The organism is Roseovarius salinarum (assembly GCF_002834145.1).
GTDB classification, from domain to species: domain Bacteria; phylum Pseudomonadota; class Alphaproteobacteria; order Rhodobacterales; family Rhodobacteraceae; genus Roseovarius; species Roseovarius salinarum.
This window is the reverse complement of record NZ_PHNT01000001.1, coordinates 55,766-137,292: the sequence shown is the minus strand read 5'-3', so window position 1 is coordinate 137,292 and position 81,527 is coordinate 55,766. Positions and strand designations below refer to the sequence as shown.

General features: G+C 69.0%; 80 protein-coding genes, 1 tRNA gene, 3 pseudogenes and 1 riboswitch (1 of these 85 cut by a window edge). Of the genes and pseudogenes, 35 read left to right on the top strand and 49 right to left on the bottom strand.

From position 1 onward, the window contains the following. The 4 genes and pseudogenes from CEF10_RS00685 to CEF10_RS00670 all read right to left on the bottom strand — a co-directional run. Nucleotides 1–817, bottom strand: a pseudogene (locus CEF10_RS00685) (IS3 family transposase); the annotation flags it as partial. Between the two features lie 116 nt (nucleotides 818–933). Next, nucleotides 934–1,092, bottom strand: a pseudogene (tnpA, locus tag CEF10_RS00680) (IS66 family insertion sequence element accessory protein TnpA); the annotation flags it as partial. Between the two features lie 129 nt (nucleotides 1,093–1,221). Further along, complete coding sequence (locus CEF10_RS00675; RefSeq protein ID WP_232796356.1) at nucleotides 1,222–2,577, bottom strand: tyrosine-type recombinase/integrase; 1,356 nt, start codon at nucleotides 2,575–2,577, stop codon at nucleotides 1,222–1,224. A 292-nt stretch (nucleotides 2,578–2,869) separates the two neighbouring features. Then, nucleotides 2,870–2,943 (bottom strand) — tRNA-Cys (locus CEF10_RS00670). Nucleotides 2,944–3,083: 140 nt separating this feature from the next. Between CEF10_RS00670 and CEF10_RS00665 the strand changes: the two genes are divergently transcribed. The 3 genes from CEF10_RS00665 to CEF10_RS00655 all read left to right on the top strand — a co-directional run bounded on the left by CEF10_RS00665 (nucleotide 3,084) and on the right by CEF10_RS00655 (nucleotide 6,237). Next, nucleotides 3,084–3,740, top strand: coding sequence for a protein-L-isoaspartate O-methyltransferase family protein (locus CEF10_RS00665; RefSeq protein WP_101065441.1), 657 nt, complete (start codon nucleotides 3,084–3,086; stop codon nucleotides 3,738–3,740). Between the two features lie 50 nt (nucleotides 3,741–3,790). Further along, nucleotides 3,791–5,191, top strand: a complete 1,401-nt coding sequence (locus CEF10_RS00660; RefSeq protein ID WP_101065440.1) for a TolC family outer membrane protein — start codon at nucleotides 3,791–3,793, stop codon at nucleotides 5,189–5,191. A gap of 71 nt (nucleotides 5,192–5,262) precedes the next feature. Beyond that, nucleotides 5,263–6,237, top strand: coding sequence for a hypothetical protein (locus CEF10_RS00655; protein WP_101065439.1), 975 nt, complete (start codon nucleotides 5,263–5,265; stop codon nucleotides 6,235–6,237). A 27-nt stretch (nucleotides 6,238–6,264) separates the two neighbouring features. Here CEF10_RS00655 and CEF10_RS00650 read toward each other — a convergent pair whose 3' ends face one another. Together CEF10_RS00650 and CEF10_RS00645 are read right to left on the bottom strand one after the other, a co-directional pair. After that, entirely contained in the window at nucleotides 6,265–7,716 is a 1,452-nt protein-coding gene (locus CEF10_RS00650; protein ID WP_101065984.1) for a cobyric acid synthase, read from the bottom strand. A 255-nt stretch (nucleotides 7,717–7,971) separates the two neighbouring features. After that, nucleotides 7,972–8,298: a DUF6280 family protein gene (locus tag CEF10_RS00645; RefSeq protein WP_101065438.1), complete on the bottom strand. Its 327-nt coding sequence runs from the start codon at nucleotides 8,296–8,298 to the stop codon at nucleotides 7,972–7,974. 213 nt (nucleotides 8,299–8,511) lie between these two features. On the opposite strand from CEF10_RS00645, the gene efp reads away from it, so the two are divergent. Continuing rightward, on the top strand, nucleotides 8,512–9,075 hold the full coding sequence (efp, locus tag CEF10_RS00640; protein WP_101065437.1) for an elongation factor P: 564 nt from the start codon (nucleotides 8,512–8,514) through the stop codon (nucleotides 9,073–9,075). Nucleotides 9,076–9,093: 18 nt separating this feature from the next. Here efp and CEF10_RS00635 read toward each other — a convergent pair whose 3' ends face one another. The 3 genes from CEF10_RS00635 to ygfZ form a co-directional block, all read right to left on the bottom strand. After that, the gene (locus CEF10_RS00635; RefSeq protein ID WP_101065436.1) at nucleotides 9,094–10,116 is read right to left on the bottom strand and encodes an MBL fold metallo-hydrolase; all 1,023 of its coding nucleotides are present in this window, start codon (nucleotides 10,114–10,116) and stop codon (nucleotides 9,094–9,096) included. A gap of 124 nt (nucleotides 10,117–10,240) precedes the next feature. Next, on the bottom strand, nucleotides 10,241–11,044 hold the full coding sequence (locus tag CEF10_RS00630) for a fructosamine kinase family protein (protein ID WP_101065435.1): 804 nt from the start codon (nucleotides 11,042–11,044) through the stop codon (nucleotides 10,241–10,243). Beyond that, nucleotides 11,041–11,778, bottom strand: a complete 738-nt coding sequence (gene ygfZ / locus CEF10_RS00625; protein WP_101065434.1) for a CAF17-like 4Fe-4S cluster assembly/insertion protein YgfZ — start codon at nucleotides 11,776–11,778, stop codon at nucleotides 11,041–11,043. The genes CEF10_RS00630 and ygfZ overlap by 4 nt, the downstream gene beginning before the upstream one ends. Nucleotides 11,779–11,844: 66 nt before the next feature. On the opposite strand from ygfZ, the gene CEF10_RS00620 reads away from it, so the two are divergent. After that, nucleotides 11,845–12,516 (top strand): TIGR04283 family arsenosugar biosynthesis glycosyltransferase, encoded by a 672-nt coding sequence (locus tag CEF10_RS00620; RefSeq protein WP_101065433.1) that lies wholly within the window; start codon nucleotides 11,845–11,847, stop codon nucleotides 12,514–12,516. Between the two features lie 3 nt (nucleotides 12,517–12,519). On the opposite strand, the gene CEF10_RS00615 is transcribed toward CEF10_RS00620, so the two are convergent. Continuing rightward, nucleotides 12,520–13,203, bottom strand: coding sequence for a fused DSP-PTPase phosphatase/NAD kinase-like protein (locus CEF10_RS00615; protein ID WP_101065432.1), 684 nt, complete (start codon nucleotides 13,201–13,203; stop codon nucleotides 12,520–12,522). Nucleotides 13,204–13,360: 157 nt separating this feature from the next. Between CEF10_RS00615 and CEF10_RS00610 the strand changes: the two genes are divergently transcribed. Then, nucleotides 13,361–14,563 (top strand): pyridoxal-phosphate-dependent aminotransferase family protein, encoded by a 1,203-nt coding sequence (locus CEF10_RS00610; RefSeq protein ID WP_101065431.1) that lies wholly within the window; start codon nucleotides 13,361–13,363, stop codon nucleotides 14,561–14,563. Between the two features lie 5 nt (nucleotides 14,564–14,568). On the opposite strand, the gene CEF10_RS00605 is transcribed toward CEF10_RS00610, so the two are convergent. From CEF10_RS00605 to CEF10_RS00585, 5 genes are all read right to left on the bottom strand, one after another. Then, the gene (locus CEF10_RS00605) at nucleotides 14,569–14,748 is read right to left on the bottom strand and encodes a hypothetical protein (RefSeq protein WP_101065430.1); all 180 of its coding nucleotides are present in this window, start codon (nucleotides 14,746–14,748) and stop codon (nucleotides 14,569–14,571) included. Between the two features lie 56 nt (nucleotides 14,749–14,804). Beyond that, a complete protein-coding gene (locus CEF10_RS00600) occupies nucleotides 14,805–15,911 on the bottom strand; it encodes a pyridoxal phosphate-dependent aminotransferase (RefSeq protein ID WP_101065429.1) in 1,107 nt (368 codons plus the stop codon). A gap of 52 nt (nucleotides 15,912–15,963) precedes the next feature. Beyond that, nucleotides 15,964–17,157: an MFS transporter gene (locus tag CEF10_RS00595; protein ID WP_101065428.1), complete on the bottom strand. Its 1,194-nt coding sequence runs from the start codon at nucleotides 17,155–17,157 to the stop codon at nucleotides 15,964–15,966. 3 nt (nucleotides 17,158–17,160) lie between these two features. After that, complete coding sequence (locus CEF10_RS00590; protein WP_101065427.1) at nucleotides 17,161–20,025, bottom strand: valine--tRNA ligase; 2,865 nt, start codon at nucleotides 20,023–20,025, stop codon at nucleotides 17,161–17,163. A gap of 153 nt (nucleotides 20,026–20,178) precedes the next feature. Beyond that, nucleotides 20,179–20,610, bottom strand: a complete 432-nt coding sequence (locus CEF10_RS00585; RefSeq protein WP_101065982.1) for an Lrp/AsnC family transcriptional regulator — start codon at nucleotides 20,608–20,610, stop codon at nucleotides 20,179–20,181. 109 nt (nucleotides 20,611–20,719) lie between these two features. Between CEF10_RS00585 and CEF10_RS00580 the strand changes: the two genes are divergently transcribed. The 3 genes from CEF10_RS00580 (at nucleotide 20,720) to CEF10_RS00570 (ending at nucleotide 25,250) form a co-directional block, all read left to right on the top strand. Beyond that, the gene (locus CEF10_RS00580; protein WP_101065426.1) at nucleotides 20,720–21,847 is read left to right on the top strand and encodes a type III PLP-dependent enzyme; all 1,128 of its coding nucleotides are present in this window, start codon (nucleotides 20,720–20,722) and stop codon (nucleotides 21,845–21,847) included. A 72-nt stretch (nucleotides 21,848–21,919) separates the two neighbouring features. Further along, nucleotides 21,920–24,217, top strand: coding sequence for a xanthine dehydrogenase family protein molybdopterin-binding subunit (locus tag CEF10_RS00575; protein ID WP_101065425.1), 2,298 nt, complete (start codon nucleotides 21,920–21,922; stop codon nucleotides 24,215–24,217). Next, nucleotides 24,195–25,250 carry a DUF2235 domain-containing protein gene (locus CEF10_RS00570; RefSeq protein ID WP_101065424.1) on the top strand — a complete coding sequence of 352 codons (1,056 nt, stop codon included), beginning with the start codon at nucleotides 24,195–24,197 and terminating at the stop codon, nucleotides 25,248–25,250. Before CEF10_RS00575 ends, CEF10_RS00570 begins: the two co-directional genes overlap by 23 nt. Before the next feature lie 17 nt (nucleotides 25,251–25,267). Here the strand turns inward: CEF10_RS00570 and CEF10_RS00565 are convergent, their stop codons facing one another. The 13 genes from CEF10_RS00565 to CEF10_RS00505 form a co-directional block, all read right to left on the bottom strand. After that, nucleotides 25,268–26,479: a DegT/DnrJ/EryC1/StrS family aminotransferase gene (locus CEF10_RS00565; RefSeq protein ID WP_101065423.1), complete on the bottom strand. Its 1,212-nt coding sequence runs from the start codon at nucleotides 26,477–26,479 to the stop codon at nucleotides 25,268–25,270. Nucleotides 26,480–26,604: 125 nt separating this feature from the next. Then, nucleotides 26,605–27,909 (bottom strand): NAD(P)/FAD-dependent oxidoreductase, encoded by a 1,305-nt coding sequence (locus tag CEF10_RS00560; RefSeq protein ID WP_101065422.1) that lies wholly within the window; start codon nucleotides 27,907–27,909, stop codon nucleotides 26,605–26,607. Nucleotides 27,910–27,977: 68 nt separating this feature from the next. Next, a complete protein-coding gene (locus CEF10_RS00555; RefSeq protein ID WP_101065980.1) occupies nucleotides 27,978–29,336 on the bottom strand; it encodes a glutamine synthetase family protein in 1,359 nt (452 codons plus the stop codon). Then, the gene (locus CEF10_RS00550) at nucleotides 29,336–30,013 is read right to left on the bottom strand and encodes a type 1 glutamine amidotransferase (RefSeq protein ID WP_101065421.1); all 678 of its coding nucleotides are present in this window, start codon (nucleotides 30,011–30,013) and stop codon (nucleotides 29,336–29,338) included. Before CEF10_RS00550 ends, CEF10_RS00555 begins: the two co-directional genes overlap by 1 nt. A gap of 86 nt (nucleotides 30,014–30,099) precedes the next feature. Beyond that, nucleotides 30,100–31,416: a glutamine synthetase family protein gene (locus CEF10_RS00545; protein WP_101065977.1), complete on the bottom strand. Its 1,317-nt coding sequence runs from the start codon at nucleotides 31,414–31,416 to the stop codon at nucleotides 30,100–30,102. A 95-nt stretch (nucleotides 31,417–31,511) separates the two neighbouring features. After that, nucleotides 31,512–32,318 carry an ABC transporter permease gene (locus CEF10_RS00540; RefSeq protein WP_101065420.1) on the bottom strand — a complete coding sequence of 269 codons (807 nt, stop codon included), beginning with the start codon at nucleotides 32,316–32,318 and terminating at the stop codon, nucleotides 31,512–31,514. Further along, entirely contained in the window at nucleotides 32,315–33,199 is an 885-nt protein-coding gene (locus CEF10_RS00535) for an ABC transporter permease (protein ID WP_101065975.1), read from the bottom strand. Before CEF10_RS00535 ends, CEF10_RS00540 begins: the two co-directional genes overlap by 4 nt. A gap of 84 nt (nucleotides 33,200–33,283) precedes the next feature. Continuing rightward, nucleotides 33,284–34,000 carry a transporter substrate-binding domain-containing protein gene (locus CEF10_RS00530; RefSeq protein ID WP_101065419.1) on the bottom strand — a complete coding sequence of 239 codons (717 nt, stop codon included), beginning with the start codon at nucleotides 33,998–34,000 and terminating at the stop codon, nucleotides 33,284–33,286. A gap of 30 nt (nucleotides 34,001–34,030) precedes the next feature. Continuing rightward, a complete protein-coding gene (locus CEF10_RS00525; RefSeq protein ID WP_101065418.1) occupies nucleotides 34,031–34,807 on the bottom strand; it encodes an ABC transporter ATP-binding protein in 777 nt (258 codons plus the stop codon). Nucleotides 34,808–34,943: 136 nt separating this feature from the next. Next, nucleotides 34,944–35,678, bottom strand: a complete 735-nt coding sequence (locus tag CEF10_RS00520) for a phosphate/phosphite/phosphonate ABC transporter substrate-binding protein (protein ID WP_101065417.1) — start codon at nucleotides 35,676–35,678, stop codon at nucleotides 34,944–34,946. Beyond that, nucleotides 35,675–36,115: a tellurite resistance TerB family protein gene (locus CEF10_RS00515; protein WP_101065416.1), complete on the bottom strand. Its 441-nt coding sequence runs from the start codon at nucleotides 36,113–36,115 to the stop codon at nucleotides 35,675–35,677. The genes CEF10_RS00520 and CEF10_RS00515 overlap by 4 nt, the downstream gene beginning before the upstream one ends. A 50-nt stretch (nucleotides 36,116–36,165) precedes the next feature. Beyond that, entirely contained in the window at nucleotides 36,166–36,603 is a 438-nt protein-coding gene (locus CEF10_RS00510) for a tellurite resistance TerB family protein (protein WP_101065415.1), read from the bottom strand. Nucleotides 36,604–36,656: 53 nt separating this feature from the next. Further along, nucleotides 36,657–37,361, bottom strand: coding sequence for a hypothetical protein (locus tag CEF10_RS00505; RefSeq protein ID WP_232796355.1), 705 nt, complete (start codon nucleotides 37,359–37,361; stop codon nucleotides 36,657–36,659). 81 nt (nucleotides 37,362–37,442) lie between these two features. On the opposite strand from CEF10_RS00505, the gene CEF10_RS00500 reads away from it, so the two are divergent. Then, nucleotides 37,443–37,985 (top strand): hypothetical protein, encoded by a 543-nt coding sequence (locus CEF10_RS00500; protein WP_101065413.1) that lies wholly within the window; start codon nucleotides 37,443–37,445, stop codon nucleotides 37,983–37,985. Between the two features lie 8 nt (nucleotides 37,986–37,993). On the opposite strand, the gene CEF10_RS00495 is transcribed toward CEF10_RS00500, so the two are convergent. The 4 genes from CEF10_RS00495 to CEF10_RS00480 form a co-directional block, all read right to left on the bottom strand. Then, on the bottom strand, nucleotides 37,994–38,827 hold the full coding sequence (locus tag CEF10_RS00495; RefSeq protein WP_157932921.1) for a hypothetical protein: 834 nt from the start codon (nucleotides 38,825–38,827) through the stop codon (nucleotides 37,994–37,996). A 104-nt stretch (nucleotides 38,828–38,931) separates the two neighbouring features. Further along, nucleotides 38,932–40,575 carry a CTP synthase gene (locus tag CEF10_RS00490; RefSeq protein ID WP_101065411.1) on the bottom strand — a complete coding sequence of 548 codons (1,644 nt, stop codon included), beginning with the start codon at nucleotides 40,573–40,575 and terminating at the stop codon, nucleotides 38,932–38,934. 159 nt (nucleotides 40,576–40,734) lie between these two features. Next, complete coding sequence (gene secG, locus CEF10_RS00485; protein ID WP_101065410.1) at nucleotides 40,735–41,106, bottom strand: preprotein translocase subunit SecG; 372 nt, start codon at nucleotides 41,104–41,106, stop codon at nucleotides 40,735–40,737. A gap of 85 nt (nucleotides 41,107–41,191) precedes the next feature. Continuing rightward, entirely contained in the window at nucleotides 41,192–41,587 is a 396-nt protein-coding gene (locus CEF10_RS00480) for a DUF6524 family protein (RefSeq protein WP_101065409.1), read from the bottom strand. 143 nt (nucleotides 41,588–41,730) lie between these two features. Between CEF10_RS00480 and CEF10_RS00475 the strand changes: the two genes are divergently transcribed. Both CEF10_RS00475 and CEF10_RS00470 read left to right on the top strand, forming a co-directional pair. Continuing rightward, a complete protein-coding gene (locus CEF10_RS00475; protein WP_101065408.1) occupies nucleotides 41,731–43,023 on the top strand; it encodes an adenylosuccinate synthase in 1,293 nt (430 codons plus the stop codon). Between the two features lie 23 nt (nucleotides 43,024–43,046). Continuing rightward, on the top strand, nucleotides 43,047–43,277 hold the full coding sequence (locus tag CEF10_RS00470; protein WP_101065407.1) for a DUF2842 domain-containing protein: 231 nt from the start codon (nucleotides 43,047–43,049) through the stop codon (nucleotides 43,275–43,277). 90 nt (nucleotides 43,278–43,367) lie between these two features. Here the strand turns inward: CEF10_RS00470 and CEF10_RS00465 are convergent, their stop codons facing one another. Then, nucleotides 43,368–45,347: a prolipoprotein diacylglyceryl transferase gene (locus CEF10_RS00465; RefSeq protein ID WP_232796354.1), complete on the bottom strand. Its 1,980-nt coding sequence runs from the start codon at nucleotides 45,345–45,347 to the stop codon at nucleotides 43,368–43,370. Nucleotides 45,348–45,495: 148 nt separating this feature from the next. On the opposite strand from CEF10_RS00465, the gene CEF10_RS00460 reads away from it, so the two are divergent. After that, on the top strand, nucleotides 45,496–46,182 hold the full coding sequence (locus CEF10_RS00460; RefSeq protein WP_101065406.1) for a thiamine diphosphokinase: 687 nt from the start codon (nucleotides 45,496–45,498) through the stop codon (nucleotides 46,180–46,182). Nucleotides 46,183–46,190: 8 nt separating this feature from the next. On the opposite strand, the gene CEF10_RS00455 is transcribed toward CEF10_RS00460, so the two are convergent. From CEF10_RS00455 to CEF10_RS17115, 5 genes and pseudogenes are all read right to left on the bottom strand, one after another. Continuing rightward, nucleotides 46,191–47,096 carry a DMT family transporter gene (locus tag CEF10_RS00455; protein ID WP_101065405.1) on the bottom strand — a complete coding sequence of 302 codons (906 nt, stop codon included), beginning with the start codon at nucleotides 47,094–47,096 and terminating at the stop codon, nucleotides 46,191–46,193. Nucleotides 47,097–47,674: 578 nt separating this feature from the next. Continuing rightward, nucleotides 47,675–47,887, bottom strand: a pseudogene (locus CEF10_RS00450) (transposase); the annotation flags it as partial. Nucleotides 47,888–47,978: 91 nt separating this feature from the next. Then, nucleotides 47,979–48,959: a murein L,D-transpeptidase catalytic domain family protein gene (locus tag CEF10_RS00445; RefSeq protein ID WP_232796353.1), complete on the bottom strand. Its 981-nt coding sequence runs from the start codon at nucleotides 48,957–48,959 to the stop codon at nucleotides 47,979–47,981. Between the two features lie 150 nt (nucleotides 48,960–49,109). Then, nucleotides 49,110–50,483, bottom strand: a complete 1,374-nt coding sequence (locus tag CEF10_RS00440; RefSeq protein ID WP_101065404.1) for an L-serine ammonia-lyase — start codon at nucleotides 50,481–50,483, stop codon at nucleotides 49,110–49,112. 79 nt (nucleotides 50,484–50,562) lie between these two features. Continuing rightward, entirely contained in the window at nucleotides 50,563–50,775 is a 213-nt protein-coding gene (locus CEF10_RS17115; RefSeq protein WP_101065403.1) for a GDCCVxC domain-containing (seleno)protein, read from the bottom strand. Nucleotides 50,776–51,067: 292 nt separating this feature from the next. Between CEF10_RS17115 and CEF10_RS00430 the strand changes: the two genes are divergently transcribed. Together CEF10_RS00430 and CEF10_RS00425 are read left to right on the top strand one after the other, a co-directional pair. After that, nucleotides 51,068–51,763, top strand: coding sequence for an outer membrane beta-barrel protein (locus CEF10_RS00430; RefSeq protein WP_157932920.1), 696 nt, complete (start codon nucleotides 51,068–51,070; stop codon nucleotides 51,761–51,763). A 10-nt stretch (nucleotides 51,764–51,773) separates the two neighbouring features. Then, nucleotides 51,774–52,739 (top strand): cytochrome c, encoded by a 966-nt coding sequence (locus CEF10_RS00425; protein WP_198586116.1) that lies wholly within the window; start codon nucleotides 51,774–51,776, stop codon nucleotides 52,737–52,739. 6 nt (nucleotides 52,740–52,745) lie between these two features. On the opposite strand, the gene CEF10_RS00420 is transcribed toward CEF10_RS00425, so the two are convergent. Next, nucleotides 52,746–53,447: a glutathione S-transferase family protein gene (locus CEF10_RS00420; RefSeq protein WP_101065969.1), complete on the bottom strand. Its 702-nt coding sequence runs from the start codon at nucleotides 53,445–53,447 to the stop codon at nucleotides 52,746–52,748. Between the two features lie 121 nt (nucleotides 53,448–53,568). On the opposite strand from CEF10_RS00420, the gene rpiA reads away from it, so the two are divergent. The 6 genes from rpiA to CEF10_RS00390 all read left to right on the top strand — a co-directional run bounded on the left by rpiA (nucleotide 53,569) and on the right by CEF10_RS00390 (nucleotide 59,913). Further along, complete coding sequence (gene rpiA / locus CEF10_RS00415; protein ID WP_101065400.1) at nucleotides 53,569–54,357, top strand: ribose-5-phosphate isomerase RpiA; 789 nt, start codon at nucleotides 53,569–53,571, stop codon at nucleotides 54,355–54,357. A gap of 32 nt (nucleotides 54,358–54,389) precedes the next feature. Continuing rightward, nucleotides 54,390–55,745, top strand: coding sequence for a glutathione-disulfide reductase (gene gor, locus CEF10_RS00410; RefSeq protein WP_101065399.1), 1,356 nt, complete (start codon nucleotides 54,390–54,392; stop codon nucleotides 55,743–55,745). A gap of 67 nt (nucleotides 55,746–55,812) precedes the next feature. Beyond that, entirely contained in the window at nucleotides 55,813–57,003 is a 1,191-nt protein-coding gene (gene hflK / locus CEF10_RS00405; protein WP_101065398.1) for an FtsH protease activity modulator HflK, read from the top strand. 1 nt (nucleotide 57,004) lies between these two features. Next, entirely contained in the window at nucleotides 57,005–58,099 is a 1,095-nt protein-coding gene (hflC, locus tag CEF10_RS00400; RefSeq protein ID WP_101065397.1) for a protease modulator HflC, read from the top strand. Beyond that, nucleotides 58,099–58,293: a DUF2065 domain-containing protein gene (locus CEF10_RS00395; protein WP_101065396.1), complete on the top strand. Its 195-nt coding sequence runs from the start codon at nucleotides 58,099–58,101 to the stop codon at nucleotides 58,291–58,293. The genes hflC and CEF10_RS00395 overlap by 1 nt, the downstream gene beginning before the upstream one ends. A gap of 237 nt (nucleotides 58,294–58,530) precedes the next feature. Further along, nucleotides 58,531–59,913 carry a DegQ family serine endoprotease gene (locus CEF10_RS00390; protein ID WP_101065967.1) on the top strand — a complete coding sequence of 461 codons (1,383 nt, stop codon included), beginning with the start codon at nucleotides 58,531–58,533 and terminating at the stop codon, nucleotides 59,911–59,913. Nucleotides 59,914–59,978: 65 nt separating this feature from the next. Here the strand turns inward: CEF10_RS00390 and CEF10_RS00385 are convergent, their stop codons facing one another. Together CEF10_RS00385 and CEF10_RS00380 are read right to left on the bottom strand one after the other, a co-directional pair. Beyond that, nucleotides 59,979–60,551: a peptidoglycan-binding domain-containing protein gene (locus CEF10_RS00385; RefSeq protein ID WP_101065395.1), complete on the bottom strand. Its 573-nt coding sequence runs from the start codon at nucleotides 60,549–60,551 to the stop codon at nucleotides 59,979–59,981. Nucleotides 60,552–60,588: 37 nt separating this feature from the next. Further along, on the bottom strand, nucleotides 60,589–60,984 hold the full coding sequence (locus CEF10_RS00380) for an OB-fold nucleic acid binding domain-containing protein (RefSeq protein WP_232796352.1): 396 nt from the start codon (nucleotides 60,982–60,984) through the stop codon (nucleotides 60,589–60,591). A gap of 132 nt (nucleotides 60,985–61,116) precedes the next feature. Here CEF10_RS00380 and CEF10_RS00375 point away from each other — a divergent pair, with 132 nt between their 5' ends. Beyond that, entirely contained in the window at nucleotides 61,117–61,440 is a 324-nt protein-coding gene (locus CEF10_RS00375; protein ID WP_101065393.1) for a 2Fe-2S iron-sulfur cluster-binding protein, read from the top strand. Next, nucleotides 61,440–62,153: an FG-GAP repeat domain-containing protein gene (locus CEF10_RS00370; RefSeq protein ID WP_101065392.1), complete on the top strand. Its 714-nt coding sequence runs from the start codon at nucleotides 61,440–61,442 to the stop codon at nucleotides 62,151–62,153. The genes CEF10_RS00375 and CEF10_RS00370 overlap by 1 nt, the downstream gene beginning before the upstream one ends. A gap of 67 nt (nucleotides 62,154–62,220) precedes the next feature. Here CEF10_RS00370 and purD read toward each other — a convergent pair whose 3' ends face one another. Further along, nucleotides 62,221–63,483 carry a phosphoribosylamine--glycine ligase gene (gene purD / locus CEF10_RS00365; RefSeq protein WP_101065391.1) on the bottom strand — a complete coding sequence of 421 codons (1,263 nt, stop codon included), beginning with the start codon at nucleotides 63,481–63,483 and terminating at the stop codon, nucleotides 62,221–62,223. A 72-nt stretch (nucleotides 63,484–63,555) separates the two neighbouring features. Here purD and xseA point away from each other — a divergent pair, with 72 nt between their 5' ends. Continuing rightward, nucleotides 63,556–65,043: an exodeoxyribonuclease VII large subunit gene (gene xseA / locus CEF10_RS00360; RefSeq protein WP_101065390.1), complete on the top strand. Its 1,488-nt coding sequence runs from the start codon at nucleotides 63,556–63,558 to the stop codon at nucleotides 65,041–65,043. Between the two features lie 7 nt (nucleotides 65,044–65,050). Here the strand turns inward: xseA and CEF10_RS16780 are convergent, their stop codons facing one another. The 3 genes from CEF10_RS16780 to CEF10_RS00350 all read right to left on the bottom strand — a co-directional run bounded on the left by CEF10_RS16780 (nucleotide 65,051) and on the right by CEF10_RS00350 (nucleotide 66,805). Beyond that, on the bottom strand, nucleotides 65,051–65,209 hold the full coding sequence (locus CEF10_RS16780; RefSeq protein WP_232796351.1) for a hypothetical protein: 159 nt from the start codon (nucleotides 65,207–65,209) through the stop codon (nucleotides 65,051–65,053). A 100-nt stretch (nucleotides 65,210–65,309) separates the two neighbouring features. Next, nucleotides 65,310–65,708 (bottom strand): hypothetical protein, encoded by a 399-nt coding sequence (locus CEF10_RS00355; protein ID WP_101065389.1) that lies wholly within the window; start codon nucleotides 65,706–65,708, stop codon nucleotides 65,310–65,312. A gap of 56 nt (nucleotides 65,709–65,764) precedes the next feature. Beyond that, nucleotides 65,765–66,805, bottom strand: a complete 1,041-nt coding sequence (locus tag CEF10_RS00350) for an alkane 1-monooxygenase (RefSeq protein WP_101065388.1) — start codon at nucleotides 66,803–66,805, stop codon at nucleotides 65,765–65,767. Nucleotides 66,806–66,975: 170 nt separating this feature from the next. On the opposite strand from CEF10_RS00350, the gene CEF10_RS00345 reads away from it, so the two are divergent. Continuing rightward, nucleotides 66,976–68,664 (top strand): NAD(P)H-dependent oxidoreductase subunit E, encoded by a 1,689-nt coding sequence (locus CEF10_RS00345; RefSeq protein ID WP_101065387.1) that lies wholly within the window; start codon nucleotides 66,976–66,978, stop codon nucleotides 68,662–68,664. A gap of 75 nt (nucleotides 68,665–68,739) precedes the next feature. Then, a complete protein-coding gene (gene ftsY / locus CEF10_RS00340; RefSeq protein WP_101065386.1) occupies nucleotides 68,740–69,792 on the top strand; it encodes a signal recognition particle-docking protein FtsY in 1,053 nt (350 codons plus the stop codon). 34 nt (nucleotides 69,793–69,826) lie between these two features. On the opposite strand, the gene CEF10_RS00335 is transcribed toward ftsY, so the two are convergent. Continuing rightward, the gene (locus tag CEF10_RS00335; RefSeq protein ID WP_408638398.1) at nucleotides 69,827–70,321 is read right to left on the bottom strand and encodes an MgtC/SapB family protein; all 495 of its coding nucleotides are present in this window, start codon (nucleotides 70,319–70,321) and stop codon (nucleotides 69,827–69,829) included. A 75-nt stretch (nucleotides 70,322–70,396) separates the two neighbouring features. Between CEF10_RS00335 and CEF10_RS00330 the strand changes: the two genes are divergently transcribed. Together CEF10_RS00330 and CEF10_RS00325 are read left to right on the top strand one after the other, a co-directional pair. Continuing rightward, on the top strand, nucleotides 70,397–71,299 hold the full coding sequence (locus tag CEF10_RS00330; RefSeq protein ID WP_101065385.1) for an EamA family transporter: 903 nt from the start codon (nucleotides 70,397–70,399) through the stop codon (nucleotides 71,297–71,299). Nucleotides 71,300–71,315: 16 nt separating this feature from the next. After that, nucleotides 71,316–71,930 (top strand): inner membrane-spanning protein YciB, encoded by a 615-nt coding sequence (locus CEF10_RS00325; protein ID WP_101065384.1) that lies wholly within the window; start codon nucleotides 71,316–71,318, stop codon nucleotides 71,928–71,930. Nucleotides 71,931–72,009: 79 nt separating this feature from the next. Here CEF10_RS00325 and CEF10_RS00320 read toward each other — a convergent pair whose 3' ends face one another. Both CEF10_RS00320 and CEF10_RS00315 read right to left on the bottom strand, forming a co-directional pair. After that, a complete protein-coding gene (locus tag CEF10_RS00320; RefSeq protein ID WP_101065383.1) occupies nucleotides 72,010–72,717 on the bottom strand; it encodes a glutathione S-transferase N-terminal domain-containing protein in 708 nt (235 codons plus the stop codon). Nucleotides 72,718–72,747: 30 nt separating this feature from the next. Further along, nucleotides 72,748–73,689 carry an alpha/beta hydrolase gene (locus tag CEF10_RS00315; RefSeq protein ID WP_101065382.1) on the bottom strand — a complete coding sequence of 314 codons (942 nt, stop codon included), beginning with the start codon at nucleotides 73,687–73,689 and terminating at the stop codon, nucleotides 72,748–72,750. 116 nt (nucleotides 73,690–73,805) lie between these two features. Further along, nucleotides 73,806–73,884, top strand: a riboswitch (SAM riboswitch). A 60-nt stretch (nucleotides 73,885–73,944) separates the two neighbouring features. Between CEF10_RS00315 and metZ the strand changes: the two genes are divergently transcribed. The 7 genes from metZ (at nucleotide 73,945) to CEF10_RS00280 (ending at nucleotide 80,993) form a co-directional block, all read left to right on the top strand. Further along, nucleotides 73,945–75,141: an O-succinylhomoserine sulfhydrylase gene (gene metZ, locus CEF10_RS00310; protein ID WP_101065381.1), complete on the top strand. Its 1,197-nt coding sequence runs from the start codon at nucleotides 73,945–73,947 to the stop codon at nucleotides 75,139–75,141. Between the two features lie 98 nt (nucleotides 75,142–75,239). Further along, the gene (gene folE2 / locus CEF10_RS00305) at nucleotides 75,240–76,340 is read left to right on the top strand and encodes a GTP cyclohydrolase FolE2 (protein ID WP_101065380.1); all 1,101 of its coding nucleotides are present in this window, start codon (nucleotides 75,240–75,242) and stop codon (nucleotides 76,338–76,340) included. A 168-nt stretch (nucleotides 76,341–76,508) separates the two neighbouring features. Further along, nucleotides 76,509–77,153, top strand: coding sequence for a hypothetical protein (locus CEF10_RS00300; protein WP_157932918.1), 645 nt, complete (start codon nucleotides 76,509–76,511; stop codon nucleotides 77,151–77,153). 125 nt (nucleotides 77,154–77,278) lie between these two features. Beyond that, nucleotides 77,279–77,506 carry a hypothetical protein gene (locus CEF10_RS00295; protein ID WP_101065378.1) on the top strand — a complete coding sequence of 76 codons (228 nt, stop codon included), beginning with the start codon at nucleotides 77,279–77,281 and terminating at the stop codon, nucleotides 77,504–77,506. A gap of 161 nt (nucleotides 77,507–77,667) precedes the next feature. After that, on the top strand, nucleotides 77,668–77,892 hold the full coding sequence (locus tag CEF10_RS00290) for a hypothetical protein (protein ID WP_101065377.1): 225 nt from the start codon (nucleotides 77,668–77,670) through the stop codon (nucleotides 77,890–77,892). Nucleotides 77,893–77,946: 54 nt separating this feature from the next. After that, nucleotides 77,947–79,395: a TrkH family potassium uptake protein gene (locus tag CEF10_RS00285; protein WP_101065376.1), complete on the top strand. Its 1,449-nt coding sequence runs from the start codon at nucleotides 77,947–77,949 to the stop codon at nucleotides 79,393–79,395. Beyond that, nucleotides 79,395–80,993, top strand: a complete 1,599-nt coding sequence (locus CEF10_RS00280; protein ID WP_101065375.1) for a 5-guanidino-2-oxopentanoate decarboxylase — start codon at nucleotides 79,395–79,397, stop codon at nucleotides 80,991–80,993. Before CEF10_RS00285 ends, CEF10_RS00280 begins: the two co-directional genes overlap by 1 nt. A 33-nt stretch (nucleotides 80,994–81,026) precedes the next feature. Here CEF10_RS00280 and CEF10_RS00275 read toward each other — a convergent pair whose 3' ends face one another. Beyond that, on the bottom strand, nucleotides 81,027–81,527 hold the final stretch of the coding sequence (locus tag CEF10_RS00275) for a serine protease (RefSeq protein WP_101065374.1). It continues 1,356 nt past the right edge of the window; the window shows 501 of its 1,857 coding nt (coding positions 1,357–1,857); its start codon lies beyond the right edge, outside the window; the stop codon is at nucleotides 81,027–81,029.

The window sequence follows — 81,527 nt, the reverse complement described above, 5'->3', positions numbered from 1 at the left end:
CACCATCTGAGCACCGCCATACTGGTCAGTTCCGTGCCGTTGTCGCTGACAATCGTTCTGGGGCGTCCGCGTCGGGCCATGATCGCTGACAGCTCTCGTGTGACCCGCAGCCCCGAAAGCGACGTGTCCGCGACCAATGCCAGGCATTCTCGGCTGAAGTCGTCCACGATGGCCAGAACCCGGAACCTGCGTCCATCTGTAAAGGCGTCCGAGACGAAATCCAGGCTCCAGCGCTCGTTGGGCCGTTCAGGAACCAGCATCGGCCTGCGTGTCCCGAGCGCCCGTTTGCGACCGCCGCGCCTCCTCACCTGCAGCTTCTCCTCGCGGTAGAGCCGCCTCAGCTTCTTCAGGTTCACCTGCCAGCCTTGTCGTGTCAGCATCACATGCACGCGCCGATAGCCGAACCGACGGCGCTCGGCCGCCACAGTCTTCATCGCCTTGCGCAGATCAGAATCGTCCGGGCGCGCGCTTTGATAGCGCACGCTCGAACGATCCGCGCCGACAACTGAACACGCCCGCCGCTGGCTCACCTGGTGCGCTTCGCACAGATGCGCCACGGCTTCCCGCCTGGCCGCGGGCGTCACCATTTTTTTGATGCAACGTCTCGCAGCATCGCGTTGTCCAGCATCTGCTCGGCCAACAGCTTCTTCAGCTTTGTGTTTTCGTCCTCAAGCGCCTTCAGCTTCCGGGCATCCGACACTTCGAGCCCGCCAAACTTCGCTTTCCATTTGTAGAACGTGGCCGAGCTGATCCCGTGCTCACGGCACACATCCGCCGTCGCCAGGCCGCTCTCCTGCTGCTTCAGGATCGCGATGATCTGCTCTTCGCTGTGAACCGCCCCGGGTTTCCGAGAGGGTAAAACTCTCAGAGGATGACCGTTATGGAATCGAAGAAGAAGCACACCCCGACATACACGGCCGAGTTCCGCGAGCNGGCATCCGACACTTCGAGCCCGCCAAACTTCGCTTTCCATTTGTAGAACGTGGCCGAGCTGATCCCGTGCTCACGGCACACATCCGCCGTCGCCAGGCCGCTCTCCTGCTGCTTCAGGATCGCGATGATCTGCTCTTCGCTGAACCGTGATCTCTTCATTCCATCCGTCTCCTTCGTTGGGACGGACTCTACCTCAAAATAGAAGAGGAAACGGGGCTCAGGTCAATCTCCGGTCACGCCTCCCGGCGCTCCCTCATTACTGGTAACGATAAGGAGCGCCGGGCCGGTTCAAATCTTGAACCGTTCGATGGCGTCGCTGAGTTGTTCGAGCGTGTAGCCTTCCCTCAGATAGACTTCCTGCGTCACGCCTGACCGGGCGTGGCCAACGATGCACTGGATGATCGGCTCTGAAACGTTCGCTTGCCCAAGCCGCGTTACGACCGTGTGCCGTAGGCTGTGGAAGACAAGGCCCGGCTGCTTGATGCCCAGCTTGGGCAAGAAACTCTCATTGCACCAGCGGCCCAAGTTGCGGCCATAGCCGCCATTGGCGCTGTAGCTGTAGTCTGGGAACAGGCGTGTGCCGTTTCTGCGACTGTCCACGAAGTCGAGAAAGCCAAGGCGGATCAACTCGGAATGCAGCGGCACCTTGCGCCGTCCTGCTTTCGATTTGACGCTCTTGGTGTCGTCGCCTTCGTCGGTGATGTTCAGAAACCAAGTCGCGCCGTCCTGCTTCACATCGGCAATGTCGAGTTGGCAAATCTCGTTCAGACGCGCCCCGGTGAACATGCCCAAGAGCATTCCCCACTTGTGGCTGTCTTTGCGCACCAGCCCGGACGGATTTTCCGTCAACTCGGTATAGATCAACCGCGCCTGATCCGGTGTGAAGGGCTTGCGCTCACTCTCGCTGGCCTTGTCCTTCCGCACCTTCATACCTTCAAAGAGCGTGTGCGGCGCATGTCCGTGCCGTTCCGCCCAGTCGAAGAACATCTTGAACATCTGGATATGGCTGTTGATCGTCTTGGCCGCGATCTTCTTGTGCCCCGGTTGTTTGATGACCTGCATCAACGGCATGGCCTTCAACTTGGGCTTGGTGTTCCTGCTGGCTAGTAGTGCTTGCAACACCTTCTTGACCTCGCTCGCATCCTGCTTGGTGATCGTGGCAAGCAGTCGATCCGGGCCAAAGTATTCGACAAGGATGTTCAGGTAAGCCCGGTTCTGGCCGATGGTCTTGCCAGCCCATTGGCGGGAATGCTCAGCGATGAAATCATCGACCGCCGCGCCCAAGGGCGATGAGGCTGGCAGAGCGGGCGCAGGAGCGGCAGGAGCGATGGCCGGGGCATCGTCATAGGAATAATGCTCAAGGCGCTCAGCGGCTTCCAGAACGGCTCTGAGCAAGTCCCGGCGGCCCTTGCGGAGTTCGCTTTGCATCATGGGCTGGCTGGCTTGCCAGTCCTGCGCCGTCAGGCCCGACTTTCTCAGGAACGGCTGGACGGGAAGGTACTGGTCGCTCTCCATCTCCATGTCGAGATAGCTTTCATGGTCCAGCATCTCGCACCGAACGTCTTCCAAGGCGTTCTTCGACAAACCGCGCCGGTCCAGCCAGTCAAGGTACTGGTCCAGTTGCGCCTTGAAGTAGGCTTGCACCTTCTCGCGTATCTCGGTTTGCCTCAGTCCCGCCAATGCATTGTTCTCGCGCAGTATTCGCCCGCAGGATGCAAGATGGCGGGCCAAATCACCAGCCCGATCCGGGCAACGTGTCCGCAGGGAGATGCGAACCGTGGTCCGCTTTCCCTCTTGGGAAGGAGGGATAGGCCAACGGAAGTAGTAAATCCCGTGTCTTGAGGGGCTTAGATAGGATGACAGCATCATAGGGCGTGTGTCCCACTTTGTGTCACACCCGACCGTTCAGCCGCTAACCATATGATTTAGAATGAAATGGAGGCGAGTACCGGAATCGAACCGGTGTAGACGGATTTGCAATCCGCTGCGTAACCACTCCGCCAACTCGCCATCCGGGTGATGGCATGGACGTATATGATTGCCGCGGAGCGTGCAAGTGGCCGACGCGCTTTTCGCGTGGCAGACGTTGCCGTGCCCAAGGTTCTGTGCCACAACTGGCGGGCAGGATTCTGAACCCGGAAGTTTAGCCGATGCCAGATTATACCGCCCGTCGCACGCAGATGGTCGACACGCAGGTCCGTCCCGCGGAAGTGACGAAATTCCCGATCATCGATGCCATGCTGGCCGTCCCGCGCGAGGTCTTCGTGCCCCGCAGCATGCGCGAGGCGGCCTACATGGACGGCAACATCGACCTGGGCGGCAATCGCGTGGTGCTGGCGCCGAGGACGCTGGCCAAGATGCTGGACGCTCTCGATATTCGCGGCGACGAACTGGTTCTCGATGTCGGCTGCGCGCTGGGCTATTCGTCCGCGGTGATGGCGCGCATGGCCGAGGCCGTCGTCGGCGTCGAGCAAGACTCGGACATGGCCGCCGAGGCCCAGGGCCTTCTGGCCGACAACGATGCCGACAACGTCGTCGTCCACCAGGGACCGCTGACCGAAGGGGCAGCCAAGCACGGCCCCTATGACGTCATCGTCGTCGAGGGCGCGGTGGAGGACCTGCCCGACGCGCTGACCGGGCAGCTCAAGGAGGGCGGACGCATCGCCTGCCTGTTCGCCCAGGACCGCCACCTTGGCGCGGTGCGAATCGGTTACCTTTTCGACGGACACATCTCTTGGCGGTTTGCCTTCAACGCCGATGCACCGGTGCTGCCGGGTTTCGAGCGCAGGAAGGTTTTCGCGCTCTGACGCCCGGTCGGGCCAGGATTGAACGGGAGCGAGCTGTGACAGTATCGGGCATGACAGGGCGTCTGGCGGGGATCCTTCTTTGGGCGGCCGCGGGCGCGGCGGTGCCGATGTCGGGTGCCGCCGAAACGCTTGGCCGGGCGCTGGCCGACGCCTACGAGAACAGCGGGCTCCTGGAGCAGAACCGCGCGCTGCTGCGCGCCGCGGACGAGGACGTGGCCCAGACCGTGTCGCGGTTGCGCCCGATCGTCGACTGGTCCGCCGATGTCACGCATACCGCCAGTCGTCGGCGTGCCGGCACCCCCGTGACGATCGAAAGCCATTCGACCGATCTCAACCTCGGGCTGAGTGCCAGCCTGCTGCTTTACGATTTCGGCGCGACCGACCTGCAGATCGAGGCGGCCAAGGAAAACGTCCTGGCCACCCGTCAGGCATTGGTCGGCGTCGAACAGCAGGTTCTGCTGCGCGCCGTCGAGGCGTTCATGAACGTGCGCCGCACGAGCGAGGTGGTCGCGCTGCGCCGCAACAACCTGAACCTGATCCGCGAACAGCTGCGCGCGGCGCGCGACCGGTTCGAGGTGGGCGAGGTCACGCGCACCGACGTGTCGCAGGCCGAGGCGCGGCTCGCGGCCGCGCAAAGCGGGCTGGCGGCGGCCGAGGGTGATCTTGCCCGCGCGAAGGAGGAGTTCACCGCCGCCGTGGGCCGGCGCCCGGGCGGGCTCGTGCCGCCGCGCCGGATGCCCGACATCGGCGGCTCGGTCGAGGACGCCAAGGCACGCGCGATGCAGCGCCACCCGGACATGCGCCGCGCGCGGCGCGACGTGACCGTGGCAGAGCTCAACGTGCGCGTCGCCGAGGCCGCGCGGCGCCCCACGATCAACCTGACCGGCCGCATCGGGGCAGGCGAGGAACTGGGCGGCTCGGACTTCTCGCGCACCGGCAGCATCGGCATACAGGCGACCGGCCCCATCTACCGCGGTGGGCGGCTGTCATCGCTCACCCGGCAGGCGATGGCGCGGCGCGATGCGGCGCGCGGATCACTTCACGACACGCGCCTGCGCATCGCGCGCAATGTCGGCAACGCCTACGCGTCGCTGCGCGCGACGCGCGCCGGGATCGAGGCCAGCCGCGAGGCGGTCCGCGCCGCCCGGGTGGCGTTCCGCGGCGTGCGCGAGGAGGCGAACCTTGGCGCCCGCACGACACTTGACGTGCTCGACGCCGAGCAGGAATTGCTCAACGCCCGCGCGGACCTGATCTCGGCGGAGGCCGACCTCTATATCGCGGCATATGCCGTGCTCGCGGCGACCGGTCAGCTCACGGCACGTGACCTCAACCTTGATGTGCAGCTCTACGACGCGGCGGCCTATTACAACCTGGTGAAGGACGCGCCGTTGCCCAGCAGCGAACAGGGCCGCAAGCTCGACCGCGTGCTGCGGGCGCTCGGAAAACAGTAAAAGCTGCCGTTTCGGTTGTGTGCTCGACGCGCCGCGGGTAAACTGCGCAGAGGCGAGAGTGGTGCAATAACATGTCTGATCCTGTAACCAATGCGGAAATCGAGGATGTCCTGTCCTCAATCCGTCGGCTGGTATCTTCGGAAGACCGGGACCCGCGCCGCGAGTCGGATGCCGAACAGCCGGATGACACGACAGGCGAGAGCGGCGAAACTGGCGGTGCCGGCGCCGCGGCCGCGGATGGCGCGGCCGACCGGCTTGTCCTGACGCCCTCGCAACGGGTGAACGACGTGGATGCCGGTGATCCCGACCCGTCGGAAACCGGCGACACGGGGGCACTGGCGGCCACGGACGCGCTGGATACCGGCGATGCTGCGACGGAGCCGGGCGAGACTGAGGAACAGCCTTTCTTCCATCATCACCGGTCGGCGCCGCCGTGGCATGCGGGGGGCTTGCATCCCGAAGGTGACGATGCGGCGGATACCCCCGCGCCGGTTTCTGACGCGGCCGGGTCCGCCGGTGGCGCGCATGACGCGGCGGCCGTGCTCAGGGCGCGGGTGGCCGAGTTCGAGGCGATCATCGCGGCACAGAACGAACAGTGGGAGCCCGACGGCACCTCCGACGACGCCTATGCCGGCGGCCCGACCGAGGCGCTTCCGTGGGAGGATTACGTGCCCGGCGCGGACAGCGCGGGCACGTACGACGAGGCCGAGGCGCCGGCCGACGCATCCGACGAGCCTGGCGGGGATGCGGCGTCAGAAGCCGAAGTCGAGGCAGAGGCCCCGGCCGCGCCCAGGGTGGAGACCGAACCGGAAAACGCCCACGCCGACGATCACGCCGACATGGGTGCGGACGACGACGAAACGTCGGACAACTGGGTGGCCGATCAGCAGGATGCGGTGCTGGACGAGGACGCGTTGCGTGAACTGGTCAGCCAGATCGTCCGCGAAGAGCTTCAGGGGACGCTGGGCGAACGGATCACCCGCAACGTGCGCAAGCTCGTGCGGCGCGAAATCCACCGCGCGCTGGCCAGCCAGGAACTGGAGTAGCGCACCGGGCCCGCCCGTGGCCGGAGGTCAACCGGACGGTCCGGCCAGCGAAACCAGCCGGTCGAGGTCCATGTATGCTTCCAGGTGCGCGGCCAGCGCATCGAGCGTCGCCTCGACAGAGGTGTCATAGCAAAGGTCGGACTGCGCGCCCAGCCGCGACAGGTAGGCCGCGCGGAACCTGTCGGACCCGAACAGCCCGTGCAGGTAACACCCGCGCACCCGCCCGTCGGGAGAGGCCGCACCCTCTGCCCGGCCGTCCACATCGAGCCATGCGTGCGCGCTGTCGGGGCCGGTCGTCTCGCCGAGGTGGATCTCGTAGCCCTGGACGGTGTCGCCCGTGGGCCTGTAGACGGCCTGTGTCAACGCCAGCCGTTTCGCGGGGCGCATCACCGTGCGCACATCCAGCAACCCCAGCCCGTCGACCCGCCCCGGCGGCCCCTCCAGGCCCTCGGGGTCGGCGATCTCGCGGCCCAGCATCTGGTAGCCGCCGCAAACGCCCAGAACATTGCCGCCACGGCGCAGGTGGGCCTGCAGGTCGATATCCCAGCCCTGCGCCCGGAAATGCGCGAGGTCGGAAATGGTCGCCTTCGAGCCGGGGATAAGCACCAGGTCGGCGTCGCCGGGCAGTGCGCGGCCGGGCTCGACGATGTCAACGCTGACGCCCGGCTCGCTGGCCAGCGGGTCGAGATCGTCGAAGTTGGCGATCCGCTGCAACCGCGGCACGGCCACCTTGAAGGGGCCGCCGGGCGTCGAGCGGATGTCGATCACGTCCTCCGCGGGCAGGCGCCATGCGTCCTCGAACCATGACACCACGCCGACCGACGGCCAGCCGGTGCGCGCGGTGATCTCGGCCAGCCCGCTGTCGAACAGGCGGGTATCGCCGCGGAACTTGTTGATCGCGAAGGCCCGGATGCGCCCGGCGTCGGCCGGCGGCAGGATCGTCTGCGTGCCCACGATCTGCGCGATCACGCCGCCGCGGTCGATGTCGCCCACCAGCACGACCGGCAGACCGGCGGCTTCGGCAAAGCCCATGTTGGCGATGTCGCCCGCACGCAGGTTGATTTCCGCCGGGCTGCCCGCGCCCTCGACCACGACCATGTCGGCTGTCGCGGCAAGGCGGCGGAAACTTTCCAGCGCCGGGGCCAGCAACTGGGGCTTGGCCCTGGCGTAATCGGCCGCGCGGAGGGTGGCGAAGCGTTGGCCCTGAACGATCACCTGGGCGCCCGTGTCCGTCTCGGGCTTGAGGAGCACGGGGTTCATGTCGGTGTGCGGTGCGCGCCCCGCCGCGCGCGCCTGCAACGCCTGCGCGCGGCCGATCTCGCCGCCGTCCTCGGTCACGGCGGCGTTGTTGGACATGTTCTGCGGCTTGAAGGGCGCCACGGACAGGCCGCGCCGCGTCAGCGCCCGTGCAAGCCCGGCCACCAGCATCGACTTGCCCACGTTGGAGCCCGCCCCCTGGATCATGATCGCGCGCGTCATCGCCATCCCCTTGCCATTCGCGCCGTGATACAAAGGCCGCCGTCGCGGGGAAAGCCATGAACACGCCTGCGCACCTGATTTTCGCCGCCGCGGCGCCTGCCCGGCCGCACGGCCCCCGCGGCACGCTGGCGGCGGTTCAGTCCTCGGCCGCGATGATCCGGGCCGTCGCCCTTGTCGCCCGGTGGGCTGTCCGGGCAGAAAAGGAAAAGCCCCGCCGGACGGGCAGGGCTCTTGCACGCGGTCTGCGCGGTTTCGTCAGGCGGCTTCGGCTTGCGCGGCCTGCGCGGCGTTGCGGCGCTCGCTTTCCTCGCGCGACAGCGCGACCGAGGTGCGCACTCCCTTGGCGACGAATTCCATCAGGCCCTCGACGACCCGCTCGTTGGGGTCGATGCCGGCGCACGACAGCACCTCGCGCCCGTCGCGCGAACGGGCCCAGCGGGCGATCTGGTCCGGGCCGTTGCCGTATTTCCGATCGTCGGAAATGGCATCGTCCAGCGCCGCCAGCACCACGGCGGCAAAGAGTTTGCGCGCACGGTTGCCCTGTTCGTTGCTGAAGGCAGTACCGTCAACGAAATCCGTCATGTTTCGTCCTTTGTTATTGCTCTTGTCTTTCCGGCGTGACGCTGTTTATGAAGAAATCCATACGATTCGGATAGAGCGCAAATGCATAGCTCACTTGCGTTCACGTCATGGCTTCTGCAGTTGCAGCACGATATTTCGTCGTCTTGCCCCGCCTTTGATCCCCATATATAGGGGGCATCAGGTTTTCATCAAGTTTCTGTCAGGGACGCCAGCATGCCGAAGATTGAAGGCAACCAGATCAAACCGGGCAACGTCCTGGAGCACAACGGCGGCCTGTGGACCGCCGTGAAGGTGGAGCACGTCAAGCCGGGCAAGGGTGGCGCCTTTGCCCAGGTCGAGTTGCGCAACCTGCGCAACGGCTCGAAGCTGAACGAACGCTTCCGCAGCGCCGACAAGGTCGAGCGCGTTCGCCTGGAGCAGCGCGACATGCAGTTCCTTTACGAGGACGATGGCCTGCTGCACTTCATGGACGCAGAGACTTTCGATCAGACCTCGCTGCCCGCGGAGATCCTCGGCGAGCGCCGCCCGCTGTTGCAGGACGGCATGACCATCACGGTGGAGTTCTACGAGAACGAGGCGCTCAACGCCACCCTGCCGCAGAAGATCACCTGCCGGGTGGCCGAGACCGAGCCTGTGGTAAAAGGGCAGACGGCGGCCAACAGTTTCAAGCCGGCAGTGCTGGACAACGGCGTGAAGGTGCAGGTTCCGCCCTTCGTCGGCCCGGACGAGGAAATCGTCATCAACACCGAGACGATGGAATACGCCGAGCGCGCCTGACGCGGGGCGCGCGGCCGTTTAGAACGGCACAACCCCGCCGACGCGCACGAAAAGGATGCGGTCCTCGGGCAGGCCGGCGGCGCGTGCGGCGGCGCGCACGCGGTCGTGGGTTTCGCGCCCCGTTTCGGTGCCCAGCGGATAGGTCCCCCAGTGCACGATCAGCGCGCGCCGCGCACCGAGGTCGCGCACGGCGGCGACGGCCTGTTCCGGCGTCATGTGCACATGCTTGTTGATCTGCCGCGGCCGGTAGCCGCCGACATTGAGCACCGCCAGGTCGATGGTGCCCGCCCGGGCCGCGCGCGCGAAATGCGGGCCGTAGCCGGTATCGCCGGACAGGAAGATCCGCTGGCTGCCGCCTTCGAGCATCCAGCCGCCCCACAGGCTGCGGTTGCGGTCGAAAAGGCCGCGGCCCGAGTCGTGCTGCGCGGGCATCAGCGTGGCGCGCACGCGCCCCAGGCGGCGGGTGTCGAACCAGTCCAGCTCCGCCACCCGGCAGCCCGGCCGCGTGCGGCGCGATGCGTGCAGCGGCATCAGGCAGGGCGTTTCCGGCCGGGCGAGCGTGCGGATCGTGCGCGGTTCGTAGTGGTCATAGTGGTTGTGTGTCACCAGCACCGCGTCAGGCCGGGCCAGGCTTGGTGGCGGGGCGGGCGGCGCGCTGGCCCGGATCGGGCCGAAGGGTGGCACGGGCGACACGATCCCCGCGCGGACCGGGTCGACCAGGATGACCTCGCCGGCCAGCCGGATGCGCAGGCTGGCATGGCCCAGCCACTGCACCGCGTCCCGCGGCGCCGAGTCCTGCCACATGGCATGTGCCGCTGCGGGTGACAGCGGGATGGCCCGCGCGCGCTCCAGCGGCCCGAGCGCCAGGCGCGACCGGTCAAGGATGAAACCCAGCGGGCCGGCGCTTTCGGCCGGGCCCGGGTTGGCGAAGCCCTTGGCGCGATGATGCGCCGGCGCCCCCGGTTCCGGCGGGCCGACGGCTGCGCAGGCGGCGGTCAGGGCCAGGGCACCCACCGACGCCAGCCGGGCGAGGCGCGCCAACGCGTATGTCGGTCGAAATGGATGGTTCACCCGCCCAGAACGGAACAGAACGTCGGCGAAATCAAGCCCGAATGCCGCACGGCCGGGGGTTTGTGCGCCGGGTGTGGCAGGGCCGTTCCGGGGATCAGGCACCCAGCCGGTCGAGCAGCCCGCTCACCATGCCGCGATAGCCCGCCCCGAACAGCCGAAGGTGCACCAGCGCCGGCCACAGCTGGTAGACCGGCCGCCGGTCTGCCGCGCCTTCGGTCAGCGCGCCGTAGCCGTCCCAGAAGGCGCCGGGCGGATTGCCGAACAACGTCAGCATGGCAAGGTCGACCTCCGCATCGCCGTGGTAACAGGCCGGGTCGATGAACCACGCGCGGCCCTGGGCGAACAGCAGGTTGCCGGCCCACAGGTCGCCATGCAGCAGCGCCGGCGGCGGCGTGGCGGGCAGCAGGTCGGGCAGGCGGGCGCCCAGCCGATCGAGCCGGCGGGCGACCTCGGGGGGCAGCGCATCCGCGAAGGCCAGAAGCCGCCGGTCGCGCCAGAACGTGGGCCAGTCCGCGGCTTCCGCGTTGGGAACGGGAGCGGCGCCAAAGGCGTAATCCTCGGTCCAGCCGTAGGGCGCGTCCTGCGGGGCCGCGTGGAGCGCGCGCAGCTGTTCACCGGCCGCCCGCCAGCCCGCGGCGGAGGGCGCGGTCTCCTCCAGGAAGTCGAGAAGGATCAACCCGGGTTCGGCATGCAGGACACGCGGCACGGCCGAGGCGGCGCCGCGCATCGTGCGCAGCATGCGCGCCTCGGCCTCGACCATCGGGCCGGTCTTGGCGGCCATGCGCCGCCCGTCGGCCAGCTCGGCGCAGTAGACATCCGACAGGTCGCCGCCGTGCAGGGGGTGCAGGGCAGTGGCCTGCGCGCCCGTCGCGGCGGCGATGCGCGCCGCAAGGCTCATGGGCTGTAGGTCACGCGTGCCTCGCCCGCCTGCATCTCGCCCTTGGCCCGGTCATATCGCAGATAGGCGATGCCGCGTCCCTCGGCCTGGGTGTAAAGCGTGCCGGCCGTCTTGCCCTCGTCGGTGGAGAGTGGCGTGCCCACCGGCGCCTCGCCGGTGACGTCGACCGTGGCCAGCCCCTTGCGCAGCTCGGTCTTGTGGCGCATCCGCGCGGTGACTTCCTGACCTACGTAGCATCCCTTGCGGAAATCGACGCCGTTCAGCCGGTCGAACCCGGCCTCGAGGATAAGTGTCTCGCCCGGGATGAGCTCGATGCCCGCTTCGGGGATGCAATGCGCCACGCGGATGGCATCGAAATCCGTGCCGTCATCGCCGCCCTCGTCCCCGTAAAGCCGCCAGCCCAGTGCCGGGTGGCGCGGGTCGGCCACCGCACCGGCGGGCGCCGGGCCGGTGCCGCGGCGCACCTGAAGGTCGGTTTCCGAGATCTCCACGGCCGCGCGCAGCTTGTACATCGTCAGTTTCCGGATCAGGTCGTCGGACAGGTCGGCATCCACGTCCAGCAGGATCGCGCCGCCCTGGCGCACCAGAAGGAAGTCCGCCAGATACTTGCCCTGCGGCGTCAGGATCGCGGCGTAGACCGGTCCGTCGTCGAGCTTCTCGACGTCGTTGGTGACGAGCCCCTGCAGAAAGCTTTCGGCGTCCGGCCCCTCGATGCGATGAATCGCGCGCGTCATTTCCGCTCCCCTTGCCGTTTGCGGCGTAATATATGTCATGTCACGGGCGGCAACAGGGGGTGATGAATGCGCGCGCCACTGTCGATCGTGATCCCGACGCTCGATGCCGAAGACGGCCTGCGCGGCTGCCTGCACGCGCTGGGGCCGGGGCTGGAGGCGGGGATCATCCGTGAGTTGATCATCACCGATGGCGGCTCGTCCGATGCCACCGCCGCCATTGCCGAAGCGGCCGGGGCCGAGTTGGTGACGGGTTCGCCGGGCCGCGGGGGGCAGCTTCGTCGGGGCGCGGACGCCGCTCGGGGCGACTGGCTGCTGTTCCTGCATGCCGACACCCGCTTGCCGGGCGACTGGCCCGATCTGGTGCAGGCGCAGATGGCGCGCGGGCATCCGGCATGTTTCCGGCTGGGGTTCGACGCCCGCGGGCTGGCGCCCCGGTTGGTGGCGGGCTGGGCGAACCTGCGCACGGCGTTGTTCGGCCTGCCCTACGGCGACCAGGGGCTTCTGGTTTCACGCGCCGATTACGACGCCGCCGGCGGGTTCGATGCGATCCCGCTGATGGAGGACGTGGCGCTGGTCCGCCGCTTGCGCCCGCGCCCGCGGATGTTGCCGGGCCGGGTGCGCACCTCTGCCGCGCGTTACGCCGCACAGGGCTGGACACGGCGGGGGCTGCGCAACCTCGCGCTGCTGCTGCGTTACCTCGCCGGGGCGGACCCGGAGCGGCTGGCGGGCCGCTACTGAGGGTCAGAACAGGCGCCGGCCCCGTGCCTCGAAACTCTGCTGCGCCGCGTCCCGGTCGTATTCGCGGGCGATCCATGCCTCGAAGTCGATGGGGCGTTGGGCGTTGCGTGCCTCGTAAAGATCGAGGATGTGATCGAGCACGCCCGTGCGCGTCCAGCGGAAGTGGATGTAGCGTGCGCTGAGCATCTCGCGCGCCTCGGCCATCGGGCGCCCCTCGATCACCAGGCGGTAGAGCGCCGCGGCGAACCCCGCCCGGTCCGCGCCGGACTTGCAGTGCATGACGAAGGGTCTCTCGATCCGGCGGAAGGCGTCGAGAACGGCCTGTATGTCCTCGGGCGGCGCGGCATAGCGCGCATGCAGCGTGGTGTTGACCAGCGCGAGCCCCAGCGCGCGGCAGCTTTCCTCCTCCACCAGGTAATGCGCCGCGCCGGCTGCCCCGCGCAGGTTCAGCACCGAGCGCACCCCCATGTCCCGGAGCTTGACGAAGCGTTCGTGGGTCGGCTGGTTGGAGCGGTAGACGCCCGGCGCGACCTCGCCGAAGTTCGTCCAGACCTTGCGCAGGACCGCGTGATCGAACCAAAGGTTGTAGATATGAGCGCGGCGCCGGTTCTCGGGCGTCGACAGGTCGGTGTTGTAGTGGGCACGCAGGCGGCGTTCCCAGTCTCCGATGCGTTTGAACGGCGTCATGCAAGGCCCGGCTTGTGGTGATGTCGCGCCGGCGTGGCGCGGTCGCCCCGACATAGGCGGGCGCGGCGACCAAGGCAAGCGGGGCGGGGCGCATTGACGCCACGCGGCGGCCCGGTAGAGTGCACGGCACCGACCACCCCAATCCGCGAGAGACGCCATGAGCCACGCCGGCGGACGCCCCTATCTGGCCATTCCCGGCCCCTCGGTGATGCCCGACGCGGTGCTGCGCGCCATGCATCGCGCCGCGCCCAACATCTACGAGGGCGAACTGATCGAGATGACGTCCGGGTTGATCCCGGATCTGGCGCATGTGGCGCGCACCGAGGGCCACGTGGCGATCTACATTTCCAACGGCCACGGCGCGTGGGAAGCGGCACTGGCCAACGTGCTGGCGCCGGGCGACAAGGTGCTGGTGCCTGCCACGGGCCGTTTCGGGCACGGCTGGGCCGACATCGCCCGGGGCGTGGGGGTGGCGCCGCAGATCCTCGATTTCGGCAAGCAGGCGCCGGTGGACCCCGACCGGCTGGAGGCCGCGCTGCGCGCCGACACGGCCCGCGACATCAAGGCGGTGCTGGCCACGCATGTCGATACCGCGACCTCGGTGCGCAACGACCTTAAGGGCGTGCGCGCGGCGATCGACGCGGCCGGGCACCCCGCGCTGCTGATGGCCGATTGCATCGCCTCGCTGGCCTGCGACCGGTTCGAGATGGACGCCTGGGGCGTCGACGTGACCGTGGCCGCCAGCCAGAAGGGATTGATGGTGCCGCCAGGCCTGGGCTTCGTTTTCTTCAACGACAAGGCCGCGGCGGCCCGGGCAGGGATGCCGCGCGTCAGCCGCTACTGGGACTGGGGGCCGCGCGCTGATCCCGAGATGTTCTACCAGTATTTCGGCGGCACGGCCCCTACCCATCACCTGTTCGGCCTGCGCGCGGCGCTGGACATGATCAAGGGCGAGGGGCTCGAGCCGATCTGGGAGCGTCACGCGCGGCTGGCGCGCGCGATCTGGGCGGCCTGCGATGCCTGGGGGCAGGGCGGGCCGCTGGCGCTCAACCTCGGCACGCCGGCGCATCGCAGCCACGCGGTGACGGCGCTGCGGCTCGACCCGCCCGACGGAACGCGGCTGCGCGACTGGGTGGCCGGCGAGGCGGGGGTGACCCTGGGCATCGGGCTGGGCATGGCCGATCCGGGCGACCCGGCCTGGCACGGCTTCTTCCGCATGGGGCACATGGGGCACGTGAACCCGCACATGGTGCTGGGGATGCTGGGCTCGGTCCAGGCGGGCATGGAGGCACTGGGCATCCCGCACGGGGCCGGCGCGCTCGACGCCGCCGCGGCGGTCATCAGCGGCGGCCGGGACTGAGGCGCTCAGCGCCGGCGGCGGCCGATTCGGCTGATCGCCTTGTCGAGGACGATCCCCGCGACAAGCACCGCCCAGAGACCGAACACGGCCCGGAGCACGAAGAAGATCCACAGCAGGTTCACCAGCCCCATCACCAGCGCGGCACTGGTGTAGTCGGGGGCGGCGGGCCGGTTTCCACGTCGCATGACCCCAGTGTAACGCGGATCGCCCGCGCGTCAGGTGAAAACTGCTGACGGCGGCGTTACCCGCGTGCTTCCGCCAATGCGCCGGGCAGCGCGTCGGCCAGCGCCTGCAGGTCCTCGGGGCGGCCGCAGCTGACGCGGATGCAACGGTCCTGCGGGGCGACGAAGGGCATGCGCACGAAGATGCCGCGCGCCACCAGCGCGGCCAGCACCCGGCGTGCGAAATCGCCGTCGCCGCCGCAATCGACGGCAACGAAATTGGTGGCCGACGGAAGGGCTGTCAGCCCGTTTTCCCGCGCGATGCGCGCGATGCCGTCGCGCGCGCGGCCCACCTCGGCCTGGACGTGGGCCAGCCACCCGGCGTCGTGCAGCGCCGCCAGCGCGCCTGCCTGCGCCATGCGGTTCATGCCGAAGTGGTTGCGGATCTTGTCGAAACTGCGGATCAGCCCCGGCGCGCCGACGGCATAGCCGATCCGCGCCCCGGCCATGCCGTAGGCCTTGGAAAAGGTGCGCATCCGGATCACCCGGCGATCGTCGGAGGACAGGCGCGGCGCCGTGCCGTCAGGGGCGAATTCCACATAGGCCTCGTCGAGCAGCAGCAGGCAGCCCTCGGGCAGGTCGTCCAGCGCGGCCGTGACGGTGTTGCCGTCGTGCCAGCTGCCCATCGGGTTGTCGGGATTGGCGAAATAGACCAGCTTGGCGTCCACCTCGGCGGCCTTGGCGATCAGCGCGGCCAGGTCCTCGCGGTCGTCGCGGTAGGGCACCTTGTGCAGCGAGCCGCCGAATCCGGTGACGTGGTAGTTGAAGGTGGGATAGGCCCCGTCGGAGGTGACCACCGCGTCGCCCGGCGCGATCAGCAACCGCACGAGATAGCCCAGAAGCCCGTCGATCCCCTCGCCCACCAGCACGTTCTCGGGGGCCACGCCCATGTGATCGGCCAGCGCGGCGCGCAGGTCATGGCTGCCGGGGTCGCCGTATTTCCAGATCTCGCGGGCCTCGGCCTGCATGGCCTCGACCGCCTTGGGCGATGGGCCGAAGACGCTTTCGTTGGCGCCCATCCGCGCCGCGAAGGGCGCGCCGCGCGCGCGTTCCTGTTCCTCGGGGCCCACGAACGGCACGTTGGCGGGCAGCGATTGGACGAGCGGGGTATAGCGCGGACCGGTCATGGGGCGAGATAAAGCCTTTCGCCGGCCCGGTGCAAGCGGGTCGCGCGGGCGCTCAGGAAGCTGTCAGGACCCTGCGGCCGAGGAAAAGGACCAGAACCGCCAGCGCGGCGAACAGCGCCATCGTCACCGGGATCGCCCGGTGCGTGCCGTCGAACAGAAGCGTGGCCAGCCCCGCGCCGACGGCGCCACCGCCCATCTGCGCCGCCCCCATGAGCGAGGTGGCAAAGCCGGGCATCTCGCCCGCGGGGTCCATGGCCAGCGCGATCGAGATCGGCAGCACCATCCCGAACGCCATGACGTAAAGGCAGACGACGCCCCAGAACACGGGCAGCGAGGGGGTGACGACCGCCGAAACCAGCGAGACCGCGCCGGCAAGCCCCAGGAACGCGACCGACATCATCGCCATCCGCGGCGCCTGCACGCCCCGCAGCATCCGCCGCAGCAGCATCGCGCCGGCGGTGTTCGACAGCGCGGCCAGCGCGAAGAGCGAGCCGAAGGCCGTCGGTGCCACGGCATAGACCGTTTCTGTCAGCACCGCGCCCACCGACAGGATCGCCGCGTAGCCGGCGAAAGACAGGCTGCCGAACGCCATCGGCACGAGGAACGCCGGCATCGCCAGCAGCTTCCGCGAGGCCTGCACGACGAACCGCAGCGAGAACCGCTCGGGGCGGCGCTGGCCGGCGGTTTCGTCGATGAACACCAGCGTGTAGGCGAGGAACGCCAACCCCATCAGGGCCAGAGCCCAGAACATCGCCTGCCATTCGAACAGCACCAGCAGCCCCGAGCCGATCACCGGCGCGATCAGCGTGGCGATCGTCAGGATCGCCGAAAGCACGGCAAGGATGCGCGCGGCCTGGTTGCCATGGGTCACGTCGCGCACCATGGCCCGCGCGATGACCGGCGTGCCGCCCACCAGCCCCTGCACCGCGCGCATCGCCACCAGGAAGCCGAAACCCGGCGCCAGCGCGCAGGCGGCGCTGGCCAGCGTGAAAAGCCCGAGGCTGACCACCAGCGCACGCTTGCGCCCGAAGGCGTCCGAGAAAACGCCCCAGAAAAGCTGCCCGACGGCGTAGGCGATGAAATAGCTGCCCACGAGCAGCGCGCCCAGCGATTCCCGCGTGCCGAAATCGCGCGCCACCACCCCGGTGGCGGGCAGCACGATGTCGACCGAGATCGCGGTCAGTGCCGTGAGCCCGCCGAAATAGATCATCGCGTCGGCGCGCTCGAAGGTGCCCTTGCGTGCCAAGCGTCAGCCCAGTTCGGCCAGCCGCTCCAGCGCGGCGCGCAGGCGCGCGGCCTCGTCCTCCTTGACGGCGAGGTTCTCGCGCGCCTCCTCGACCACGTCCTCGGGCGCGCTTTGCAGGAACTTGGGGTTGTCGAGCCGCCCGCGCAGCCCGCCCATTTCCTTTTCCAGCTTGCCCAGCGTCTTTTCCAGCCGCGCCTTTTCCTCGGCCACGTCGATCAGATCGGCCACCGGCAGGCCGAAGCTGCCGCCCTCGACGGCCACGGTGATGCAGCCCCTGGGCAGGGAGTCCACGCGCTCGATGCTGTCGATCCGCGCCAGCCGCTTGATAAGCGCCGCGTTGCTCTCCCAGGCGGCCTGGCCGGCGGCATCGAGTTCGGTGACCAGAACCGGCACGTAAAGGCCGGCGGGCACATGCACCTGCGCGCGGGCCGAGCGGATGTTCTCGATCAGGCTGATGACCCAGGTCATCTCGCGGTCGGCCTCCGGGTCGGCCAGCCCGGCGGCGGTGTGCCCGGGCCAGTCGGCGTGCACCAGCATGGTGTCGCGGGTGCCCAGCAGGCCCCACAGTTCCTCGGTGATGAAGGGCATGATGGGGTGAAGCATGACAAGGCACTGGTCGATCACCCAGGCCATGCAGGCTTGCGTTTCCGCCCGGGCCGCGGCGTCGCCATCCATCAGCAGCGGCTTGGAGAACTCGACGTACCAGTCGCAGACCTTGCCCCAGACGAAGGCGTAGAGCGCATTGGCCGCGTCGTTGAACCGGTAGGCGCCCAGCGCGGCGTCGACCTCCTCGCGCACGCGGGCGGTCTCGCCCAGGATCCAGCGGTTGACGGTATGCGTGGCCGCGGGCAGCCGTCCGTCGCTGCCGGTGGCGCCGTTCATCTCCGCAAAGCGCGCCGCGTTCCACAGCTTGGTGCCGAAATTGCGATAGCCGGCAATGCGTTGCGGCGAAAGCTTGAGGTCGCGGCCCATCGCCGCCATGGCCGTCAGCGTGAAGCGGACAGCGTCGGCGCCGTACTCCTCGATCAGCTCGATCGGGTCGAGCACGTTGCCCAGGGACTTCGACATCTTCTTGCCCTTCTCGTCGCGGACAAGGGCATGAACGTAGACATCCGAAAACGGTTTCTGCCCGACCACGGCGTATTGCATCATCATCATCCGGGCGACCCAGAAGAAGATGATGTCGAAGCCCGTGACCAGCGTCGAGGTGGGGAAATACCGGCGCAGTTCCTCGGTGTCCTCGGGCCAGCCCAGCGTGCCGATGGGCCAGAGCCCGGACGAGAACCAGGTGTCGAGCACGTCGGGGTCGCGTGTCAGGGTCTTGCCCGGTGCCATTTCCCGTGCCTCCTCCTCGGAAAAGGCGCAGTACTGGTTGCCGTCGGCGTCGTACCAAACCGGGATGCGGTGCCCCCACCACAGCTGGCGCGAGATGCACCAGGGCTCGATGTTCTCCAGCCAGTGCAGGTATACCTTGCGATCCTGGTCCGGCATGATCCGCACCTCGCCCGAGCGGACCGCGTCGATCGCCGGGCCGACGATCCTGTCGGTGTCCACGAACCACTGGTCGGTGAGCATCGGCTCGATCACGACCTTGGATCGGTCCCCGAAGGGCTGCATGATCGGCTTGCGTTCCACCAGCGGCACCGTATCGCCGTCGTCCGTTTCGGTCATGACGGCCAGCCCTTCGGCGGTGATCTGCTCGACCACCTTGTCGCGCGCGGTGAACCGGTCCAGCCCGCGCAGGTCGTCGGGCACCAGGTTCAGCGCGTCGACCTCGGCCTCGGTGAAGCCGGCGCCCTCGGCGATCTCCTGCGCGCGGGCCGCGGCCTCGGCGTAGGGCGCGCCGTCGTCGCGCATGTGCGCGCGCGTGTCCATCAGCCGGTACATCGGGATGCCCCCGCGCGCGGCGACGGCGTAGTCGTTTAAATCATGCGCGCCGGTGATCTTCACCGCGCCCGAGCCGAACTCGGGGTCGGGGTAGTCGTCGGTGATGATCGGGATCAGGCGGCGCTGCGCCTTCGGGCCGACCGGGATCTCGCACAGCTTGCCGACGATCGGCGCGTAACGCTCATCCGACGGGTGCACCGCCACCGCGCCGTCGCCCAGCATCGTCTCGGGGCGGGTGGTGGCGATCGAGATGTAGTCGCGCTCCTCCTCCAGCACGACGTTGCCGTCCGCGTCGCGCTCGACGTAGGTGTAGGTCTCGCCGCCGGCCAGCGGGTACTTGAAGTGCCACATCGCGCCCGGCGTCTCCACGTTCTCGACCTCGAGGTCGGAAATCGCCGTCTCGAAATGCGGGTCCCAGTTGACCAGCCGCTTGCCGCGATAGATCTGGCCCTTGTGGTACATGTCCACGAAGACCTTGATCACGGCATCGTGGAAATTGCCCTCCTCGCCCTCGGGCGCGCCCGGCGCGCCGGACATGGTGAAGGCGTTGCGCGACCAGTCGCAGGAGGCGCCCAGCCGCTTGAGCTGGTTGATGATCGTCCCGCCGGAGTGCTTCTTCCACTCCCAGACCTTCTCGACGAACGCCTCGCGCCCCATCTCGCGGCGCGACGGCTCGCCGTCCTCGGCCAGCTTGCGTTCCACCACCATCTGCGTGGCGATGCCCGCGTGGTCCTGCCCCGGCTGCCAGAGCGTGTCGAAGCCCCGCATCCGGTGCCAGCGGATCAGGATGTCCTGCAGCGTGTTGTTGAAGGCGTGTCCCATGTGCAGGCTGCCGGTCACATTGGGCGGCGGGATCATGATGCAGTAGCTGGGCGCGCCGGGCCGTGCGTTCGCGCCGGCGGCGAAGCAGCCGGCCTTTTCCCAGGCGTCGTAGAGGCGGCCCTCGGCCTCGGCCGCGTTGAAGGTCTTGTCCATCGCCATCTGTCGCTGGTCCCGTGCTTGCAAGCGTGTTCGCTCCCCTTAGCGAATGTGCCGGCCAAGTGAAAGCCGGTATGCCGTGGCCCGCGCCCCTTCATCTTGCTTGAAATACTCCGGGGAGCGCGAGGGGCGGCGCCCCTCGCACGGTGCAGCCGGTCAGCCCCGGTCGAGTTTCGTGGCGAGGTGGATCAGGCTTTCCGATCCCTTCACGCCGCGCGCCTCGCCGATGCGGTCGAGCGTGTCGTCGAGCGCCTGCGTCGTCTCCGCCTCCAGCGTGACGATCAGGTCGAACCGCCCCGAGGTCGTGTGCACCCGCCGCACCGCCGGCAGCGTCTTCAGCCGGTCGAGCACCGCCGGCCCGCTGCGCGGTTCGATCGATACCAGCGCGGTGGCGCGCAGCGGCGCGCGCATGTCCCCGCCCAGCCGCAGGGTATAACCCGCGATCACCCCGGCCTCCTCCAGCCGGTCCATGCGTGCCTGCACCGTGGTGCGCGCCAGCCCCAGCCGCCGCGCGAGCGTGGCCACGGGCGTCCGGGCGTTTTGGCGCAGAAGGTCCAGGAGGGCGCGGTCGGTATCGTCGATTTGCATCATTGACCCTGCGATGCGCCGAAACTGGCGGGCAGTATAGCCGAAATGCCACGCGGAATCGACGCTCATTGTTGGCAAGCTTGAGGAAAACGAGCAACGAGGCATCACAATGCGCGAGATCCCCACCTGGCCCGACCCGGCGACCCACCTTCGGCGCGCCCGGCCCGACGCGGCCACGCTCTATTTCAGCCCGGCCGTCCTTCAGGCCACGGCGCGGCGGTTCATGCAGGGGTTCGACGGCCTCGTCACATACGCGGTCAAGGCCAACCCGGAGCCGGCGGTGCTGGACAACCTCGTGGCCGCCGGCGTGCGTGCCTTCGACGTGGCAAGCCCGGCCGAGATGGCGGCCGTCCGCGCGGCCTGCCCGGACGCGGCGCTGCACTACAACAACCCGGTGCGCTCGCGCGACGAGATCGCGGCAGCGCGGGCGCACGGTGTCGCCTCGTGGTCCGTCGATTGCCGGGCGGAACTGGACAAGCTTGAGGGGCTGGACCCGGGCACCGAGATCGCGGTGCGCCTGGCGCTGCCGGTCGCGGGCGCGGCCTATGATTTCGGCGACAAGTTCGGCGCGGGGCCCGGGGCCGCGGCCGTCCTGCTGGCCGAGGTGGCCGCGCGCGGCTTCACCCCGGCCATGACGTTCCACCCCGGCACGCAATGCGCCGACCCGGACGCCTGGGCGAGTTACATCAACGCGTGTGCGGATGTGGCGCGCACGGCCGGCGTGCGGATCGCGCGGCTCAACGTTGGCGGCGGCTTCGCCGCGCATCGGTCGGGTGACGCGCCCGACCTCGAACGCATCTTCGCGCGGGTCTCGGCCGAGACGGGACGCGCCTTCGGCGCGCATCCCCCGGCGCTGGTCTGCGAGCCGGGCCGCGCGATGGTGGCCGAGGCGGTCGTGTTGGCCACGCGCGTCAAGGCCGTGCGGGAGTGCGGGGCGCTGTTTCTCAACGACGGGATCTACGGTGCCTTGGCCGAGGCGCGCGACGTGGGCGCGCCCGGCCGTTTCCGCGTGCTGGCGCCCGACGGCACGCCCCGGTCCGGCACGGCCGCGCCGCGCACGGTCTTCGGGCCGACGTGCGACAGCCTCGACCGGCTGCCCGGGCCGTTGTCGCTGCCCGGGGACGTGGCCGAAGGCGATTACGTGCTGTTCTCGGGCATGGGCGCCTACGCCCGGAGCCTGGCCACCGGGTTCAACGGGTATCGCCCGCAGGGGCCGGTGACGGTGGACAGGCTGTGACAACTTGGTCTGGACACTGGCGCGCGGCGGATTAGGCTCGCCGTCGAAAGCGGACGTGCGAGGGGACAGACCATGGAAAAATTCGGCCGGGCCCAGCCGGCCGTGCGCACCGAGGACATCCGGTTCCTGACGGGCCACGGTCGATACCTTGACGACATCGCGCCGGAGGGCGCGCTGCATGCCCATGTGGTGCGCGCGCCCGTGGGGCACGCGCGGCTGACGACGCTCGACGCGTCCGAGGCGCGCGCGGCGCCCGGCGTGCACCTGGTGCTGACCGCGGAGGATCTGGCACGCGCCGGGGTGACCGAGGGGCTTGGCGCGGCGGTGGTCGACAACCGCGACGGCACCAAGGGCGCGGCCCCGCGCCGGCCGCTGCTGGCCGAGGACCGGCTGCGTTTCGTGGGCGAGGCGGTGGCGATGGTCGTGGCCGAGACGCTCGCGCAGGCCAAGGACGCCGCCGAGTTGATCGAGATGGACTACGACGAGCTGCCGGCGCACATGGACCTGGCGCCGGGGGGCGAGCCGCTGCACGAGGAGGCGCCGGAGAACCGCGCCTTCGACTGGGCGCTGGGTGACGAGGACGCCTGCGCGGCGGCCTTCGCCGAGGCCGCGCACGTCGTGCGCATGCCGCTGCACGACAACCGGATCATCGCCAACTCGATGGAGCCGCGCGGCAGCTACGCCGAGATGCAGGACGGCCGGCTGCACATCGCGGTCAACGGGCAGGGGGTCTGGGGCACCAAGAGCAACGCCGCGCGCATCCTGAACATGGACGCGGGCGACATCCGCGTGACCACGCCGGACGTGGGAGGCGGCTTCGGCATGAAGGCGATGGCCTACCCGGAGACCTTCCTGGTCGGTCATGCCGCCCGCGCGCTGGGCCGTCCGGTGCACTGGATGGCCGAGCGCGGCGAATCCATGCTGTCGGACAATGCCGGTCGCGACCTGGAGCACGAGGTCGCGATGGCTTTCGACGCCGAACACCGGATCACCGCCTACCGCGTGGACACGCGCTGCAACCTCGGGGCCTACAACAGCGCCGCCGCGCAGATGATCCAGACGGTGTTCTTTTCCAAGGTGCTGCCGGGCGTCTACGACATCCGGACCGTCCACCAGCACGTCGAGGGCTTCTTCACCAATACGACGCAGGTCGACGCCTACCGCGGCGCCGGCCGGCCCGAAGCGATCTATGCCCTCGAGCGGCTGATGGACCACGCCGCGCGCGAGCTGGATGTGGACCCGTGGGAGCTGCGCCGCCGCAACTTCATTCCGCGGGACAGGTTCCCCTACGACTCCGCCACGGGCGAGACCTATGACGTGGGCGATTTCGCCCGCGTGCTGGATCATGCCGAGCGTGCCGCGGACCGGGCGGGCTTCGCGGCCCGGCGCGACGCGAGCGCCGCGCGCGGGTGCCTGCGCGGGATCGGCCTGTGCTATTACATCGAGGCGATCCTGGGGAACCCGACCGAGACAACGAAGGTCGAATTCAACGACGACGGAACCGCCTCCATCTTCGTGGGCACGCAGAGCAACGGGCAGGGCCACGAAAGCGTTTACGCGCAGTTCCTGTCGGACCAGACGGGCATTCCCGTGGACCGGATCCGCGTGGTCCAGGGCGACAGCGATGCGATTGCCAAGGGCGGCGGCACGGGCGGATCGCGCTCGGTCACCACACAGAACAACGCCACGCTGGCGACGATCGCGACGATGGTCGAGGCCTTCACGCCCTACCTCGCCGAGAAGATGGGCGTGGACGCGGGCGCGGTGTCGTTCGACGACACGACCTTCCGCGCGCCGGGCTCGAACATGACGCCCACGCTGCTTGAGGCCGCCGAGATGGCCCGCGCGGACGGCCGCACCGACCTTTTGGTGCACGAGGAAACGGACACGCTGCCGGGGCGGTCGTATCCCAACGGCGCACATGTCGCCGAGGTGGAGGTGGACCCCGAGACCGGGCAGGTCACGCTTGACCGCTACACGGTGGTCGACGATTTCGGCAACATGATCAATCCGATGCTGGTGGCCGGGCAGGTGCACGGCGGCGTGGTGCAGGGCATCGGGCAGGCGCTGACCGAACGCGTGGCCCACGACGAGGATGGCCAGCTGCTCACGGCGAGTTTCATGGACTACGCGATGCCGCGGGCGCAGGATGTCCCCATGATCACCTTCGAGACCGAACCGGTGCCCTCGACGGCCAACGTGATGGGCATGAAGGGCTGCGGCGAGGCGGGAACCGTGGGCGCCATGGCCGCCACCGCCAACGCCGTGGCCGATGCGCTCCGGGCGCGCGGCGTCCGGCAGGCGGACATGCCGTTCACGCCGCACCGCGTATGGAAGATGCTGACCGATGCGATGGCCGCAGTGGACTAGAACGCTCCGGAGCCTCTTCCGGCCGAGCACGCGCCGCCGACGCAGCAGCTTCACGCACGCCCGCGGGCAGGTCACCCATGTGCTGGTCCTCGACGGAACCATGTCCTCGCTGGAGCCGGGCTGCGAAAGCAACGCCGGGCTGGCCTACAAGCTGATCTCGGAAACGGCCGGCACCGACCTGTCGGTCTACTACGAGGCCGGCCTGCAGTGGCAGGACTGGCGCTCGACACCCGACGTGATCGCGGGCCGCGGGCTGAACCGGCAGATCCGGCGGGCCTACGGGTATCTCGCCAGCCGCTACCGGGCGGGCGACATGATCTTCCTGCTGGGGTATTCGCGCGGCGCCTACGCGGTGCGTTCGCTTGCGGGGGTGATCGACCGGGTCGGCCTGCTGCGCGCCGAGCACGCGACGGAACGCAACGTGCGGTTTGCCTATCGCCATTACCAGGCCACGGCCGGAAGCCCGGCGGCCAAGGCGTTCCGGCGCGCCTATTGCCACGAGGCCGCGCCCGTGGAGATGGTGGGCGTGTGGGACACGGTGAAGGCGCTGGGGCTGCGCCTGCCGGTGGCCTGGCGCTGGACGGAAAAGGCGCACGCCTTCCACAACCACCGCCTTGGCCCGACGATCTGCCACGGGTTCCACGCGCTGGGGCTGGACGAGACGCGACAGGTCTTCGAACCGGTGCTCTGGGATTGCCCGCCGGACTTCAACGGCCGGGTGGAGCAGGTGTGGTTCCGCGGCACGCACGGCGACGTGGGCGGCCAGCTTTCCGGGTTCGAACCGGCCCGCCCGCTGGCCAATATCCCGCTTGTCTGGATGCTGGAGCGGTCCGAGGAATGCGGCCTGCGCCTGCCCGAGGGCTGGCGCGCGCGTTACGTGACCGACCCGGACGCGCCGTCGGTGGGAACCTGGCGCGGGTGGGGCAAGATCTTCTGGCTGCGCCGGGCGCGCGTGATGGGGCAGGATCCGTCGGAACGGCTGCACCACACCGTTGCACACCGCGAGGTGCCGGGGCTGGAGGCCGCCGTCTGACCGGCCCCCGGCCGGTGTCAGGTGCCGTAGGCGCGCGGCTGGCCCATCACGTCCTCGGCGGCCATGATCAGCGCGTCGGCGATCGTGTCCAGCTCGGGCCGTGTCAGCCGGGCGGGCAGGCGGGCATCGCAGGCCTTCATCAGCATGGCGCGGGTCCTGGGCAGCTCCGGCGTGCCGCCGGGGATGAATTTCCAGTTCCAGAAGGCGCGCGCGTTGTCGGCCGACAGGCCGAACACCTGCACCTTGGTGCCGCGCTCGGCGGCGGCGGCCGCGAAGGCGCGGGTTTCGTCCTCGGACAGGCCCACCAGGTTGAACTGGATCGAGTCCGGCGCGCGCTCTTCCGGGCCCAGCTTCGCCGGCACATGCAGCCAGGGCGAGGCGTTGAGCCGGTCGGCCACGTAGTCGTGGTTGGCGCGGCCGTCGCGCACGCGGCGCGGGATCTCGGCCAGCTGGGGCCGGATGATCGCCGCCGACAGGTTGTTCATCCTCAGATTGTAGAGCGGCAGCCGGTTCTGCCAGCGCCCGAAGGCGGCATCCAGCGCGGCGTCGTCGCCGGTGAAGTGCTTGCGCCAGTTGTGCTCGTAGGCGCCCGACATGATGACCGCGCGCGCGACCAGCTCGGCGTCGTCGGTGATCATGATCCCGCCTTCGCCCGCGTTCACAAGCTTGTAGGACTGGAAGCTGAAGCACCCCACGCGCCCGATGGTTCCGATGTTGCGCCCATGCCATCTGGTGCCCAGCGAATGGGCGGCGTCCTCGATGACGGGGATCCCGCGTTGGTCGCACAGGCCCATGATCGCGTCCATGTCGCTGGTGTGGCCGCGCATGTGGCTGATGATGACGGCATGGATGCCGTCGTCGAGCCGTGCCTCGAAATCGGCCAGGTCGATGCGGTAATTGTCGCCAACCTCGCACAGCACCGGCACGCAATCGGCGTGCACCACCGAGGACGGCACCGCCGCGAAGGTGAAGCCCGGGATCAGGACCCGCGCGTCGCGCGGCAGCCCCAGCGCCTTGAGCGACAGGAACAACGCGGCCGAGCAGGACGACACCGCCAGCGCGTAGCGGCTGCCGAGGGCCTCGGCGAACTCCCGCTCCAGCAGGGTGACCGGCGCGTTCTCGGGCGCGGTGTAACGGAACAGGTCGCCCGATTGCAGCATGCAGTCGATTTCCGCGCGCGCGGCCTCGGGGATCGGTTCGGCGTCGTAGACATTGGGGGTGGGCGTCATGTCTTCGGCTTTCCTGAAACTCGCTTTCGGCTTTCCTGAAGGACTAATATGTCCGAAGTATGAAATCCATGAAAAAATGCCGCGGCTACGGACCGCGGCATCAAATCGTGGCATCCGTGTCGGATCTAGTGACCGAGCCGGTCGCGCAGCGCGAACCATGTCATCGCCAGCACCAGCAAGGGCGTGCGCAGCGCCCGCCCGCCGGGGAACGCGGGTGCGGGCACCCGCGCGAGCGTGTCGAAGCCTTCGGCCGCACCGCCGATCGCGTCGGCCATCAGCTTGCCGGCATGCGTCGCGGTGCCCACGCCGTGCCCCGAATACCCCGAGGCCGACAACACGTTCGTCGCCAGCCGCGCGAGGAAGGGCATCCGCTTCATCGTGATCGCCAGCGTTCCGCCCCAGGCGTAATCGATGCGCGCCTCCGACAGGTGCGGGAATATCTTCAGCATGGGCTTGCGCACGGTCGCCGCGATGTCACGCGGGAACCGGTAGCCGTAGCTTTCGCCGCCGCCGAACAGGAGCCGGCCGTCGTCGCTGAGCCGGAAGTAGTTGATGACGAACTTGCTGTCGGCCACGGCGATGTCGCGGGTCAGCACACGTGACACCTCGGCGCCGAGCGGCTCGGTGGCGGCAATGAAGTTGTTGATGGGCATCACCCGCTCGGCCACGCGGCCCTCGAGGCCGCCGAGGTAGCCGTTGCAGGCCAGGATGACGTGGTCGGCCCGAACCCGGCCGCCGTCGGTGTGCACCACGGCCGGTGTGCCGTGGTCGATGTCATGCACGCGCGTGCCCTCGTGGATCCGCGCGCCCGCCGTCTCGGCCGCGCGCGCCAGCCCCAGGGCATAGGCCAGGGGGTGCAGGTGACCCGCGCCCATGTCCAGCGTGCCGCCGCGATAGGCGGGCGAGGGGCACAGCGCGGCCAGCGCTTCGGTGTCGAGCTTGCGGATCCTGTCATAGCCGTAGCGGTCGGCCAGGAAATCCGCGTGCGCATGTTCCTCGGCCGCCTCGCCGCGGTTGAAACAGGCGTGCGCGATGCCATCGGTCAGGCGGCAGTCGATGGCGTGGCGTGCCACCAGGTCGCGCACCAGCGCCTTGGCCTCCTCGGCCAGAGCCCAGAGCTTGGCGGCATCGTCGGGGCCGACGAGCCGTTCCAGGCTTTCCTGCTCCATCCGCTGGCCGGTGCCCAGCTGACCGCCGTTGCGCCCCGAGGCACCGAAGCCAGCGCGGTGCGCCTCGACCACCACGACATCGTGACCCCGCTCTGCCAGGTGCAGCGCCGCCGAAAGCCCCGTATACCCCGCGCCCACCACGCAGACGTCTGCCCGCGCCTCGCCCCGCAGCGGCTGGCGGGGGGCGGGGGGCGTCACGGTGGCGGCATACCAGCTGTCGGGGTATTCGCCGGGGCGATCGTTGGCGTAGAGCAGGTCCATCTCTTCTTCTTGCTCCGGATTTCCTCGCCGTAGGCCGCGCGGCGCCGGGGCGCGGCCGAAACGCCGGTTCAGACGTTGAGCAGCAGGTGTTCGCGCTCCCACGGCGAGATCACCTGCAGGAACTCGTCGTACTCGGTCCGCTTGACGATGGAATAGACGCGCGCGAATTCCGGCCCCAGCAACCCGTGCAGCGCGTGGGCCGCGTCGAACTGGTCGAGCGCGATGCCCAGCCCGCGGGGGATATCGGCCTCGCCGGCGTAGGCATCACCCTTGAATTGCGGTTCGGGCCGGATCTGTTCGGTCAGCCCGAGAAGGCCGCAGGCCAGGCTCGCCGCGATCCCGAGGTAGGGGTTGCAGTCCATGCCCGCCAGGCGGTTCTCCACCCGGCGCGACTCGGGCGGCGACAGCGGGATGCGGATGCCGGTGGTGCGGTTGTCGCGCGCCCAGGCCAGGTTGATGGGCGCCGCATTGTCCTTGACGTAGCGACGGTACGAATTGACGTAGGGCGCGAACACCGCGATCGCCGAGGGCAGGTGCCGCTGCAGCCCGCCGATGAAATGGTAGAACATGTCCGTCTCGCCCCCCTGCGGGCCGGCAAAGACGTTCTGACCGCTCTCGAGGTCCATCAGCGAGTGATGGAGGTGCATCGAACTGCCGGGTTCCTCCTCGATCGGCTTGGCCATGAAGGTGGCAAAGCAGTCGTGGCGCATCGCGGCCTCGCGGATCAGCCGCTTGAAGTAGAACACCTCGTCGGCCAGCTTGACGGGGTTGCCGTGGCGCAGGTTGATCTCGACCTGGCCTGCGCCGCCCTCCTGCGTGATGCCGTCGATCTCGAAGCCCTGCGCCTCGGCGAAGTCGTAGATGTCGTCGATCACGGGGCCGTATTCGTCAACGGCCGTCATGGAATAGGCCTGCCGGGCCGCCGCCGGCCGGCCCGAGCGGCCCATCATCGGCTCGATCTCCTGCGCCGGGTCGGTGTTGCGCGCCACGAGAAAGAATTCCATCTCGGGCGCGACCACCGGCTTCAGCCCGCGGTCGTGGTAGAGGTTCACCACCCGCTTGAGCACGTTGCGCGGACAGAACGGGATCGGCGTGCCCTCGCGGTCGGTCGCGTTGTGGATGACCTGCAGCGTCCAGTCGCCCGTCCAGGGCGCGGCGGTCGCCGTGGCCATGTCCGGCGTCAGGATCATGTCGCGTTCGATGAACCCTTCGTCCGACGCGGCCTCGGCCCAGTCTCCGGTGATCGTCTGGAAGAAGATCGAGTCCGGCAGGTGGAAATGCCCCTGCCGGGCGAACTTGCTGGCCGGCATGGCCTTGCCGCGGGCAATGCCGGGCAGGTCGGCGATGATGCATTCGACCTCGTCCAGACGTCGCCCCTCGAGGTAGCTGCGCGCCGCGTCGGGCAGATTGTCCTTCCAGTCGGCCATCATGCCCTCCGCTTGAAGAAATCGGCGATGCGCTCGCCGATGGTGCCGCCCTCGGTTGGTGCGTCGAGCTGCGCGGCCGCGTCGCGCAACTGCGCCTCGGGAACAATCCCCGCGCCGCGGTGACGGATCAGCGTGTCGATCATATCGGCGGTGAACTCGGGATGCGGCTGCACGGTGTAGATCCGGTCGTCGTAGAGCAGCGCGGCGTAGGCGCAGAAATCGTTGTGGCCCACGATCCGGGCACCCTCTGGCAGGACGGTGATCTGGTCCTGGTGCCAGGCGTTGAGCGCCATCTCGCGCCCCTCGATCTCGTAGGTCTGGCGGCCCACGGACCAGCCACCGGAATATTTCTCGACGGTGCCGCCCATCGCCTGCGCGATGATCTGGTGGCCAAAGCACACGCCCACCATCGGCTGCCCGGTGCCGTGGACCTCGCGGATGAACCGCTCCAGCGGCGGGATCCACGGGTGGTCCTCGTAGGCGCCGTGCCTGGACCCGGTGATCAGCCAGCCATCGGCGGCCTGCGGGCCGTCGGGAAACTCGCCGTCCACGACGTTGTAGGTGTCGAAGGTGAAGCCGTGCCCGTCCAGCAGGCGTGCGAACATGGCATCGTAGTCACCCAGCTTTTCCCGTGCGGCGTCGGGCGCGTGGCCGGTCTGCAGAATGCCGATTTTCATGAATGCCCCATGATTTGATCAAATTCAGGCTACCTGAGCCGCCTGTCCTCGGCAAGGCCCGCGACGGCGCGCGGTTCCGGGGGGGATCATACCGTGTCCAGGTAGGTCTTCCAGTGCTCATCGGCCGGGATCCGGGCCATCACCCGCATCTCCTGCCGCTTGGTCATCACGAGGTTACGGATCATCCCGGGCGCGAAGATATCCGCGATCGCCTCGTCCGTTTCGAACCGCTCCGTGGCGGTCGCCCAATCGGCGGCCAGCCGCGGCATCTCTTGCGCGTAGGCGTTGCCGGTCAGCGGCGGCGGAGGCGTCAATTCCCGCTCCACACCGGTGATCGCAGCGCCAAGGATGGCGGAGAATACCAGGTAGGGGTTGGTGTCGCCCCCCGCCGCACGGTGTTCGATCCGCCGGGCGACGGGGGCGCCTCCGGGGATGCGGACCGCCACCGTCCGGTTGTCATGTGCCCAGCAGGCCCCCGTGGGCGCATGCGCGCCGGGAACCAGCCGCGTGTAGCTGTTGGCGTGCGGCGCGAAGACCAGCGTGGAGGCGGGCATTGCTGCAAGGCAGCCTGCCACCGCGGCGTGCAGAACCGGCGTGCCCTCGGCCCCGCCGTTGTCGAACACGTTGCCGCCGTCGGCGTCGAGCACGGAGAAATGCAGGTGCAGCCCGTTGCCCGCGTCCTCGGCAAAGGGCTTGGCCATGAAGGTGGCGGCCAGCCCGTGCCGGCGCGCCAGCCCCTTGATCAGCGCCTTGAACAGCCAGGTGTCGTCGGCGGCGCGCAGCGCGTCCTGGTGATGCAGCGTGATCTCGAACTGGCCCACGCCGGATTCGCAGATGGCCGTCTGTGCCGCGATGCCCATGGCCGCGCAGCCCTCGTAGAGCGCGTCGAGAAAGGCGTCGAAGGTGTCGAGCTGGGTGCAGGACAGGATCTCGGGCGCCTCCAGGCGTCGGCCGTGGCGCGGGTCGCGCGGGTGGGCAAGCCGGTCGCCGCTGTCGTCGACGAGGGTGAACTCCAGCTCGGTCGCGGCGACGACGCGCCAGCCCCGCGCGGCGTAGCGGGCGAGCACCGACTCCAGCGCGTGGCGCGGGTCGCCATCGAACGGCGCGCCATCATCGGTGTACATGGTCATGGGCACGAGCGGCTGCGCGCCATCCAGCCAGGGCATCGGCACCGGCCCGCGGCCGGTCGGGCGCAGCACGCCATCGGCATCCCCGGACTCGAACACCAGCGGGCTATCCGCGATGTCGGCGCCGTGGATGTCGACGTTGAGGGCCGATAGCGGCATCCGAACCGCGCCGGCGTCGAGCTTCGCCGCGTAGCTGCCGGGCACGCGCTTGCCGCGCATCTGGCCGTTGAGGTCGCTCGCGGCAACGCGGAAGGTGGTATGATCGTGCAGGTCCATGGTCACGGCGGCGGTTGGGTCGGCGCACAGCCTAGGCATGCGTTGCCCGGTTGTCATCCGGATTTGATCAAAAAATGTCGGGCCACCGACCTGCCTCAGCGGATCAGGTTGGGCCGGAAGCGTATCCCGCGCCGGGCGGCCTGCGGCATGTGACGGTTCAGGCGACGGTTGATGTACCCGAAGATCGCCAGCACCGCGAGGGTGAGAAGGATGAAATACCCCGCGAGGATGGGGTAGGGCACGAAGGGGTTGAACGTCTTGTCCGCGAAATAGCTGGCATAGTACAGGGCGTCCCCCTTCTGCTGCCAGGCCGGGAAGCCGCTGAAGAACACCAGCGTGGTGGCGTGGAACATGAAGATCGCCTCGTTCGTGTAGGCCGGCCATGCCAGCCGCAGCATCGTCGGCCACACGATCCGCCGGAACCGCGGCCAGCCGGAGAAACCGTAGGCATCCGCCGCCTCGATGTCGCCGCGCGGGATCGCGCGCAGGGCACCGTGGAAGATTTCGCCCGAGTAGGCCGAGGTGTTCAGGAACAGCACGATCAGCGCGCCCAGCCAGGCCGAGGTGAAGGGATCGAAAAACGCGTAGTGCTTCTTCAGGCTGAGAAACAGGAAGTAGGCGAAGAAGAACTGGATGAAAAGCGGTGAGCCGCGGAATACGAAGATGAACCACTCCGACAGCTTCCGGACCAGCCGGTTGCGCGCGCCCTTGCCGACGGCCACCGCGGTGGCCAGGAAGAACCCCGCCAGCAGCGCCAGCGTCCCGAAATAGACGTTCCAGATCAGCCCCGAGCCGATCAGCGTGAACTGTTCGCACAGCGTGAAGTTCTCGCGGGGCAGCAGGCGTTCGCCCATTCCGAGCGATCGCAGCGCGTAGTCCTGCACCGTCTGCCAGCAGCTCATCGCATCCCTGCCTGTCCGGTGCCCGTGCCGGAAAACGCCTGCCCGTGGGTGAATCGCTGCATCAGCCGTTCCAGGAAGATCTCGGAGACCCGCGTGAAGCCCAGGTAGAAGACCAGAAGGGCAAGGAAATACCACACCCGCCAGTCGCCGTGCGGATAGTCGGTGAAGCGCGGGTTGGCCGTGCCGCCAAGGTCCCGCGCCCAGTAGACGATATCCTCCACCCCCAGCAGGAACAGCAGGGGCGTGGCCTTGATCAGCACCATCCATAGGTTCGACAGCCCCGGCAGGGCATAGACCCACATCTGCGGAACCAGGATGCGCCAGAAGATCTGCCGCCGCGACATGCCGTAGGCTTCGGCCGTCTCCAGCTGGGCGCGCGGAACCGCGCGCATCGCCCCGTAAAGCACGTTGGCGGCAAACGCCCCGAACACGATCGCAAAGGTCAGCACCGCGACGAAGAAACCATAGGTTTCATGCACCCACTGCGGCGCGTTGCCCAGCGGCAATTTCGCCTCGGGGCAGACAATGAAATCGTTTCCCTGCCGGATGGGTTCGTCCCAGCCGGGGCACAGCACCTGGTGGCGCACCCACTCGAACGCCTGGTCGAGCGCGATGACGAAGAACAGGAAAAAGGCGATGTCCGGAACCCCGCGGACGATCGCGATGTAGATCTTGCCCAGCCAACTCAGCGGCAGGAAACGCGAACGTGCCGCCGCGGCCCCCCCGAAGCCGAAGGCCAGAGCCGTCGGCGCGGTAATCGCCAGCAGCAGAAGCACCGTGCCGAACGAGATGTAGAAATTCGCGTGCTTGCCCGTGGTCAGGTAGCAGGCGAACCACCGGGCCGTGTCTAGCGTGCTGGGATCTGTGCAGAAGGAAAAGATCGCCCTGTCTCCACGTTCGCGGGGCCGTGGCCCGGACGTGCAGGGCGGGCGCCGGCGCCCGCCCTGCCGGATCGGCAAGGATCGTCAGAAGGTCGAGGCGACCTCCCACTTCTTGATCATTTCGTTGAGGCTGCCGTCGTCCTTCATCGACTGAATCGCCGCGTCGAAGGTCTTGCGCAGTTCCTCGTCGGATTCGCGGAAGCCCATGCCGACGCCGCCCCCGATCGCCTCCTCGCGGTCGAGCATCACGAGGTCAGCCTCTTCCGCCGCGATCGGCGCGAGATATGACTTGTCGGCCAGCACCGCGTCGGCCTCTCCGTTGCGCACCGCGGCGATGGTTTCCTCGGGTGTGGCGTATTCGACCAGCGTCCAGCCCTTGTCCGCGACGAACCCGGCCTGGATCGTGGCCGCCTGCGCGGCGATCACGGCGTTTTCAAGGTCGATGCCCTTGGAAAGCGCGACATAGGCCGACGGATCGGGCGGCGTGTAGTTCTGGGTGAAGTCGATCACCTTGTCCCTTTCCTCGGTGATGGACATGCCCGCGATGATCGCATCGTAGTTGCCCGACACCAGGTTGGGGATGATCGAATCCCAGTCGTTGGTGACCCACGTGCAGTCCAGCTCGGCGCGCTCGCAAAGCTCGTCGCCGAGCTCGCGCTCGAAGCCGTCGATCTCGCCGGCGTCGTTGATGAAGTTCCACGGCGGATAGGCGCCCTCGGTGCCGAGGCGCACAACGTCCTGCGCCCAGGCCATGCCGGCGCCGAACGCCATGACGGCAGCGGTCGCAATCACTTTCTTCATGGTTTTCTCCCTCTTGGTTGGTGTGTTGTCTCAGGCGGCCATCGTTGAACTCAGGAATTGCTGCAGCCGCTCCGACTTGGGCGCGCCCAACACGGTGTCCGGCGGCCCCTCTTCCTCGATCAGGCCCTGGTGCAGGAACACGACGTGGTCGCTGACGTCCCCGGCCATCTTCATGTCGTGGGTGACGATCATCATCGTCCGCCCCTCGGCGGCGAGATCCTTGATCACGCGGACCACCTCCTGTTCGAGTTCCGGGTCGAGCGCCGAGGTCGGCTCGTCGAACAGCAGCGCCTCGGGTTCCATGCACAGCGCACGGGCGATCGCCGCGCGCTGCTGCTGCCCCCCCGAAAGCTGCGCCGGGTAAACGTCGTGCTTGTCCGCGATACCCACCTTTTCGAGGTAGCCGTGCGCGGCCGCCTCGGCCTCGGCGCGGTCGCGGCCCAGCACGCTCACCGGCGCTTCCATGACATTCTGCAGGATCGTCATGTGCGCCCACAGATTGAATTGCTGGAAAACCATCGACAGGTTCGTGCGGATGCGCAGCACCTGGCGGGGATCGGCGGGGTGGCGGTTCAGGCCCTCGCCCTTCCACTTGACCGGTTCACCCTTGAAGACGATGTCGCCCTGCTGGCTGTCCTCGAGCAGGTTGGCGCAGCGCAGGATGGTGGACTTGCCGGACCCCGAGGAGCCGATGAGCGAGACGACGTCGCCCTTGCGCGCGGTAATGTCGACCCCCTTGATCACCTCGAGCGCGCCAAAGGCCTTGTGCAGGTTGCGGATCTCGATGACGGGCGTCGTTTCGGTCAAGGCGGCATCCCGTTGGCTTTCGGACGGCTCCCGACAATAGGACGGAAAATCTGGCACAATGCAACTCGCAAAACGGCACCGATGTCGGATTCGCGTCCGATGCGGCGGCGGCCCGGCCCGATTCGGCGGCGTTCGGTCAGGGCGGCGGCGGATTCGGGATGGCCGTATAACGCGTGGCGGGCAGAGGCATGACACCCCTCAGCCCAAGCGTGTCGCGATCCTCGGCCGGCAGCGCCGTGACGGCCCGGTCGAGGGCGGCGAGGATCACGGCGGGATCCTGCGCCGGGCCGGCGATATAGGGCAGCGCCGGGGTGGGCGGCGTGTGCGCGACCACCCGGAGCGCGGCCGCAAAGGCATCGTGCCGGCGCATCAGCCGCCAGCTCAGCGCGTCAAGCGCGGCGATGTCGGCCCCACCTTCGGCGACCGCCTGCGCCGAGGCGCGGTGCGACCCCGTGCAGGGGCCGGGCGTGAAGGCGTAGCCGTGCGCGCGGGCCATGTTCTGGGGCGCGGCCCAGCCGCTTTGCGACAGCGCCTCGTTGTAGGCCAGCCCCGCCGCCGCGAAATCGGCCGGGTCGGCGCGCGGGTCATCGGCCCGCGCCACCAGCACGCTGTAGTAGTGCCCCGCAGGGCACCCCGGAAGATCCAGCACGGGGGCGCCGACAAGCGCCACCTTCCCGTGCAACCGCGCGCGGTAGGGGTAGCCGCAGGTTTGAGAAACCAGAAGGTCCGGATGCTGCCAGACCTCCCACGGGTCCGCAGCGCGGGTCAGGGCAACCGGGCCGTCCCCCAGCGCGCTGCGAATGCCCCGCCACAGCCGGTCGTTGGCCGCCGCCGTCTCGGGGCGGTCGTACATCGGCAGGCTGGCGATCATGTATCGGGCGCCACCCGTTGTCGGGCGAGCGCGCTGTCGCGGTCGCTGACGCCCAGAAGGTTCGACGTCAGCCGCAGCAGCGAATCCTCGGCATGGTCGCGCCGGCCATCGGCCATCACGACCTGCCAGAGCGCCTCGATCACGGCCAGGCGGTCGTCGTAGGGCACGGCGTCCTTGATCGCGCGGGTGAACCTCACGGTGTCCGGCGCCTCCGATTCGAGCTGCTCGGCCTCGCTGCGCAGCTTTCCGGCCTCGAAGGGCGACAACCCGAAGCGGGTGGCGGCGATCCGGTCGATCCGGTCGATTTCCTCGGGTGCGTAATCCCCGTCGGAGCGGGCCACGCGCACCAGAAGGGCGATCAGGGCCAGCCGCGCGTCGGCCTCGTCCAGGGGCTCGGGCGTTGGCTGCACCAGTTTCTGCAAGAAATCCGCGAACATGACTCCCGATATATGCCTTCGGGGCGGCGGGGCCAACGCCGGAGTTCGCCTCAGCCCGATTCCGCCCGCGTGCGGGCGGCGGCGCTGTCGGTTTCCGAAAGGCCGAGCGCCTCCTGTGCGGCGTGCATCACGCTCAACTCTGCCTCGTCGCGCACGCCGTCGGCGAGCGTGACCTCCCACAACGCCTCCAGTGCATCGACGCGGGCCTCGAAGCTGACGGATTCGCGGATCAGATGCGCGAAATGCGCGGTGTCGGGCGCGGCGCGGTCGAGCTTTTCGCAGGTGGCGCGCATCTTGGCCGCTTCGACCGGGCCCAGAGCGTAGAGCCGCGACAGCAGCCGGTCGATGCGGCTGATCTCGGCCAGCTGGTAGTCGCTGTCGGACTTGGCGACGCGAACCATCAGCGCGCCAAGGGCCAGACGTTCGTCCGGCTCGGGCAGGGGGGCGGGACTTGGCCTTTTCAGCGCGTCGAGAATCCGGGTCAGCATGACGTCACGATAGCCCGGGCGGACCGGACGGGCCATGAAAAATCCCGTGACGGTCAGCCGGCCAGCGGCGCCGTCCGGTAGAGGACGTCGTCGATGGCGATGCCGCCAGGGTCGGAGTTGAGGATCAGCACCCCGGCGATGTCGGGCACCCCGCCCGCGCGCCGCAGCCCGATCGCGGTGACCCCGGTGCGCAGCGGGCGGCTGATGCGGGCAATGCGCGCGCCCTGCCGCGTGAACAGGATGAATTCGACAGCGCCGGGCCGGGCGTCGCGCCCGCCCAGCGGGTCGGCATAATCGCTGTGCACCTTCAGCCCCACGGCGCGCTGGGACTGGTCGAACAGGATGGCGACGGCGCCTTCGCCGCGGGCCTCCCGCGCCGGGAAACGTGCCGGTCCGAGCGGGAACAGCGCGTTCGAGCCGAAGCCGCGGTGAAAGGCGATCGAAAGGTTTTCACCGGCTGCCCCCGCCACCGGCCGCAGCGGGGCATCCGGGCGGCCGGATACGCGGTCGAAACCGTCCGCTTCGTTCAGCGGCTGCCCGGCGAACCGTTCGCCCAGCCACGCGCGCCCCGCCCGCACGCGCGTGTCCAGGTTCCACCCCGGCTCGGCCCGCCGGGGCAGCGCCTCGAAACCGATCCGCGCGTCGAGCTCGACGGCCAGCGCCGCGTAATCGGCCGGCCGCACCGCCGGCTCGGCGCGCGTTGCCGCGGGCAACACGGAACACAGGCAGGCTGCCCAAAGAAGGGTCCGTCGCAACATGGTCACAATGCCTCCCAACTCTTCGCGATTTGCGGTCTCAGGCTGTATCGCAGAGTTTAGGGACATTGATCGAGGGTCGGAATGCGGGATCTGCACGGTATCGACTGGGGGGCGGACACGGCCGAGGACCATCTTGCCGCGGTCAAGGCGGCCGAGCCCGGGATGCTGCGCGCCGTCGTGCGCCGCTATGACTGGGGTTGCCATCCCGAAACGGTTCTGGGCTGGGCAATGGCCCAACAATGCATCGACCTCGGCACGGCGTTGCGCGCCTTTCTCAACGGGGATCCCGGTCGCTTCAACTACCTCGCGAAGTGGGAAATCCCGGAGTCGTTCACCGGCATCTGCCGGTTGCTCGACAACATCTGCCTGCGCGTGAACTCGGGCTTCTACCTCGCGGTGCCGGACGCGCCGCTCGAGACGGCCGACCACCGGCAGCTCCGCCGCTGGCTGGACCATCAGACCGAGGACCGTGCGCGCGGGAGCGGCGGGCGCTGGGTGCTCGACGAGATGATCGTCACGCTGCTGCTGGACGGCACGGCGCAGGGCAAGCCGGCGGGCAAGCCGCTGTCGCGCAGCCAGCAGGACCGCCCGCGCGGCGCCGACGTGTTCCCGGAGCTCGATTGAGGGTCATCTCAAGACGAGTGTGCCGCCCCTCGTGACGCGGAGCCGGGCCGTTGCCACTGGCCGGAGGCGAGGAAGGCTTCGACCTCATCGTAGGTGATGTAGGATGCAACGACGGCCCTGACCCGGTCGCGCAACGCGGGGCTGCGCGTGCCGAGCGCGGACTGGCTCTCCTTTGCCGTCTCGCGGATGGAGTGCCATGCGGCGTCGGTCATCGCCTGCCGATTGCCCGATACCGCGTCGACGATGCGCCGCGCCTCGTCCAGGCCGGCGGTGTCGTCGATCAGCGCTTCGTACCGCACGTGAAGCCGCATGGAGTCGGGCTTGGCGTTGAAGGCGAACAGCAGCGCCACGTAGGCGTCGACCTCGGCCTCGACCGCGCGTCGCAGACGCCGCCGGGTGACAAGGAGTTTTCTTTCGAAGGTCCGCGCAAGGTGCGACGCGATCGCTTCGGACGGGTCGCGCGTCACGAGGATCAGGCGATCGGCGCCAAGGTGTTCCTCGTTCTGCTTGATCTGCTTGGCGAAATGGGACTTGGCGGCGACCGGTTGCTCATGCCTGATCGAAATGAGGTTGCTTCGGGCGTTCGCGTCGCGCCTGTGAATGGCCGTGTCACGCGATGCCCCGGGGCAGCCGCGCGTCGGGCGCTCCGACGCGTATTCGATGAGGGCTCTCACCAGGTGATTGCCGCTGCGGGGGTAGGACGCGATGTTCCATACCTTCAGGTCTGCGCAGGCGGTGCCCGCCGCGGTATCCGATGTGGCGGTCGGCAACCTGGCTTCGTCCTTGCCTCGACCCGGTGCAGAAAACGGACTTGTGGTCAACGAGACACGCCGCGCGTGCATCTTGTATTGAAACACGCCAGAAGGTGGCTGGCAACGGATGTGCTGCGTCTCTCGCGCCGCTGCTTGCCTGCGTGGGGGGTGTCCGGACAGCCGGCCCGCCGCAATCACACGAGCCGGGAGGTCTCGACCGCGGCGCGGATGAAATCGGCGAAAAGCGGGTGCGGCGCGAAGGGCTTGGACTTCAGCTCGGGGTGGAACTGCACACCGATGAACCACGGGTGATCGGCCCATTCCACGATCTCGGGCAGGCGGCCGTCGGGCGACATGCCGGAGAATTTCAGGCCCGCCGCCTCGAGCGTCTCGCGGTATTTCGTGTCCACCTCGTAGCGGTGCCGGTGGCGTTCGTCGATCGCGGTGCCGCCATAGGCCCGCGCCACGCGCGAGCCTTCCGACAGCACCGCGTCGTAGGCGCCCAGCCGCATGGTCCCGCCCTTGGCGTCGGACGGCTTGCGCGTGACCTTCTCGTTGCCCTGCACCCATTCCTTGAGGTGGTAGACCACCGGTTCGAAACGGGTCGCGCCGGCCTCGTGGTCGAACTCCTCCGACCCGGCGGCGGTCAGCCCGGCGACGTTGCGCGCCGCCTCGATCACCGCCATCTGCATGCCCAGGCAGATGCCCAGGTAGGGGATGCCGCGGGTGCGGGCGAACTGCGCCGCCTTGATCTTGCCCTCGGTGCCGCGTTCGCCGAAGCCGCCGGGCACCAGGATGGCGTGAAAGCCTTCGAGATAGGGCGCCGGGTCCTCGCTGTCGAAAACCTCCGAATCCACCCACTCGACATCGACCTTCACGCGGTTGGCCATGCCGCCGTGTGTCAGCGCTTCCTTGATCGACTTGTAGGCGTCCTCGAGCTGGGTGTACTTGCCGACGATCGCGACCTTCACGGTGCCGTCGGTGTTGTGGATACGGTCGGCCACGTCCTGCCACACCCGCAGGTCGGGCCGGGGTGCGGGCGAGATCGCGAAGGCATCCAGAACCGCCTGGTCAAGCCCCTCGCGGTGGTAGGCCAGCGGCGCCTCGTAGATCGATTTCAGGTCGTAGGCCGCGATCACGCTTTCCTTGCGGACGTTGCAGAACAGCCCGATTTTCTCGCGTTCCTTGTCGGGGATCGGTTGTTCGGAACGGCAGACAAGAATCTCCGGCGCGATGCCGATGGCGCGCAACTCCTTCACGCTGTGCTGGGTGGGCTTGGTCTTGAGTTCGCCGCTGGCGGCGATCCAGGGCAGCAGCGTGAGGTGCATGAAGATGCACTGGCCGCGCGGGCGGTCCTGCGCGAACTGGCGTATCGCCTCGAAGAAGGGCAGCCCCTCGATGTCGCCGACGGTGCCGCCGATCTCGCACAGCATGAAATCGACCTCGTCCTCGCCGATGCGGATGAAATCCTTGATCTCGTTGGTGACGTGGGGAATGACCTGGATCGTCTTGCCCAGGTAATCGCCGCGACGTTCCTTTTCCAGCACGTTGGAATAGATCCGCCCCGAGCTGACCGAGTCCGTTGCGCGGGCGGCCACGCCGGTGAAACGTTCGTAGTGGCCCAGGTCGAGGTCGGTCTCGGCCCCGTCGTCGGTGACGAAGACCTCGCCGTGCTCGAAGGGTGACATCGTGCCCGGATCGACGTTGAGATACGGGTCGAGCTTGCGCAGGCGCACCGAGAACCCGCGCGCCTGAAGCAGCGCACCCAGCGCCGCCGAGGCCAGCCCCTTGCCGAGACTGGAAACCACCCCGCCGGTGATGAAGATGAAACGTGCCATGCCGCCGGCATCCCCCGTGATTGTCGCATTTCAAGCCCTGAACGGCCGCCAGCGGCCGCAGCATCACGGGACTTGGAGGTTAGAGCATTCGACCGCGGAAGGCAAGCGGGCCGCAAGATGCTGTTGCCACCCGCGTTACCAAACTCAACCTGTTGTGCGTTATTCCGCTTTCGGCACCAGCGGGGCCGTGTCATCGGCGCCGGGCGGCAGCAGATCGCCCTCGCCGGGCAGGGCCGGCGCGCTTTCGTCGGCCTGTTCCTCCTGCGCCGGCGCGTCGGTGACCCGGTCGAGCACCGAGGCGCCGCCCGATTTCTGCGCGGCCAGGATGGTCAGCGTGATCGAGGTTCCGATGAAGGCGATCGCGAGCAGCCAGGTCAGCTTGCCCATGGCCGTCGCGGGGGCCCGGCCGGACATCGCGCCGCCGCCACCGCCGCCGATCCCGAGACCGCCGCCTTCGGAGCGCTGCAACAGCACCACGCCGATGAGCGTGAGCGCCAGAAGCAGGTGGATGATGAGAACGACGTTTTCCATGAGGGGGCCTGCGTTGCCGGTGTTTGGCGGTATCTATGCAAATCCGCGCGGTCCCGCAACCCGGCAATCCGGCCGGGCCGGCGCGTTATTCGTCGACGTCGTCGATGTCGGCCTGCCCGGTCAGGCGCCGGCGCACGATGCTCCAGCTCAGCCCGATTCCCAGAACGGTGGCCAGCGCAACGATGGCCAGCCAGACGTTGACGGCGTCGTTGTCGAGCCGCAGCCAGCCGTAGTCGTAAAGCACCCAGAGCAGCGCGCCCACCACGGCCAGCACGAGCCCCATGCCGAACGCGCCGATAGAGCGCAGCGTGGCGCGCAGGTAGATGATGTAGCCGGCCGCCAGCAGCAGGCCCAGCAGTATCGCGAGCGGCATCTGCTGGTCGAAATTGGCCTGTACCCAGCTGGTGTAGTTCCATTCGGTGGGGTTGAAGGTCGCCGCCAGCAGCCCGAAGGCCACCAGCCAGCGGATGACGAATCCCATCGGGCGCTCCTTGACTGACCACTGCCATGCTTGCCTCACCGCCGTGGGGCTGTCCAGTGCGCGTCGCGGAATCGGGCCTTTCGCAGACCGGGGTGCGGCGCTATACGGGCGCGGGCCGATCCGCCGCGAGAGAAGGAAGTGAAATGGCAAACGTCGTCGTCGTCGGCGCCCAGTGGGGTGACGAGGGAAAGGGCAAGATCGTCGACTGGCTGTCGGAGCGCGCCGACGTGATCGCGCGGTTCCAGGGCGGGCACAACGCCGGGCACACTCTGGTCATCGACGGCCAGGTCTACAAGCTGCACGCGCTGCCCTCGGGCGTGGTGCGCGCGGGCAAGCTCAGCGTGATCGGCAACGGCGTCGTCCTCGACCCCTGGCACCTGGTCAGCGAGATCGAGACGTTGCGCGCACAGGGCGTGACGATCACGCCCGACACGTTGATGATCGCGGAGAACACGCCGCTGATCCTGCCCATCCACGGCGAGCTGGACCGCGCCCGCGAAGCCGCCGTCAGCGTGGCCAAGATCGGCACCACGGGCCGGGGCATCGGCCCCGCCTACGAGGACAAGGTCGGTCGCCGCGCGGTGCGCGTGGCCGACCTGGCCGATGACGCGACATTGCAGGCCCGCGTCGATCGGGCGCTGGCGCATCACGACGCGCTGCGCCGCGGCCTCGGCCTTGAGCCGGTGGACCGCGCCGCGCTGCTCGACGCGCTGCGGGCGGTGGCGCCGAAGATACTCGAATACGCGGCGCCCGTCTGGAAGGTTCTGGGCGAGAAGCGCAAGGCGGGCCGCCGCATCCTGTTCGAGGGGGCCCAGGGCGCGCTGCTGGACATCGATTTCGGCACCTATCCCTTCGTGACCTCCTCGAACGTGATCGCGGGGCAGGCGGCCACGGGCACGGGGATCGGCCCCGGCTCGGTCGATTTCGTGCTCGGCATCGTCAAGGCCTACACCACCCGCGTGGGCGAAGGGCCGTTCCCGACCGAACTCGACGATGCGGACGGCCGCCGGCTGGGCGAGCGTGGCCACGAGTTCGGCACCACCACAGGCCGGCAGCGCCGCTGCGGCTGGTTCGACGCGGTTCTGGTGCGCCAGACCTGCGCCACCAGCGGCGTGAACGGCATCGCGCTGACCAAGCTCGACGTGCTCGACGGTTTCGAGCGGCTGCGCATCTGCACGGGCTACGAGCTGGAAGGCAAGCGGCTGGATCACCTGCCGACGGCCGCCGACGAACAGGCACGCTGCACACCCGTCTACGAGGAGATGCCGGGCTGGGCCGAGTCGACCGAGGGCGCGCGCAGCTGGGCGGACCTGCCGGCCAACGCCATCAAGTACGTCCGCCGGGTCGAGGAGTTGATCGACTGCCCCGTCGCCCTATTGTCCACCTCGCCGGAGCGGGAGGACGCGATTCTCGTCACGGACCCGTTCGCCGACTGACCCGAGGGCGCAAAGGAGGCCGCATGACCCTGAGCTACAAGGCGCGCAAGCGCTGGTCGCTGGTGATCCTGCTGGTCGGGTTGCCCGTCTACATCGTGGCAGCGGTGACGGTGGTCAGTTCGCTCGATCGGCCGCCCGTGCTGGTGGAACTGCTTGTCTACGTGGTGCTCGGCTTCCTCTGGATACTGCCCTTCCGCTTCGTGTTCCTGGGTGTGGGCCGGCCCGATCCGGACGCCGATCCCGACGATCGCTAGGGGCGTTACCCGTGGCCGGCGCCGCCGTCCCGGCACGGCGACGGCCCGCGCGCGAAGCGGGCTTTTCATTGGGCGCGCGGCGTGGCCGGGTCATCCCACGCGGCGTTGCGCGTCGTGATATTCGCTTCTGTCGGAAAGCTCGAAGCGCCCGCCACGGACCTTGTGCAGCTTGCCGCCGCGCAGAAGTTCGCCGAAGGCCCGCAGCCCGTCCTCGCGCGAGAAATCGTCCCGCTTCACCTCCTTGAGGTATTTCATCAGCATGGCCCGCGAGAACTGCGGGCGCTCCTCCACGAAGGTGAGGTAGGCGGCCGCCGCCTCCATGACCTGCGGCAGACCGTCGGCGCCCGTTTCCTGGACGTACTCGGCGAAGCTCTTCCCCGGGCCTTCGTTGTTGGCAGGCGGCTGCTCCGCCGGTTCCGCGCGCGAAACGCGGCGCGGGCGCACCGGCTCCTGCTCGGTGTCGATGCGCTGTTCGGCCACGAGCCGCAGCGGCGCGGGCCGGCTTTCGGGGCGGGTCCGGCCCTCTCCGCCGGTGGCGGCCCGTGGACGGCGCGGCCGAACAACCTCGGCCAGGTCCGTGCGATAGGGCGTTTCGTCGGGCTCCGGCGTCGAGGCCTTGCCGACGGCCTCGTCGGCGCGGGTCGCCTCCACGGCGGCGCGCAGGTGCTGGATGGTCGAACGGCGTTCGCTGCCCTCGGGTTCTTCCAGGTGGCTGTCGGTTTCGTCGAAGATCCGTTCGACGTCGCGTTCGTCGCCGGTGTCGGGCAACCGGGCGCGTCCGGCCGTTTCCTCGTCCGTCTCTTCGGGTGCCCGGGTTTCCTCGGGCACCTCCGGCGCACCCGCGGTTCCGAATTCCGCCTCGACCTGCGCAAGCTCACGCTGAAGCTCGGCCTCTTCCTCGGGGGTCAGGCCGTCCGTGTCCGTCGGCTGCCCCGTCGCCGGTGCCGTTTCGTCGGTCGCAGGGGATTGCGAGGCCGGCACGGTTTCGGGCCGGGGTTCTTCCGGCGCCTGTTCGGCCCCGGCCCCGGCGATGTCGGCGTCGTCTTCCTCGCCCGTTTCGAAAGCCTGATCCAGCGCCGCCTGTGATACCTTGAGCACCCGCGGCGACTGCTCGGCGTCGGCGCCGGTTTCCTGCGGTGTGCTGCCTGCCGCCTCGTCCTCGGGCATTGCGTCGGCCAGGAGCTGGGCGAGCGTATCCTCCCGGCCCGGGCCGGTATCTTCGGCCTCGGAACGGAGCGGGGGGGTGTCGCGGTCGCCGGTGTCTTCGGACACAGTCTCGTCGTCCGGCAACGGCGGGCCGGCGAAGTCGGGCTGCGCCTCGGGCATTGCCCGCTCGGGTTCCATGTCGACGGTCTCGGGTTCGTGGGGCTCCGGTTCGGGCTCGGTCGGGGCCGCCTCGGGCTCGGGCGCCTCCTCGGCGGCCGCGTCCGCGGCCAGCGCGGCGTCAAGGTCGGCGGCGGTTTCACTCAGGAAGTCCCTGGCGTGCTCGTCCTCGTCGAACACCTCGGCGTCCTCGAAGCTGCCGCCGCGCGCGACGACCGAACGGATCCGGTTGAGCTTGGCGGCCATGCTGTCGGGGTCCTGGTCGGTCGGGGCAAGCGTCTCGGGCACGAAGGCAGGGTCCGGTGTCTCGGCCGTCTCAGCCACGGGCGCGGTCTGTTCTTCCCGATCCTCCTGGTCGGCCGCGGCTTCCGGTGCGGCGGTGTCAGGCTGCCTCTCCGTTTCCTCCGGGGTTGAGGCCGGGGTTGAGGCGGGCGCGGGCTCCGGCGCGGCCGCGGCATGCTCGGGCTGATCCGGCGCGAGGGGCGTTTGCTCGTCCCCCGGGCGCAGCACGATGCGGCCACGATCTTCGTGGGCCTCCACGCGGCGGGCGATCTCGCGCTCGGCAATCCGGGCGAGCGTGTCGGCATCCGGCGTCGGCGGCTCGGCGCCGAAATACCGGTCGTCGGCGGCAAGGTCGCGGAAATACTCGGCAATGGCCTTCATCGTCTCGAAGGAGTCGTCGAAACCCTCGAGCGTGCAGGAAAAGGTCCCGTAGGATACCGTCAGAATTTTACTTGAACCAACCATGAAAAACTCGCTTTTCTTGCCTCGGCACCGGGGCTGTTTACCATGGCTGCCGCGGCCAAAGCCGTCCGAATCTGCGAACTTTAGCGTATCATTTCATGACCAGATTGTGATCTGTTTCGTTCGCCGGGGGCAATGTGGGGGATACGGGATGATTGTTCAGTCCAGCGAAGCAGTCACGCTGATCGGCGGCGCCGACGTGCGCCGGCCCTCGCTCGACCGGGCTTTGAACATCGCCCCGCGCCTGGTGGCGGCCGACGGCGGCGCCGACGCGGCGCTGGCGCTGGGGCTGACGCCCGAGGCGGTGATCGGCGATTTCGATTCACTCTCCGACGAGGCACGCGCGCGCCTGGCGGATGACAGCCTGCACCCCTTCGCGGACCAGGACACCACCGATTTCGACAAGTGCCTCGACAACATTTCGGCGCCGCTGGTGATCGGCGTGGGGTTCTCGGGCGCACGGCTGGATCACCAGCTGGCCGCTTACAACACCATGGTGCGCCACGCCCACCAGCGCTGCATCCTGCTGGGGACCGAGGAACTCGTGCTGTTGGCGCCGCCCTCCCTGGCGCTGGACCTGCCGCCGGGTTGCCCGGTGTCCCTGTTCCCGCTTGGCGCGGTCGAGGGCGTGTCGGACGGGCTGCGCTGGCCGATCTCCGGGCTGAGGTTCTCGCCCGACGGGCGCGTGGGCACCTCGAACGTGGCGACCGGGCCTGTGGACCTGTCGGTGACCGCGCCCAAGATGCTGGTGATCCTGCCCGAGCACGCGCTTGAGGAAGCCGCGCGCGCCCTGCTGGATCGCCCGGCGACTTGGCCGGCCCCCGTCGCGCGGGGCTGAGCCGCGCGTCACGGCGGTGGCGCCGGGCGGCGCTGCAGGTGGCGTTCGCGGAAGAACAGGTAAAGCCCCGAGACCACGATCAGCGCGATCCCCGCCGCCGCCAGCGCATCGGGCAGATCGCCGAAGATGGCATAGCCCAGGCCGGTGGCCGCCACGATCTCGAGGTATTGCACCGGCGCCAGCAGAGAGGCCGGCGCCAGCGACAGCGCGAAGCTGATGCAAACGTGGCTGAGCGTGGCGATCACCCCCAGCCCGACCAGCAGCCAGGCCTCGCGCGCTGCCGGCCAGCCCGGATCGAGTGGCGCCAGCCCGCTGCCCTCGAAACCCGCCAGCAGCGGCAGCGCGATCAGCAGCGCGGCCAGCCCGGTGTAGGCCTGAAGCGTGATCGGGTGCATGCGCGTGGCCATGCGCCGCGTGAGGATCATGTAGAAGGCGAAGCACAGCGCGGTGACAAGCGGCAGGAAGGCCACCGCGCCGACCTCCTCGAAGCTGGGCTGGATGATCAGCAGCGCGCCCGCGAAGCCGATGGCGCAGGCGATGTAGCGGCGCGGTCCCACCGGCTCGCCCATCAGGGCCGCGCCCAGCAGCGTGAGTATGAAGGGCTCCACGAAGAAGATCGCGATGGCGTCGGCGATCGGCATGAAGCGGATCGCGGTGAAGAAGAACGCCGTGGCCACCAGCAGCAGCGCCCCGCGCACCAGGTGCAGCGCCGCCTCGCCCCGGCGCGGGCGGTGCAGCCAGCCGAAGGCGGCCGCCAGCGGCAGCAGCAACGCGGCCTGGAACACGAAGCGCGTGGCGGCCACCTGGCCCACGGCGACGGCACCGCCGATCAGCTTGGCGAAACTGTCCTGCAGGGGCGCCAGCAGCGTGAACCCCACCATCAGCACGATGCCCAGAGTGGCCCTGCCGTCCATGCCCGATCCCCTTACGTGGTTTGTCCGCCCCGACCCGCGGGCCTGGGCGGCGCCAGCTTCACCAAAACACGGGCGATGTCAAAGCGGGGGTGCGTGTTTCCGGTGATCGTTCATCGCGGGGGCTTTCGCGCGCGCCCCCAAGGGTCTCATGCCCGGGCCTGCATGGCGGCTTGCAGCCCGATGCGGACCGTCGCAGCGAAATCACGCTGCTCTCAGCCGAACACCATGAGCGAACACCCAGCAGCGGGCGAGGCCCTGCAATCCATTCTCGCCTGGATCTGCCGCAATGAAATCGTCATTGAATTCCCGTCGCTTGGTAGAGCCGAAGACTCGATCGCCTTTCCAGTGCCCTGCCGCTGGACAAAAGCCGTTTGCAGAGATGCGGCGAGTTTCACGACGTCCTCAAGCCGCTCGACTTGACACCCCACGGCGCGCCTTCAGCGAGTTCGGTGAAGAGAAAACCGGCAAAAGTTCGGAGCTTCGCTGGTACCGGTCGGATGGGGCGGACGGTCGCGATCTGCAGGTCCGCGTGATCTAACCCGGAAGCAAGGAGACGAAGCCGGGAAGCATGTCACCCGCAGCTTCTTGAGCTTGCCAGTCTCGTCGTCGAGCGCCTGCGGCCGCTTCGCCTCCGGCACCGTCATGCCGCCGAACTTGGCCTTCCATTTGCAGAAGGTTCCTTCCGACATGCCGTGCGTTCGGCACAGGCCGGCGCACGACGCGCCGGCCTCATGTGCCGCGAGGATGCCGATGATCTGTCCGCCCTCTGATCGGGCCGGACTCTGATCCAGAGTTGCGGACAATCCCGGGGCACGTCATCGGCACCCTGCGCGATCCCGACACCGTGGCGCAGCCCCGGCGCGGTCATCGCGCCCGGTCCTTTCAGTTGCAGATCGGTAGTTCCAGCGGTGGCCGTTCGGGCAGCGAGGCCCGCCATTCATCGATGATCGGCTGCAGCTTGGCCTTGGGCCAGAATTTCGGCGCGTCGATTGCGTCCAGGCATCTGGCGTTCCAGTAGAGACCGGCGCGCGACAGCGAGGTTCCGGTCTTCACCGCGGTTGCAACGGCGTTGATGTCGCGGGATTCGGGATAGACATAAAGCGTCGTGGGATGTCCCGCCACCTGCTCGAGGATTTCCCGGGCCTCGGGCCGCGACCAGGTCGTGCAGCCGTTGCTGCGCCCGCCCGTGTAATTCACCAGGTTCCCGAACGGGACGTATCCGTCTGCGTCGGCATGCGGGCTGTCGGGTTTCCTGAAACGGCACGTCCACCTCAGGAAGACCGCCGGATGCCCGCCGATCGCGCGCTCCCGTGCGTTTTCGGTTTCGCCTTCCCCGTCATACAGAAGGAACGTGCGGTAAAGTGGCCGCCTCTCGCCGGATTTTCGGTAATAGCCCTTGAGGGATGTCCGTGTCTCGGCCGTCATGTAGGGCCCGCCCATCGTCAGCTTCGACCCTTCCGCGTTGCTGAAGTGCCTCGCGCATTGCCGGCCGTTCGAGAAATCGGCGCGTGGCAGTTTCCGCCCGTTGCCATAGCCCGACGACACCGCGCGGAAGGATTTGCTGACCTCGCAGATGACGTAGAACCGCGGCGCCGGGCGGCCGTCGGGCGTGCCGCTGGGGCGGGTCGCGTCCTTGGCCAGGTAGCAGGGATTCGTGACCTCGCCGCGGCTGACCTTGCGCTGGTAAAGCGCGCGGGCCCTGCGCAGGACCACCGGGGCGATCTGGCCCTCGCCCGTGCCGACATGCTTTTGCAGCCAGGCGGGAATCCCGGGCGTTTGCGGCGCCGCCCGCGCGCCCTGCGGCCCAGGCAAGGCGGCGATGACCATGACGGCGACGGTGAGACGGAGGGCATTCAACAGCATCGGGCAAAACTCCTGCCGGGACGTTCTTGGGCACGAGCATACCACATGAATGTCCTTGTGCAGGCGCTCATGTCGCGGATGAAAGGCGGTCGACCTGGCCGCACGCCCGGTGCCGCGGGATGCGCGGGGGCGTCGTCACCGCCCGCCCCCTCAGCAGTTGGGCACGTTCACCGCCAGCCCGCCCAGCGAGGTTTCCTTGTACTTCTCGCTCATGTCCGCGCCGGTCTGGCGCATCGTCTCGATGCAGTTGTCCAGCGGCACGAGGTGGGTGCCGTCGCCGCGCAGCGCGAGGCTGGCGGCGCTGACGGCCTTGATCGCGCCCAGGCCGTTGCGCTCGATGCAGGGGACCTGCACCAGCCCCTTCACCGGGTCGCAGGTCATGCCAAGGTGATGTTCCAGCGCGATCTCGGCGGCGTTCTCGATCTGGGCCGGCGTGCCGCCCAGCACCGCCGCCAGCCCGGCGGCGCCCATCGCCGCGGCGCTGCCCACCTCGGCCTGGCAGCCCGCCTCGGCGCCAGAGATCGAGGCGTTGTATTTCACCAGCCCCCCGATGGCCGCCGCGGTCAGCAGGAAGTCCTCGACCCGGTCCTCGGTCGCGCCGGGCACGTGATCGAGCCAGTACTTGATGACCGCCGGCACCACGCCCGCCGCGCCGTTGGTGGGGGCGGTGACGACCTGCCCGCCGGCGGCGTTCTCCTCGTTCACGGCCATGGCGTAGAGGCTGATCCAGTCGTTGATCTTGTGCGGCGCGTTCAGGTTGGTGCCGCGCTCTTCGACCAGCGCGTCGCGGATGCCCTTGGCGCGGCGCCGCACGTAAAGACCGCCGGGCAGCTCGCCCTCGGTCGCGACACCGCGTTCGATGCAGTCGTTCATCACCTGCCAGATGCGGGCGACGCCCGAGCGCAGCCCGGCCGCGCCGCCGCGCGAGACCTCGTTGTCGCGCTTCATCTGCGCGATGGTCTTGCCCGATGTCTCGGCCATCTCGAGCATCTCGGCGGCGGACTTGAACGGGTAGGGTACCGGCGGGCCGTCGTCGGTGTCGCGCCCCGCGGCCAGCTCGGCCTCGGTCAGCACGAAGCCGCCGCCGACGGAGTAGTAGGTTTCCTGCAGGATCACGTCGCCCTGCGCGTCGGTGGCCATCAGGATCATCCCGTTGGCGTGGCCGGGCAGGTTGGGTCCGAAGTCGAAGACAAGGTCTTCCTTGGGGTGGAAATTCAGCACGGGCAGACCCGGCGGGCGGATCACGTGGCTGTCGCGGATCTCGTCGAGCGTGGCCTCGGCGGCATCCCGGTCGTAGTCGTCGGGGCGGAACCCGGCAAGCCCGAGGATGGTGGCCCGGTCGGTGGCGTGGCCGACCCCGGTGAAGGCCAGGCTGCCGTGCAGCGACCCCTTGAGGCCGGCGAACTCGAAGGGCGAGGCGCGCATAAGGTCCAGGAACCGTCCCGCGGCCACCATGGGCCCCATGGTGTGCGACGACGACGGCCCGATGCCGACCTTGAACATCTCGAAGACGGACAGAAACATTTCGCGCGCTCCCAACCTTTCGCGCTTTATGGATGTCGTGCCGGGGGGCGGCTTGTCCGAAAGCGACGCAAGGTATCTTTCATCCGCAGCAGTGTCCGCCGTCCCGGGCCGGCGGGCAGGGATGCGTGCCGTAGGAACAGAACACGCAGCAGTCCCCCGGCTTCGGCCGCAGGATCGCGCCGCAGCCCCCGCACGCGTGGAACCACCGGCAGCAGTCGGTCGGCATCTCCAGGGTCTCACGGTGGCCGCACTTGGGGCAGCGCAGTGTCGATTGCAGGCTGATCCGGGTCATGGCGGTCTCGCGTTGGCGCGATCACCGCAACACCGTTGCACGGGCGGTTCAAGCGGTGCCGCGCCATTTCCGCCGGTGACTGGCTTGCGCGGGCCGTGGCGCCGGGGATGCGGCGAAACGTGCCGTTGCGGGCGCAGGGCGAAAGAGGGACAAGTAAGACCGGTCGGTGGCCGGCGGCAGTTCCGGCGCGGCTGGTGCCGTGCCTTGCCGGGACAGTGGACGCGTGCCGCGCGCCGCCCGTCTTGTGATCGGGCCGCGGCACCCGGCCCATCGGAGCACGAAGGCGAATGCCGTGACAATATCCGACCTCATCCGTTCATGGCCGGCCGCGCGGCGGCTGGCCTGTGCCGTCCTGGTGGCCGCGATTGCCGCCGCCCCGGCGCGGGCCGAGATGGTGCTTTCGGTCTATTCCGGGGGCAATTTTTCGCCCGACTCGACCGTGGATTACGATTTCAACCGCGGCGGCGGGCCGGGCCGCGTGCGGGCCAGCTGGGACGGCGAATCGCTCAAGCTGCCACCGTATTTCGGGGTGCGCGCGACCTGGTGGTTCGAGGATCGCCCGCGGTGGGGCGTGGCCATCGACAACGCGCACACGAAGGTGACGGCCGATCCCATGCCCGCCCCCTTTGCCGAGCTGGAATTCACCGACGGGATCAACATGGTCACGGGCAACCTGCACTACCGGTTCCTCAACGACAGCCGGGTCACGCCCTACGTCGGCGCCGGCGTGGGGTTCACCACGCCGCACGTCGAGGTGACCAACCTGGCCGGGACCAGCCGCACATCGGAATACCAGTTCGGCGGCCCGGCGGCCGAGGCGCTGATCGGCGTCGAGGCGCGCATCAACGCGCGATGGGCCGTCTTCGGCGAGCTGAAGACGGGCTATGCCGACATCAGCGCCGACCTGTCGGGCGGCGGCCGGTTGTCGACCGAGGTCATCAGCAACCAGGTCTCCATCGGCGTGTCCTACACCCTGAAGAAACGCTAGGCATCCCGACGTGGCAGAGGGGCCTGTCAGGGGCGCCGGGGCACCGGCAGGACGCGCGGCGATCAACTGCGCGCTTGTTGTCGCGGCCGGTGTCCTGGCCGCCCTCATGGGGCTGGCGGCCTGCTCCGGGCCAAGGGGCGGCGGCGACGGCACGGCGGCAAGAGCGGCGGGCGAAACCGACCTGGCCAACGGCGCGGCGGTTTTCCGGGCCGGCGGTTGCGCGACCTGCCATGCCTTGCCCGGCGCGGACGCGCGCGGGGTGCCGCGGCTGGGCGGCGGGCGCAGGCTGGATACCCGCTTCGGCACCTTCCGCGTGCCCAACATCTCGCCGGACACGGCCACCGGCATCGGCACCTGGACGCTGGCGGAGTTCGACGCCGCCATGCGCCGCGGGCGGCGCCCGGACGGCGCGCATTACTACCCGGCGTTTCCCTACACCTCGTACGCGCGCATGACGGGGGCCGACATCCGTGACCTATGGGCCTACCTGCGCGGCCTGCCGCCGGTGCCCAACGTGGTGGCCGGGCACGCGTTGCGCGCGCCCTTCCGCAGCCGGCGCGCCCTGGGCGTGTGGAAGCGCCTCTACCTGCGGCCCGCGCCGGTGGTGTCTGTTGCCGACGCCGGCCCGCAAGTGTCCCGCGGCCGATACCTTGTCGAGGCGATCGGGCACTGCGGCGCCTGCCACACGCCGCGCGATGCGCTGGGTGGCCCCGATTACCGGCGCTGGCTGGCCGGCAGCACGAAACTGGCAAGCGGCCCGGTGCCGAACATCACGTCGGGCGCGCCCGGGATCGCCGGGCGCAGCGTGGAGGAGATCGCGCAGGGGCTCCTGCCGGCCGCCACCCATGCCGCGGCGGGGGACTACGGTTTCGCGATGGAGGCCGTGCGGCGCAACCTCGCCCATCTGTCCGGATCCGACCGGAGGGCGATCGCCGCTTACCTCAAGGCCGTGCCCGCCCGCCCGGGCGAAGGCTAGGGCGCGTCAGGTCGCAGTGCCCTCGGGCGGGTCGGCGTGGCGCGGGGCGGTGAAGGGCTGCGGGCCCAGCCCCTCCGCCGCGACCGCGGCGGCCACGCTGTCGCGGGCCTCCAGTGCCTCGGCCATCGCGTGCAGGCGCGGCCAGCGCCCAAGGTCGAACCAGCCGCTTTCGCCGACCGGGAACAGCGCGAGCCAGCGCAGCAGCGGCGCAACGTAGATGTCCAGCCCGGTGGGCGCCGGGGCGGCGAACCAGCCCGGGGCCTGCCCGGCCACGGCCTCCAGCTTGTCGAGGTGGTGACCGATCTCGCCCTGCATGTGCGCGCGCAGACGGGTCTGCGCGCCCGCATCCTCACCCACGTACTGCCCCGGATAGAATGTCAGGCGCAGGGCCGGGTGCAGGGTGTTCGCGGTGAAGAACAGCCACTTGAGAAACCCGGCGCGGTCGGCACTGTCGGGCGCGGGGGCCAGCGCGCCGTGCCGGTCGGCCAGCCACAGCAGGATCGCGCCGGTCTCGAACAGGGGCCCGTCGGGCGTTTCCAGCACCGGGATCAGCCCGTTGGGATTGAGCCGGAGGTAATCCGGCGCCTTGTGTCCGCGCGTGGCGCGGTCCACGAGCACGGTGGCATATGGCGCGGCCAGTTCCTCCAGCGCCAGCCGGACGATCAGCGACGCGTTGTCGGGGGCGTAGTGAAGCCGGTAGGTGGTCATGGCCCCACCATGGCGCGGAACCATGCCCGGCGCCAGCCCGCGGCCCATGACAATTGCCTCTCGCACCCCTGCGCCAACTTCCCTATAACCGGCGGCGGAAGGATCGCCAGGAGTCGCGCCCATGTCCGGAGAGCTGTCGCCCATCGACAAGGCCAAGTTCGTGGCCGCCAAGCGTGCGGTCGATTACGTCGAGGACGGCATGCGCGTGGGCCTGGGCACCGGCAGCACCGCCGCCTGGATGATCCGCTGCCTGGGCGAACTGGTGCGCGAGGACGGGTTGAACATCAGGGGCGTGCCCACCTCGACGCGCACCGCCCAGCTGGCCAGCGAGGTCGGTATCGAGGTCATCAGCCTGGACGAGGCGCGTTGGCTGGACATCACCATCGACGGTGCGGACGAGTTCGACGGCGACCTGAACCTCATCAAGGGCGGCGGCGGCGCGCTGCTGCAGGAAAAGATCGTGGCCACGGCCAGCGACCGGATGGTCGTCATCGCAGACCTGGGCAAGGAGGTCGAACGCCTCGGCGCGTTCCCGCTGCCCGTGGAGGTCATCCCCTTCGGCTGGCAGACCACGAAGTCGCTTCTCGAGGAAATGCTGGTGTCGATGGATGTCCTGGGCCGCGAAACCACGCTGCGCATGAACGGTGACCACGCCTATGTCACCGACGAGGGCAATTACATCATCGACCTGCACCTCGGCCGGATCGGCAACCCGCGCCAGCTTGCGCTGGTGCTCAACCAGATTCCCGGCGTGGTGGAAAACGGGCTGTTCGTCGACATCTGCGACATCGTGGTCCTTGGTCACGGCGACGGCCGGGTGGAAACGCGCGACATCAACGAGGGCACTGTCGAAACCGACCGGCTGGATTTCGTCGAGGCCGAGAACCTTTTTTCGGACATGGCCGACTGACGGCAACACGGGGCAAAGGGGACAGCACAGGCATGGACTTCGACTACGATCTCTTCGTCATCGGCGGCGGATCCGGGGGCGTGCGCGCGGCGCGCGTGGCCGCGCAGGCGGGCGCCCGGGTCGCGCTGGCAGAGGAGTCGCGCTACGGCGGAACCTGCGTGATCCGCGGCTGCGTGCCGAAGAAGCTGATGGTCTTTGCCAGCGAATACCCCGCCGCGATCGCGGATGCGCAGAGCTACGGCTGGACGGTGCACGCCGGCGGCTTCGACTGGCCGGCGTTCCGCACGAAGCTGCATGCCGAGCTGGACCGGCTGGAGGACGTCTATCGCGGTATCCTGAGCCGTAACGCGGTCGAAAGCTTCGACACCCGCGCGCGGCTGGCCGACGCGCACACCGTCGAACTGGCCTCCGGGCAGCGGTTCAGCGCGCGCCACATTCTGGTGGCGACCGGCGGGTGGCCGGTCAAGCCCGACATCCCCGGCGCCGAGCACGCGCTGACCAGCAACGAGATCTTCCACCTCGACGCGCTGCCGAAGTCCATGCTGATCATCGGCGGCGGCTACATCGCCTGCGAATTCGCCTGTATCCTCAACGGGCTGGGCGTCGAGGTCACGCAGTTCTACCGGGGCGCGCAGATCCTGCGCGGCTTCGACGGCGAGGCGCGCGGGCTGATCGCCGACGAGATGATCCAGTCGGGCGTGAACCTGCACCTGGGCACCAACATCGTCGAGATGGAGGAAACCGAAGGCGGCTTCCGCGTGAAGGCCACGAACGGCACGGAACGGGTGTTCGACAAGGTCATGTTCGCCACCGGCCGTGCGCCCAATACCGCGGACATGGGCCTGGAGGAGGCGGGCGTCGCGCTGGGCCGGAACGGGGAGGTCGAGGTCGATGCCTACAGCCAGAGCAGCGTGCCCTCGGTCTTCGCCATTGGCGACGTGACCGACCGGGTGAACCTCACGCCGGTGGCGATCCGCGAGGGCATGGCCTTCGTCGAGACGGTCATCAAGGGCAACCCGACGCCCGTGGATCACGTCAACATTCCCACGGCGATCTTCACGCAGCCCGAGATGGGCACCGTCGGGATGTCGGAGGAAGAGGCGCGCGAGCACGGGCCGATCGAGGTCTACTGCACGTCCTTCAAGCCCATGCAGCAAAGCTTTGCCGGCCGACCCGACCGCGTGTTGATGAAGCTGATCGTCGCCGCCGAGTCGCGCAGGGTGCTGGGGTGCCACATCGTCGCGCCGGGCGCGGGCGAGCTGATCCAGCTGGCGGGCGTGGCGGTCAAGATGGGCGCCACGAAAGAGGATTTCGACCGCACGGTGGCCGTCCACCCGACGATGTCCGAGGAAATCGTGACCATGAACACGCCGGTGCGGACGGCTTGATTTTTCACCGGCGTCATACACGTTAGACACAGCGTCCGAAGGGACGGCAAGACAAGGGAACAACGCAATGGCTGGACATTCTGGCGGCCCCTGGGGGGGCGGCGGAAATTCGGGCGGCGGCGGTGGAGACCGCAACCGCGGTGACAACAACGGCGGGCGCCGCCCGCCCGAGGGCGGCGGCTCCCAGATGCCCGAGATCGACGAGCTGGTCAAAAAGGGCCAGGACCAGCTCAAGGTGCTCATGGGCGGGCGCGGCGACGGCGGCGGCGGCCGCGGCGGCGGACCCGGCAGCGGCGGCCCGACTTTCGGCCGTGGGAGCGTACTCCTTGGCGGGGCGATCGCGCTCGTTCTGTGGGGTGCGGCGAGCTTCTACACCGTCAAGCCGGAAGAACAGTCCGTCGAGCTGTTCCTCGGCAGCTTCTCGTCGGTGGGCACGCCGGGCCTCAATTTCGCGCCGTGGCCTTTGATGACCTATGATGTTGTCAACGTGACCTCGGAACGCACGGAAGACATCGGCACGACTGGCGGGCGCAGCAGCGACGGTCTGATGCTGACGACTGACGCAAACATCGTCGACATCGACTTCCAGGTCGTCTGGAACGTCAAGGACCCGTCGAAGCTGTTGTTCAACATCCGCGACCCGGAACTGACGGTCCGGGCGGTGTCGGACGCGACGATGCGCGAGATTATCGCGCGCAGCAACCTGTCCCCCATTCTCAACCGCGACCGGGGCATCATCGCCGACTCCGCCCGCCAGAGCATCCAGGAGACGCTGGACGCGTACGAAAGCGGCATCAACGTGGTCCGCCTCAACCTCGACACCGCGGACCCGCCGCAACAGGTGATCGATGCGTTCCGCGAGGTGCAGGCCGCCGAGCAGGAGCGTGACCGGCTGCAACGGGAAGCCGACGCATATGCCAATCGGGTTCTGGCCGAGTCCCGCGGCCGTGCCGCGCAGGTCGTGCAGGAGGCCGAGGGGTATCGTGCACGCGTGGTCAACGAGGCGATCGGCGAGGCCAGCCGCTTCGTCTCCGTCGCGCAGGAATTCAACCAGGCGCCCGCCGTCACGCAGCGGCGTCTCTATCTGGAGACTGTCGAGCGCACGCTTGGCAGCGTCGACAAGATGATCATCGACGAATCGCTCGCCGGCAGTGGCGACGGCAATGGCGTCGTGCCCTACCTGCCGCTCGACCAGTTGAAGCGCTCCGGTAGCACCCGGAACGGCGCGTCGAGTAACAGCCAAGACGGAGACCAGTGACATGCGCAAATCGATCCTAATCCTCCCAGTCCTGGTCTTGTTGGTCATTGTCGGCCTTTCCGCCATCTTCGTCGTGGACGAACGGCAAAAGGCGCTCGTGCTTCAGTTCGGCCAGATCAAGCAGGTCGTGGAAGAGCCCGGGCTGCGCTTCAAGCTGCCGGTCATTCAGGAAGTCGTGCGGTACGACGACCGGATCCTGTCCTTCGACAGCGAAACGATCGAGGTGACGCCGTCGGACGATCGCCGCCTCGTGGTTGATGCGTTCGCGCGGTATCGAATCGATGATGTGGTGCAGTTCCGCCAGGCCGTCGGTATCGGTGGTATACGGGCCGCCGAGGATCGCCTGTCCTCGATCCTCAACGCCCAGATCCGCGAGGTGCTCGGCTCGGACCGGGTGACATCCGACACTATCCTGTCCCCGGAACGGGGTGACCTTGCGCGGCGCATCCAGGAAGCTGCGCGTAGCCGCGCCGACAGCCTCGGTCTCGATATCGTCGATGTCCGGCTGAAGCAGACGAACCTGCCCCGGCAGAACCTCGACGCGACCTTCGCGCGCATGCGGGCCGAGCGCGAGCGCGAGGCCGCCGACGAGATCGCACGTGGTAAAGAGGCGGCACAGCGCGTGCGCGCCGCCGCCGACCGGACCGTGACGGAAACCGTGTCGAACGCCGAACGCGAGGCGGAGATCATCCGAGGCGAGGCCGATGCCGAGCGCAGCCGGATCTACGCGGAAGCCTTCGGCAGCAACGAGGAATTCTTCGCCTTCTACCGGTCGCTTTCGGCGGTGGAGCGGTCGCTGGCCGAGCGCAACTCGTCGCTGGTCTTCACGCCGGAAAGCGGCCTGCTGGTGGAAATGTTCGGCCCGATCCGTGCCAGCGGTCTCGGCAAGGTCGATGCGAGTTCGGTCGATATCGACACCCTGCGCGACATGGCGCCGTCGTCGGAGATTTCCGAGGACCTGCCCGAACGCGAGCGTGAGCGCATCAAGGAAGAGCAGGAGCGCCTGCAGGAGGGCGATACCTCCGGGGTTTCGGGCGAAAGCGATGCGGCGCCCGAGCAGTCGGATGAAGGCGCCGGTGATCAGGCGGACCAGTAATGGCGACTCTTTTCCTGGCCATCGGCCTGGTGCTTATCGTGGAGGGGCTGGTGTACGCGCTGGCCCCTTCGCTTGTCGAACAGATGCTCGAGGCGATGCGCAGCATGCCCGAGGAAAGCCGCCGGCTGCTCGGTCTCGCGGCGCTGGCCATCGGTGTTCTTCTGGTCTGGGCGGCGAAATCGCTGGGCGCATGACCCCGGCCGCCAGGTGCCGGTGCGCGATCACGGGCGCGTGAGGCTGGGGCGCACGGTTTGCACCAAGGCCACAGGCACCTACATTAAAGCCAGGTCGCGGGGCCGGCCGGACGGTCGGCGCCCGCATTCTTGACAGACAAGGGAGATCCGGGAGTGACAAGCAAAGCGCAGTCCATCACCCGCAACACATCCGGCGCCCTGCGCGCCTTCTGGCTGACCGCGCTGACCGTCGGCCTGATGCTGGCGCAGGCCATCGCCGCACAGGCCCGCCCGGAAAGCTTCGCCGACCTGGCCGAGAAGGTCAGCCCGGCGGTCGTCAACATCACCACCTCGACAGTGGTGGCCCGGGGCACCGGCCCGTCGCCCATCGTGCCCGAGGGGTCTCCCTTCGAGGACTTCTTCCGCCAGTTCCGTGACCCGGATGGCGAGGGCCGGCCGCGCCGGTCCAGCGCGCTGGGCTCGGGCTTCGTGATCTCCGAGGACGGCTACGTGGTCACCAACAACCACGTCATCGAGAAGGCCGACGAGATCGTGGTCGAGCTCTTCTCCGGCGAGGAACTCGAGGCCGAGGTCGTGGGCACCGACCCCAAGACCGACATCGCCTTGCTGAAGGTCGAGACCGACGAGCCCCTCGACTACGTCTCCTTCGGCGACAGCGACACCGCGCGCGTCGGCGACTGGGTGATCGCGCTTGGCAACCCGCTGGGGCAGGGCTTCTCGGTGAGCGCCGGGATCGTCTCGGCCCGCAACCGGGCGCTTTCGGGCACCTATGACGACTACATCCAGACGGATGCGGCCATCAACCGCGGCAACTCGGGCGGGCCGTTGTTCAACATGGATGGCGAGGTGATCGGCGTGAACACGGCGATCCTGTCGCCCAGCGGCGGCTCCATCGGCATCGGCTTCTCGATGGCAGCGAACGTGGTGACCCGCGTCGTCGACCAGTTGCAGGAATACGGCGAAACGCGCCGAGGCTGGCTGGGCGTGCGCATCCAGGATGTCACCGAGGACGTGGCCGAAGCCATCGGCATGGAAGAGGTGCGCGGCGCGCTGGTCACCGACGTGCCCGAGGGCCCCGCGCGCGAGGCCGGCATGAAGGCCGGCGATGTCATCGTGTCGTTCGACGGCAAGGACGTCGAAGACACGCGCGGGCTGGTCCGCCAGGTGGGCAACACCGCCGTGGGCAAGACGGTGCGCGTGGTGGTCTTCCGCGACGGCCAGACCAAGACCCTGAAGGTCACGCTGGGCCGCCGTGAGGTGGCCGAGGGCGCCGTGCCCGCCGCGCAGCGGGGCCAGGAGGAGCCGGCCGAGCCCTCGCAGATGTCTCTTCTGGGGCTCGAGCTGACCCCGTTGACCGACGAGTTGCGCGCCCAGCTCGAACTGAACGCGGACGCGCAGGGCCTGGTGGTGAAGGACGTCGAAAGCATGTCCCAGGCCTACGAGAAGGGCATGCGTGCGGGCGACGTGATCACCGAGGCCGGGCAGCAGAAGGTCACGCGCGTCTCCGAGCTGCAGGCGCAGATCGAGGAGGCCCGCGAAGCCGGGCGCAAGTCGATCCTGCTGCTGGTGCGGCGCGGTGGCGAGCCACGGTTCGTCGCGCTTTCGCTGACCGAGCAGTGATTGGCCCGGCGTCGCCGGCGCCGGTACTTGGATGAAAGGGGGCGCCCCGCGCGGGCGCCCCTTTTTCATGCCGCGCCGGTGGATACCTGTGCGCTGTCGTCGTCGGCGTCCGCGTCACCGGGCCGGGGCACGGCCACGAGGCCCAGCCGGCGTGCCGCGTCCAGCGACAGGATGCCCGAATCCGGCCCCTCGGGTGTCTGGTAGCGACGCACGGCGGCGCGCGTGCGCGCGTCCATCTCGCCGGTAACGGGACCTCTGTAATGCCCGCGTGCGCGCAGCGCGCGCTGCAGCGAGTCAACGAAATCCGGCGTCTGCACGTTGGGGCAGGGGGTCTGGAACCAATCGACCTTGCGTTCCTGCACGATGGCCTGCCGCGTCTCGGTGCGGAAGGTCGCGGGCTCTGTCACGGTGCCATCGTCCATGACCTGCGCGGGCTGGACCAGAACCTGTTCGGTGACCGTCTCGACCACCGCGGGCGTGACCACCTTGCCCCAGCAGGTGCCGGGCGCGGCGCCCGGCGGGGCCTCGGCGGTGGTCTGCAGCACCGCCGTGTCCTGGCTGCCAGCAACCGGCAGGGCGGTCTGGCAGCCGGTCGACAGAAGCAGGGCGGCACTGGCCGGTAGAAACGCGCGGAACATCGTGCTCGGGCCTCGGACGGTCTTGTTGGCCGTTATCCTAGCGGCTTTCGCCCCCCGGCGAAAGCGCGCCATCGCAGCCCGGCAGAGTATCGAGCAGCGCCGAGATGTCCTCGATCTCCTCGGCGATGACATGCACCACGCCCGCCTCGCGCTGCACGCGGCCTGTCACCCGCAGCAGCCGCGCGGCGATCACCGCGCGGCGGAACCGTTCGTAGAGCTTGCGCCAGACCACGATATTGACCACGCCGGTCTCGTCCTCCAGCGTGAGAAATATCACCCCCTTGGCGGTGCCCGGCCGCTGGCGCAGGATCACAAGCCCGGCCACGGTGATGCGGGCGCCGCCCGGCGGCTCGCCCAGGCGCGCGGTGACAAGGCACCGCGGCGGGCGGGGCCAGTCGCCCGGCGGGGTTGGAAGGTTGCCCGAACCGCTCATGGGAACAATCATAGAACATTCGGGTTTTGTCGCAACTCTTGCCCGGCGGGGTCGCAAACGGGGCTGGCGGGACCTAGATGCCTTGGCTAGGAACCCCGGGACATCACCGAAACGCAAGCGAGAGGGCGAGTCATGGCGAAGATCACCTATATCGAGCACAACGGCACGGAGCATGTCGTCGACGTGGCGAGCGGCCTGACGGTCATGGAGGGCGCGCGCGACAACAACATCCCCGGGATCGAGGCCGATTGCGGCGGCGCCTGCGCGTGTTCCACCTGCCATGTCTACGTCGATCCCGCCTGGGTCGACAAGCTGCCCGAGAAGGACGACATGGAAGAGGACATGCTCGATTTCGCCTACGAGCCCGACCCGGCCCGCTCGCGCCTGACCTGCCAGATCAAGGTGACCGACGACCTTGACGGGCTGGTGGTGCAAATGCCCGAAAAGCAGATCTGATGGCCCGCGCGCGGTGGCGCACCGCGTGCTGCGCGGCGCTCCTTGCCGTGACCGCCGGCGTTGCGGCGGCGCAGGAGATCGCGACGGCCCGGTATGAGGCCCCCACCACGCGCTATGACCATGGCGTGCTGGGCGATGCCATCGAATGGGGCGCACTGGTGGTCGCGCTGCGCGATGGACGCGAGGTTCGCCTGACGCTGCCCGAGGCCCGCGTGTTCGAGGATACCGCGCCGCGGCTGGCCGACCTCGACGGCGACGGCGCGGCGGAGGTGATTGTCGTCGAATCCCACCGCAATCGCGGTGCGCGGCTGGCCGTCTACGGTGCACAAGGGCTGCTGGCCGCCACCCCCTACATCGGGCGACCCCACCGCTGGCTTGCCCCGGTGGGCGCCGCGGACCTCGACGGCGACGGGCGGACGGAAATCGCCTATGTCGACCGCCCGCATCTTGCCAAGCGGTTGCGCGTCTGGCGGTTCGAGGGCGGCAAGCTGCGCCACCTGGCGGATCTGCGGGGCGTCACCAACCATCGCATCGGCTGGGATCACATCCCGGGCGGCATCCGCGACTGTGGCGGCGGGCCCGAGATGATCCTCGCCAGCGGCGACTGGGCCCGCGTCGTTGCGGTGACGTTGCGCGGCGGCGCGTTCGACACCCGCGCGCTCGGCCCCTACGACGGTGCGGGCAGCCTCGACGCCGCGCTGGCGTGTTCCTGACCGCCTTCCATTTGCGGATGCTGGCATGGCTTCACCGAAAGGCGCGGGGCGCCGAGAGGTCCGCCTGTCAGAGCGCGCGCCACCCGATATCGCGCCGGCAGAAGCCGCCGGGCCAGTCGATGCAGTCCACCATGGCATAGGCCCGGTCACGCGCTTCGCCCAGCGTGGCGCCGCGCGCCGTGACGTTGAGAACGCGCCCCCCCGCGGCCACGATGCGCCCGTCGCGCTCGGCCGTGCCGGCGTGAAAGACCATGTTGAAGCTGTCTTCCGGGCAGTCCTCGAGCCCGCCGATCACCTCGCCCTTCTCGTAGGCGCCGGGATAGCCCCTGGCGGCCATGACCACGGTCATGGCGTGATCCTCGGCCCAGGACACCCGCGTGCCCTCGAGCCGCCCCTCTGCCGCCGCCTGCATGAGGTCGAGCGCCTGCGCGCCCAGTCGCATCATCAGCACCTGGCACTCGGGGTCGCCGAAGCGGACGTTGTATTCCACCAGCCGCGGGCGGGCGTCCTCGATCATCAGCCCGGCGTAAAGGACGCCGCGGTAGGGCGTGCCGCGCCGGGCCATCTCGGCCAGCGTGGGGTGGATGATCCGCTCCATCACGCGCCGGGCCACCGCCTCCGTCAATACCGGGGCGGGCGAATAGGCGCCCATGCCGCCGGTGTTGGGGCCGGTGTCGCCTTCGCCCGCGCGCTTGTGGTCCTGCGCGGTTCCCACGGGCAGGGCGGTCTCGCCGTCGCAGAGCACGAAGAACGACGCCTCCTCGCCGGTCATGCATTCCTCGATCACCACCTCGGCGCCGGCGTCTCCGAACGCGCCGGCGAACATCTCGTCGATGGCGCGCTCTGCCGCCTCCACCGTTTCGGCCACGACCACGCCCTTGCCGGCGGCCAGCCCGTCGGCCTTGACGACGATCGGCGCCCCTTGCGCGCGAACGTGGATCTTGGCCGCGTCGGCGTCGGTGAAATGTGCCCAGTCGGCCGTGGGCACGCCGGCGGCCGCGCAGATTTCCTTGGTGAAGGTCTTGGAGGTCTCCAGCCGGGCGGCCTCGGCCGAGGGGCCGAAGACGGTCAGCCCCGCCTCGCGCAGGCGGTCGGCCACGCCGGCGGCCAGCGGCGCCTCGGGGCCGACGATGACGAAATCCACCGCGTTGCCGTCGCAGAAGTTGACCACGGCCGCGCCGTTCTCGATGTCCAGCGCGGCGCATTCCGCGATCTGGGCGATGCCGGCATTGCCGGGGGCGACGAACAGCCGGTCGCACTTGGGGTTCTGCATCACCGCCCAGGCAAGGCTGTGTTCGCGCCCGCCGCCGCCGAGGATCAGAATGTTCATCGCCCGCTCTCCCGCTTGGCCTCGCCTGGCGGGCGTTCTAAGGTGGCGCCGCGACAGACACAAGGCGCCCCCATGTCCGATCTCATCGACGCGTCCGACAGCGGCGACAATGCCCCGGAATTCTCCGTCTCCGAGATCTCGGGGGCGGTCAAGCGCGTGATCGAGGGCGAATTCGGCCACGTGCGGGTGAAGGGCGAGATCGGGCGCGTTTCCCGGCCGCGGTCCGGGCATGTCTACCTCGATCTCAAGGACGACCGCGCGGTGCTGTCGGGGGTGATCTGGAAAGGGGTTGCGGCGCGCCTGTCGGTGCAGCCCGAGGAGGGGATGGAGGTCGTCGCCACCGGCCGGCTGACCACCTTCGCCGGGCAGTCCCGCTACCAGATCGTGATCGAGGACATCAAGCCGGCGGGTGTCGGCGCGCTGATGGCGATGCTGGAGAAGCGGCGCAAGGCGCTTGCGGCCGAGGGCGTTTTCGACGCCGGCCGCAAGCGGGCGCTTCCGTTCCTGCCCGAGGTGATCGGCGTGATCACCTCGCCCTCGGGCGCGGTGATCCGCGACATCCTGCACCGGTTGCGCGAACGCTTTCCGCGCAAGGTGCTGATCTGGCCCGTGGCAGTGCAGGGTGATGCCTGTGCGCCGGAGGTGACCCGCGCGATCGAGGGGTTCAACGCCCTCACGCCGGGCGGCGCGCTGCCGCGGCCCGACCTTTTGATCGTGGCGCGCGGCGGCGGCTCCATCGAGGACCTGTGGGGCTTCAACGAGGAATCGGTGGTGCGCGCGGCGGCGGCCTCGGACATCCCGCTGATCTCGGCGGTGGGGCACGAGACCGACACCACGCTGATCGACCACGCCGCCGACAAGCGCGCGCCGACGCCCACGGCGGCGGCGGAACTGGCGGTGCCGGTGCGGCTTGACCTGATGGCGTGGCTCGACAACCAGGACTCGCGGCTGACGCACGCGCTGAGTTCCGGCGTGACGGCGCGGGGCCAGCGGCTGCGCGACCTGGCGCGTGCGCTGCCCCGGCCCGACACCCTGCTGGAGGGGCCACGGCAGATGCTGGATGCCCGCGCGGATCGGTTGCCGGCGGCGTTGAAGGCCAGCGTGCAGGCCCGGCGCGTCCAGCTGTCCGAGGTCAGCGGCGCGCTGCGACCCGGGCTGTTGCGCCGGGCCACGGCCGCCGAGGCGCAACGGCTGGCCAACACGGCCGCGCGGCTCAACCTGCGCACGCTGCAGCGCGACATCGCCCGCAAGCGCCAGGACCTCGACAGCCTGACGCGGCGGCTGTCCGATGCGGGCCGGCGGCAGGTGACAACCTGGCGCGATCGCCTTGAAGCCAATGAAAGGTTGCGCCTGACAATGGGTTACGAGGCCACGCTCAAGCGCGGGTTCGCGGTGGTGCGCGGCGAGGGGCGGGTGGTCACGACCCGGGTGGCGGCCGCGGACGCGCGGGCGCTGGAAATCCAGTTCGCCGACGGGCGGCTGGACGTGACCAGGGCCGGAGGCCGCCCCGCGAAACCCGCCAAGCCCAAGGACAGCCCGGACCAGGGCAGCCTGTTCTGATGGCCCTTCAGTGGCAACGCTGCATGATGAAAATCATCCAGAATACTGAAAAATAAAGGAAATACATGACGTGGCAGGCATCGCGCCCGGCGATGCTGCATGAGCGGTGCGGCTTGCGTGCGCATCGACCCGGCCCGGCGAACGTCGCCGCGCCGCGGAAATCCATCCCCATGGCAGCCCGAATTGTCGGGTTTTCTAAACTGATGACCTTGGGTTGGGGACAAAATTGCCAAACAAGGCACCGAATTAATCGTCAGCGTCGATCGTCAAACCCCGACCTCGGGGCCGAGGCACGTCAGCGGTTCCTCGCTTTGTTCGACCTCGTAAAGCGCGCTTTCCTCCGGGTCGGTGGCGAACCGGGCAACCAGCCCGCCGGGCGTCTGGCGGAACCGCCAGCACTGCGGCTCGGGCCGGTCCTCGTAGACGAAGCAGATCAGCTCGCCCTGCTGGTACCAGTAGCCCTCGCGGCATTTGCCGTCGAGGAACGACCAGCGCACGCGCTTGTTGTCGAGGTATTCCTCGGCGCCGTAGGGCGCGCCGTCGCGGCTGAAATAGAAGGTCTTGCCGCGGGTGTAGGAATCGAACTCCGCCGCCGACATCTGCGCCATGGCGGCGGGTGCGGGTGTCAGGAGAAACGCAATACCAAGTGCGGAAAGCAGTCGCATGCCGACAAGGTGGCAGAGCGCGGGCGGCGGCGCCAGAGGGATTCGCGGCGCGCGGCCTATTGCGCGGGATCGGCGGCAGGTACCTGCCAGCGCTCGCAGCGCCGGTCCATGATCCGCCGCCACACCGGCGGGACCAGCGCGAGAGCGGCCATCACGGGCAGCGGCCGCGGCAGGCAGGGCATGCGCGCCGGGTCGAGCTGGAGCGCCGGGTAGGGGCGCGTGGGCGTCACGTGGTGGTCCGAATGGCGCGGTGCGTGCAGCATGACGGCGTTCGAGAACCACTGCGGCGCGTTCCACGAATGCTGCGGTCCGACCGGTTCCGGCCGACCGTCGGGTCGCTTGGCCCGGCGCAGGCCGTAGTGCTGCACGTAATCCGACATCAGGATCTGCATCTGCGCGAACAGCCCGAGGAAGATGAACGCCGCCAGCCCTGCCGCGCCGGCCAGTGCCCAGGACGCCCCGGCAAGGCCCAGCCCGCCGCCCACGTAAAGCAGGTAGGGGTGGCCCCACACAGGCTTGCCCGCGCGTGCCCGGCGCCGTGTCTCCTGCGCCAGCCCCGCGCGAAAACTGCCTGCCGTCGCCCGCACCGCGAAGCGGTAGAAGCCTTCGCCGCGCGGCGGGCTGTTGGGGTCGGCCTCGGTGCCGACATGAACGTGGTGAACCAGCAGATGCGCGCTGGCGTGATGACCCACCAGCAGGCTGGTATAGATCAGCCGCCCCAGCAGGCGCAGCCCGCGCCCGGGGCGGTGGATCAACTCGTGCGCCGCGGGGTGCGATATCTGGCCGAAGGCCATGCCGGCGGCCAGCAGGACCAGTGCACGGTCGAGGCCCGCCAGCCCGCCCGCGCCCCCGGCGGCGGCCACGGCCAGCCCCATCAGGGCGAAATGCCCCAGGCCCAGCGCGACAAGCAGCGCGTCGGCGGCGGGGAACTCGGCCTCGGGGTCGGCGTTGCGGGCCTGCCGCGCCACGAGCCGGTCGAGCACCGCGACCAGGACGCCCAGGTAGCCCGCGGCGGCCCACGCCCAAACCCCGCCGTGCAGCGCGGCCAGCGCGATCAGCGCGACGGGTGTCAGTGTGGCAAGGGCGAACAGGGGCATGAGATCTCCACGCGGCGCGCGCGAGTTGCCGGCAAACCCGGCACGCGCGCATCATCCTAGGGCGGATTCGGCGGCCTGCAAAACGCAAAGAGGGGCGGATTTGTCGCTTTTGGCCTCGCTACGTGCGGCGGTGGCCGTTACCGTCTGGCCCGAGACAAGGAGGACCGCGCATGGCACTCGACAACGACGGCAAGGGCGTCTGGAAATCGGGCAAGGGCAAGGGGCGGCACACGCCCAAGGGCCGCCAGCTGGAGGACCAGCCCTGGGCCGAAGTGCGCGCGCTGCTGGGTGATGGCCCGCGCCGGCGCGACCTGCTGATCGAATACCTGCACCTGATCCAGGACCGGTTCGGCCACCTGTCGGCGGCGCATCTGCGTGCATTGGCCGAGGAGATGCGGATATCCCAGGCCGAGGTCTACGAGGTGGCGACGTTTTATGCCCATTTCGACGTCGTGAAGGAAGGCGAGACGCCGCCGCCGGGCCTGACGGTGCGGGTCTGCGATTCGCTTTCGTGCGAGATGGCCGGGGCACAGCAGTTGAAGGCCGCGCTGGAGGAGGGGTTGGACCCGTCCGAGGTGCGGGTCGTGCGCGCGCCCTGCATGGGCCGTTGCGACACCGCGCCGGTTCTGGAACTGGGCCACAACCATATCGACCATGCCACGCCGGAAAAGGTCGAGGCGGCGATCGCGGCAGGCGACACGCATGCGCATGTCCCGGATTACCAGGGCTTCGACGACTACCGCGCGAAGGGCGGTTACGAGGCGCTCGCCCGCCTGCGCCGCGAGGGCGATTTCGAAACCGTGCAACAGGAACTTCTCGAGGCCGGCGTGCGCGGTCTTGGCGGTGCCGGCTTCCCGGCCGGCAAGAAATGGGGCTTCGTGCGGGCCGAGCCGGCGCCGCGCTACTTGGCCGTCAACGGCGACGAGGGCGAGCCCGGAACGTTCAAAGATCGCTTTTACCTCGAGCGTGAACCACATGTTTTCCTTGAGGGAATGCTGATCGCGGCCTGGGCGGTGGAGGCCGACACCTGTTTCATTTACATGCGCGACGAATACCCGGCGGTGCTGCGGATTCTCGCGACCGAGATCGCCGCGCTCGAGCGGGCGGGCATCGTCGAGCCGGGCTATATCGATCTGCGCCGCGGGGCGGGGGCCTACATCTGCGGCGAGGAATCGGCGATGATCGAATCGATCGAGGGCAAGCGCGGCCTGCCGCGCCATCGCCCGCCATTCGTCGCGAACGTCGGCATCCACGGGCGTCCGACGCTCGTCAACAACGTGGAGACGCTGCACTGGGTGACCCGCGTGCTGCGCGAGGGCAAGGAGGTGCTGACCGGGGTCGAGAAGAACGGGCGCACCGGTCTGCGGTCATTCTCGGTCTCGGGGCGGGTGAAGGCACCGGGCGTGTATCTCCTGCCCGCCGGGTCCACGATCCGCGACATCATCGAGGCCGCGGGCGGGATGCTCGACGGCCATGACCTCAAGGCCTACCAGCCGGGCGGGCCGTCCTCGGGCCTGTTGCCCGCCTCTCTCGACGACGTGCCGCTGGATTTCGACGTGCTTCAGGAACACGGCACCTTCATCGGGTCGGCCGCGGTGGTCGTGCTTTCCGATCACGACTCGGCGCGCGCCGCGGCGCTGAACATGCTGCGCTTCTTCGAGGACGAAAGCTGTGGCCAGTGCACGCCCTGCCGCGCGGGCTGCGAGAAGGCGGTGAAGCTGATGCAGGCGGACCGCTGGGATCAGGAGCTTCTCGAGGATCTGTGCGAGGCGATGACGGATGCCTCGATCTGCGGGCTGGGGCAGGCCGCGCCCAACCCGATACGCCTGACGATGAAGCATTTCCCCGACGAGGTGTAGGGGCGCGGCCGCGCGTGCCCCTTCCATCCCGCCGCGATCCGCAGTAGGTGGGGGCGCACCCCCAGCGGAGGCCGCATGGCGTTTTTCAGGAAACTCAAGGACAGGCTGACGAAATCCTCGTCGAAGCTCGACGAGGGCCTGGAGGCGATCGTCGAGGAGGGCGAGACCGCGCCGGCCGAGGCGGCGCCCGAGGCCGCACAGCCGGAGCCCGCTCCGGACCGTGCCGAGGCGGCAAGACCGAAGGGGCTGCTCGGCCGCCTTCTGGGCCGGGGCGAGGACGCGGGCGCGCCGCGCCGGGTGCTCGACGACGAGATGCTCGAGGAGCTGGAGGATCTGCTCATCACTGCCGACATGGGGGTGGAGACCGCGCAGCGCGTCACCGCCAACATGGCCGAGGGGCGCATGGGCAAGCGGTTGTCGACCCGCCAGATCAAGGAACTGCTGGCGCAGGAGATCGCCCGCATCATGGAGCCGGTCGCGCGGCCGCTGCCGCTTTACCCCAAAACGCCGCAGGTGGTGCTTGTGGTGGGGGTCAACGGCTCGGGCAAGACCACGACGATCGGCAAGCTGGCCAGCCAGTTCCGCGCCGCCGGCAAGTCGGTGATGATCGCCGCCGGCGATACCTTCCGCGCCGCGGCCGTCGAGCAGCTTCAGATCTGGGGCGAGCGCGCGGGCGTGCCGGTGCTGACGGCGGCGCAGGGCAGCGACCCGGCCAGCCTGGCCTTCGACGCCATGGCGCGTGCGCAGGACCAGGGCGCCGACCTTCTGCTCATCGACACGGCGGGGCGGCTGCAGAACCGCGCCGACCTGATGGAGGAACTGGCCAAGATCGTCCGCGTGATCCGCAAGCGCGACGCGACCGCGCCGCACAACACGCTGCTGGTGCTCGATGCAACGACGGGTCAGAACGCGCTGAACCAGGTGGAAATCTTCCGCGAGATCGCCGATGTCTCGGGCCTGGCCATGACCAAGCTCGACGGCACCGCGCGCGGCGGCGTGCTGGTCGCGCTGGCCGACCGCTTCGGCCTGCCCATCCACGCGATCGGCGTGGGCGAGCAGATCGACGATCTGGCGCCGTTTGATCCCGAGGAATTTGCAGCGGCGCTGACCGGGCTCGACGGGGCATGACCCCTTTGGCGCTGCATTTCCCGGCGGGCGAGGGTCACCCGCGGCCGAACCACCCTTCAAGATACCGCAGCAGGAACAACACGACCACGACGATGCCGGTGGCCAGCGCCGCCAGCGGCATCTGCCCCGCGCCGCAGGCCAGCCCGATGGCCCCCGCCAGCCAGAGCGAGGCGCCGGTTGTGACGTTGCGCACCTGTCCGCCGGAGGTGAAGATCACCCCCGCGGCCAGGAAGGCGACCCCGGCGGTGACAGCCTCGATCAGGCGCAGGGGGTCGACGCGCAGCGCGTCCGGGTCGCCGAAGGGCAGCGCCGAAAGCTGCTGGCTGACGATGATGAACAGGCAGGCGGCGATGGCCACCAGCATGTGCGTGCGCAGACCGGCGGGTTTCTCGCGCGCCTCGCGTTCGAACCCGATCACGCCGCCCAGCACGAGCGCCGCCAGAAGGCGTGCGCCGGCGACAACGGGCGGTACGACGGCAAAGGTGCCGGACAATTCGTCGACGACGATATCGAGCACGGTTTCGAGCATGGGGGCGGCTTGTCTCCTGGTCGGATGGGGCTGGCACCGTAACATGCCGGCGCGCACCGGGGCGAGGGCCGCGGTGTGAGCGACTGGCTGATCTCTCTGGAGGGCACCGAGGCCGGGCACCGCCTGGCCATGATGCTGGCGCTTGCGGCGGCCTTCCTGCACGCGGTCTTCGGGGCGTTGCAGAAGGGGCGGCACGACCCCTGGCTGTCGCGCGGGGCGATCGACGGGGCCTATGCGGTGATGGCCGCGCCGGTGGCGCTGTTCGTGGTGCCCTGGCCGGGGCCGCAGATGTGGCCGATCTTCGCCCTCGTCTTCGTGATTCACCTTGGCTACAAGGTGTTGCAGGCGCTGGCCTACACCAAGGGTGCCTATACGGTGGTCTACCCGGTGGTGCGCGGCACCGGGCCATTGTTCACGGTGATCGGCGCCTACCTGTTGTTCGGCGAGGTCTTCACGCCCCTTCAGTGGCTGGGCGTGGGCGTGCTGCTGGCGGGCATCTACGGGCTGGCCGTCTACAACCTGCGCACGCTGACGCTGGATCGCGAAACGATGCCGCTGGCGCTGGGGCTGGCGGTGCTGACGGGGCTGTTCGTGGCGCTTTATACCACCTACGACGCCTACGGCATCCGCGCGGCGGCCGATCCCTTCACCTTCCTCGCGTGGTTCTTCCTGATCGACGGGCTGATGCTGCCGCCGTTCGCCTACCTGCGCTGGCGCAACCTGCGCGCCCGGCCGGCGCCGGGGCCGCTGCTGCTGCGCGGGGTCATCGGCGGGCTGGTGGCCTTCGCCTCCTTCGGGTCGGTGATGCTGGCCACCCGGCTGGACAAGGTGGGCGAGGCCGCCGTGCTGCGAGAGACCTCGACCGTTTTCGCCGCGGTCATCGGCTGGCTGGCGCTGGGCGACACCGTGGGGCCGCGTCGCGTCGCGCTGATGGCATTGATCGCGGCCGGTGCTGTGATAGTTGAGGCGGGCGGATAGGCAAGGAAGGCGCGCGATGCAGGACCGTCAGATCAACCCGATGCTGAAATCGGCGCTCGAACTGGGGCCGATCCTGGCCTTCTTCGTGGCCTACCTGGCCCTCAAGGACCGGGTGTTCACCATCGCCGGCACCGACTACGACGGTTTCATCGTCGTCACCGCCGGGTTCATCCCCGTGTTCCTGCTGGCCATGGGCGTGCTGTGGCGGCTGACGGGGCACCTGTCGCGGATGCAGGTCGTCACGGCGGTGCTGATCGTGGTCTTCGGCGGGCTGAGCGTCTGGTTCAACGATCCCAGGTTCTTCAAGATGAAGCCCACGATCATCTACCTGATATTCGGCGTTTTCCTCGGGTTCGGCCTGCTGCGCGGGCGATCCTACCTGCAATACGTGATGGAAGGGATGATGCCGCTCAAGCGCGAGGGCTGGATGATCCTGACCCGCCGGCTGACGGCGTTCTTCTTCGCGCTCGCCGTGCTCAACGAGCTGATCTGGCGCACCCAGAGCGAGGAAGCCTGGGTCTGGTTCAAGACCTTCGGGCTGACGGCGGCGATCTTCCTGTTCTTCATCGCGCAGGGCCGGGTGTTCCGCGACTACGGCCCCGGCGAGGACGAGGGGGACTGCGAGGGGTGACGCGCCGCCGCGCGCGCCGGGCCGGGCGGCGGAGGTCGGGTGCCTCCGGCGGGAGTATTTCGGGCAAGATGAAAACCCGTCAGCGCGGCTTGCCGAACAGTGTTTCCCGGGCCTGCCGGTCGGCGGTCAGGTCGCCGCGTTTCCCGGCGTGGTGCGCGCGGCCGCTTCGGACGCCCGGGCGCGCGCCGACCTCGTCGAGCCAGCGGGCCATGTGTGGCTTGTCGTCGAGCGTCTGTTCCTGCTTTTCCCACAGCGAGGCCCAGGGCCAGATCGCCATGTCCGCGATCGAGAAGGCCGCGCCGGCGACGAACCGGTTTTCGGCCAGTTGGCGGTCGAGCACGCGGTAGAGGCGCGCGGTCTCGCCGCGGTAGCGGTCCTTGGCGTAGGGCAGGTCCTGCGGCGGATCGAGCGAGGGCGCGTATTGTAGGAAATGGTGCGCCTGGCCGGCCATCGGCCCCAGCCCGCCCATCTGCCACATCAGCCACTGGTCGACCGCGATGCGTGCACGCTCGGTGTCGCCGTGGAACAGACCGGTCTTGCGGGCGAGGTATTGCAGGATCGCGCCTGATTCGAAGATTGCGATCGGTGCGCCGTCGGGGCCGTGCGGGTCGACGATCGCCGGCATCCGGTTGTTGGGAGAGACCTTCAGGAACGCCGGATCGAACTGGTCGCCCGCGCCGATGTCCACAAGCCGGGTCTCGTAGGGCAGGCCCATCTCCTCCAGCGCGATGGATATCTTCCACCCGTTGGGCGTGGGCCAGTAGTAGAGCTCGATGGGGTCGGTCACGGCGGCCTCCTGTCTGCGCGCGGTCGCGCGTCAGGATGATGCCCTGCGCCCCGATGGCAAGGGCGGATGCAACGCCGGGGCCGCAAGAATGCGTGACCAGCGCGGATCGGGCCGGTCGGGCAGGGCGGCGCGCAGCGGCCGGAGGGGCAGGCGCGCGGGCTCGCGCAGGAGCGCGCGGTAGAAGTCGAAGACACCCGGGCGCAGGTAGCCGGACCAGTGGCAGACGCGCGCGGCCGTCGGCGCGATGGCAAACCCAGCCGCACGCAGCGCCTGCAACGTGGCGGGATGATCCATCTGGACCGTCAGGGTGTTCGGCCGTGCGGGCATGAGCTGGCCCAGCGCCCAGTCCCCGCGGCGCGGCGGGGCGATCAGGCGTTCGAGCAGGAAATCGAAAAGGTCGTTTTCGCGGCTGGTCACGTTGAAGATCTCGGCCGCGCGCCCGGCCGGCGAGTCGAGGGCCGCCGCCGCGCGGGTGCTGTATTCGGCGCCGGCCAGAAGGATCACGCGGCCCAGGCGGCCGGCGGACAGCTGCGGCAGCGCGCTGAGCACCACGCGGGCACCCAGCGAATGGGCCAGCGCATGGACCGGCCGGTGCGGTGCCAGCCGGCCAAGCGCCTCGACCAGGCGGGCCAGGGCGTGCCCTGCGATCTCGGCCTCGCGGTAGGCGCGCCAGATGCTGCCGCGGGCGCGCCAGCCGAAGGCGATGGCCAGCCCTTCGTCGCCGCGGTCGGTGCCGAAGCCGAGTTGCCGCGGCCAGCTGAGCGCCTTCCAGCAGGTGCCGGGAGGATCGAGCGACAGGATGTGGTCGTGGGGGCAGGCGCCGGCGTGGCCGGGGGCGAACTTGTAGCCGTGGACCATGACGACGATCGGCCCGGTGCCGCGCAGGGCCTTTCGCAGCAGCGGATCGACCGGGCCGGGCTGCCCGTGCGCTTCCAGGGCGTCCTTGCCTGCGTTGATCCGCAACACCGGCATGCCGCATGCCTCCCGCTAGATGTTGTGGCGACGGGGTAGGGCAAGTGTACGACGCTTTCTTGACGCCAGAGTTAAAGGCGCGTGACGGTGTTGACCTGCAACACCCCCGGGGCTACACATCCGGGCGTGGCGATTTGTTACCGGATTGCGGGCCACGTTAAACAACACCGCTAAAGAGGTCAGGATGAAGGAACCCCTTTCGCTTGACCGCGATTGGGGTTTTTTTGGTTGGCCGCGGGCCTTCGGAGGACGGCGATGACGAAAGACTGGAACACGCGCACGCGCCTGGTGCACGGCGGCACGCGCCGCAGCCAGTGGGGCGAGGTGAGCGAGGCGATCTTCCTCACGCAGGGGTTTGTCTACGACAGTGCCGAGGCCGCCGAGGCCCGGTTCCAGCAGGCGGGGGACGACGAATACATCTATGCCCGTTACGGCAACCCGACGGTCCGCATGTTCGAGGAGCGGATCGCCGCGCTGGAAGGCGCCGAGGACGCCTTCGCCACCGCCAGCGGCATGGCGGCGGTGAGCGGCGCTCTGACGTCGATGCTGCGCGCGGGCGATCACGTCGTCGCGGCGCGGGCGTTGTTCGGATCGTGCCTCTATGTGCTGGAAGAGGTGCTTGCCCGCTTCGGCGTCGAGGTGACCTTCGTGGACGGCGCGGACCTCGACCAGTGGCGCGCGGCCGTGCGCGCCGACACGCGTCTGGTGTTCTTCGAAACCATCGCCAACCCGACGCTCGAAGTCGTCGACATCGCCGGCGTGGCCGAGATCGCCCATGCGGCGGGGGCCGTGGTGGTGGCCGACAACGTCTTTGCCACGCCGGTTTTTTCCCGCGCGGTCGAGCTGGGCGCCGACCTGGTCGTTTATTCGGCGACCAAGCACATCGACGGGCAGGGGCGCACGCTGGGCGGCGTCATCCTCGGCACGCGCGAGGTGATCCGCGGCACGGTGGAACCGTACATGAAGCACACCGGCGGGGCGATGTCCCCCTTCACTGCCTGGGTGCTGCTCAAGGGCCTCGAGACGCTGGACCTGCGCGTGCGCGCGCAGGCGGACACGGCGCTGGCGCTGGCGCTGGCGGTGCAGGGGCATCCGGCGCTGGCGCGTCTGGTCTATCCGGGTCTCGACAGCCACCCGCAACACGGTCTTGTCACGCGCCAGATGGGCGGGCGCGGCGGCACAGTCGTTGCGCTGGACCTGGCGGGCGGGCAGGCGGCGGCCTTCCGTTTCCTGAACACGCTGGAGATCGTGCTGATTTCCAACAACCTCGGCGATGCCAAATCTATCGCCACGCATCCGGCGACAACGACGCACCAGCGCTTGCCGGAGGCGCAGAAGGTGGCCTTGGGCATCACGCCCGGGCTTGTGCGCCTCTCGCTCGGGATAGAGGATGCCGAGGACGTGGTTGGCGACGTGGCCCGTGCGCTGGATGCTGCCGGCGATCTGAGGTGATCCACGACGCCGCGGGCGGCGTATAGTCTGACGTGATTGGAAAAGCGCCGTGCCGATGGTTACATGAGGCATGGCAGTCAAACGCGAGGGAGCCAGCGATGAACATCCAACCGCGGGATCTGACGGAGACGCCGGACCGGGACGACGCCAAGCAGGCGCTCGACCGTCTGCGGCAGTGGGCGGCCAATGCCACGCCCGAGGAAGTGGCCGACCTGGACCCGGCGATCGCGCGGCTGCTGCCCGAGGGCGCACCGGCGAATTACCCCGTTCTGTCGCGGGAATATCCCCAGGAGTTCACGCCCGACGCGGCCTACAAGCAATCGATGCCCGACCTGCAGAACGGGCCCAGTTCGCTGATCCGCGGCGCGCGGCAGCAGTTGCAGCATGTCGGTATCTCCAACTTCCGCCTGCCGATCCGTTTCCACACGCGCGACAACGGGGACCTGACGCTCGAGACCAGCGTGACCGGCACGGTCAGCCTGGAGGCCGGCAAGAAGGGCATCAACATGTCGCGCATCATGCGCAGCTTCTACCGCCATGCCGAGAAGACGTTCAGCTTCGAGGTGATCGAGGCCGCGCTGGACGATTACATCGCAGATCTCGAAAGCATCGACGCGCGTATCCAGATGCGGTTTTCCTACCCGATGAAGCTCGGGTCGCTGCGCTCCGGGCTCGAGGGGTTCCAGTACTACGACATCGCCATAGAGCTGGTGGAGCATGACGGCGTGCGCCGCAAGTTCATGCATCTCGACTATGTCTATTCCTCGACCTGCCCGTGCTCGCTGGAGTTGGCGGAACACGCCCGGCAGGCACGCGGGCAACTGGCCACGCCGCATTCGCAGCGGTCCGTCGCACGGCTCTCGGTGGAGCTGGAGCAGGGCGAGATCCTCTGGTTCGAGGATCTGGTGGATCTCGCGCGCACGTCCGTGCCCACCGAAACCCAGGTCATGGTCAAGCGCGAGGACGAGCAGGCCTTCGCCGAGCTCAACGCGGCCAACCCGATCTTCGTGGAGGACGCGGCGCGCCTGTTCTGCGAGCAATTGCTGGCCGACCCGCGGGTGGGCGATTTCCGCGTCATCGCCAGCCATCAGGAAAGCCTGCACAGCCACGACGCCGTCAGCGTGCTGACCGAAGGCGACACGTTCTCGGCCAACAGCCTCGATCCCAACCTGTTCGGGACGCTGATCCATCGCGGCTGAAACGGCGGCATCCCCGGGTGTGGCGCAAAACCCGGCAGTGTCGGCCCATCCCTGCTGATTTCGCAGGTGCAGCACCGCGCCTCACTTGACGCCGCGGTGCAGCATCTGCGATGATCGGGCGCAAATGGCCGCCTTGCGGCGGCTCGCGTTACCTTTGGGAGAGGCCCGATGACACCAGTTGATTTTCCGCTGAAAGCCTCCGCCGCCGGTCTGCGGTTGGCGGGGCAGATGCTCGAATACAATCTGCGTCTCACGCACGAGATGGCCCGGATGGCCTTTGACCAGCGGCTGCCGGGCGTAAAAAGGACCGCGCCGCCAGCCGCCGCGCCCGGCAAGACCGAGCCGGTCGAAGCCCCGTCTTCGGCCAAGGAGCCGCAAGCGTCCGCAGTGGCCGCCGCGCCCGCGCAGGCCTCCGCCGAACCGGCGCCGGCGAAAGCCGCGCCGAAACCGGCCGAGCGTAAGCAAGCCACGCAGAAGCAAGCGCCACAGAAGAAGTCGAGCGCGAAACCCGCCGCGACCGGGACGGCCAAGGCGGCGCCTGCCAAGAAGCCCGCGCAGGCTGCCAAGTCGTCGACGCCCAAGGCTGCGCCCGGCAAGCCGGCCGCGAAACCGGCGACCGGCAAGCAGGCCGCGACGGCCCCGGCCAAGCCCGCCGAAGAGGCGGCGACGTCGCCGAAACAGTCCGACGCGCAGGCCGGGACGACGCGGGCCAGGCAGCGCCGTTCGCCGTCAGCCCCGCCGGGGCTGCCCGAGCGTGGCGAAACGGCCGCGGCCAAACCCGATGCGAAATCGGGCAGCGCCGACGGTGAATGACCCGGGCGGCCGGTTTGCACCACGTGCAGGCCGGTCATGCCCGATTGAAGGTGGTCATGTCAGCCACGTTTACCTAGCTTTCGGGTCAGGGAGGAAACCAGACTGACCGAAAGCGAGGTTTCCGAATGGCAAGCATCACAACTGACATCCACACCCCGGCACACGGGTTGCGCGCCCGGATCGCCGGGTGGGGCGCCGCGCTGCGCCGGGCATTCGAGGCGCATGCACGCGCGGCGTCGCGCCGCGACGCGATCGAGGCGCTCGAGGCGAAATCCGACGCCGAACTCGCTGCGCTGGGCCTGCGCCGCGACGAGATCGTCTATCACGTGTTCCGCGACCGCTTCTACGCCTGACGGCAGGGCGGCGCGCACTTGACCGGCCGGCGTGTTGCTGCATTGCAGCATTCGCCGGCCGAAATCTGCGCGTGTTCATCGGTTCATGCCACTGGCGGTCTTTCGGGCTATCATGAGGCGCGAGGGAGGAGCCCATACCCGTCCGGCAAAGGGGGGTCCAGATGCGTCCCGACATGAAGCTGCGGTTCGTGCAACACCGCTGGCAGGCCGATCTCGATCATTATTTCGCGTCGCGGGGGCAGGGGGTCAACGCCTATCTCCTGCGCCGCCAGCGCGGTGCCGAGGTGGCGCGGCTGAACGCCATGACCGACAGCGAGCTGGCGCAGATGGGGCTGACCCGCGCCGGCATCCCGGCCTTCGTCTTCGACGATCTGCTCGACCCCTGAGCGCCTTTCGCGGGCGCTTGACAGTCCCCGCGCGACAGGCGAAGCCTGCGCCGCATGTTCGACCTGCGTCCCGTTGGTTATGTCGTCGGCCTGATGGTCATGACGCTTGGGCTGGCCATGCTGCTGCCCATGCTGGTCGACATGGCCGAGGGGCGCGGCCACTGGCCCGTATTCGCGCAAAGCGCGCTTTTGACCATACTGACCGGCGGGCTGGTGGCGCTGGCCACGCGCAACGGGGTGCGGGCGGGGCTGACGCTTCAGCAGACCTTCCTGCTGACCACGGGGGTGTGGGTCATCCTGCCGGTGTTCGGGGCGCTGCCTTTCGTGCTGGGTGCCACGGAGGCCCGTTTCGTCGATGCGTTCTTCGAGGCCATGTCGGGGCTCACGACAACCGGCTCCACCGTTTTCTCGGGCCTCGAGGCGCTGCCCAAGGGGCTTTTGCTGTGGCGTGGCCTGATGCAGTGGCTGGGCGGCATCGGCATCATCGTCGTTGCCATGGTGTTCCTGCCCGAACTGCGCGTGGGCGGCATGCAGATCTTCCGCGCGCAGGGGTTCGACACCATGGGCAAGATCCTGCCGCGGGCGACCGAGATCGCCAGCCGCATCTCGGTGATCTACCTCAGTCTCACGCTGGTCTGCGTGCTGGCCTACATCATGACCGGACTGGGCGCCTTCGACGCGACGGTGCATGCCATGACGACCGTGGCCACCGGCGGTTTCGCCAACTACGACACGTCCTTCGCCGAACTGGGCGCCGGCGTGGAATACGTGGCCGTCGCCTTCATGATGATCGCGGCGCTGCCCTTCGTCAGGCTTGTGCAGATGACGGCCGGCACCGCCAAGCCGCTGCTGCGTGATCCGCAGGTGCGCGGCTTCTTCGTGACGGTGGCGGCCCTGGTGGCGATCCTGGTCGTCTGGCAGGTCGCGCAGCTCGGTGATCCGGGCGAGGAAACCTTCCGCAAGGTGCTGTTCAACTCCGTATCGATCCTGACCGGCACCGGGTATGCGAGTGCCGACTACATGCTCTGGGGCAGTTTCCCGGTCGCGGTCCTGTTCTTCGCCGGGCTGATCGGCGGTTGCGCGGGGTCGACGTCGTGCTCGATCAAGATCTTCCGCTACCAGATCCTGTTCGGGTCCATCGGGGCGCAGCTGCGGCGCATCCACGCGCCGCACGGGGTTTTCACGCCCCGCTACCATGGCCGGCCCGTGGACGAGGACGTGCTCAACTCGGTCATGTCGTTCTTCGTGTTCTTCATCGTCACGCTGGGCGTGATCTCCGTGGTGCTGGGCCTGACGGGGCTGGATTTCACCACGTCGGTGTCGGGCGCGGCGGCGGCGATCGCCAACATCGGGCCGGGCCTGGGCGACACGATCGGGCCGGCGGGCAATTTCGCCCCCCTCAACGACACGGCCAAGTGGATCCTTTCCGCGGCCATGCTGATCGGGCGGCTGGAGCTTCTGGCCGTCTACGCGATTTTCACCGTGAGTTTCTGGAGGGACTGATGACCGCCTCAACCGCCGAACGCCGCCCGCTGGGCGCGCAGATCAGCCACCTGCTGCGGGCAAGGGGGGTGGACACGATCTTCGGCATCCCCGGCGTGCACAACCAGGAGATGTATCGCGGTATCGAGGAGGCCGGCATCACCCACGTGCTCGCGCGACATGAACAGGGGGCCGGTTTCATGGCCGACGGCTACGCGCGCGCCAGCGGCAAGCCGGGCATTGCCTATGTCATCACCGGGCCGGGGCTGTGCAACACCATGACGCCGCTGGGTCAGGCCTATTCCGACAGCGTGCCGGTCCTGGCGATCTCGTCTTGCCTGGACGAGACGGCGGCCACGCGTGGCCAGTTGCACCAGATGCGCGACCAGGTCGGCGCGGGGGCCACCGTGTGCGAATGGAGCCTCGAGGCGCGCGATGCCGTGTCCGCCTACGCCCTGATCGACCGCGCCCTGGACGAGATGCGGTGCGGGCGGCCCCGGCCGCGGCACCTGCAGGTGCCCATCGGGACCTTGCAGGCCGAGGCCCAACCGTTCCCGGCCGCGCCGTCGGTTGCACCTGCCCGCCCGGTGGATGCGGCGGCGCTGGATCGGCTGGTCGCGGCGCTGGAGGGTGCGCGGCGGCCGCTCTTCATCCTTGGCGGGGGCGCCGTGGCCGGCGCGGATGCCTGGCGGCAGGTCATCCGCCGGCTGAACGCGGCCAGCTTCACCACCTATGCCGGCCGCGGGATCATGGGTGCCGACGCGCCGCTGGATTTCGGCAGCTACCTTGCGCGCCCCGACAGCGCCGGGGTGATCGCCTCGGCGGACGTGGTGGTCGCCGTCGGCACGGAATTGGCCGAGGTGGATCTGTGGCGGCGCGAGCTGGGGCACACCGCCCCCCTGATCCGCGTCGACGTCGATCCCGCGCAGCTCGCCGCGGCGCCGGGCACCGCCACCGCGATCCAGGCCGATGCGGCGGCCGTGGCCGAAGCCCTGTTGCAGCGCGCGCTTCCCGCGCCCGCCGACGGCTGGTCGGCGCAGGAGGTCGCCGCGGCGCGCATGCGCTGGCGCGCGGCGGTGGATACCGAGCGCCCCGGCATCGTGCCGGTCTGCGACGTGCTGGCCGAGGCGGTGCCCGAGGACACGATGATCTTCTCGGACATGACGCAGTTCGCCTATGCCGCGAACGAGGTCTGGCCGGTCAGCCGGCCGGGCCACTGGCACCATCCCTGCGGCTTCGGCACGCTGGGATATGCGCTGCCGGCCGCGATCGGCGGTGCGGTGGCGCGGCCGGGCCGGCCGACGCTGGCCATCGCCGGCGACTACGGTTTCCAGTACACCGTGCAGGAGATGGGCACGGCCGTGGAGCTGGGCCTGCCGCTGCCGATCCTGCTGTGGGACAACACCAAGCTGGGCGAGATCGAGGACAGCATGGTGGGCGCGCAGATCGCGCCCAACGCCGTGGTGGCCCACAATCCCGACTTCGCGGCGCTGGCGCGTGCCTACGGTGCGCGCGCCGAAACCCCGCGCGATGCCGATGCCCTGCGTGCGGCGGTGTCCGGGGCGTTCGCCGCGGACCGGCCAACGCTCATACGCGTGGCGCCGGGGCAGCTTGCCTGAAATCCCCGGCGGCGGCGCCGCCGCCCGAAGCGATCATTCCCAGCAGCTCACCAGAACGGTCATGCCGCGTGCCCGGTCGGTCAGCTCGGCCGGTGCCAGGGGGCCGTTCCCGTTGGCCTGGCTGGTGGTGATGCCGGCCTCCTGGAGGAGGTCCCTCAGGGCCGCCGCGTCGGCGGCAAAGCTCACGCCGTCGGGCAGCGTGCGGTCGCTCTCGCGCTCGGGCAGCAGCATGCCCAGAACGGTGCCGCCGGTGTCCATGACCGGGCCGCCGGCATCGCCGTCCATCGCGTCGAGGGCCAGCCGTTCCAGTTTCTCCTCGCCTTGAAGGCCCTGCAGGGCGGCGAGCTGGCCGTAGGTCAGCGTGGGGGCGTTCAGCATCCCGCCATAGGAATACCCGGCGACGGCCACGTCGGATTTCAGTCGCGGCGCGGACCGCGGAAAGGCAGCGACGGCCATGGGCGCGAGCGGCTCTTTCGGGCGCAAGACCGCGATACCCAGCGCGTCGTCACGCACGGCGACTTCGGCCTCGTATTC

What these genes read in the sequence shown, in the direction of transcription:
- CEF10_RS00665 (WP_101065441.1), top strand. Translation starts at nt 3,084, where the DNA reads ATGCCAGATTATACCGCCCGTCGCACGCAGATGGTCGACACGCAGGTC.
- CEF10_RS00660 (WP_101065440.1), top strand. Translation starts at nt 3,791, where the DNA reads ATGACAGGGCGTCTGGCGGGGATCCTTCTTTGGGCGGCCGCGGGCGCG.
- CEF10_RS00655 (WP_101065439.1), top strand. Translation starts at nt 5,263, where the DNA reads ATGTCTGATCCTGTAACCAATGCGGAAATCGAGGATGTCCTGTCCTCA.
- CEF10_RS00650 (WP_101065984.1), bottom strand. Translation starts at nt 7,716, where the DNA reads ATGACGCGCGCGATCATGATCCAGGGGGCGGGCTCCAACGTGGGCAAG.
- CEF10_RS00645 (WP_101065438.1), bottom strand. Translation starts at nt 8,298, where the DNA reads ATGACGGATTTCGTTGACGGTACTGCCTTCAGCAACGAACAGGGCAAC.
- efp (WP_101065437.1), top strand. Translation starts at nt 8,512, where the DNA reads ATGCCGAAGATTGAAGGCAACCAGATCAAACCGGGCAACGTCCTGGAG.
- CEF10_RS00630 (WP_101065435.1), bottom strand. Translation starts at nt 11,044, where the DNA reads ATGAGCCTTGCGGCGCGCATCGCCGCCGCGACGGGCGCGCAGGCCACT.
- ygfZ (WP_101065434.1), bottom strand. Translation starts at nt 11,778, where the DNA reads ATGACGCGCGCGATTCATCGCATCGAGGGGCCGGACGCCGAAAGCTTT.
- CEF10_RS00620 (WP_101065433.1), top strand. Translation starts at nt 11,845, where the DNA reads ATGCGCGCGCCACTGTCGATCGTGATCCCGACGCTCGATGCCGAAGAC.
- CEF10_RS00615 (WP_101065432.1), bottom strand. Translation starts at nt 13,203, where the DNA reads ATGACGCCGTTCAAACGCATCGGAGACTGGGAACGCCGCCTGCGTGCC.
- CEF10_RS00610 (WP_101065431.1), top strand. Translation starts at nt 13,361, where the DNA reads ATGAGCCACGCCGGCGGACGCCCCTATCTGGCCATTCCCGGCCCCTCG.
- CEF10_RS00605 (WP_101065430.1), bottom strand. Translation starts at nt 14,748, where the DNA reads ATGCGACGTGGAAACCGGCCCGCCGCCCCCGACTACACCAGTGCCGCG.
- CEF10_RS00600 (WP_101065429.1), bottom strand. Translation starts at nt 15,911, where the DNA reads ATGACCGGTCCGCGCTATACCCCGCTCGTCCAATCGCTGCCCGCCAAC.
- CEF10_RS00590 (WP_101065427.1), bottom strand. Translation starts at nt 20,025, where the DNA reads ATGGCGATGGACAAGACCTTCAACGCGGCCGAGGCCGAGGGCCGCCTC.
- CEF10_RS00585 (WP_101065982.1), bottom strand. Translation starts at nt 20,610, where the DNA reads ATGCAAATCGACGATACCGACCGCGCCCTCCTGGACCTTCTGCGCCAA.
- CEF10_RS00580 (WP_101065426.1), top strand. Translation starts at nt 20,720, where the DNA reads ATGCGCGAGATCCCCACCTGGCCCGACCCGGCGACCCACCTTCGGCGC.
- CEF10_RS00575 (WP_101065425.1), top strand. Translation starts at nt 21,920, where the DNA reads ATGGAAAAATTCGGCCGGGCCCAGCCGGCCGTGCGCACCGAGGACATC.
- CEF10_RS00570 (WP_101065424.1), top strand. Translation starts at nt 24,195, where the DNA reads ATGCGATGGCCGCAGTGGACTAGAACGCTCCGGAGCCTCTTCCGGCCG.
- CEF10_RS00565 (WP_101065423.1), bottom strand. Translation starts at nt 26,479, where the DNA reads ATGACGCCCACCCCCAATGTCTACGACGCCGAACCGATCCCCGAGGCC.
- CEF10_RS00560 (WP_101065422.1), bottom strand. Translation starts at nt 27,909, where the DNA reads ATGGACCTGCTCTACGCCAACGATCGCCCCGGCGAATACCCCGACAGC.
- CEF10_RS00555 (WP_101065980.1), bottom strand. Translation starts at nt 29,336, where the DNA reads ATGGCCGACTGGAAGGACAATCTGCCCGACGCGGCGCGCAGCTACCTC.
- CEF10_RS00550 (WP_101065421.1), bottom strand. Translation starts at nt 30,013, where the DNA reads ATGAAAATCGGCATTCTGCAGACCGGCCACGCGCCCGACGCCGCACGG.
- CEF10_RS00545 (WP_101065977.1), bottom strand. Translation starts at nt 31,416, where the DNA reads ATGGACCTGCACGATCATACCACCTTCCGCGTTGCCGCGAGCGACCTC.
- CEF10_RS00540 (WP_101065420.1), bottom strand. Translation starts at nt 32,318, where the DNA reads ATGAGCTGCTGGCAGACGGTGCAGGACTACGCGCTGCGATCGCTCGGA.
- CEF10_RS00530 (WP_101065419.1), bottom strand. Translation starts at nt 34,000, where the DNA reads ATGAAGAAAGTGATTGCGACCGCTGCCGTCATGGCGTTCGGCGCCGGC.
- CEF10_RS00520 (WP_101065417.1), bottom strand. Translation starts at nt 35,678, where the DNA reads ATGATCGCCAGCCTGCCGATGTACGACCGCCCCGAGACGGCGGCGGCC.
- CEF10_RS00515 (WP_101065416.1), bottom strand. Translation starts at nt 36,115, where the DNA reads ATGTTCGCGGATTTCTTGCAGAAACTGGTGCAGCCAACGCCCGAGCCC.
- CEF10_RS00510 (WP_101065415.1), bottom strand. Translation starts at nt 36,603, where the DNA reads ATGCTGACCCGGATTCTCGACGCGCTGAAAAGGCCAAGTCCCGCCCCC.
- CEF10_RS00505 (WP_232796355.1), bottom strand. Translation starts at nt 37,361, where the DNA reads ATGTTGCGACGGACCCTTCTTTGGGCAGCCTGCCTGTGTTCCGTGTTG.
- CEF10_RS00500 (WP_101065413.1), top strand. Translation starts at nt 37,443, where the DNA reads ATGCGGGATCTGCACGGTATCGACTGGGGGGCGGACACGGCCGAGGAC.
- CEF10_RS00495 (WP_157932921.1), bottom strand. Translation starts at nt 38,827, where the DNA reads ATGCACGCGCGGCGTGTCTCGTTGACCACAAGTCCGTTTTCTGCACCG.
- CEF10_RS00490 (WP_101065411.1), bottom strand. Translation starts at nt 40,575, where the DNA reads ATGGCACGTTTCATCTTCATCACCGGCGGGGTGGTTTCCAGTCTCGGC.
- secG (WP_101065410.1), bottom strand. Translation starts at nt 41,106, where the DNA reads ATGGAAAACGTCGTTCTCATCATCCACCTGCTTCTGGCGCTCACGCTC.
- CEF10_RS00480 (WP_101065409.1), bottom strand. Translation starts at nt 41,587, where the DNA reads ATGGGATTCGTCATCCGCTGGCTGGTGGCCTTCGGGCTGCTGGCGGCG.
- CEF10_RS00475 (WP_101065408.1), top strand. Translation starts at nt 41,731, where the DNA reads ATGGCAAACGTCGTCGTCGTCGGCGCCCAGTGGGGTGACGAGGGAAAG.
- CEF10_RS00470 (WP_101065407.1), top strand. Translation starts at nt 43,047, where the DNA reads ATGACCCTGAGCTACAAGGCGCGCAAGCGCTGGTCGCTGGTGATCCTG.
- CEF10_RS00465 (WP_232796354.1), bottom strand. Translation starts at nt 45,347, where the DNA reads ATGGTTGGTTCAAGTAAAATTCTGACGGTATCCTACGGGACCTTTTCC.
- CEF10_RS00460 (WP_101065406.1), top strand. Translation starts at nt 45,496, where the DNA reads ATGATTGTTCAGTCCAGCGAAGCAGTCACGCTGATCGGCGGCGCCGAC.
- CEF10_RS00455 (WP_101065405.1), bottom strand. Translation starts at nt 47,096, where the DNA reads ATGGACGGCAGGGCCACTCTGGGCATCGTGCTGATGGTGGGGTTCACG.
- CEF10_RS00445 (WP_232796353.1), bottom strand. Translation starts at nt 48,959, where the DNA reads ATGCTGTTGAATGCCCTCCGTCTCACCGTCGCCGTCATGGTCATCGCC.
- CEF10_RS00440 (WP_101065404.1), bottom strand. Translation starts at nt 50,483, where the DNA reads ATGTTTCTGTCCGTCTTCGAGATGTTCAAGGTCGGCATCGGGCCGTCG.
- CEF10_RS17115 (WP_101065403.1), bottom strand. Translation starts at nt 50,775, where the DNA reads ATGACCCGGATCAGCCTGCAATCGACACTGCGCTGCCCCAAGTGCGGC.
- CEF10_RS00420 (WP_101065969.1), bottom strand. Translation starts at nt 53,447, where the DNA reads ATGACCACCTACCGGCTTCACTACGCCCCCGACAACGCGTCGCTGATC.
- rpiA (WP_101065400.1), top strand. Translation starts at nt 53,569, where the DNA reads ATGTCCGGAGAGCTGTCGCCCATCGACAAGGCCAAGTTCGTGGCCGCC.
- gor (WP_101065399.1), top strand. Translation starts at nt 54,390, where the DNA reads ATGGACTTCGACTACGATCTCTTCGTCATCGGCGGCGGATCCGGGGGC.
- hflK (WP_101065398.1), top strand. Translation starts at nt 55,813, where the DNA reads ATGGCTGGACATTCTGGCGGCCCCTGGGGGGGCGGCGGAAATTCGGGC.
- hflC (WP_101065397.1), top strand. Translation starts at nt 57,005, where the DNA reads ATGCGCAAATCGATCCTAATCCTCCCAGTCCTGGTCTTGTTGGTCATT.
- CEF10_RS00395 (WP_101065396.1), top strand. Translation starts at nt 58,099, where the DNA reads ATGGCGACTCTTTTCCTGGCCATCGGCCTGGTGCTTATCGTGGAGGGG.
- CEF10_RS00390 (WP_101065967.1), top strand. Translation starts at nt 58,531, where the DNA reads ATGCTGGCGCAGGCCATCGCCGCACAGGCCCGCCCGGAAAGCTTCGCC.
- CEF10_RS00385 (WP_101065395.1), bottom strand. Translation starts at nt 60,551, where the DNA reads ATGTTCCGCGCGTTTCTACCGGCCAGTGCCGCCCTGCTTCTGTCGACC.
- CEF10_RS00380 (WP_232796352.1), bottom strand. Translation starts at nt 60,984, where the DNA reads ATGAGCGGTTCGGGCAACCTTCCAACCCCGCCGGGCGACTGGCCCCGC.
- CEF10_RS00375 (WP_101065393.1), top strand. Translation starts at nt 61,117, where the DNA reads ATGGCGAAGATCACCTATATCGAGCACAACGGCACGGAGCATGTCGTC.
- CEF10_RS00370 (WP_101065392.1), top strand. Translation starts at nt 61,440, where the DNA reads ATGGCCCGCGCGCGGTGGCGCACCGCGTGCTGCGCGGCGCTCCTTGCC.
- purD (WP_101065391.1), bottom strand. Translation starts at nt 63,483, where the DNA reads ATGAACATTCTGATCCTCGGCGGCGGCGGGCGCGAACACAGCCTTGCC.
- xseA (WP_101065390.1), top strand. Translation starts at nt 63,556, where the DNA reads ATGTCCGATCTCATCGACGCGTCCGACAGCGGCGACAATGCCCCGGAA.
- CEF10_RS16780 (WP_232796351.1), bottom strand. Translation starts at nt 65,209, where the DNA reads ATGGATTTCCGCGGCGCGGCGACGTTCGCCGGGCCGGGTCGATGCGCA.
- CEF10_RS00355 (WP_101065389.1), bottom strand. Translation starts at nt 65,708, where the DNA reads ATGCGACTGCTTTCCGCACTTGGTATTGCGTTTCTCCTGACACCCGCA.
- CEF10_RS00350 (WP_101065388.1), bottom strand. Translation starts at nt 66,805, where the DNA reads ATGCCCCTGTTCGCCCTTGCCACACTGACACCCGTCGCGCTGATCGCG.
- CEF10_RS00345 (WP_101065387.1), top strand. Translation starts at nt 66,976, where the DNA reads ATGGCACTCGACAACGACGGCAAGGGCGTCTGGAAATCGGGCAAGGGC.
- ftsY (WP_101065386.1), top strand. Translation starts at nt 68,740, where the DNA reads ATGGCGTTTTTCAGGAAACTCAAGGACAGGCTGACGAAATCCTCGTCG.
- CEF10_RS00335 (WP_408638398.1), bottom strand. Translation starts at nt 70,321, where the DNA reads ATGCTCGAAACCGTGCTCGATATCGTCGTCGACGAATTGTCCGGCACC.
- CEF10_RS00325 (WP_101065384.1), top strand. Translation starts at nt 71,316, where the DNA reads ATGCAGGACCGTCAGATCAACCCGATGCTGAAATCGGCGCTCGAACTG.
- CEF10_RS00315 (WP_101065382.1), bottom strand. Translation starts at nt 73,689, where the DNA reads ATGCCGGTGTTGCGGATCAACGCAGGCAAGGACGCCCTGGAAGCGCAC.
- metZ (WP_101065381.1), top strand. Translation starts at nt 73,945, where the DNA reads ATGACGAAAGACTGGAACACGCGCACGCGCCTGGTGCACGGCGGCACG.
- folE2 (WP_101065380.1), top strand. Translation starts at nt 75,240, where the DNA reads ATGAACATCCAACCGCGGGATCTGACGGAGACGCCGGACCGGGACGAC.
- CEF10_RS00300 (WP_157932918.1), top strand. Translation starts at nt 76,509, where the DNA reads ATGACACCAGTTGATTTTCCGCTGAAAGCCTCCGCCGCCGGTCTGCGG.
- CEF10_RS00295 (WP_101065378.1), top strand. Translation starts at nt 77,279, where the DNA reads ATGGCAAGCATCACAACTGACATCCACACCCCGGCACACGGGTTGCGC.
- CEF10_RS00290 (WP_101065377.1), top strand. Translation starts at nt 77,668, where the DNA reads ATGCGTCCCGACATGAAGCTGCGGTTCGTGCAACACCGCTGGCAGGCC.
- CEF10_RS00285 (WP_101065376.1), top strand. Translation starts at nt 77,947, where the DNA reads ATGTTCGACCTGCGTCCCGTTGGTTATGTCGTCGGCCTGATGGTCATG.
- CEF10_RS00280 (WP_101065375.1), top strand. Translation starts at nt 79,395, where the DNA reads ATGACCGCCTCAACCGCCGAACGCCGCCCGCTGGGCGCGCAGATCAGC.